The organism is Roseobacter sp. SK209-2-6, from assembly GCF_000169455.1.
In the GTDB taxonomy this organism is placed as follows: Bacteria; Pseudomonadota; Alphaproteobacteria; order Rhodobacterales; family Rhodobacteraceae; genus Pseudophaeobacter.
The window spans coordinates 1-112,712 of the sequence record NZ_AAYC01000004.1; the positions used below are offsets into that span (position 1 = coordinate 1).

Annotated in this window: 106 protein-coding genes and 1 tRNA gene (1 of these 107 running past the window's edge); 44 read left to right on the forward strand and 63 right to left on the reverse strand. The window is 56.9% G+C overall.

What is annotated here, in order from left to right; all coding sequences use genetic code 11:
- Nucleotides 1-125 precede the first annotated feature (125 nt).
- From RSK20926_RS07415 to RSK20926_RS07430, 4 genes are read right to left on the reverse strand one after another with little or no spacing between them, the layout of a single operon-like run.
- On the reverse strand, nucleotides 126-926 hold the full coding sequence (locus RSK20926_RS07415) for a carnitinyl-CoA dehydratase (protein ID WP_008205515.1): 801 nt from the start codon (nucleotides 924-926) through the stop codon (nucleotides 126-128).
- The gene (locus RSK20926_RS07420; RefSeq protein WP_008205516.1) at nucleotides 923-2,959 is read right to left on the reverse strand and encodes an acetate--CoA ligase family protein; all 2,037 of its coding nucleotides are present in this window, start codon (nucleotides 2,957-2,959) and stop codon (nucleotides 923-925) included. The genes RSK20926_RS07415 and RSK20926_RS07420 overlap by 4 nt, the downstream gene beginning before the upstream one ends.
- Nucleotides 2,960-2,965: 6 nt before the next feature.
- Complete coding sequence (locus tag RSK20926_RS07425) at nucleotides 2,966-3,274, reverse strand: SelT/SelW/SelH family protein (RefSeq protein ID WP_008205519.1); 309 nt, start codon at nucleotides 3,272-3,274, stop codon at nucleotides 2,966-2,968.
- A 3-nt stretch (nucleotides 3,275-3,277) separates the two neighbouring features.
- On the reverse strand, nucleotides 3,278-4,441 hold the full coding sequence (locus tag RSK20926_RS07430; RefSeq protein ID WP_008205521.1) for an acyl-CoA dehydrogenase family protein: 1,164 nt from the start codon (nucleotides 4,439-4,441) through the stop codon (nucleotides 3,278-3,280).
- A gap of 78 nt (nucleotides 4,442-4,519) precedes the next feature.
- Here RSK20926_RS07430 and RSK20926_RS07435 point away from each other — a divergent pair, with 78 nt between their 5' ends.
- Nucleotides 4,520-5,476, forward strand: coding sequence for a GlxA family transcriptional regulator (locus RSK20926_RS07435; RefSeq protein ID WP_037254304.1), 957 nt, complete (start codon nucleotides 4,520-4,522; stop codon nucleotides 5,474-5,476).
- Between the two features lie 164 nt (nucleotides 5,477-5,640).
- Here the strand turns inward: RSK20926_RS07435 and RSK20926_RS07440 are convergent, their stop codons facing one another.
- The 3 genes from RSK20926_RS07440 to RSK20926_RS07450 form a co-directional block, all read right to left on the reverse strand.
- Nucleotides 5,641-6,678, reverse strand: a complete 1,038-nt coding sequence (locus RSK20926_RS07440) for a sterol desaturase family protein (protein WP_008205524.1) — start codon at nucleotides 6,676-6,678, stop codon at nucleotides 5,641-5,643.
- Between the two features lie 60 nt (nucleotides 6,679-6,738).
- Nucleotides 6,739-7,587 (reverse strand): 3-methyl-2-oxobutanoate hydroxymethyltransferase, encoded by an 849-nt coding sequence (locus tag RSK20926_RS07445; RefSeq protein ID WP_157133069.1) that lies wholly within the window; start codon nucleotides 7,585-7,587, stop codon nucleotides 6,739-6,741.
- A 123-nt stretch (nucleotides 7,588-7,710) separates the two neighbouring features.
- On the reverse strand, nucleotides 7,711-8,466 hold the full coding sequence (locus RSK20926_RS07450; RefSeq protein WP_037254306.1) for a class II aldolase and adducin N-terminal domain-containing protein: 756 nt from the start codon (nucleotides 8,464-8,466) through the stop codon (nucleotides 7,711-7,713).
- Nucleotides 8,467-8,590: 124 nt separating this feature from the next.
- Here RSK20926_RS07450 and RSK20926_RS07455 point away from each other — a divergent pair, with 124 nt between their 5' ends.
- The gene (locus RSK20926_RS07455) at nucleotides 8,591-9,496 is read left to right on the forward strand and encodes a LysR substrate-binding domain-containing protein (protein WP_008205530.1); all 906 of its coding nucleotides are present in this window, start codon (nucleotides 8,591-8,593) and stop codon (nucleotides 9,494-9,496) included.
- A 115-nt stretch (nucleotides 9,497-9,611) separates the two neighbouring features.
- Here the strand turns inward: RSK20926_RS07455 and RSK20926_RS07460 are convergent, their stop codons facing one another.
- A complete protein-coding gene (locus RSK20926_RS07460) occupies nucleotides 9,612-10,031 on the reverse strand; it encodes a VOC family protein (RefSeq protein ID WP_008205531.1) in 420 nt (139 codons plus the stop codon).
- A 152-nt stretch (nucleotides 10,032-10,183) separates the two neighbouring features.
- Between RSK20926_RS07460 and ade the strand changes: the two genes are divergently transcribed.
- The 6 genes from ade (at nucleotide 10,184) to msrA (RSK20926_RS07490) (ending at nucleotide 16,085) form a co-directional block, all read left to right on the forward strand.
- The gene (gene ade / locus RSK20926_RS07465) at nucleotides 10,184-11,986 is read left to right on the forward strand and encodes an adenine deaminase (protein WP_008205532.1); all 1,803 of its coding nucleotides are present in this window, start codon (nucleotides 10,184-10,186) and stop codon (nucleotides 11,984-11,986) included.
- On the forward strand, nucleotides 11,983-13,467 hold the full coding sequence (locus RSK20926_RS07470) for an AMP nucleosidase (RefSeq protein WP_008205534.1): 1,485 nt from the start codon (nucleotides 11,983-11,985) through the stop codon (nucleotides 13,465-13,467). The genes ade and RSK20926_RS07470 overlap by 4 nt, the downstream gene beginning before the upstream one ends.
- 141 nt (nucleotides 13,468-13,608) lie before the next feature.
- On the forward strand, nucleotides 13,609-13,902 hold the full coding sequence (locus tag RSK20926_RS07475) for an HU family DNA-binding protein (RefSeq protein ID WP_008205536.1): 294 nt from the start codon (nucleotides 13,609-13,611) through the stop codon (nucleotides 13,900-13,902).
- Between the two features lie 203 nt (nucleotides 13,903-14,105).
- Nucleotides 14,106-15,005, forward strand: coding sequence for a DMT family transporter (locus RSK20926_RS07480; protein WP_037254309.1), 900 nt, complete (start codon nucleotides 14,106-14,108; stop codon nucleotides 15,003-15,005).
- 118 nt (nucleotides 15,006-15,123) lie between these two features.
- Nucleotides 15,124-15,573, forward strand: coding sequence for a peptide-methionine (R)-S-oxide reductase MsrB (msrB, locus tag RSK20926_RS07485; RefSeq protein WP_037254408.1), 450 nt, complete (start codon nucleotides 15,124-15,126; stop codon nucleotides 15,571-15,573).
- The gene (gene msrA, locus RSK20926_RS07490) at nucleotides 15,570-16,085 is read left to right on the forward strand and encodes a peptide-methionine (S)-S-oxide reductase MsrA (protein ID WP_008205540.1); all 516 of its coding nucleotides are present in this window, start codon (nucleotides 15,570-15,572) and stop codon (nucleotides 16,083-16,085) included. The genes msrB and msrA (RSK20926_RS07490) overlap by 4 nt, the downstream gene beginning before the upstream one ends.
- A gap of 79 nt (nucleotides 16,086-16,164) precedes the next feature.
- On the opposite strand, the gene RSK20926_RS07495 is transcribed toward msrA (RSK20926_RS07490), so the two are convergent.
- The 7 genes from RSK20926_RS07495 to RSK20926_RS07525 all read right to left on the reverse strand — a co-directional run bounded on the left by RSK20926_RS07495 (nucleotide 16,165) and on the right by RSK20926_RS07525 (nucleotide 27,511).
- Nucleotides 16,165-18,171 (reverse strand): hydantoinase/oxoprolinase N-terminal domain-containing protein, encoded by a 2,007-nt coding sequence (locus RSK20926_RS07495; RefSeq protein ID WP_008205541.1) that lies wholly within the window; start codon nucleotides 18,169-18,171, stop codon nucleotides 16,165-16,167.
- A gap of 68 nt (nucleotides 18,172-18,239) precedes the next feature.
- On the reverse strand, nucleotides 18,240-19,286 hold the full coding sequence (gene queG / locus RSK20926_RS07500) for a tRNA epoxyqueuosine(34) reductase QueG (protein ID WP_008205542.1): 1,047 nt from the start codon (nucleotides 19,284-19,286) through the stop codon (nucleotides 18,240-18,242).
- Nucleotides 19,287-19,328: 42 nt separating this feature from the next.
- A complete protein-coding gene (gene fzlA / locus RSK20926_RS07505) occupies nucleotides 19,329-19,994 on the reverse strand; it encodes an FtsZ-binding protein FzlA (RefSeq protein WP_008205543.1) in 666 nt (221 codons plus the stop codon).
- Between the two features lie 65 nt (nucleotides 19,995-20,059).
- On the reverse strand, nucleotides 20,060-20,797 hold the full coding sequence (mtgA, locus tag RSK20926_RS07510) for a monofunctional biosynthetic peptidoglycan transglycosylase (protein WP_008205544.1): 738 nt from the start codon (nucleotides 20,795-20,797) through the stop codon (nucleotides 20,060-20,062).
- 175 nt (nucleotides 20,798-20,972) lie between these two features.
- A complete protein-coding gene (gene gltB, locus RSK20926_RS07515; protein ID WP_008205546.1) occupies nucleotides 20,973-25,505 on the reverse strand; it encodes a glutamate synthase large subunit in 4,533 nt (1,510 codons plus the stop codon).
- Nucleotides 25,502-25,939, reverse strand: a complete 438-nt coding sequence (locus tag RSK20926_RS07520) for a GFA family protein (protein WP_008205547.1) — start codon at nucleotides 25,937-25,939, stop codon at nucleotides 25,502-25,504. The genes gltB and RSK20926_RS07520 overlap by 4 nt, the downstream gene beginning before the upstream one ends.
- 132 nt (nucleotides 25,940-26,071) lie before the next feature.
- Nucleotides 26,072-27,511: an NAD(P)-dependent oxidoreductase gene (locus RSK20926_RS07525; protein WP_037254312.1), complete on the reverse strand. Its 1,440-nt coding sequence runs from the start codon at nucleotides 27,509-27,511 to the stop codon at nucleotides 26,072-26,074.
- Nucleotides 27,512-27,751: 240 nt separating this feature from the next.
- On the opposite strand from RSK20926_RS07525, the gene RSK20926_RS07530 reads away from it, so the two are divergent.
- Nucleotides 27,752-28,558, forward strand: coding sequence for an undecaprenyl-diphosphate phosphatase (locus tag RSK20926_RS07530; RefSeq protein ID WP_008205551.1), 807 nt, complete (start codon nucleotides 27,752-27,754; stop codon nucleotides 28,556-28,558).
- Nucleotides 28,559-28,649: 91 nt separating this feature from the next.
- On the opposite strand, the gene RSK20926_RS07535 is transcribed toward RSK20926_RS07530, so the two are convergent.
- Nucleotides 28,650-29,639, reverse strand: coding sequence for a complex I NDUFA9 subunit family protein (locus RSK20926_RS07535; protein ID WP_008205554.1), 990 nt, complete (start codon nucleotides 29,637-29,639; stop codon nucleotides 28,650-28,652).
- 312 nt (nucleotides 29,640-29,951) lie between these two features.
- Between RSK20926_RS07535 and RSK20926_RS07540 the strand changes: the two genes are divergently transcribed.
- From RSK20926_RS07540 to RSK20926_RS07580, 9 genes are all read left to right on the forward strand, one after another.
- A complete protein-coding gene (locus tag RSK20926_RS07540; protein WP_008205556.1) occupies nucleotides 29,952-30,311 on the forward strand; it encodes a globin domain-containing protein in 360 nt (119 codons plus the stop codon).
- Between the two features lie 134 nt (nucleotides 30,312-30,445).
- Nucleotides 30,446-30,532, forward strand: a tRNA-Leu gene (locus tag RSK20926_RS07545).
- 326 nt (nucleotides 30,533-30,858) lie between these two features.
- Nucleotides 30,859-31,473, forward strand: a complete 615-nt coding sequence (locus RSK20926_RS07550; RefSeq protein WP_008205560.1) for a ribonuclease D — start codon at nucleotides 30,859-30,861, stop codon at nucleotides 31,471-31,473.
- Nucleotides 31,470-32,438: a KpsF/GutQ family sugar-phosphate isomerase gene (locus RSK20926_RS07555; RefSeq protein WP_008205562.1), complete on the forward strand. Its 969-nt coding sequence runs from the start codon at nucleotides 31,470-31,472 to the stop codon at nucleotides 32,436-32,438. The genes RSK20926_RS07550 and RSK20926_RS07555 overlap by 4 nt, the downstream gene beginning before the upstream one ends.
- A gap of 18 nt (nucleotides 32,439-32,456) precedes the next feature.
- A complete protein-coding gene (gene lptC / locus RSK20926_RS07560; protein WP_037254316.1) occupies nucleotides 32,457-33,053 on the forward strand; it encodes an LPS export ABC transporter periplasmic protein LptC in 597 nt (198 codons plus the stop codon).
- A gap of 42 nt (nucleotides 33,054-33,095) precedes the next feature.
- Nucleotides 33,096-33,560, forward strand: a complete 465-nt coding sequence (gene lptA, locus RSK20926_RS07565) for a lipopolysaccharide transport periplasmic protein LptA (protein WP_008205564.1) — start codon at nucleotides 33,096-33,098, stop codon at nucleotides 33,558-33,560.
- A gap of 14 nt (nucleotides 33,561-33,574) precedes the next feature.
- The gene (gene lptB, locus RSK20926_RS07570; RefSeq protein WP_008205567.1) at nucleotides 33,575-34,336 is read left to right on the forward strand and encodes an LPS export ABC transporter ATP-binding protein; all 762 of its coding nucleotides are present in this window, start codon (nucleotides 33,575-33,577) and stop codon (nucleotides 34,334-34,336) included.
- Between the two features lie 317 nt (nucleotides 34,337-34,653).
- Nucleotides 34,654-35,223: a ribosome hibernation-promoting factor, HPF/YfiA family gene (gene hpf / locus RSK20926_RS07575; RefSeq protein ID WP_008205571.1), complete on the forward strand. Its 570-nt coding sequence runs from the start codon at nucleotides 34,654-34,656 to the stop codon at nucleotides 35,221-35,223.
- Between the two features lie 47 nt (nucleotides 35,224-35,270).
- Nucleotides 35,271-35,735: a PTS sugar transporter subunit IIA gene (locus RSK20926_RS07580; protein ID WP_008205572.1), complete on the forward strand. Its 465-nt coding sequence runs from the start codon at nucleotides 35,271-35,273 to the stop codon at nucleotides 35,733-35,735.
- 59 nt (nucleotides 35,736-35,794) lie between these two features.
- Here RSK20926_RS07580 and RSK20926_RS07585 read toward each other — a convergent pair whose 3' ends face one another.
- The 8 genes from RSK20926_RS07585 to cysQ all read right to left on the reverse strand — a co-directional run bounded on the left by RSK20926_RS07585 (nucleotide 35,795) and on the right by cysQ (nucleotide 44,904).
- Entirely contained in the window at nucleotides 35,795-37,225 is a 1,431-nt protein-coding gene (locus RSK20926_RS07585; RefSeq protein WP_008205573.1) for a sulfotransferase family 2 domain-containing protein, read from the reverse strand.
- 3 nt (nucleotides 37,226-37,228) lie between these two features.
- Nucleotides 37,229-38,932 (reverse strand): DUF5927 domain-containing protein, encoded by a 1,704-nt coding sequence (locus RSK20926_RS07590; RefSeq protein ID WP_008205574.1) that lies wholly within the window; start codon nucleotides 38,930-38,932, stop codon nucleotides 37,229-37,231.
- A complete protein-coding gene (locus RSK20926_RS07595) occupies nucleotides 38,929-39,915 on the reverse strand; it encodes a glycosyltransferase family 2 protein (RefSeq protein ID WP_008205576.1) in 987 nt (328 codons plus the stop codon). Before RSK20926_RS07595 ends, RSK20926_RS07590 begins: the two co-directional genes overlap by 4 nt.
- Nucleotides 39,916-40,105: 190 nt before the next feature.
- Nucleotides 40,106-41,146: a glycosyltransferase family 2 protein gene (locus RSK20926_RS07600; RefSeq protein ID WP_008205578.1), complete on the reverse strand. Its 1,041-nt coding sequence runs from the start codon at nucleotides 41,144-41,146 to the stop codon at nucleotides 40,106-40,108.
- Between the two features lie 2 nt (nucleotides 41,147-41,148).
- Nucleotides 41,149-42,132 (reverse strand): UDP-glucose 4-epimerase GalE, encoded by a 984-nt coding sequence (galE, locus tag RSK20926_RS07605; protein WP_008205580.1) that lies wholly within the window; start codon nucleotides 42,130-42,132, stop codon nucleotides 41,149-41,151.
- Between the two features lie 51 nt (nucleotides 42,133-42,183).
- Nucleotides 42,184-43,077 carry a UTP--glucose-1-phosphate uridylyltransferase GalU gene (galU, locus tag RSK20926_RS07610; protein WP_008205582.1) on the reverse strand — a complete coding sequence of 298 codons (894 nt, stop codon included), beginning with the start codon at nucleotides 43,075-43,077 and terminating at the stop codon, nucleotides 42,184-42,186.
- Between the two features lie 229 nt (nucleotides 43,078-43,306).
- Entirely contained in the window at nucleotides 43,307-44,107 is an 801-nt protein-coding gene (locus RSK20926_RS07615) for a 3-deoxy-manno-octulosonate cytidylyltransferase (RefSeq protein WP_008205584.1), read from the reverse strand.
- The gene (gene cysQ, locus RSK20926_RS07620) at nucleotides 44,107-44,904 is read right to left on the reverse strand and encodes a 3'(2'),5'-bisphosphate nucleotidase CysQ (RefSeq protein WP_008205586.1); all 798 of its coding nucleotides are present in this window, start codon (nucleotides 44,902-44,904) and stop codon (nucleotides 44,107-44,109) included. Before cysQ ends, RSK20926_RS07615 begins: the two co-directional genes overlap by 1 nt.
- A gap of 135 nt (nucleotides 44,905-45,039) precedes the next feature.
- Here cysQ and RSK20926_RS07625 point away from each other — a divergent pair, with 135 nt between their 5' ends.
- Nucleotides 45,040-45,861, forward strand: a complete 822-nt coding sequence (locus RSK20926_RS07625; protein ID WP_008205587.1) for an ABC transporter permease — start codon at nucleotides 45,040-45,042, stop codon at nucleotides 45,859-45,861.
- Here RSK20926_RS07625 and RSK20926_RS07630 read toward each other — a convergent pair.
- Complete coding sequence (locus RSK20926_RS07630) at nucleotides 45,858-46,130, reverse strand: hypothetical protein (protein ID WP_008205588.1); 273 nt, start codon at nucleotides 46,128-46,130, stop codon at nucleotides 45,858-45,860. The two genes, RSK20926_RS07625 and RSK20926_RS07630, sit on opposite strands and share 4 nt — an antisense overlap.
- Nucleotides 46,127-46,729, reverse strand: a complete 603-nt coding sequence (locus RSK20926_RS07635; protein ID WP_037254411.1) for an alpha-ketoglutarate-dependent dioxygenase AlkB family protein — start codon at nucleotides 46,727-46,729, stop codon at nucleotides 46,127-46,129. The genes RSK20926_RS07630 and RSK20926_RS07635 overlap by 4 nt, the downstream gene beginning before the upstream one ends.
- 211 nt (nucleotides 46,730-46,940) lie before the next feature.
- Between RSK20926_RS07635 and dnaK the strand changes: the two genes are divergently transcribed.
- The 3 genes from dnaK (at nucleotide 46,941) to radC (ending at nucleotide 51,032) form a co-directional block, all read left to right on the forward strand.
- Nucleotides 46,941-48,863 (forward strand): molecular chaperone DnaK, encoded by a 1,923-nt coding sequence (dnaK, locus tag RSK20926_RS07640; protein WP_008205591.1) that lies wholly within the window; start codon nucleotides 46,941-46,943, stop codon nucleotides 48,861-48,863.
- A gap of 77 nt (nucleotides 48,864-48,940) precedes the next feature.
- Nucleotides 48,941-50,098, forward strand: coding sequence for a molecular chaperone DnaJ (gene dnaJ, locus RSK20926_RS07645; protein WP_008205593.1), 1,158 nt, complete (start codon nucleotides 48,941-48,943; stop codon nucleotides 50,096-50,098).
- Nucleotides 50,099-50,255: 157 nt separating this feature from the next.
- Complete coding sequence (radC, locus tag RSK20926_RS07650; protein ID WP_008205594.1) at nucleotides 50,256-51,032, forward strand: RadC family protein; 777 nt, start codon at nucleotides 50,256-50,258, stop codon at nucleotides 51,030-51,032.
- 161 nt (nucleotides 51,033-51,193) lie between these two features.
- Here the strand turns inward: radC and RSK20926_RS07655 are convergent, their stop codons facing one another.
- From RSK20926_RS07655 to secA, 3 genes are all read right to left on the reverse strand, one after another.
- A complete protein-coding gene (locus RSK20926_RS07655; RefSeq protein WP_008205595.1) occupies nucleotides 51,194-52,750 on the reverse strand; it encodes a phosphate ABC transporter substrate-binding/OmpA family protein in 1,557 nt (518 codons plus the stop codon).
- Nucleotides 52,751-52,774: 24 nt separating this feature from the next.
- Complete coding sequence (locus RSK20926_RS07660) at nucleotides 52,775-53,728, reverse strand: hypothetical protein (RefSeq protein ID WP_037254322.1); 954 nt, start codon at nucleotides 53,726-53,728, stop codon at nucleotides 52,775-52,777.
- Between the two features lie 223 nt (nucleotides 53,729-53,951).
- A complete protein-coding gene (gene secA / locus RSK20926_RS07665; RefSeq protein ID WP_008205598.1) occupies nucleotides 53,952-56,651 on the reverse strand; it encodes a preprotein translocase subunit SecA in 2,700 nt (899 codons plus the stop codon).
- A 177-nt stretch (nucleotides 56,652-56,828) separates the two neighbouring features.
- Here secA and RSK20926_RS07670 point away from each other — a divergent pair, with 177 nt between their 5' ends.
- The 4 genes from RSK20926_RS07670 to RSK20926_RS23340 all read left to right on the forward strand — a co-directional run bounded on the left by RSK20926_RS07670 (nucleotide 56,829) and on the right by RSK20926_RS23340 (nucleotide 59,621).
- Nucleotides 56,829-57,680 carry a peptidylprolyl isomerase gene (locus RSK20926_RS07670; RefSeq protein WP_008205599.1) on the forward strand — a complete coding sequence of 284 codons (852 nt, stop codon included), beginning with the start codon at nucleotides 56,829-56,831 and terminating at the stop codon, nucleotides 57,678-57,680.
- 2 nt (nucleotides 57,681-57,682) lie between these two features.
- Nucleotides 57,683-58,909, forward strand: coding sequence for a bifunctional glutamate N-acetyltransferase/amino-acid acetyltransferase ArgJ (gene argJ, locus RSK20926_RS07675; protein ID WP_008205600.1), 1,227 nt, complete (start codon nucleotides 57,683-57,685; stop codon nucleotides 58,907-58,909).
- Complete coding sequence (gene mutT, locus RSK20926_RS07680) at nucleotides 58,906-59,304, forward strand: 8-oxo-dGTP diphosphatase MutT (RefSeq protein ID WP_008205601.1); 399 nt, start codon at nucleotides 58,906-58,908, stop codon at nucleotides 59,302-59,304. The genes argJ and mutT overlap by 4 nt, the downstream gene beginning before the upstream one ends.
- A gap of 182 nt (nucleotides 59,305-59,486) precedes the next feature.
- Nucleotides 59,487-59,621 carry a hypothetical protein gene (locus tag RSK20926_RS23340; RefSeq protein WP_008205602.1) on the forward strand — a complete coding sequence of 45 codons (135 nt, stop codon included), beginning with the start codon at nucleotides 59,487-59,489 and terminating at the stop codon, nucleotides 59,619-59,621.
- A gap of 371 nt (nucleotides 59,622-59,992) precedes the next feature.
- On the opposite strand, the gene infB is transcribed toward RSK20926_RS23340, so the two are convergent.
- From infB to RSK20926_RS07715, 6 genes are all read right to left on the reverse strand, one after another.
- Nucleotides 59,993-62,485, reverse strand: coding sequence for a translation initiation factor IF-2 (gene infB / locus RSK20926_RS07690; protein WP_008205603.1), 2,493 nt, complete (start codon nucleotides 62,483-62,485; stop codon nucleotides 59,993-59,995).
- A gap of 8 nt (nucleotides 62,486-62,493) precedes the next feature.
- Nucleotides 62,494-63,114 carry an RNA-binding protein gene (locus RSK20926_RS07695; RefSeq protein ID WP_008205604.1) on the reverse strand — a complete coding sequence of 207 codons (621 nt, stop codon included), beginning with the start codon at nucleotides 63,112-63,114 and terminating at the stop codon, nucleotides 62,494-62,496.
- Between the two features lie 27 nt (nucleotides 63,115-63,141).
- The gene (gene nusA, locus RSK20926_RS07700) at nucleotides 63,142-64,761 is read right to left on the reverse strand and encodes a transcription termination factor NusA (protein ID WP_008205605.1); all 1,620 of its coding nucleotides are present in this window, start codon (nucleotides 64,759-64,761) and stop codon (nucleotides 63,142-63,144) included.
- Nucleotides 64,761-65,354: a ribosome maturation factor RimP gene (gene rimP, locus RSK20926_RS07705; protein WP_008205607.1), complete on the reverse strand. Its 594-nt coding sequence runs from the start codon at nucleotides 65,352-65,354 to the stop codon at nucleotides 64,761-64,763. The genes nusA and rimP overlap by 1 nt, the downstream gene beginning before the upstream one ends.
- Before the next feature lie 161 nt (nucleotides 65,355-65,515).
- Nucleotides 65,516-66,265, reverse strand: a complete 750-nt coding sequence (locus RSK20926_RS07710) for an anti-sigma factor family protein (protein WP_008205608.1) — start codon at nucleotides 66,263-66,265, stop codon at nucleotides 65,516-65,518.
- Nucleotides 66,262-66,789 carry an RNA polymerase sigma factor gene (locus RSK20926_RS07715; protein WP_083805752.1) on the reverse strand — a complete coding sequence of 176 codons (528 nt, stop codon included), beginning with the start codon at nucleotides 66,787-66,789 and terminating at the stop codon, nucleotides 66,262-66,264. Before RSK20926_RS07715 ends, RSK20926_RS07710 begins: the two co-directional genes overlap by 4 nt.
- Nucleotides 66,790-66,866: 77 nt before the next feature.
- Here RSK20926_RS07715 and RSK20926_RS07720 point away from each other — a divergent pair, with 77 nt between their 5' ends.
- Complete coding sequence (locus RSK20926_RS07720) at nucleotides 66,867-67,802, forward strand: c-type cytochrome (RefSeq protein WP_008205612.1); 936 nt, start codon at nucleotides 66,867-66,869, stop codon at nucleotides 67,800-67,802.
- Between the two features lie 21 nt (nucleotides 67,803-67,823).
- On the opposite strand, the gene RSK20926_RS07725 is transcribed toward RSK20926_RS07720, so the two are convergent.
- Both RSK20926_RS07725 and pip read right to left on the reverse strand, forming a co-directional pair.
- Nucleotides 67,824-68,663, reverse strand: coding sequence for an ABC transporter substrate-binding protein (locus RSK20926_RS07725; RefSeq protein WP_008205614.1), 840 nt, complete (start codon nucleotides 68,661-68,663; stop codon nucleotides 67,824-67,826).
- A complete protein-coding gene (pip, locus tag RSK20926_RS07730) occupies nucleotides 68,660-69,640 on the reverse strand; it encodes a prolyl aminopeptidase (RefSeq protein WP_008205616.1) in 981 nt (326 codons plus the stop codon). Before pip ends, RSK20926_RS07725 begins: the two co-directional genes overlap by 4 nt.
- Nucleotides 69,641-69,690: 50 nt before the next feature.
- On the opposite strand from pip, the gene ubiG reads away from it, so the two are divergent.
- Nucleotides 69,691-70,437 (forward strand): bifunctional 2-polyprenyl-6-hydroxyphenol methylase/3-demethylubiquinol 3-O-methyltransferase UbiG, encoded by a 747-nt coding sequence (gene ubiG, locus RSK20926_RS07735; RefSeq protein ID WP_037254330.1) that lies wholly within the window; start codon nucleotides 69,691-69,693, stop codon nucleotides 70,435-70,437.
- 329 nt (nucleotides 70,438-70,766) lie between these two features.
- Here ubiG and RSK20926_RS07740 read toward each other — a convergent pair whose 3' ends face one another.
- The 4 genes from RSK20926_RS07740 to RSK20926_RS07755 form a co-directional block, all read right to left on the reverse strand.
- Entirely contained in the window at nucleotides 70,767-71,159 is a 393-nt protein-coding gene (locus tag RSK20926_RS07740; protein ID WP_050773055.1) for a MarR family winged helix-turn-helix transcriptional regulator, read from the reverse strand.
- Between the two features lie 47 nt (nucleotides 71,160-71,206).
- On the reverse strand, nucleotides 71,207-72,037 hold the full coding sequence (locus RSK20926_RS07745; protein ID WP_008205622.1) for a carbon-nitrogen hydrolase family protein: 831 nt from the start codon (nucleotides 72,035-72,037) through the stop codon (nucleotides 71,207-71,209).
- 25 nt (nucleotides 72,038-72,062) lie between these two features.
- Nucleotides 72,063-72,320: a glutaredoxin 3 gene (gene grxC / locus RSK20926_RS07750; RefSeq protein ID WP_037254333.1), complete on the reverse strand. Its 258-nt coding sequence runs from the start codon at nucleotides 72,318-72,320 to the stop codon at nucleotides 72,063-72,065.
- A 93-nt stretch (nucleotides 72,321-72,413) separates the two neighbouring features.
- Entirely contained in the window at nucleotides 72,414-73,142 is a 729-nt protein-coding gene (locus tag RSK20926_RS07755) for a ComF family protein (RefSeq protein ID WP_008205624.1), read from the reverse strand.
- A gap of 13 nt (nucleotides 73,143-73,155) precedes the next feature.
- On the opposite strand from RSK20926_RS07755, the gene RSK20926_RS07760 reads away from it, so the two are divergent.
- The 3 genes from RSK20926_RS07760 to RSK20926_RS07770 all read left to right on the forward strand — a co-directional run bounded on the left by RSK20926_RS07760 (nucleotide 73,156) and on the right by RSK20926_RS07770 (nucleotide 78,250).
- Nucleotides 73,156-73,989 carry a methyltransferase domain-containing protein gene (locus RSK20926_RS07760; RefSeq protein ID WP_008205625.1) on the forward strand — a complete coding sequence of 278 codons (834 nt, stop codon included), beginning with the start codon at nucleotides 73,156-73,158 and terminating at the stop codon, nucleotides 73,987-73,989.
- Nucleotides 73,990-74,109: 120 nt separating this feature from the next.
- A complete protein-coding gene (gene hemH / locus RSK20926_RS07765) occupies nucleotides 74,110-75,171 on the forward strand; it encodes a ferrochelatase (protein ID WP_008205626.1) in 1,062 nt (353 codons plus the stop codon).
- A gap of 73 nt (nucleotides 75,172-75,244) precedes the next feature.
- On the forward strand, nucleotides 75,245-78,250 hold the full coding sequence (locus RSK20926_RS07770; protein WP_008205627.1) for an aminotransferase class III-fold pyridoxal phosphate-dependent enzyme: 3,006 nt from the start codon (nucleotides 75,245-75,247) through the stop codon (nucleotides 78,248-78,250).
- Nucleotides 78,251-78,335: 85 nt separating this feature from the next.
- Here RSK20926_RS07770 and RSK20926_RS07775 read toward each other — a convergent pair whose 3' ends face one another.
- Both RSK20926_RS07775 and RSK20926_RS07780 read right to left on the reverse strand, forming a co-directional pair.
- Nucleotides 78,336-78,515, reverse strand: coding sequence for a hypothetical protein (locus RSK20926_RS07775; RefSeq protein WP_008205628.1), 180 nt, complete (start codon nucleotides 78,513-78,515; stop codon nucleotides 78,336-78,338).
- A gap of 138 nt (nucleotides 78,516-78,653) precedes the next feature.
- Nucleotides 78,654-79,274, reverse strand: coding sequence for a L,D-transpeptidase (locus RSK20926_RS07780; protein WP_008205629.1), 621 nt, complete (start codon nucleotides 79,272-79,274; stop codon nucleotides 78,654-78,656).
- A 163-nt stretch (nucleotides 79,275-79,437) separates the two neighbouring features.
- On the opposite strand from RSK20926_RS07780, the gene RSK20926_RS07785 reads away from it, so the two are divergent.
- On the forward strand, nucleotides 79,438-79,929 hold the full coding sequence (locus RSK20926_RS07785; protein ID WP_037254418.1) for a CAP domain-containing protein: 492 nt from the start codon (nucleotides 79,438-79,440) through the stop codon (nucleotides 79,927-79,929).
- A gap of 89 nt (nucleotides 79,930-80,018) precedes the next feature.
- Here the strand turns inward: RSK20926_RS07785 and RSK20926_RS07790 are convergent, their stop codons facing one another.
- From RSK20926_RS07790 to hslO, 8 genes are all read right to left on the reverse strand, one after another.
- The gene (locus RSK20926_RS07790; RefSeq protein WP_008205632.1) at nucleotides 80,019-80,543 is read right to left on the reverse strand and encodes a L,D-transpeptidase family protein; all 525 of its coding nucleotides are present in this window, start codon (nucleotides 80,541-80,543) and stop codon (nucleotides 80,019-80,021) included.
- Between the two features lie 65 nt (nucleotides 80,544-80,608).
- Complete coding sequence (locus RSK20926_RS07795) at nucleotides 80,609-81,394, reverse strand: ion transporter (protein WP_037254336.1); 786 nt, start codon at nucleotides 81,392-81,394, stop codon at nucleotides 80,609-80,611.
- Between the two features lie 44 nt (nucleotides 81,395-81,438).
- Nucleotides 81,439-82,686: a class I SAM-dependent RNA methyltransferase gene (locus RSK20926_RS07800; RefSeq protein ID WP_008205636.1), complete on the reverse strand. Its 1,248-nt coding sequence runs from the start codon at nucleotides 82,684-82,686 to the stop codon at nucleotides 81,439-81,441.
- A gap of 89 nt (nucleotides 82,687-82,775) precedes the next feature.
- Complete coding sequence (locus tag RSK20926_RS07805) at nucleotides 82,776-84,623, reverse strand: ABC transporter ATP-binding protein (protein WP_008205639.1); 1,848 nt, start codon at nucleotides 84,621-84,623, stop codon at nucleotides 82,776-82,778.
- Complete coding sequence (locus RSK20926_RS07810; protein ID WP_008205641.1) at nucleotides 84,620-86,458, reverse strand: ABC transporter ATP-binding protein; 1,839 nt, start codon at nucleotides 86,456-86,458, stop codon at nucleotides 84,620-84,622. Before RSK20926_RS07810 ends, RSK20926_RS07805 begins: the two co-directional genes overlap by 4 nt.
- Before the next feature lie 231 nt (nucleotides 86,459-86,689).
- Nucleotides 86,690-87,844, reverse strand: coding sequence for a CCA tRNA nucleotidyltransferase (locus tag RSK20926_RS07815; RefSeq protein ID WP_008205643.1), 1,155 nt, complete (start codon nucleotides 87,842-87,844; stop codon nucleotides 86,690-86,692).
- Nucleotides 87,841-88,437 carry a CoA pyrophosphatase gene (locus tag RSK20926_RS07820; RefSeq protein WP_008205645.1) on the reverse strand — a complete coding sequence of 199 codons (597 nt, stop codon included), beginning with the start codon at nucleotides 88,435-88,437 and terminating at the stop codon, nucleotides 87,841-87,843. Before RSK20926_RS07820 ends, RSK20926_RS07815 begins: the two co-directional genes overlap by 4 nt.
- Complete coding sequence (hslO, locus tag RSK20926_RS07825) at nucleotides 88,430-89,428, reverse strand: Hsp33 family molecular chaperone HslO (protein WP_008205646.1); 999 nt, start codon at nucleotides 89,426-89,428, stop codon at nucleotides 88,430-88,432. Before hslO ends, RSK20926_RS07820 begins: the two co-directional genes overlap by 8 nt.
- Nucleotides 89,429-89,503: 75 nt before the next feature.
- Here hslO and RSK20926_RS07830 point away from each other — a divergent pair, with 75 nt between their 5' ends.
- The gene (locus RSK20926_RS07830) at nucleotides 89,504-89,953 is read left to right on the forward strand and encodes an NUDIX hydrolase (protein ID WP_008205647.1); all 450 of its coding nucleotides are present in this window, start codon (nucleotides 89,504-89,506) and stop codon (nucleotides 89,951-89,953) included.
- Between the two features lie 11 nt (nucleotides 89,954-89,964).
- Here the strand turns inward: RSK20926_RS07830 and RSK20926_RS07835 are convergent, their stop codons facing one another.
- Nucleotides 89,965-90,417 carry a VOC family protein gene (locus RSK20926_RS07835; RefSeq protein ID WP_050773056.1) on the reverse strand — a complete coding sequence of 151 codons (453 nt, stop codon included), beginning with the start codon at nucleotides 90,415-90,417 and terminating at the stop codon, nucleotides 89,965-89,967.
- Nucleotides 90,418-91,689 (reverse strand): PP2C family protein-serine/threonine phosphatase, encoded by a 1,272-nt coding sequence (locus tag RSK20926_RS07840; protein WP_008205650.1) that lies wholly within the window; start codon nucleotides 91,687-91,689, stop codon nucleotides 90,418-90,420.
- 171 nt (nucleotides 91,690-91,860) lie between these two features.
- Here RSK20926_RS07840 and RSK20926_RS07845 point away from each other — a divergent pair, with 171 nt between their 5' ends.
- Nucleotides 91,861-92,184: an Hpt domain-containing protein gene (locus RSK20926_RS07845; protein ID WP_008205652.1), complete on the forward strand. Its 324-nt coding sequence runs from the start codon at nucleotides 91,861-91,863 to the stop codon at nucleotides 92,182-92,184.
- Between the two features lie 44 nt (nucleotides 92,185-92,228).
- On the opposite strand, the gene ilvA is transcribed toward RSK20926_RS07845, so the two are convergent.
- The 3 genes from ilvA to RSK20926_RS07860 form a co-directional block, all read right to left on the reverse strand.
- Entirely contained in the window at nucleotides 92,229-93,455 is a 1,227-nt protein-coding gene (ilvA, locus tag RSK20926_RS07850) for a threonine ammonia-lyase IlvA (RefSeq protein WP_008205653.1), read from the reverse strand.
- 82 nt (nucleotides 93,456-93,537) lie between these two features.
- Nucleotides 93,538-94,263, reverse strand: a complete 726-nt coding sequence (locus RSK20926_RS07855) for a hypothetical protein (protein ID WP_008205655.1) — start codon at nucleotides 94,261-94,263, stop codon at nucleotides 93,538-93,540.
- A 152-nt stretch (nucleotides 94,264-94,415) separates the two neighbouring features.
- A complete protein-coding gene (locus RSK20926_RS07860; RefSeq protein WP_008205657.1) occupies nucleotides 94,416-95,171 on the reverse strand; it encodes a hypothetical protein in 756 nt (251 codons plus the stop codon).
- A 128-nt stretch (nucleotides 95,172-95,299) separates the two neighbouring features.
- Here RSK20926_RS07860 and RSK20926_RS07865 point away from each other — a divergent pair, with 128 nt between their 5' ends.
- The 3 genes from RSK20926_RS07865 to RSK20926_RS07875 all read left to right on the forward strand — a co-directional run bounded on the left by RSK20926_RS07865 (nucleotide 95,300) and on the right by RSK20926_RS07875 (nucleotide 97,564).
- Nucleotides 95,300-96,526, forward strand: a complete 1,227-nt coding sequence (locus tag RSK20926_RS07865; protein ID WP_008205658.1) for an argininosuccinate synthase — start codon at nucleotides 95,300-95,302, stop codon at nucleotides 96,524-96,526.
- Nucleotides 96,527-96,722: 196 nt separating this feature from the next.
- Nucleotides 96,723-97,175 carry a DUF1810 domain-containing protein gene (locus RSK20926_RS07870; protein ID WP_008205660.1) on the forward strand — a complete coding sequence of 151 codons (453 nt, stop codon included), beginning with the start codon at nucleotides 96,723-96,725 and terminating at the stop codon, nucleotides 97,173-97,175.
- A 104-nt stretch (nucleotides 97,176-97,279) separates the two neighbouring features.
- Nucleotides 97,280-97,564 carry an SCP2 sterol-binding domain-containing protein gene (locus tag RSK20926_RS07875; protein WP_008205663.1) on the forward strand — a complete coding sequence of 95 codons (285 nt, stop codon included), beginning with the start codon at nucleotides 97,280-97,282 and terminating at the stop codon, nucleotides 97,562-97,564.
- Nucleotides 97,565-97,627: 63 nt separating this feature from the next.
- Here the strand turns inward: RSK20926_RS07875 and RSK20926_RS07880 are convergent, their stop codons facing one another.
- Together RSK20926_RS07880 and RSK20926_RS07885 are read right to left on the reverse strand one after the other, a co-directional pair.
- Nucleotides 97,628-98,341: a hypothetical protein gene (locus RSK20926_RS07880; protein ID WP_037254340.1), complete on the reverse strand. Its 714-nt coding sequence runs from the start codon at nucleotides 98,339-98,341 to the stop codon at nucleotides 97,628-97,630.
- Nucleotides 98,341-99,249 (reverse strand): D-amino acid aminotransferase, encoded by a 909-nt coding sequence (locus RSK20926_RS07885; RefSeq protein ID WP_008205666.1) that lies wholly within the window; start codon nucleotides 99,247-99,249, stop codon nucleotides 98,341-98,343. The genes RSK20926_RS07880 and RSK20926_RS07885 overlap by 1 nt, the downstream gene beginning before the upstream one ends.
- Nucleotides 99,250-99,448: 199 nt before the next feature.
- Between RSK20926_RS07885 and msrA (RSK20926_RS07890) the strand changes: the two genes are divergently transcribed.
- Nucleotides 99,449-100,069, forward strand: a complete 621-nt coding sequence (msrA, locus tag RSK20926_RS07890; RefSeq protein ID WP_008205669.1) for a peptide-methionine (S)-S-oxide reductase MsrA — start codon at nucleotides 99,449-99,451, stop codon at nucleotides 100,067-100,069.
- Between the two features lie 40 nt (nucleotides 100,070-100,109).
- On the opposite strand, the gene RSK20926_RS07895 is transcribed toward msrA (RSK20926_RS07890), so the two are convergent.
- Both RSK20926_RS07895 and RSK20926_RS07900 read right to left on the reverse strand, forming a co-directional pair.
- A complete protein-coding gene (locus RSK20926_RS07895; protein ID WP_008205671.1) occupies nucleotides 100,110-100,982 on the reverse strand; it encodes a ribokinase in 873 nt (290 codons plus the stop codon).
- Between the two features lie 5 nt (nucleotides 100,983-100,987).
- Nucleotides 100,988-103,243 carry an NADP-dependent malic enzyme gene (locus tag RSK20926_RS07900; protein ID WP_008205672.1) on the reverse strand — a complete coding sequence of 752 codons (2,256 nt, stop codon included), beginning with the start codon at nucleotides 103,241-103,243 and terminating at the stop codon, nucleotides 100,988-100,990.
- A 328-nt stretch (nucleotides 103,244-103,571) separates the two neighbouring features.
- On the opposite strand from RSK20926_RS07900, the gene RSK20926_RS07905 reads away from it, so the two are divergent.
- Nucleotides 103,572-104,411 carry a flagellin N-terminal helical domain-containing protein gene (locus tag RSK20926_RS07905; RefSeq protein WP_008205674.1) on the forward strand — a complete coding sequence of 280 codons (840 nt, stop codon included), beginning with the start codon at nucleotides 103,572-103,574 and terminating at the stop codon, nucleotides 104,409-104,411.
- A 101-nt stretch (nucleotides 104,412-104,512) separates the two neighbouring features.
- On the forward strand, nucleotides 104,513-107,146 hold the full coding sequence (gene mutS, locus RSK20926_RS07910) for a DNA mismatch repair protein MutS (RefSeq protein ID WP_008205675.1): 2,634 nt from the start codon (nucleotides 104,513-104,515) through the stop codon (nucleotides 107,144-107,146).
- Nucleotides 107,147-107,237: 91 nt separating this feature from the next.
- Here the strand turns inward: mutS and RSK20926_RS07915 are convergent, their stop codons facing one another.
- On the reverse strand, nucleotides 107,238-107,801 hold the full coding sequence (locus RSK20926_RS07915; protein ID WP_008205677.1) for a nucleotide exchange factor GrpE: 564 nt from the start codon (nucleotides 107,799-107,801) through the stop codon (nucleotides 107,238-107,240).
- Between the two features lie 9 nt (nucleotides 107,802-107,810).
- A complete protein-coding gene (gene hrcA, locus RSK20926_RS07920) occupies nucleotides 107,811-108,875 on the reverse strand; it encodes a heat-inducible transcriptional repressor HrcA (RefSeq protein WP_008205679.1) in 1,065 nt (354 codons plus the stop codon).
- Between the two features lie 144 nt (nucleotides 108,876-109,019).
- Here hrcA and rph point away from each other — a divergent pair, with 144 nt between their 5' ends.
- Genes rph through RSK20926_RS07940 form a run of 4 tightly spaced genes read left to right on the forward strand, consistent with a single transcriptional unit; the run spans nucleotide 109,020 to nucleotide 111,857 of the window.
- Complete coding sequence (gene rph, locus RSK20926_RS07925; protein WP_008205680.1) at nucleotides 109,020-109,733, forward strand: ribonuclease PH; 714 nt, start codon at nucleotides 109,020-109,022, stop codon at nucleotides 109,731-109,733.
- A complete protein-coding gene (rdgB, locus tag RSK20926_RS07930) occupies nucleotides 109,730-110,344 on the forward strand; it encodes an RdgB/HAM1 family non-canonical purine NTP pyrophosphatase (protein WP_008205681.1) in 615 nt (204 codons plus the stop codon). Before rph ends, rdgB begins: the two co-directional genes overlap by 4 nt.
- Entirely contained in the window at nucleotides 110,337-111,491 is a 1,155-nt protein-coding gene (gene hemW / locus RSK20926_RS07935; RefSeq protein WP_008205682.1) for a radical SAM family heme chaperone HemW, read from the forward strand. Before rdgB ends, hemW begins: the two co-directional genes overlap by 8 nt.
- A 12-nt stretch (nucleotides 111,492-111,503) precedes the next feature.
- A complete protein-coding gene (locus tag RSK20926_RS07940) occupies nucleotides 111,504-111,857 on the forward strand; it encodes a YbaN family protein (RefSeq protein WP_008205683.1) in 354 nt (117 codons plus the stop codon).
- Here RSK20926_RS07940 and RSK20926_RS07945 read toward each other — a convergent pair whose 3' ends face one another.
- Nucleotides 111,858-112,712 carry the 3' portion of a ParB/RepB/Spo0J family partition protein gene (locus RSK20926_RS07945; protein WP_008205684.1) on the reverse strand. 42 nt of this gene lie beyond the right edge of the window, so 855 of the gene's 897 nt are visible here — the last part of the coding sequence; the start codon falls outside the window, past its right edge — the gene reads right to left on this strand; the stop codon is at nucleotides 111,858-111,860.

Here is a 112,712-nt window from a genome sequence, read left to right on the forward strand (position 1 = left end):
ATGCCCAACTGTGTAGGTTCTCCCATGGAGGAGCTAAAACAGGCGGGAGCTCCCGCGCCTTTGAACGGCATCACAGATACCATCCGCAGCCTTGGGCGCGGCAGCGCACCTTGCGGCGCGCTGTTTCAGCGTCCTTTCCAGACCGGATCGCGTTTTTCGGCAAAGGCGCGGGCGCCTTCTAGCTGGTCCTCGCTGGAATAAAGCACATCCACCGTCCGCAGCTGGCGCTGGGTAATGTGGTTCATCGCATCCTGGAACTTACTGTCCTCGGCATCGCGCACCACTTCCTTGATGGCGGCATAGACCAGCGGCGGGCCCGAGGCGAGCAGCCGTGCCAGCTCCCAGGCGCGGTCCATCAGCTGATCTGCGGGAAGGATCTCATTGACCAGGCCCCAGCGATTGGCCTCCTCGGCGCCAAACCAGCGCCCCGTCAGCAACAGTTCCATGGCGATGTGATAAGGGATGCGCTTGGGTAGTTTGATCGAGGCGGCATCCGCCACGGTGCCAGAGCGGATTTCCGGCAGGGCAAAGGTTGCGTGTTCCGCCGCCAGGATCATATCGGCCGAGATCGCCAGCTCCAGCCCGCCACCGCAGGCGATGCCGTTGACCGCCGCGATCACCGGCTTGTTCATGTCGCGCATCTCTTGCAGGCCGCCAAAGCCGCCCACGCCGTAATCACCATCGACCTCATCGCCATCGGCGGCAGCCTTGAGATCCCAGCCCGGGCAAAAGAACTTTTCGCCGCCACCGGTCAGGATCGCCACACGCAGCTCGGGATCGTCGCGAAAATCACGAAACACCTCACCCATGATCCGGCTGGTTGCCAGGTCGATGGCATTGGCCTTGGGCCGGTCCAGCGTGACCTCGAGAATGGCGCCAACGCGCCGGGTCTTTACGGGGCCATGGTCCGTTACAGCTTCACTCATCGCAAAATATCCTTTCTCCGCATCAGCGCATCTGCTGCCACAGCATCCTCTGGCGTGCAAAGCAGCGGGTTGATTTCGATTTCTTCAAGGCCAACCGGATCGGCCTGCACATAGTCCTGCACCGCCTGCACCGCCCGCAGGATCGCAGCTCGATCCGCCGCAGGCTGGCCGCGATAGCCTGCCAGCATTTTGGCCACCTTAAGCCGGTCCAGCGCCGCATTGACAGAGGCTTCACTCGCCGGGATCAACAACGAAGTGCTGTCGCCCAGGATCTCAGTCAGGGTGCCCCCAGCTGCCAAGGTCAGTACAAACCCATGCGCCGGATCCTTGACCACGCCCACCAGCAGTTCAGCCACCGCGCCGGTGACCATTTCCTCGACCAAAAACCGTTCCGCAGGCATCTGGCTGGCCGCCTCGCTGACAGCTCCGCCGGACGTGAGGTTCAGCACCACCGCCCCCGCTTCGGTTTTATGGGCGACACCTTCGCCCTTGAGTACCACCGGATAGCCGATATCTGCTGCGACTGCCCGTGCCGAACCGGGGGACCTGGCACGGATGGATTTTGGCACCCGCAACCCATAGTCAGACAACCGCTGCTTGGCCTCTGCTTCCGAGACAAGACTTGGCTCCACTGTTGGTGTTGGTAGCAAGAGCGGCGCGGCAGCAGGTGATGCAACCTGGCTGGCGGCAGCACAGGCGGTCAAGGCTTCGCGAAGACCGCAGAAGGGTACGACGCCTGCGGCCATCAACCGCTCCGCCACAGCCTCGGGCATCAGTTCCGGCAGGCTGGCCACCATGGCGACATTGGCGTCAGTCGCGGCACGCGCTCCAATGGCAGCCTCGATGGCGCAGTCCCAATCCTGCGCCGAACAACGGTCAGAACGGGGGAAATCGACAATCAGCAGGGTCATCGCCAAAGAAAGATCCATCATCGCCGCCCAGGCCTTGGTCATCGCCTCTGTATCGCGCCAGATATAGGTGTGATAGTCCAGCGGATTGGCCAGGGCCACCATCGGACCTAGGGCCGCGCGCAGATTGACCTGCTGAGTCTCGTTCAGCGGTGGAAAGACCACCGGCATATCATGACCGGTATCCGCCGCCAGGCTCGCCTCACCGCCGGAGCAGCTGATCGAAGCGATGCGATTGGACGGCAAAGGCCCGGTCACATGCAAGAGCTTCAGCACCTCCAGAAAAGACGGCAGGTCATCCAAACGCGGGATGCCCAAGCGTGAGAGCAAGGCTGAGGCACCCGCGTCACCGCCCGCAAGCGAGGCGGTATGAGAGATCGTTGCCGCCTGGGCTTCGGCGGATTTACCGACTTTCAGCGCGATGATCGGCTTGCCCAGAGCGCGGGCCTTCTCCGCCAGCGCCTCAAAGGCGCGCAGATCGCCAAAGCCTTCTATATGCAGACCCAGCGCGGTGACGCGGGTATCCGCCAGCAGTGCCTCGCCGATTTCAGCAATGCCGGACTGTGCCTGATTGCCGGCCGCCACTGTATAGGCAACCGGCAACCCACGCATCTGCATGGTCAGATTGATCGCAATATTGGAGCTTTGGGTGATCAGAGCGACGCCTTTCTCCACCCGCTTGCCGCCGTGCTGATCCGGCCAGAGCAGCGCACCGTCCAGATAGTTGATAAAGCCATAGCAATTGGGCCCCAGGAAGGGCATCTCCCCCGCCGCATCCAAGAGCTGTGCCTGAAGATCCGCGCCCTCTGCATCCTCGGCCTGAGCCTCCAGAAAACCAGAGGCAAAGCAGACCGCACCGCCAGCACCGCGTTCAGCCAGGGCGCGCACCACCTCAATGGTGGCAAAGCGGTTGACCCCAACAAATGTGGCATCCGGCGCCTCCGGCAGGCTGGTGACGTCCTTATAGGCGGGCAAGCCCGCGATCTCTTCTACCTTGGGGTGCACCGGGTAGATCTGCCCGGCGAACCCCATCTTGCTGCATTGTTCAATGACCAGTCGGCACCAGGCCCCGCCGCCGACAACAGCGATGGATTTGGGCCGAAACAGCCTGTTTAGAGACTTCATTTCTACTTATTCACCCGAATTGGCCCGGTCGATGTGACCCAGGTCCTGCTGCGGATTGATCCGGTCGCGCACGCGGGTCTTCAGCTCTTTCACATCCGGAAAGCCGCCGTCCCGCTTGCGCTCCCAGATCACCTCATCATTGAGCGTGATCTCAAAGATGCCTCCGACCTCTCCCGGCACCAATGTCACCGCGCCTAGCTGTTCCTGAAAGGTCGAAAGCAGCTCCTGCGCCATCCAGGCACCGCGCAGCATCCAGTTGCAGCCTATGCAATAGGTAATGGTGATCTTGGGTTTTTCGGGGTTGGTCGCAGCCATCAGTCAGCCTCCTAGCGCGCGTAGCATTTCGCGGCTGATAATATGCCGCTGGATCTCGCTCGTCCCCTCCCAAATGCGCTCAACCCGCGCATCGCGCCAAATTCTTTCCAGGGGCAGCTCATCCATCAGGCCCATGCCGCCGTGGATCTGGATTGCCTCATCCGCGACCATAGCCAGCATCTCGGTGGCCTTCAGCTTGGCCATGGACATATCACTCTCTGTGACGGTACCTTGGTCGAACTTCCAGCCCGCCTCCCAGGTCAGCAGATTTGCCGCTTTCAGTTCCAAAGCCATATCAGCAAGCTTGAAGGAGATACCCTGGAATTTACCGATCTGCTGGCCGAACTGCTTGCGCTCCACCGCATATTCAACCGAATGCTGCAGCGCCCGTTCAGCCCGGCCCAGGCAGGTGGCCGCAACCTGCAGCCGTGTGGCACCCAGCCAGGTGTTGGCAACGTCAAACCCTTTGTCTACCTCGCCCAGAATGGCGGAAGACGGCAGGCGGCAGTCGTCGAATTCCAGCACCGCATTGGTATAGCCGCGGTGGCTGACATTACCGTAGCCGTCGCGCACCTCGAACCCGGGCGTGCCTTTGTCGACAAAAAAGGCAGTGATCTTTTTCTTTGGCCCGCGCGGGGTCTCTTCAACACCGGTGGCCATAAAGCAGATGGCAAAATCAGCAATATCCGCGTGGCTGATGAAATGCTTGGTGCCGTTGAGGATCCAGTCATCCCCGTCCTGGCGGGCGCTGGCCTTCATGCCGCGCAGATCCGAGCCCGCATCCGGCTCGGTCATCGCCAGGCAGTCCCATTTCTCACCCTTCATGCAGGGGAAGAGATATTTCTCTTTTTGCTCATCGGTGCCGGCCAGCAGGATATTGGAGGGGCGCGCAACCCCGGTCCAATGCAGCGCATAATTGGCGCGGCCCAGCTCTTTTTCATACATCAGCCATGTCAGGGTATCGAGGCCGGCACCGCCAACCTCTTCCGGCATATTGGCCGCATAGAGCCCAGCTTGCATCGCCTTGGCCTGAATGTCCTTGATGACCTCCATGTCCAGATGGCCGGTGCGTTCGATCTCCAGCTCATGCGGGTAGAGCTCTTTTTCTACAAAGGCGCGGGTCGTCTCGACGATCATCGCCTGCTCTTCACTCATGCCAAACTGCATCGCGCATATCCTTCCGTTTCGCTTGCCGGGCAGCTTAGCGCCGGGCTAGGGTTATTTCGTGCAGATTTGGAAAATTTCATGCAAAGTTGGGTAAAAGATAACGCCGCAGTGCAGCAGATCGACCTGCTGCTCTTTGATGATTTCTCTGGTCACTGCCTGGCCAATACAGTTGAGCCGATGCGCGCTGCCAATACCCTGGCCAGGCGTCCGCTTTATGCCTGGCGCTTTGTCACGCTGGATGGGGCTTCTGCCACGTCTTCGGCGGGGATGGAGGTGCGCCCCGACGCCCGGCTTGCCGATTGCCGCGGTGAAATGCTGATCGCCCTGCCCAGCTATCGCTATCGCCGTTTTGGCACCCAGGCGGTGCTGCGTGGGTTGCGGGCTGCGGCCGGACGCTATCCCATCATGGCCGGCTTTGATGCCGGGGCCTGGCTCCTGGCTGCGGCCGGTCTTTTGGAGGGGCGGCAGGCTACCATCCATTGGGAGGAACTGCCCGGCTTTGCCGAGGATTTCCCCCAGGTTCAGGCGCAACGGCTGCGCCACATCCAGGACGGCGACCGGGTTACCTGCTCCGGCGCTATGGCGGCCTTTGACCTGATGATGGATCTGATTGGTCAGCACCATGGCCCGGCCCTGCGGCTTGAGGTTGCTGCCCTGTTTATGAGCCCGGAAGTGACCGAGGCACCCATTCAGACTTCTACAAGCCAAACCCCAGCGCGCAGCAGATCGGTAGCGCGCGCCCTCTCCCTGATGCAGGACCATATTGAGGCACCCCTCACGATCCAAGAGATCGCCCGCCGCCTGGGCCGCAACCGCAAGGATCTGGAGCAGCGCATGAAAGCCCAGCTTGGCGCCACGCCCCAGGCGATCTACCGGCGTTTGCGGCTGATACAGGCCAGAAAGCTGGTGTTAGAGACTGATTTGAGCATTTCGGAGGTCGCCCTGCGCAGTGGCTATGACAACCCTAGCGCCATGACACGTGCCTATCGTCAGGAGTTCGGCGCCACCCCGCGGCAGATGCGATCTGGCACCTAGGGCTTCGCCCTACAAAGTGCAACGTTTGCTTGTGAGTGCAGGGGCGGCGCCTGACCCTGGGTGGGTGCGAAAGCACCCTCCCGTTTTGCCGGAGGCGAACCTGCGGTTTGACGGGAGGGTCGGGCGCAGCCCCGCCGATCGGCCGGGCGGATACTTGCCGCAACTTACCCGAACATCCGTTTCTTACGGGCGCGGGTTTCGGCAGTGGCCTCGGCGCTGCCGTCGTGGAAGGTGCCGAACCAGCGGTCCCAGGGCATCTCCTGATTGCCGTAATTGCACTCGTAGTAACGGTGGTGCAACTGGTGATAGAAGGTGCCCAGCGCCAACCAACGCTTGTCCTTGATCAGGAGATCCTCATAGCCCGTGTGGCTCATCGCGGCACCCGGCCCCTGGAACACGATGTGGAAATAAAGGTGCAGCGGATGGCTGGCCACAACCCAATGCAGGCAAAGCGTGGTCAGATAGATGAAGTGCTCCACCGGATGCATCGAGAAGCCAGACCAGGGACCGATATTGACATTGCGGTGATGCAGGGAATGCACGCGTTTATACAAGAAAGGCTGATGCAGCAGCCGGTGCACCCAATAGAAGTGGAATGCCGACCACATCGGGATGATCACAAAGAAGGCCAGGAACCAGATCGGGCTCTCTGCGAAACTGATCACAGGGGTGTAGCCATTGGCCATCAGCCACATGGTCACAACCTGAAAGCCCGTCAGCTGCAGCACGCCAGAGCCCAGGGACCAGAACATATTGTCCTTCACCTGATCGCTGAAATCCCACAGTTTGTTGTTGCGGCCCTGATCCCGGCGCTCAAACTTGAGCTTTTTGCCCTGGCCCTTGCGGATGTAGAAATACCAGTGCAAGCCCCCGGCCACGGCGAAGATCATCACAAAATTGATCACCCAGATCTGCGCAATCCAGCCAAAGGCAAAGCTCTGCGCCGTCTCAAGCGAGGGGTAGAAGAACCACCAGAGCACAAAGGTCGCCCCCAGCATCAGCACCCGCTCGCTCAGCATCAGCCAATTGCGCATGAACCACAAAGCCAGCAAGGCGGGATTGGGCGGCCATCGGAAGATCGATGGGTTCTGTAGCGGCAAATCGGGATGGTAGTTCCACTCGGGGCTCATGTCTTCCATCTGCTGCGGCGGCTCACCTGAGGCGGCACTGCCCTTGTCAAAATCCGGAGTGATATCTGTCATTTTGGCTCTCCCAGCGGCCCGCTCCTCTGGCCGTCCTAAGTGGAATGGTGGGTGGCTCGCTCACTTGTGCAGCGGCTGCCAGCGGTCGAGTGCTTCCAGGAACTTCTCCTTTTCGCCCGCCAGCATGGAAATGTTCGTTGGCGCATAGGGGAAGTTGCCTGCCCGCACTTCACGGTGGAACGCTCCCAGCGCCGCTACGCGCTCTTCGTGGATTTGCTTGTGCAGCCGCCCGACCTGCTCGAATGCATGGGCGTGTTTTGGCGGCTTGTCCTCTTCGCTGGCTTCGCCGCAGATATCCGCTACAAAGGAAAAGACCGCATCCCCGCCGAGGCCAGAACCAAGCGAGAAGGTGACAACCGAAGTCTTTCTGTTCACCGCCTCCAGCACCTCTTCGGCGATGCACTCGGCCTCAACCGCGAAGACGCCTACGTCCTCCATCCGCTTCAGCGTGGTCCAGATCTGCATGGCCTCTTCCGCCTTGCGGCCAAAGGCACGCAATCCGCCGCAATGATGGCTGAAGGTCGGGATCAAACCGATGTGGCTTTGTACCGGGATACCCTCGGAGGCCATACGCTCCATCACGTCAAAGGAACGGAGGGTGTAATACATATCCGCCCCGCGGCGCATCGACTCAAAGGCATGGGCCACGATCTCATCATCGCTGCCGAACTGCGCCCAACTGGAGCCGGCGCCAGTGAAATGGCTGGGGGCCAATTCGCGCACATCCTCCATCTGCTCAGTGCCAACCACCAGAAGGTCGATCTCTGCCTCGACACAGGCCCGGATCTGATCCCGGTCCGCCGGATTGGCCATCGACAGGGTTGTGCCAGAGCCTTTGAGCGCCTTCAGATCGGCGATGGTATAGTTGCGGGTGGCGGGATTGCGGCTGAAATCATAGATCCGCTTCATCTTGCGGTGCCCTTTCTTGTCGAGTGTTTTGGTCCAGGCGGTAGGTAGCTCAACAGGTCCGGCCAAACTTCGGCCGGGGATCAGGATCGCCTGAAAGGCGTATAAATCAGGCTCTAATAAGGCCTATTGAGCGTAAGTGGAGCCTTCGCCGTCCAGGATCAGCTTGATTTCCCGCAGATGCGCTTCAGCCTGGCTTGGATAGTCTTCCAGCTCCTGCGCTGTCTTTTCAGCGATGTCATCCGACAGGATCCGCAGCTCTTTGCCGGTCTGCAGCGCGCGGATATAGGTCTCTGCCGCACGCTCGAAATAATAGAGCCGGTTCAGGGTATCCGCCGGGTCAGAACCAATCACCAAAACCCCATGGTTGCCCATGATCATGACCTTCTTCTTGGGGTCCGTCAGCATCGCCGCACAGCGCGCGCCTTCGCTCTCAAACGCCAGCCCGCCGAACTCTTCGTCGATGACATAGCGGTTGTAGAAGGTCGCGGTGTTCTGATCGATCGGCGGCAGGGTGCTGTCCGCCAAGGAAGCCAGCACGGTGGCATGGATCGAATGCACATGCATCACGCAACGCGCCTGCGGGCAGAGCCGGTGGATTGAGCCATGCAGCCCCCAGGCGGTCGGATCGGGCGCACCGGGTTTATCCATGGTTTCTGGATCATTGGCATCCAGAAATAGGAGGTTCGAAGCAGTGATGCGGGCAAAATGCATCTGATTGGCATTCATCAGGAACTGGGTGCCATCCTCATTCACCGCCAGGCTGAAGTGATTGGCCACCCCTTCGTGCATATTGAGCCGCTCGGTCCAGCGGAAGCAGGCCGCCAGATCCACGCGGTCCTGCCAATGGTCGATATTGGGACGCAGCTCGGTTACAGACATCGGGGCCTCCTGGGGTTCATTCCGCATTTCCTTGGTCCGCTAAAACTTGCGCGGCAAACCCCTCTTTGACCAACGAATAATTTGCGGTCTTGCCATTAGCCAAACTTATGGCAAACTTATACCCATGAAGAACTCTCTCCCGCCTTTGGGCTGGCTGCGCACCTTCGAAGCAGCGGCTCGGCATCTCTCCTTTACCGGGGCAGCCCGCGATCTGAACATGACGCAAAGCGCTGTCAGCCAGCAGATCAAAGGGCTGGAATCGCATCTGGGCAAGACGCTGTTTCACCGCCGCCCCCGGGCGCTGGAGCTGACACCCACCGGCACCACCTATCTGCCTGTGGTGCGGGAGGCCTTTCGCACCCTGATGAATGGCACCCGTGCCATTTCCGGTCCGCAGCAGAACGTGGTTCAGGTGCAAAGCAATATCTCCTTTGCGGTGCAATGGCTCAGCCCCCGGCTGGGCCGGTTCTATGACGCGCATCCGGATGTGCTCTTGAATATTTCGACCGAGATCTGGGAGCCGCGCGGCATGGCCGAGGGGGCGGATGTGGAGATCCGCTTTTCCCTAGGGCTGGCCGATACGGTGCGCGGCGAGCTTTTGCACCGGGAGCACTACTATCCGGTCTGCGCCCCTGGGTATGAGGTCATGCTGGAGGATCTGCATCAACACCGGCTCTTTGACTGTGCCAATCTGATGGCAAATTTCCCCGCCTGGGCCGAAGATCAGGGTCTGCCCTGGCCCAATCCGCCCGTCACCTATACCACCACCTATATGGCCTGCTTGCCAGCGGTTGTGGCAGGTGCTGGCGTTGGCATGGCCCATGACATCATGGCAGGGGATTTGCTGCGCCAGGGGCGATTGATAGCCCCCTTTGCTCACCGTGCCCCGGTGCCAGAGGCCTATTACCTGCTGCTTGCCCCCCAAGCTGAGCGCAGCACCAGTGCCAGCGCTTTTGCTGATTGGCTGCGCGGCGAGATCGCTTTGGAAAGCATCGGCCGAACGGACTGGCCTGAAGGGTTCAGGCAGTAAAAGCAGGATCTGCCAAACCTGCTGTGCAAGCGGCAGGTACGCGCCCGCCCGCCCCCTAATGGGTACGTTCGCCTCCGCTCAGCCGACAGCTTTTCGGTCCGAAGATGCCTCTGCCCTACTTGGGTCGGCTGGGCACCCAGGCATAGCCATTATCGCAGAGAATAAAGGCTTCTCTCAACCCATGAGGTTTGTCTGTTGGCTCCTGCAAAATCGTGAAGCCTGCTTCCCTGGCCTGTTCAACCGCAATATCAGGATCACTCTCATAGAGGCGGATTTCAATTCCCGCGCCTCGTGGTGGGTTTTCGGGCAAAAGCCCCAACAGGGGGTTTTTGGCATAGGTTCCATCGCTGTGGAGCTGAAAAATCTGCCCCTCATATGTCACGATCGCAAAATCCTTGCTTGGCTGATGGGCTTTCATCCCAAAAACAGTCTCTAAAAAGGTGATTTCAGCAAGTACATCCCGAACAACGAGGTTCAAACCTATGCCTCGCAATGACCTGCCAAAGCTATCTGCATCCACGCTACCCAGATCCATCACCAGTCTCCTTGACCTTTTGCACAGAGAATTTCAACCTCTGGATGTTCACTCCAATCCCGGTGTCATTCTCTTGTCAATTAAATAGGTCTTTCTAACAAAGACAAAAAAGCGGGGCTTGAACTCCGCCGCGCAATCATAACAATTGGCACATGACAGACACTGCATTCCCCAGCTGGCCCGACACCGCTCCCCAATTGATCGAAACCGCCGCAGGCCGAATCCCGGCCGATACCGTCATTCGCGGCGGCAAATGGGTCAATGTGCATACCCGCGAAGTGCTGGACAATCACGACATCGCCATCAAATCCGGCCGCATTGCCTATGTGGGGCCGGATGCATCATATTGCACCGGGTCTGAGACAGAGGTGATCGAGGCCAAGGGCCGCTACATGATGCCCGGTCTCTGCGATGCCCATATGCATATCGAGAGCGGCATGCTGACCCCGGCGGAATTTGCCCGCGCGGTGATCCCCCATGGCACCACCACCATGTTCACCGATCCGCATGAGATCGCCAATGTTCTGGGTCTTGAGGGCGTACGGCTGATGCATGACGAGGCGCTGTTGCAGCCGGTCAATATCTTTACCCAGATGCCCTCCTGCGCGCCTTCTGCACCGGGGCTGGAGACAACGGGTTATGAGATCACCGCCGAAGACGTCTCCGAAGCCATGTCCTGGCCCGGTATCATCGGGCTGGGCGAGATGATGAACTTCCCCGGCGTGGCCAATGGCGATCCCAAGATGCTGGCCGAAATCGCCGCCACCCAGCGCGCCGGAAAGACCGTGGGCGGGCATTATGCCTCACCGGATCTGGGACCGGATTTTGCCGCCTATGTGGCGGGCGGGCCGGCCGATGATCACGAGGGCACCTGCGAGGCCGATGCCATTGCCCGGATGCGCCAGGGCATGCGCGCCATGGTGCGGCTGGGTTCTGCCTGGTACGATGTTGAGGCGCAGATCACCGCGATCACCGAAAAGGGCCTGGATCCGCGCAACTTCATCCTCTGCACCGATGATTGCCACTCCGGTACTCTGGTCAATGACGGGCATATGAACCGGGTGGTGCGCCATGCCATCGACTGCGGCTGTGATCCTTTGATTGCCATCCAGATGGCAACCATCAATACGGCGACGCATTTCGGCCTCGAGCGCGAGCTGGGCTCGATCACGCCCGGCCGCCGCGCCGATGTGATCCTGACCTCGGATCTGAAGACCCTGCCGATCGAGCTGGTTATCGCCCGCGGCCGGGTCGTGGCAGAATCAGGCTCTATCAAGGTAGAATGCCCGCATCTCGACTGGCCCGACAGCGCCCGCGGCACCGTGCATCTGGGCCATGAGCTGACCGGCAAAGATTTTGAGATCAATGCGCCGGAGGGCGCCAATGCCGTCACCGCCAATGTCATCGGCATGGTAGAAAACCAGGCGCCGACCAAGGCACTGAAGGCTGAGCTGCCGGTGCGCGACGGGCTGGTTGAGGGCGACGGTGAAACTTGCCAGATCGCCCTGGTCGAGCGTCACCGCGCCACCGGCGGCGTCACCAACGCCTTTGTCACCGGCTTTGGCTATCAAGGCAAAATGGCCATGGCCTCCACCGTGGCCCATGACAGCCACCACATGATCGTAGTGGGCACCGACCGCGAGCAGATGGCCCTGGCCGCCAACCGCCTGGCCGAGGTCGGCGGCGGCGTCACACTCTTCCGCGACGGGGAGGAGCTGGCCCTGGTTGAGCTGCCGATTGCAGGCCTGATGTCCGACAGCCCTGCCACCGAGGTGGCCGCCAAGGCGCAAAATCTGGGTGAGGCCATGGAGGCTTGCGGCTGTGCCCTCAACAACGCCTATATGCAGCATTCCCTGCTGGCCCTGGTGGTGATCCCGGAACTGAGGATCTCTGATCTGGGCTTGGTGGATGTCCGCACCTTTGAAATGATTCCGGTGATCGAGAGTAACGCATGACCCCAACCGCACCCGAAACCGTGACCAAATACCCGGCAGAGATCGCAGCCGAGAACTTCACCGATGCCGCCAAGGCGGTGGACCGGCTGGAGGAGCTCTATAAAGCGGCCACCGATTTCCTCTGCGATGAGTTTATGCAGAGCATGGGGGCGGGCGAGGCGCCAGAGAATCGCATCCGCGCCTTTTACCCGGAGATCCGTTTCACTACCTCCAGCTATGCCCAGGCCGACAGTCGCCTCAGCTATGGCCATGTCTCCACGCCGGGCACCTATGCCACCACGGTGACGCGGCCGGATCTGTTCCGCAACTACCTGATCCAGCAGATCGCGCTCTTGATCAAGAACCACGGACAGCCGGTCACGATCGGCACGTCCGAGACGCCGATCCCGGTGCATTTTGCAGTGGCCTCGCGCCCGGATCTGACCGTGCCACAAGAAGGCGCAGCGGGGTTCACTCTGCGCGACATCTTTGATGTGCCGGATCTCTCGACCACCAACGACGATATCGTCAATGGCACCTATCATGCCGAAGACGGCATCGGCCCGCTGGCGCTGTTTACGGCGCAACGCATCGATTACTCGCTGGCGCGGCTCAGCCATTACACCGCCACAAATGCCGAGCATTTCCAGAACCACGTGCTGTTCACCAACTACCAGTTCTACGTGGCGGAGTTCGAGGCCTATGCCCGCGCTCAGCTGGCGGATCCCAAAAGCGGCTACACCAGTTTTGTCAGCACCGGCAATCACGAGATCACCACCGCGGACGAGGAGATCCCCGAGGTCGCCAAACTGCCGCAGATGCCGACCTATCACCTGAAGCGCAAGGACGGTAAAGGCATCACCCTGGTAAACATCGGCGTCGGGCCTTCGAATGCCAAAACCGCCACCGATCATATTGCGGTGCTGCGCCCCCATGCCTGGCTGATGGTCGGCCATTGCGCCGGCCTCAGGAACACCCAGGCGCTGGGGGATTTTGTCCTGGCCCATGCTTACCTGCGCGAAGACCACGTGCTGGATGACGACCTGCCGGTCTGGACCCCGATCCCGGCGCTGGCGGAAATCCAGATTGCCCTGGAACAGGCGGTGGCCGAGGTCACCGAATATGAGGGCTATGACCTCAAGCGCATCATGCGCACCGGCACCGTCGCCACCATCGACAACCGCAATTGGGAGCTGCGCGACCAGTCCGGCCCGGTGCAGCGGCTCAGCCAGTCCCGTGCGATCGCCCTGGACATGGAGAGCGCCACCATTGCCGCCAATGGCTACCGTTTCCGGGTCCCCTATGGTACCTTGCTTTGCGTTTCGGACAAACCTCTGCATGGCGAACTGAAGCTGCCCGGCATGGCCTCTGAGTTCTATCAGACACAGGTTGCACGCCATCTGCAGATTGGAATAAGAGCTATGGAACAGCTCAGATCCATGCCGTTGGAGCGTCTCCACAGCCGGAAACTGCGCTCCTTTGACGAGACAGCCTTCCTCTGAGGGGAGTTTTCCACTGTTTTCTGTGAAAAAACGCAGTTTTTCGCTTGGTTTCCCTACACTACGCGTTGTGTTCGTACACAACATAACGATAATGTTGCGCGATGAGGCCCCACAGTTCGGGCAGTTTAAGGAGACCTGAGAATGTCCAAACCGATGACCAAAACACAGCTGGTAGCGACTCTGGCTGAGGAAATGGGCGCAGACAAGAAAACCGCAGGCGCGGCATTGGAAGCTGTTTGTGCGCTGATCACCCGCGAAGTATCGGGCGGTGGTGCTGTGACCCTGCCAGGTGTTGGCAAGATCTATTGCCGCGAGCGCCCCGAGCGCGAAGTGCGCAACCCCGCCACCGGCGAGAAGTTCATGAAAGAAGCCGACAAGGTTGTGAAAATGACCATTGCCAAGGCTCTGAAGGACAGCGTCAACGGCGAAGCCTGATTTCGGTCAGGACCACCGGTTACGAGTGAGGGTCGCTTTCAGCGGCCCTTTTTCTTTGCCCATTGTCCAGCCCCGGTCACTTTCCAGGCCAACACCCGCAGCTGGGCTTGACCTTTCGGTATTTTCAGGAAACGGATTGCTTTGTTAAGAGCCTGACCGCCCGCCCTTGGGCACCGGACGGGGAAACGGGAGGAGAGAGCTGGATGGATCTGCGTGCAATTGCCATGGGGCTGGCCTTTGCCCTGATGTGGTCCTCTGCCTTCACCTCAGCCCGGATCATTGTGATGGATGCCTCGCCGCTTTTTTCTCTGGCGGTGCGGTTTCTGATTTCCGGACTGATCGGCGTCGCCATTGCCCGCTGGCTCGGTCAAAGCTGGCGCCTCACCCGCGGCCAGTGGAAGGCCACCATTATCTTCGGCGTCTGCCAGAACGCGCTGTACCTCGGCCTCAACTTTGTTGCCATGCAATGGATCGAGGCTTCTCTGGCCGCCATCATTGCCTCCACCATGCCGCTCTTGGCTGCGCTGGCCACCTGGATGATTTTCGGAGAACGTATCCGCCCCCTCGGCCTCTTGGGTCTGCTGGCAGGGCTCGCAGGTGTTGTACTGATCATGGGAACAAGAATCGGCGCCGGGGTGGATTTGTTCGGCGTCTTCCTATGTGTCATTGCTGTTCTGGCCCTGACCATCGCGACATTGGCGCTGCGCGGGGCCACCTCCGGGGGGAACTTCATGATGGTGGTGGGCCTGCAAATGCTGATTGGCTCTGCCATCCTCTTTGCCGCGGCCCCCTTGAGTGAAGAGATCTTTGTCAATCCGACCCTGCGGCTTGGCCTTGCCTTCGCCTATACCACCATTGTGCCTGGGTTGATGGCGACTTTCATCTGGGTGCTTCTCCTGAATCGGATCGGCGCTATCCGCGCCGCTACATTCCACTTCCTCAACCCCGTATTCGGCGTCGCCGTCGCCAGTATGCTGCTGGGGGAGCGTCTTGGCATGCTGGACCTGATCGGCGTTGCCATCGTCACCCTGGGCATTTTGGCGGTTCAGCTCTCGCGCCAGCCGGCCCGCACCAATTCGGATTCGCTATCGGTCAAGAACTGACAGACCTACACAGGCGCGCGAGGAGATTGAAATCTTCTTTGATATTCCTGTTAGAACACCCATCTTGGGCGCAAGAAACAAAGGCATCACCAAAGAGATGCCAAAGACGGAGGCCAGAATGACAACATACTTCAAAGACCCAAAGGCCATCGCTACCCTGTCCAAGGAAGAGTTCCACGTCACCCAGAACTCAGGTACCGAACGGCCGGGCACCGGCAAGCTACTCTACAACAAGGAGGCAGGGATCTATGTGGATATCGTCTCCGGCGAACCTTTGTTTGCCTCATCGGACAAATATGAATCTGGCTGCGGCTGGCCCAGTTTCACCAAACCGATTGAACCCGCTCATGTGAGTGAGCTGGAAGACCGGGCATTGGGTATGATCCGCACAGAAGTACGCTCCACTCACGGTGACAGTCACCTTGGACATGTCTTTCCGGACGGGCCGCGGGATCGGGGCGGGCTCCGCTATTGCATCAATTCAGCCTCGCTGCGCTTCGTCCCTCTGGCGGAGATGGAGGCAGAAGGCTATGGCGCCTATATCGATCAAGTGGAGGACAGATCATGAGCAACAGGGAACGCGCGGTTCTTGCAGGCGGCTGCTTTTGGGGCATGCAAGATCTGATCCGCAAGCGCAAAGGCGTGCTGGAAACTCGCGTTGGCTATACCGGTGGTGATGTCGCCAATGCGACCTATAAGAACCACGGCAGTCATGCAGAGGGGATCGAGATCATCTATGATCCCACCCAAACTTCTTTTCGCGAACTGCTGGAGTTCTTTTTCCAGATTCACGACCCCACCACACCAAACCGCCAGGGCAATGACATCGGCACCAGCTACCGTTCGGCGATCTATTATGTAGATGCGGATCAGAAGGCTGTAGCCGAAGATACCATCGCTGACGTCAATGCATCCGGTCTCTGGCCCGGGACGGTGGTGTCAGAGCTTGCGCCCGTGGGTGATTTCTGGGAAGCGGAACCAGAGCATCAGGACTATCTGGAGCGCCTGCCCAATGGCTATACCTGCCATTTTGCCCGTCCGGACTGGGTTCTACCAAAACGCGACAAAGCGGCTGAATAGCCTGTATTAGAGCCTGATTTTCGCTCGCGACTTCAACAGATCAGCCCGGCCCCGTTGGCCGGGCTTCTCGTTTGGGAGCCTAGTCTTCAGCCACACGCGGGCGACCACTGGCTTCTACAGTCAGGGTTGCCTCGACAAAGACCTCACGCGCTTCGACTTCGGCGGTGCGAATGTCACGCTCCACGTGAATGTGAATATCCTCAGCACCTGCAGCCTCTGCTTCCCGGCGCGCTTCGGCCTCCAGCGCAGTTTCAAGCATCGACAACGCCTCTTCGGAACTGCTGAAATCCTCTGGCCCGGCCTCCAGATAGACACGGAACTTCCCTTCCGCGGGGGAAGTCACGCTACCACTTTTACGCATGGTGACGCGCCCCACAACAGCACCGATCGCATTGGCGACACCTGCATGTTGCGGCAGCAGCATCCGGCATTTCAAGCGTTCGCCAACTGCGGGATAATAGCTCGAGGCAGAGGCCCCCAGTCCAACCACATCGATACTCATTGCAGTATCGATTGCCAGGATCCCTCGATGCCCATTCAAACCTCGCAGGGTTAGAACATGGCGAGCCAGTTCCGCAGGAGGCAGCCCGAAATCGTCTGCCTCTTCCGCAAAGGCAGATTCCAGAAGCGTCAAAGTCGTTTGCTCTGTCAGCTGATCCACGATCATCTGAGCCAGAACATAAGGATCCTTAGCCAGGGTATCGCCACTGCCAACCCGGCGACGAGCAAAGAGGGTAAGAGCCTTTTCAGCGGCCTCTTTGTCCCAGGCCTCCACACGGCCTAAAACATGGCTTGCATCCGATGGGGTCACACCGGAAACCTGCACCAGCCCGCGATCCACAAGTCGGCTCAACGCTCCATGTTCCATTCGGGTGCGCAGAATGCTTCCTAGCGGGTGTACTTCGGTGCCGATACGCCCCAGAAGCATATGTTCCCGTTCTCCCAGGCCCACCGCTGGCATACCAACCATGGCACGCACGAATTTCCCGTCGTGCTCCCCCACCACCGGGGCATTCAGTGCCTTGTCCAGTGCCGCATGAACCACCTCCGGCGCTTCCGAAGCAATCAAGGAGACCGGCACCACCCGGCGCGGGCCCAGGGAGAGCCCCCCCTGCAATCCACTGCTTTGGATATGCACCTGACTGTCACCGCCCAGGCCGGTGGTGCGCATGGCGACAGCTTCTACCATGGTACGGAATTCACCCACACGGGCGCCTGCGGGATCAATCGCGGGCTTTCCGTCTTTGATCAGGGCAACGTCAGTAGTGGTGCCACCAATATCACTGACCAGCGCGTTCTCCGCCCCAGTCATCCAGCGCGCGCCAACGATTGAGGCTGCAGGACCAGACAGGATGGTTTCAATCGGGCGTTCTCGCGCCTGTTCCGCGGACATCAAGGCGCCATCACCCCGAACAACCATCATCGGAGCGGTAATGCCCAGCTCCACCAGCGTATCCTGCGCCCGCCCAATCAACCGATCGATCATCCCGATGAGGCGCGCATTCAGCACCGCAGTCACCGCCCGTTTGGGGCCATTCAGTTTGGCCGAAAGCTGATGCGAACAAGTGACCGGTGCCTGGGTCATTTCGGTGATGATCCGTGCCGCCTCCTGCTCATGAGCCGGGTTACGAGTGGCAAAGAGTGAAGCCACGGCGAAGCCTGACACACCTGCCGCTTCAGTCTCTAAAAAAGCTCTTAGGGCCTCTGTGTCTAGTGGGGTTGCCTCACCACCAGCGTGATTATGCCCCCCCGCCAATACCAGAGCAGGATCCCCCTTCAGGGCGTCTTTCAGCCCATGACGGTCCAGATCTTCGGGTGCAAACCCGATATAAATCAGGGCGACACGGCCTCCCTGCCCCTCAACCAATGCATTGGTTGCCAAAGTCGTGGAAAGCGCCGCCATGGAGACCTCAGCCGCCGCACAGCCAGATTGATCCAGCACCGCCCGGATTGCCCCACCAACGCCGATGGCAAGGTCTGCGCGTGTGGTCAGCGATTTGGCCGAAGCAATCACCTCTTTCTCATCACGGATCAGCACCGCATCCGTATAGGTTCCACCTGTATCAACGCCCAGCAGCAAGGCCATGGGTTATCCTCCGATCCATTCGCCGGACCGGTCTAACGCCTATTTGAGACACGTCCATCCTGTTTGCGTCATGAAAGCTGTTGAACCGCCCAAAGCGCAGCATCCGCGACCGTTGGATCAGGGTCATCGATTAGGTCCTGCGCGATACTGCGCAGTTCCGGCAGATTGGAATTGCCGATTGCATAAAGAACATTGCGGACAAAGCGATCCCGTCCAATACGTTTTATCGGTGAGCCCGAGAAAAAGGCCCGAAAAGCAGCGTCATCCAGCTGCGCCAGTTCCGCCAGTCTGGGTGCTTGCAATTCGTCCCGCGCGGCATAGCGCATGTCGCTTGCTGCGACCGCGAATTTGTTCCAAGGACAGGCCGCTAGGCAATCATCGCAGCCATAGATCCGGTTCCCCAGTTTGCTGCGCAGCTCTTCATCGATGGGGCCTTTGTGCTCAATCGTCAGATAAGAGATGCAGCGCCGCGCATCCAACTGATAAGGCGCAAGGAAGGCCTCTGTTGGGCAAGCGCTCAGACAGGAGGAACAGGATCCACAGCGATCCGGCTCTGCACTGTCTGCAGGCAGATCCAAAGTTGTGAAAATAGAGCCTAAAAAGGCCCAATTACCCCAATCGCGGCTGACAAGATTGGTGTGCTTACCCTGCCACCCCAGACCCGCCGCCATCCCCAGTGGCTTTTCCGGAACCGGTGCCGTATCGACAAAGACCTTCACCTGGGCCTCTTCGCCCTGCTTTTTGGCTTGATCAATCAGCCAGCGCGCCAGTCGCTTGAGGCGCTTCTTGACCAGATCATGGTAGTCCTTGTTTCGGGCATAGACCGAGACCGCGCCACGGTCCGGGCAGCCTACGACCTCCATAGGATCCGCATCCGGAGTGTAACTCTCCGCCAACATGATCACCGAACGCGCTTCGGGCCAAAGGACACTTGGGTCACCACGCCAGTGACTGCGGTCGGCCATCCAGCCCATCTGCCCGTGCAGCCCGGCGTCAAGGAACTGCTGCAAGCGATCCGGCACCTGAGGCACATCCCAGGGTCGACAGATACGGCAAGAGACAAAGCCCTCTTCCAAGGCCTGTGTAACCAGCCTGTCTTTGAGTTCGCGTGTCATTCTGGTGCCATATCCCGGTGCCTGAACGCCCCAGCGGCGTCGTTAGAAATCCAGATCGGTGTAATGTGGCGGCGGGCGGAAACCCGAGATCTGGTCCGCTAGGATCGAACGAAAAGCGGGACGTGACTTGATCTTGGCGTACCAGTCCTTGACCACAGCCGAGCGGTTCCAGTCCACATCCGAGATATAATCCAGCGAGGACAGATGCGCCGCAGCGGCAAAATCTGCTAGGGTCATGGCGTCCCCGGCCAGCCAGCGTCGGTGCTCCAAAAGCCAGGCCATATAGTCCAGATGGTATTTGATCGCCTTGGCCCCGGCTTTGACATTGCGGCTGTCGGGGTAACCCTCCCCGGTTACCTTTTTATTGACCCGCTCATAGAGCAGCTTGGAGGTGACCTCATGGTGGAACTTGTCGTCAAACCAGCTAACGAGGCGGCGCACCTCATAGCGACCATCCTGATCGCTGGGCATCAGCGGTGGGTTCGGGCGCGTCTCTTCCAGATATTCACAGATCGCAGCACTCTCTGACATCATTTTGCCGTCCAGGCGGACCACTGGCACCTTGCCAGCCGGGTTGCGACGCAGAAAATCGGTATCCTGCTCCCAGTAGCGTTCTTCCACCAGTTCAACTTCAATCTTCTTTTCCGCCAGTGACAGGCGGACCTTCCGGCAAAATGGGGAAAGCGGAACATGATAGAGGCGTGCCATGGCCTGTGCGGTCTCCGGACATTTAGAGGGTCTCAATCCAGAGATGCCCTGCTGAGAGGAAAACTTCAATCCTCGAAACAGGTGGAACGTCCATCTGCGCGGATGGTAGCCGCACCATCCATGATCTGCGCCGCCCGGCGGCTCAGCGATTTACTGGGGCGCGAGGCTGAGCGCGCCTTGGGATTGGGCAGGACCGCGGCGAGCAAGGCCGCTTGACGGGCACTCAACTCATCCGGGCCGATGCCAAAATAGTGGCGCGCGGCTGCCTCTGCGCCAAAGACCCCCTCGTCCAGTTCGGCCACATTGAGATAGACCTCCAGGATACGACGTTTGCTCCAGATCGCCTCAACCAAGGGGGTCAATAGGGTTTCCAGGGCCTTGCGGCCCCAGCTGCGGCCCTGCCAGAGAAAGACATTCTTGACCACCTGCTGGGAAATCGTCGAAGCGCCACGATGGCCACCATCCGCGATCGCAGCCCGAATCGCGCGGACATCTATGCCCCAGTGCAGGCAGAAACGCGCGTCCTCCGCTGCTACAACAGAGCGCGCAAGCACCGGGGACATCTCCTCTAACGGTACCCACATCCGATCCACCTCGCCTAAACGGCGGCTCTCGCTCCAGATCGTATGAGTTGTGGGTGGGTTCACGACCGAAAACAGCAAGACCAGAAACAACATCAAAACCGAAAATCCCAAAAGGGCGCGAAAGGCCCAGCGACGAAGCCAAAGCAATGGTCGGAGCAGCTGCTCTTTGAGCCAGGGCTTCAAGCCCTTCTTTTTTGTTTTCTTTGATGCCTTTGCCATGATCTTTCTATAGGCGCAGGAATTTCATTTCACAAAGGGTCTCGTGCTTATCTGCTGGTAACGGCGTGACAATGCCACAGGCCGGGCAAGCAAAACCGCGCTGGACTATTAAACATAGAAAAACCCCGCAGGCCTGAACCTGCGGGGTTTGGCGTTTGAAGATCTTGCAGAGGATCTACTCAGCCGGGACTGCGGGTTGCTCCAAGCTCAATGGCTGTGGCAGCTTATTCAGCATCTCCTTGGGGCAGACTTGCAGGAAGTTGCCTTTCTCCAGATCCCAGTGCTGAAGGATTTCCGCGGCCTTACGGCTACCGGTTTCCTCCAGGTGGCGGGTGATCAAGCCTTTCAGCTCTTCTTCCCAATGCGCCACTTCCACGGAATTGGTGACCAGGCTCTCCATGTTCATCAGCGTCTCCGCCTTACCTTCCGGATCATAGAGATAGGCCATGCCCCCGGTCATGCCCGCGCCAAAGTTGGCGCCGATGGAGCCGAGGATCACCGCAATGCCGCCGGTCATATATTCGCAGCCGCAGGCACCGCAGCCTTCGATCACCACCTTGGCACCGGAGTTGCGGACCGCAAAGCGCTCACCGGCGCGGCCGGCCGCAAAGAGATAGCCATCGGTGGCGCCGTAGAGAACGGTATTGCCGATGATGGTGTTCTCGGAGGCGGTCAGCGGGCTGATCTGTGCCGGGCGCACCACGATGGTGCCACCGCTGAGGCCTTTGCCGACATAGTCATTGGCATCACCTGAAACTTCCAGCTTCAGGCCCGGTGCGGCGAAGGCACCTAGCGACTGGCCGGCAGAGCCCTGCAGCTTTACCGTCAGGTGGTCTGCCTGGAAAGCATTTCGCATGCCAAAGTTCTGCACGATGTGGCTAGAGGTGCGGGTGCCCACGGTCCGGTGGGTGTTCTGCACCGCGTAAGACAGCTGCATTTTCTCACCATCCTGTAGGAAGCGGGCGGCATCGCGCACGATTTCCGCATCCAGCGTATCCGGCACCGCGTTACGGTCCTTGTCGCGGTTATAGACAATATTGGCAGAGCCATCGACGGTGATCAGCAGCGGATTCAGGTCGAGGTCATCCAGATGCGCAGATCCGCGCGAGACCTGCGCGAGAAGATCCGCTCGGCCAATCACCTCATCCAAACTGCGTGCACCGATGGAGGCGAGGATCTCCCGCACTTCCTGCGCATAGAAAGTAATGAGGTTCACAACCTTGTCCGCATTGCCGGTGAACTTGCCACGCAGGGCTTCGTCCTGAGTACAAACGCCCACCGGGCAGGTGTTGGACTGGCACTGGCGCACCATGATGCAACCCATAGCGATCAGCGCAGCAGTGCCGATGCCGTATTCCTCAGCACCCAGCATCGCCGCCATGACGATATCGCGGCCGGTGCGCAAGCCCCCGTCGGTGCGCAGGGTGACGCGGTCACGCAGGTTGTTCATTGCCAACACCTGATGCGCCTCGGTGAGGCCCATTTCCCAGGGCAGGCCCGCGTATTTGATTGAGGTCGCAGGAGAGGCACCGGTGCCGCCATTGTGACCGGACACCAGGATCACGTCGGCCTTAGCCTTGGCCACACCGGCAGCAATGGTGCCCACCCCGGAAGAGGCTACCAGTTTCACCGTCACCTTGCAGCGCGGGTTGATCTGCTTCAGGTCATAGATCAGCTGCGCCAGATCCTCGATCGAGTAGATATCGTGGTGCGGCGGCGGCGAGATCAGGGTCACGCCCTTGGTGGAGTGGCGCAGACGGGCGATAAGGTCGGTGACCTTCATGCCCGGCAGCTGGCCGCCCTCACCGGGCTTGGCACCCTGCGCCACTTTGATTTCCAGCTCTTCGCACTGGTTCAGGTATTCGGCGGTGACACCAAAGCGGCCCGACGCCACCTGCTTGATCTTGGCGGATGGGTTGTCGCCATTGGGCTCCGGCACGAAATGCGCCGGATCTTCGCCGCCCTCACCCGAGTCGGATTTGGCGCCGATGCGGTTCATCGCCACGTTCAGGGTCTTGTGCGCCTCGGGGCTCAGCGCGCCCAGCGACATGCCAGGGGTGACAAAGCGCTTGCGGATCGAGGTGATGCTCTCGACCTCTTCGATCGGCACCGCTTTGCCCAGGGGTTTGATGTCCAGAAGGTCGCGCAGATGGATCGGCGGGTTCGACTGCATTTTGGCAGAATACTGCTTCCACATCTCATAAGAGGCGCGGTTGCAGGCCATCTGCATCATATGCATCGAGGTGGCTTCCCAGGCGTGGGTCTCGCCGGATTTGCGCGCCTTGTAGAAGCCGCCGATGGGCAGGATGTTTTCTGCCGATTTCCAGCCCTTGGCGTGGATCTCCACCGCCTTGGACTGAATGCCGGTGACACCAATGCCGGAGATGCGGCTGGTCATGCCGGGGAAATACTCGGCACACATGGCACGGCTGAGGCCCACGGCCTCAAAGTTCAAGCCGCCGCGATAGGAAGAGACCACCGAGATGCCCATCTTTGCCATAATCTTCAGCAGACCCTGATCGATCGCTTCACGGTAGCGGGCCACGTTTTCTGTCAGACTGCCGTCCAGCAAGCCGCGCGCGATGCGGTCGGCCAGAGAATCCTCGGCCAGATAGGCGTTCACCACGGTAGCGCCACAACCGATCAGCACCGCAAAGTAATGCGGATCCAAGCATTCGGCAGAGCGCACATTGAGTGAACAGAAAGTCCGCAGCCCCTTGCGGGTCAGATGCGAATGCACCGCACTGGTCGCCAGGATCATCGGCATCGCGACCTTCTCGGCGCTGGAGAATTGATCGGTCAGCACCAGATGGCCGGCACCGGAGCGCACGGCCTCTTCGGCCTCGGCGCGGACCCGGGCCAAGGCCTGGCTCAGCGATTCGGAGGCCGGGTCAAAGCTGCAGTCGATCTCTGCCAGCGGCGCATTGAACTGCTCCACCAGCTTAGCCCATTGGCTGTTGCCCACAAAGGGGCTTTCCAGCACCACGATCTCGGTCTGGCTACTGTCCTCATCCAGCACGTTCTTGAGGTTGCCAAACCGGGTCTTCAGCGACATCACCCGGAATTCGCGAAGCGAGTCAATCGGCGGGTTGGTCACCTGGCTGAAGTTCTGCCGGAAGAAGTGGCTTAGCGGGCGATACATCTTGGACAGAACCGCCGAGGGGGTGTCATCCCCCATCGAGGCCAGGCTTTCCTTGCCGTCCTCTGCCATCGGAGACAGGATCTGCTCCAGATCCTCGATGGTATAACCCGCAGCCACCTGGCGGCGGCGCAGCTCCTCGCCGGTGAAGAGCGGCTCTTCATTTGCTGTGGCCAGGGTCTCATCCAGATCGGTGATCTTACCGACCCAGTCGCCAAAGGGCAGGGCTGCGGCCAGTTTGTCCTTGATCTGGGTGTCGTTGTAGAGCTTGCCCTTCTTCATATCGACCGCCAGCATCTGGCCGGGTCCAAGCGCGCCCTTTTTGACCACAGAGGCCTCGTCGATCGGCACCATGCCCGCCTCGGAGCCCGCAATCACCAGACCGTCGCCGGTGACAACGTAACGCATCGGGCGCAGACCATTACGGTCGAGGCCGGCGCAGACCCAGCGGCCGTCGGTCATCGCCAGGGCGGCAGGACCGTCCCAGGGCTCCATCACCGAGTTGCAGTAGGAATACATGTCGCGCCAGGCCTGCGGCAGCTCAACCGCCTGTTTGGACCAGCTTTCCGGCACCAGCATGGTCTTGGCCATCGGCGCAGAGCGGCCCGCGCGCACCAGAACCTCAAAGACGCCATCCAATGCGGCAGAGTCGGAAGCCCCGCCCGGCACGATGGGTTTGATGTCTTCAGCGTAGTCGCCAAAGGTGCCCGATGCCATGCGGATCTCATGGCTCTTCATCCAGTTGAGGTTGCCCTTCAGGGTGTTGATCTCACCATTGTGGGCCAACATTCGGAAGGGCTGTGCCAGCCACCACTGCGGGAAAGTGTTGGTGGAATAGCGCTGGTGATAAATCGCAAAGGCACTCTCAAAGCGCGCGTCCATCAGATCAGGGTAGAAAACCGCAACCTGTTCGGCCAGCATCATGCCCTTGTAGATGATCGAGCGGCAGGAGAGCGAGGCCAGATAGAGATCGGAGATGCCGGCGGCACCCGCGGCTTTCTCGATCCGGCGGCGGATCACATAGAGCTCGCGCTCAAAGGTTTCCTCATCAACGCCCTTGGCATTCGAGATCAGGATCTGCTCGATCTCGGGGCGGGTGGCATTGGCCTTTTCGCCCAGGCAGGTCACATCCACTGGCACATGGCGCCAACCGTAGATGTAATAGCCCATCTTCAGAACTTCGGTTTCGACAATGGTTCGGCAGGCTTCCTGAGCACCAAAATCGGTACGCGGCAGGAAGACCTGACCTACGGCCATCAACTGGTCTTCGCGGGGCTCATGCCCGGTACGGCGGATCTGGTCATAGAAGAAAGGCACCGGGATCTGCACATGGATACCTGCGCCGTCACCGGTCTTGCCGTCAGCATCCACAGCGCCACGGTGCCAGATTGCTTTCAGCGCGTCGATGCCGGCCTCAACCACCTTGCGGCTTTTCTTGCCGTCAACCGAAACCACCAGGCCTACCCCGCAGGAGGAATGCTCCTCTGCTTCGGAATAGAGACCGTTCTCGGCCATCCACTTGCGCTTGGCTTCTTCGGCGCGCACCCAATCGGCATCATATTTGGTCATTGGTTGTCTCCTTCTTCCGAGGGGGCAAAGGCCTCAAAAACTTCCGCTTCGGTCATCTGACGCTGCGAACTGGCAAAGGCGTAGCCCTCTGGCTTTTTATCGATAAAGAGTTCCAGGCTGAGCGTGCCGCCGCCTGCGTTGTCAAAGAGGCCAGCTGCCATCTGCAGCTCGCCATGCATTTTTCCGGGCGCGGTCACCTTGTACCAAAGTGCCGATCCGCATTCGCCGCAAAAGGCGCGTTCCGCCCAATCCGAAGAGGCAAAGGTCTTGACCGGACCAAGAGCCGCATGGCCGGGGGCCGCCGGGATGGTCATCAGCGCAGAGCTGGTCCAGCGGCGGCACATGTCGCAGTGACAGGCGCCCAGGCTGGATTTCGCCGGGGTCATGGCGACCGTCACGGCACCGCACATGCATTGTCCCTTCAGCTCGCTCATCTGCCATGTCCTTCTGCTGGCTGCGTCAGCACTGCTGACTTTTGCTGCATCTTCCGCTGGTCCCGCCGCCGCTCCAGGGGTGCACGGGGGGGCACAGCCTGTGTACGGAGGGTGCCGCCCTGATCTGAGGTGTTACTCCGCGGCCAGGGCGGCCTTGCTGTTGAAGTTCTCCAGGATCGCATCGGCGCAATCGCGGCCGTCCTTGATGGCCCAGACCACCAGCGAAGCGCCGCGCACGATGTCACCCACCGCATAAACGCCATCCATTTCAGTCGCGCCGGTGCGGAACTCTGCCTTAACGGTGCCCCAGCGGGTTACCGGCAGCTCTGGTTGACCCCAGAGCGTGGGCAGATCTTCTGGCTCAAAGCCCAGCGCCTTGATCACCAGATCGGCCTCTTCCACGTAATCCGCACCTTCGATGACTTCCGGTGCCTGACGGCCGGAAGCATCGGGCTGGCCCAGGCGCATTTTTTGCACCATGACGCCCGCGACCTTGCCGTCCTTTTCGGTGAAGCCTTTGGGGGCGGAGAGCCATTCAAAGATCACGCCTTCTTCCTCGGCGTTCTGGGTTTCGCGCTGCGAGCCCGGCATATTGGCGCGGTCGCGGCGGTAGAGGCATTTCACAGAGGTGGCGCCCTGACGGATCGAGGTGCGCACGCAGTCCATCGCAGTATCACCGCCGCCGATCACAACAACGCGCTTACCATTGGCATTCATCTGGCCAGAGGTGAACTCTGCCACATCATCGCCAAAGCTCTTTTTGTTGGAGACGGTCAGGAAATCGATGGCCTTTTCGATGCCTGCGGCTCCGCTGCCGGGCATCTCCAGATCACGGGATTTATAAACACCGGTGGCGATGATCACCGCATCGTGCTTCTCGCGGAGAGCTTCGAAGGTAATATCTTCGCCCACAGCGCAGTTCAGCTCGAAGGTGACGCCGCCATCGGCCAGGAGCTTGTTGCGGCGTTCGACCACGTCTTTTTCCAGCTTGAAGCCCGGGATGCCGTACATCAGCAACCCGCCGGCCCGGTCGGAGCGGTCATAGACGGTGACCTGCAGGCCAGCTTTGCGCAGCCGGTCGGCCGCTGCCAGACCGCCGGGGCCCGCGCCGATGATGCCAACGCTTTCGCTGCGCTCCTGCAATGGAGCGTTCGGCTTGACCCAGCCCTTCTCCCAGGCGGTGTCGGTGATGTATTTCTCAACCGCGCCGATGGTCACGGTGCCATGGCCGGACTGTTCGATCACGCAGTTGCCCTCACAGAGGCGGTCCTGCGGGCAGATGCGGCCGCAGATCTCCGGGAAGGTATTGGTGGCCTGGCTTGTGGCATAGGCCTCTTCCAATCGACCTGTGGCGGTCAGGTGCAGCCAATCGGGGATATTGTTGTGCAGCGGGCAATGGGACTGGCAATAGGGCACACCACACTGGCTGCAGCGGCTGGCTTGCTCTTCAGCCTTTGCAGCGGCGAACTCGGCATAAATCTCATCAAAGTCTTCCCGGCGGCTTTCAGCCTGCCGCTTTTCCGGCATATCGCGGTCGATTTTCACGAATTTGAGCATCGGTTGCTTGGCCACGGGCGGACTCCCTGTTTTGGCTGGCTGCGAAGGGCTGGATCGAAGCACGGTGAGTATTTAGGTCAACAAGCCTTACCATTAATGAAAGGCGCTTCTCCGTGATACTGTTTTAACCAGGAATGTACAGAGATTTTAGGTCCGGATCGGACTCAAATAGGATCTTTCCTAATTTGTCTCATAACTTATACAAAGGCACGACCATTTGACGCGCCCCAGCGACCCCTTTTTGGACCAGCCATCATGCCACTGCTGCAATTGATTCTTGTCGCCCTTATTCAGGGGATCACAGAATTTCTGCCCATTTCCTCTTCAGGCCATCTGATTCTCCTCCCCTCACTCACCAACTTTGAGGACCAGGGGCAGATGATAGATGTGGCCGTTCATGTCGGCACTCTTGCTGCTGTGGTGATCTACTTCTGGAGAGACGTGAAAACCGGTCTACTCGGTCTACCCTGCCTTGCCTGCGGTCGCACCGACACCGAAGGGGCCAAACTGGCGCTTGGGCTGATCATCGCAACAATTCCCACGGTTCTTTTTGGCGCATTCCTTCATTTCACCGGCCTGAGTGACGCCATGCGCTCCATGGCGGTTATTGGCTGGACAATGCTGGGCTTTGGGATCGTTCTCTATATAGCGGACCGGTTTGGAGCCGAGACCAAATCCGCGGGTGACTGGGGCGTAAAGGACGCCCTGATCATGGGGTTTTGGCAGATGCTGGCACTGATCCCGGGCACTTCGCGTTCTGGCATCACCATCACCGGCGCTCGTCAACTTGGGTACAAACGCGAAGATGGCGCCCGCATCGCCATGTTGATGTCCATTCCCACTATCATTGCGTCTGGCGTGCTACTTGGCACCGAGGCAGCCATGGAAGCCGATATAGCAATACTCCGCGATGCAGGTATTGCAGCCGTACTGGCCATGCTCTCTGCCCTTGCCGCGCTTAGCCTGATGATGCGCTTGCTGCGCTCGGTCAGCTTCACGCCTTATGTGATCTACCGGGTCATTCTTGGGGTCATTTTGCTGAGCGTCGCCTACAGCAACTGACCACTGCCATTAAAAAAGAAGTCAAAAAAGAAAGGCGCGGATCCGATCCGCGCCCATCCTATTCTTCGATTATCAGCCGAATAGAAATCTCTTAGGCGCCGCCTTTTAAGTTCTGCGCCGAAGCCGTCATCTCATCATATTGACCAGAGGGACGATACTTCCACAGGTAGCTGGGCAAGATCGGTCCCAACATCTCGGGTTCGATGCCCAGATCCGCAAAACCCTTTGCCCCGTCAGCGACCACGTTGTCACGTCCCAGACTTTTCAGCTGGTCACGGGTCAGGATCTTGTTCTCAACCAGCTGGAAGCTGGCGAATTGCACAATATCAAAGCCGAGCGCGACCAGGCGCGCAACAAAACCAGGCATCGACAATACCAGGCGACGGCGGTGAATAACCGGCAACATGTCTTTGAGCAGATCCGAGAAGCTCTTCACTTCAGGCCCGCCCAACTCATAAATTCCGGAAGCAGCCTCTCCCTGGATCGCTTTGACAGCAGCCTTGGCAACATCATCGACATAAACCGGTTGGAACTTCGTTCCGCCCTTGGCAATCGGCAGAACCGGCGACAGGCTCGCCATGCCAGCAAAGCGGTTGAAGAAACCATCTTCGCTGCCAAAAATCACAGATGGGCGCAGAATGACCGCGGAAGGGAAATAACCTAGGACAGCTTCCTCCCCCAGCGCTTTGGAACGCGCATATTCGCTGGCACCCTCTGCATCCGCGCCAAGCGCAGAAATATGGACCAGATTGTCGACGCCCTGCTTGTGAGCAATCCGCGCGACACGCGCAGCGCCATCCACCTGAACAGAAGTGAAGGTATTCTTGCCCAGTTCATTCAAGATACCAACGCAGTTCACCACTGCATCCGCGCCCTGCATTGCTGCGGCGACTGATGCATCATTGCGGATATTACACAGCACCGGCTCTACCTGGCCCGGCACCCCATAGGGTTTTACATGCATGGCCTCATTGGGGCGACGCACCGCAACGCGAACGCGCCAACCCTCTTTTGCCATACGGCGCGCAATGTAGCGGCCGACAAAACCAGACCCGCCATAGATCGTGACCAGTTTGGACATCTTTTGGCTCCTGAAAATAGCTATGTCAGTGATCTACCGTCCTCGCGCCGCTCAAACAAGGCGCAAATCCAGCATTCCCCGCGACTATGGGTGCAAAATCTCTACCTGTTGCTAATTGCGTCACGATTGGTTTGCATTTTGCTTATTCCACCCTTTAACCTCATCTTTTAGATACAACAGCGTGGAGGCGTTGCAGCTGTTTTATCCAGTAAAGGCCGCCCCGTGTTACAGGCCGCGTTCCAGTAAGAGAGAGTATTATTGTTCAGCAGCCACCATAGAAACCTGGTCAAACAAGGGTTTGAGAGCGAGCGGATGGATATCAGCAGTTTCGTTCCAACCTTTTATCAGACGTTTTTCTCCATCTGCCCCAGCGCCAGGGCACTCTTCCCGGATGACATGCTTGCCCTTGAAGAAAAGATGCTGGCCTCCTTCACCCATTTGGCAGAATCGGTTGAAGGCTCCGCCCGCCTGGATAAGCTGCTTTCAGCCTTGGGTGAAAAACACCAGAATATGGAGGTCTCCGATCTTCATTTCGAAGGCTTCGTAACCAGCTTCATAGAAACACTGGCGACCGCACTTGGCCCAGAATGGAACAACGAATGTGAGCAGGCCTGGCAAAGCTTCCTCACTCATGTCGCGGACAAGATGAATTTCTCGATTTCGCCCCATTAGCAAGGCAGTGATTTCTCCCAACTCCCCTCCTTCATTTGCTCCCTTTAGCTCTTGACCACGGGAAATTGCGAAAACCGATAATTTTCCGTTTGACGCCTCCGCAACACCGGCTTATACGCCCCCTCACGACACCTGCCCAGGTGGCGGAATTGGTAGACGCGCTAGCTTCAGGTGCTAGTGTCCGTATGGACGTGGAGGTTCGAGTCCTCTCCTGGGCACCATTCTCTCCGACAACAAATTCACGAAAAATATCGACACGCGGACATTTCCTGCGTTTCGAAAGAGCTTTCCCATTGCCTGGCGCCCAAACCGGGAACTCCTCCTCCCCTGCGCCACCCTGCGTTAAACAAAGCTAACCTATCGAAATCGCTTCCAGGCAGTTTTTTTGCGCCGCTTTCCGCCATCTTTGCCACCTCAGCACCGTCGCCCACGCAGAAGAGTTGAGTTCGCGGGGCTTTGCGCCTATTCGAAAACCCACAGCATCACTGCGCTGCTCAGCGACACGTCCCGCCCGGTCAGGGCCCCGAACAAACAAAGGAAAGCCGTTTTGGCCAATCATCTCTACCAGAATGACCTGCCCGATGACCTGAAGCTTGGCCCTGTTGTGGCCATCGATTGCGAGACAATGGGCCTGAACCCGCATCGCGACAGGCTTTGCGTTATCCAAATGTCTGACGGCGATGGGAATGCCCATATCATTCAGGTGGCGAAGGGCCAGAGCGAGGCGCCCAACCTGTGTCGCCTGCTGGAAGACCCAGAAACACTCAAACTGTTCCACTTTGGCCGTTTCGACATTGCAGCGATGTACAACGCCTTTGGCGCTCTCAGTGCTCCGGTCTATTGCACCAAAATCGCCAGCCGTCTGGTGCGCACCTATACGGATCGCCATGGGCTCAAAAACCTGACGCAGGAACTTTTGGGAATCGACATCTCCAAGCAGCAACAGATGAGCGATTGGGGCGCCGAAATCCTGACCGATGCCCAGCTGGACTATGCTGCCTCGGACGTCCTGCACCTGCATAAGCTACGCAAGGCACTGAACAAGCGCCTTGAGCGGGAAGGCCGGACCGAGATGGCCCAAGCCTGCTTTGACTTCCTACCGATGCGTGCCAAACTGGATCTGGCAGGCTGGCCCGAAACAGATATCTTTGCGCACTCATGACCGAAAACGAACAATTCCTCGCTACCGCCCGACAGGTCGCCTCCGATGAAGCCCACGCTCTGGAAGCGCTGGCCGAGAGCTTTGACGAGCGCTTTGCAGAGGCTGCGCGCCTGATCCTTTCGGCCACCGGACGTGTAATCGTCAGTGGCATCGGTAAATCCGGCCATATCGGCCATAAGATCGCAGCCACTCTGGCCAGCACCGGCACGCCAGCACATTTTGTGCACCCCGCGGAGGCCAGTCACGGTGATCTGGGCATGCTCTCCAAAGGGGATGTGGTTCTGGCCATCTCCAACTCGGGCGAAGCGCCGGAGCTGGCCAACCTGCTGGCCTTTACCCGCCGATTTGGCATCCCTCTCATCGGGCTTTCCAGCAAGCCGCAGAGCACCCTAATGACCCAGGCGGATGTGCATCTGCAGATCCCCGCCATGGGTGAAGCCTGCGGCTATGGTATCGTGCCTTCCATCTCCACCACATTGACTCTGGCCATGGGGGATGCACTTGCCATCGCAATCATGAAGCACCGGGACTTCCGCCCCGAGAATTTCAGAGATTTCCATCCTGGCGGCAAGCTAGGTGCCCAGCTGAGCAAGGTCAGTGACCTCATGCACAGCGGGGAGGCTTTACCTCTGGTCACAAGCGCAACCGCGATGTCCGAGACCCTGATTGAAATCAGCCAAAAAGGCTTTGGCGTTGCAGGTGTCATCGACGAGAACAAGCTCCTTTTGGGGATCATAACCGATGGGGACCTTCGCCGTCACATGGAAGGCCTGCTCCAGAATGACGCCTCAGCAGTGATGACCGCCGCGCCAACCACGATTGCCCCTACCGCGCTGGCCGAAGAGGCCCTGGCTATCATGAACCAACGCAAGATCACTTGCCTCTTTGTGACTGACCCTGAAGACAACGATAAGGTCAAAGGCTTACTTCATATCCACGACTGCCTGCGGGCAGGTCTGGGTTAGGGCCGGACAGGGCATTCGATGGATAGTTACTCGCGCATGGTCAATTTGCTCAAGGTGCTGCTGCCACTGGCAGCCCTTGCGCTTTTGTCGACTGTCTTCCTGATTTCACGCGGCGCCGAGACCGATGCGGTCATCCCATTTGCGGCCCAGGAAATCGAAGAACGCATGCGGGGACAGCAGGTTACGGGTCCCTTCTTTTCAGGGACCACTGCCCATGGGGATGAGATCTCGGTTACAGCGACAGTGGCGCGTGCAGATGCTGAGGTGCCCCTGCTGGCAACGGACCTGCGGGCAGAGATCAGGATGGCGGCAGGTGGCAGGCTTGCCCTAATTTCTGATCGGGGAACGGTACATCCCGACCAGAATCTCGCGCGTTTCATTGGCAATGTCGAAATCACCACGGCGGACGGCCTTCTGGTACGGACCGAAGCCCTGAAAACCAACCTCAGTACACTACAGGGTGAAAGCCCCGGCACGATCAACGCAACGGGCCCCTTGGGCGAATTGACGGCTGGTCGCATGGAGATTTCGGCCGAAACCGAAGGCGGACCGTTAACTCTTCTCTTCACCAACCACGTTAAGCTGGTATACGATCCCCAAAACCCGAAAGATTGAGCCTTGACCTATCTGCGCATCCTGACGTCCTGCTTGCTCGCCATGTTTTGGCTGACCGCCTCTGCCTGGGCCCAGAATGCTTCGGTTGCATTTGGTTCAGTCAAAGCTGACCCCTCCCAACCTGTTGAAGTGACCTCTGACGCTTTGGCCGTCAATCAGGCCAATGGATCTGCTGAATTCAACGGAAATGTTGTCATCGTTCAAGGAGTCATGCGCCTATCTGCAGACAAGGTCTTGGTCATCTACAAAACCGATGAGAGCGGCAAGCGTGGCATTGAGCGACTGGAAGCAACTGGCAATGTTCTGCTGGTCAGCGGGCCAGATGCGGCCGAAGCGCAGAAAGCCGACTACTCCATCGATAGCGGCACAATTGTACTGACTGGGAATGTCCTCTTGAATCAAGGCGCTGGCACGCTTACCTCGCAACGGCTGGAAGTCAATTTGACAACTGGTACCGCGAAAATGGCCGGGCGCGTCAAAACCATCCTCGCCCCCAGTTCGAACTAAGGCTTGCAGGATTCATGGCGCCAAAACCCGATCTAAAGCTGACCCAGGGCTCCTCTGGTCTTCGCATTGAAAAACTGCGCAAAAGCTATCGCAAGAAAGTTGTGATCCGAGAGGTCTCTATGACGCTGGATCGCGGTGAGGCAGTCGCCCTGCTGGGGCCGAATGGGTCCGGAAAAACCACAAGCTTCTATGCCATCGCAGGATTGATTTTCCCTGAGGCGGGTAAAGTCAGCATAGATGGACAAGACGTCACCACGCTTCCGATGTATCGCCGTGCCCGTCTTGGGATTGGGTATCTACCACAGGAAATGTCGATTTTCCGTGGGCTTTCGGTCGAGGATAACATTCTTGCTGTTCTTGATATTGCCGAGAAGCACGATCACAAGCGCCGAGAGCGCCTTGAAGAGCTGCTTTCGGACTTTTCCATTGAACATCTTCGACGTGCCCCGGCGCTCGCGCTTTCCGGCGGTGAACGTCGCCGGGTAGAGATTGCCCGCTGCCTGGCTGCCGACCCCAAGTATCTGCTTCTGGATGAACCCTTTGCCGGGGTCGATCCGATCTCTGTTGGTGACATACGCCATCTTGTGGCTGACCTCAAAACCCGCGGCATCGGTGTTTTGATCACCGATCACAATGTACGCGAAACCCTGGAAATCGTTGATCGCGCCTATATTCTGCACGATGGTCAAGTTCTCATGTCTGGCAGCCCCGAAGAGGTTGTCGAGAATGAGAATGTGAGGCGCGTCTATCTGGGTGATAACTTTAAGATTTCTTAAGTTACCCTCGCCCACCATACAACCCAGGGATGATGAAACATGTCTGCGAAAAGCAACTTTTCTAGAGCTGTTTTTCGCCAATTCACCCAGTTTCCTCTTTCAAATTTTCCCGATCACCATTGACTCTCCCTGGAAGTTGTCATGGAATTGGGACATGGCAAACATGCAGTTCGACGCAGGCAGCAAAATGGTCTTGACCCCAAGACTCTCTCTGCTGCAGCCAATTGCTATGCCCTATCCCCGAACCCAGAACTGACGACAACCTCCAGGCCCATATCCTGGGGGTGTTTTGGGTGGAAATTTGTGAAGGAGATCACATGCGTTATAAAATCAGCGGTAAACAGATCGACATTGGTGAAGCATTGCAAACCCATGTTCAAACCGAGCTGGGGAGCGTCGTCGCAAAATATGCAGAGCGCCCAACCGATGCAAATGTCGTCTTTTCCCGGTCCGCGCATGAATATGTCTGTGAAACCACAGTGCATCTGTCCACTGGGCTGACCGCTCAGGCGAAGGCCCATGACACTGAAATCTATGCCGCTTTTGAAGGCTGCTGCGAGAAAATGGAAAAGCAGCTGCGCCGTTACAAGCGCCGATTGAAAGATCATCACAGAGAGCGTAGCGAACCGGTTGAAATCCTCGGTGCAAATTCTTATATCCTCGCCTCGGACGATGCGGATAACGCGGCCGAGCCCGAAAGCCTGCAGCCCATCATCGTTGCTGAAATGGAGACGCGAATTCCTTCGCTCTCTGTTGGTGAAGCAGTGATGCAGATGGAACTGGCAGGCGCTCCGGTTTTGGTCTTCCGCAATGAAGGCAAAGATGGATTGAACGTGGTTTACCGGCGTGAAGATGGCAACATCGGCTGGATTGATCCTGCGGTTTAGGTCCTGTTAAACAGGGTGCACCTCGGCATCCGAACGGAGCAGAAACGATGCAGATCTCTAGCATTCTCAAACCGCAAGCGGTTCGGGTAATCGGCGCTGTTTCGAGCAAAAAGCGGCTATTTCAGGAAATTGCCGAGGTCGCACAAACGTCTTACGGTCTGCCCAGCCAGACCACGGTTGAGGCTCTTCTTGATCGGGAGAGCCTTGGCCCTACGGGGGTCGGTCATGGTGTGGCCCTGCCCCATGCGCGGCTCGATTCTCTCGAAGAAGTCTGCGGCGTTTTCCTGATCCTGGAAAAGCCACTTGATTTCGAATCTGTAGACCGACAGCCCGTCGATATAGCGTTTTCGCTATTTGCACCCGAAGATGCCGGTGTAGAGCATCTCAAAGCGTTGGCTCTGATCTCTCGTACCCTGCGCGAGCAGAGTTTCTGCACAAAGCTGCGCGCCAACCATGACCCGGCGACGCTGTTTACGATTCTGACCGAAGATCAGCCCATCAAAGCCGCCTAACCCATAACCAATCCAACATCAGGTCGCCATCTGGGCCTGCTTTCGCTACTTGGCCTTGGCTAGCCATTCCAAGGCTTGAAGCCAAAACCGATATAGTCCCGCTGGTAAAGAGAAGCGACGCTTTTCTCCAGATCTTCGTTCCAGATCTCGGACAGAGCAAAGGGTGAGCGCATCAGAGCGGGTAGCGGGGCTACCGCATTCTGGCATCCCATTTTTTGGGCCAGCGCAGGCAAATCCAGCGCGATTTCGTCTTCTCGCAGGATGAGGTCAGGGCTGCTCACCTCGGCAAAGCCGCTGAGTATCTGAGACTGGCTTGCCCATTCCGCATCAATCCGAACAGAGGTTTGCTCCGCCAGATTGCTTTGCAGGAAATCCAGAAAAGCGGTAAATGCTGCCCGGTGCTGGTCCAGCCCATAGCTTTCATCTGGTCCATTTGGGGGCAAAGGCAATTTGAAACGTCGCATCAGGGTGCTCCGGATCGCGCCATAGCTTTGCCGTCCATTGCTTAGAATACGGTTGCAGAAGACCTCATGCACGCGCAGGGCTGGATGACGCAGGACCGTGAAACTGCGAAAGCCCGGATTGCCACGCTTCCATTGGCGCAGCTGCTTTTGCTTCATATTGCCAATCAGGTCTTCCACCGAAACGCTATCGAGGGCAGCCATCCAGGTTTTGATTTCCTCGACAGGGCCACCCCTGACCGGCAGGTACAGTAGCGGCGTCTTTGCGCCCGCGACATAGCCCGGAACCGCCGCCCCCCTGCGAGGTTCAAAATTGGGCGTCCTGCTGAGATTGAACTGATCACGCCCGGAGAGAGCCCGCTCGAGAATCTCGGGGTTTTCAACCTTGGCCTCTATCGGTGCCGGGTTTTGCCGCTTTAGACGGTCATCCAGGGCCTCTAGCGGCTCTGTAACGCCAAGCCACTTGGCCAGGCCATTCATGACCTGCAAATCCTTCAGGTCCTCGTAGGCGAGATAGAACGCCGTCTGTCCGGATTTCTGCAATCCGGCAAGCAAGGTCATCTGAAAGGCCTGTAGGGCCTCGACATGCTGGGCAAATTCTTTTTCATCAAAATGCGCCAAGGCTTCTTTGCGCTTTTTGATATTGGTCAGTTTCCACTGTCCCGTCGCCTGCGCGATTTTCCAGGAAATATAACTCTCCAGCGGATTCCGCGTGAGGATGATCTTGGCGCAACGTTCGTTTTGAAGGATCTCATCCAGAACGCGCGGGTCATGGTCATGGAAATAGCGAAAGCCCCCCAGAACGCCGGCTGCCTCCTGCACTTTCCGGATCACCGCAAAGGGATCAGCCTCTCTCTGCTCCTGGGTCACTCCCAATAAGTCATCCTTGTTGGGGAACCCAATAAAATAAGGGTTAAACGCCTCTCCGTAGCATGCCAATCCTGCAAAGGCATTCAGGTTGCTTTCCAAAAAATTGGATCCTGTGCGCATTTCAGCAAAGACCACAAAATAATCGAACTGTTCTGACATAGGCTACTTTCGAACCAGATAGGGTTTTCTAGGTGGTTTTGGCACATGCGTTGGACCAGGTTCCACCGGGAAATCCCCCATCAAATAGGGGTGCATGCCCTGATTTTTGAGGTTTTGCAAAAACTGGCCAAACCCTTCAAGTTCACTCATTTTTGGGGCTTCACCCAAATGCCGCGGCGCCATTGGGCCCAACTCTTCGAGAATGGATTGCAAAGCTTCCATCGGCGCTTCGATGAACTCTGCCATTGTCCAAATTCTAACCCGCGCTTTGGTTTCTTGTGCACGTAGCTTGGTGAGAAAAGCCGCCTCGATCTGCTGCAATCTGGCCGCTTCTCTTCGCAGGTCGGAAAAGTTTTGATTTGAACGAAACAGAGGAACTGCCCAGGCTCCGCTGATTACTGATATCTGTGCATTCGGGTCGCGTATCAGAAACTTCTGAATTGCCTGATTGTCCCCCGGACCAAACTGAAAACACTGGCGTTCGCTGCGACAACTCCAAAGCAGGTTATTCAGAAAGCTCTCTGCGTTGTAATCTCTTAGAGCGGCGCTATCCGTCAGGGCACCATTTATCAGTGTTTCACCGTCAGCGAATTCAACGCGTTCCGGATCAAAAAGATGGCCATGCACCCTTGTGCCGCTGGTTCTTGCAAGCCAAGGCTCGAAGTCCTCAAACAGCTCAGCAAAGCCCTGAAAAACCGAATAGGGTTTGGCGGAAATCGCATTCACCGCCCAGCGCCCCGGAAAGCGGCTCTGCATATAGAGCCCGGGTCGGCCAATTGTCCGCCGCTCTACGGCTTTGGTGAAAACCCGGTCAATTTTTCCTGGATTGGGTTCCGTTCGTTTCATGGCACTGGCCGGGTCAGTCAGGAAGGCCTGATACAAACGATTTGCCTGCGGCCAAATCTTGCGGGCAACAAAGCAGTCAGACCGCCGCAACAGCTGTAGGTGGTCGTCATAAAAGACATGCGGTTTACCCTGGAAATCGAATTTGGACAGCGTCAGAGAGCGGCTTTCAATACTGGTGGAGTATTGCCGGACCAAGGTCTGGTAATAACTCTCATCAGGAATCCAGACCTTTTGAAAATAGCGATCATAGGTTGGGCGTTCCGGATCTTCCAATATCGCCGACAGTGTCTGCCGCGTAAGACACCACCATTGGCTGCCCATATGGGGAACCAGGCCCTGTGGGATCCTTCGCTTGATCCGCAACCTGCGCTGCAAATCCACATAGCGATCAAACAGAAACCGGCGCTTTTTCCAGGAAAAGGGAAAATACAGGGTAAAGCGCTCTACATCCAATCCGCCAACAATCCACGGCACATCTGCAGTGGTAGCGCTTTCGATGAAATCCGTCCGAGGGCGCTGATTCAGATAGTCGACCAACTCATGGATGGGCCTTAGCGGCAAGCAGGACCCGGATGACAGATAGACGTGGCGGACTTCTGGAAATTGGGCGAGCATTAGCGTGGAAGCAGATTGCGAAGCCGCAACAATACCCCAGGTCCCCCATTCGCAACGGTGACGTTTACAGAAACGGATCAGGGGATCATCTTCCAGCGCCTTGCGAAAAGTCCGGAAGGTTGCAGTATCAACATTCTGATCAACATGAAGAACCACAGGACAGCCACTTGCGGTCCAATGTCTTGCAACCTGCTCCGCCCTTTCCAGCGCGGTATGAACCAACATTATGATGCCAACTGGGTTCATGCCCAGTTCCCCTTTGACATCAGACCCAAAATCTCCAATTGGCGCCAGTTGATGTATTTCTCGCTCCACTTGCACCAAAGTTGCGGGTGTTCTTTCATTGCCTTGTCATAGGCCAGATACTCCCGCGAGGCTGCGTAGTGCTCCCCTCTGGTGACCTCCTCCTGGGCCTTGGCAGTCAGGGTATCCAGGAACTTCGTATGCAGCAGGGCGCCACTTGCCTTCTCACCGCCTTTTGTTTCGTAGACCTGATTCAGACCACGAGGAAGCAGTGAGTGGGTGGAACTGATAAAGGTATAGTGCCGGTTCCACTTTACCAAAGGTATCTTGTTGAGAGCAGGCGCTTTCTTAGGTGTCTCCGCAAAGAACACCCGGCTCCGAGGTCCGCCCTGTATCCAGAGATTGCCATAGGCTGGGTTCTTACTGATGGAGTAGTTTCCGCTGTCAAACCAATTGGCAATCTCAAGAGGGTCCTGCCCCGCTTGATATGCCACTTCGTCGATCCGTCCTTTGGGGTAAACATCAATCAGCATGGCTGCAAAACTACGGATCGCTGAACTGTCCAGCCAATCTGTCAATGCCTGGATTGGACGCGTATCGCAAAAGGGATAGATAAAGAACTCATCCGGGTCGACAACCAATACCCAGTGACCATGGGCATAGCGTCGCTTCAGATAGTTCATCCAGTCCACGCCAAAATGCGCACTCTTGTAGCTGGAATTTGTATGCCACAGCGACACATCTGACATTCCCGCTAGGTAATCAGCTGTCCCATCTTTGGACCCATTGTCGACAAAAAGGAAGTGATCCACCCCAAGATTGCGATAGTACTCCAGAAAGTAAGGCAATCGGATCTGTTCATTCCGCATCGTGGAGACTAGCAGTACATGACCGGGGCGTATGTTGCAGGTATTATCCTGCACAGACTGCAGCTCAGAAGATTTGCGCACAGCCCGGATCAGCCGCCGCTTTCGGCGGAGCCGCATACGATAAGAATCCCAAAGACTCACTCGAACCCCATCACACTTGAGAGCAGAATGCTGTGCAATCAGCCCCGGTCAGAGCACCGGGATCATCCAACGCAATATGTCATGTTAAATTCATATAAACAACGGATTTAGAAACGGTTGCGCCCCGCTCAGGTCAGGTTGCAACACCTGCCTTTGCGGCTTGGCGCTACTGCCAGCCGCCCCGGGACATCAGCCCCAGCCGCTCCAATTGCCGCCAGCCCTCATAGCGGACGGAACCCGCGCACCACAGATCCGGGTTGGCAATCAGGGCGTCGTAGTATGTGTCATAGCGTTCGCTATGAGTGAAATGCTGCCTGCGCTGCTTTTCCTCAGCTGACTTGCTGACGACCCCATCCAGGAACTTGCTGTGCAGCAGAACTCCGGTGGGCCGGTTCAGCCGGGCATCAAATACCGCATTCAGCTTTCGCGGCAGAACCGTGTGAGTCGAGCTGACATAGGCGTAGCGCCGGTTCCAGCGCACCAGCGGCACCTTGTGCAGATGCGGCGCATAATCAGGGTTTTCCTGGAAAAATACCCTTTTGCGCGGCCCGCCGCGGATCGAGACCTGCTCGAACTTACCTAGATACTCCCAAGTGTACCCTTCGGCATCAAACCAGCTGAGGGTCTCAAACGGGTTTGCGCCCGGAACCGCGACCTGCGTGCCAAGCGGCCCTTTCGGGTACATATCCAGCATCATCGCTCCAAAGGAGGCCGCTCCTTGCTGATCCAGCCAGCGCGTCAGATCCCGCAAGCTACGGCTGTCCGAATGTGGATAGGTCAGGATTTCATCGGCATCCGCTGTCAGGGACCAGACGCCATGGCCATAGCGGATCTGCAACCAGGTCAGCCAATCAACACCAAATCGGGACTCTCGGTAGCTGGCCTCCGTATGCCACAAAGAGACATCCGGCTGCGTCGCAAGATAGGCGGCGGTGCCATCAGTGCTGGCATTGTCCACAAAAAAGAAATGCGACACCCCCGCCCGGCGGTAGTGCTCTAGGTAAAACGGCAAGCGCCCCATCTCGTTGCGCACGGTGGCAAAGCACAGAATTGGGTCATTCGGGATCTGCGCCGTCCGGTCCGCCATATTGCGAAGCTGACTTCTGGCTCGCAGGGCGCGCCACAGCAGCTGCCGACGCTTCCACCGCAGCTTGTAGGCCCCGGTCAGGCCTTGCAGCGGCGGATCAGGCGCGGCGAAATGGACCATGCTCAGGCCTCGTACTGGCCCAGTTTGTGCCATTTCCAGGCATCTGCAATCATGGTCTGCAGGTCAGAGCGCTGAGGCGCCCAGCCCAACTCATTCAGAGCTCTGACCGAACCGGACACCAATTTGGTACAATCTCCCGCTCGACGCGGGCCTTCGTTGCAGGGCACCGGGGTACCCGTCACCTCTTCGGCTCTTTGCATAACTTCACGGACAGAAAAACCGCTGCCGGTTCCCAGATTGAACACGCGACTGCCCTTGCCATCCTGGAGCCACTTCAGGCCAAGCACATGTGCATCAACCAGATCGCAGACATGCACATAGTCGCGAATGCAGGTCCCATCAGGCGTATCATAATCCGTACCAAAGATGGTCAAAGCATCACGCTTTCCATCAATCGCATCCAAGACCAGAGGGACAAGATGGGTTTCAGGTCGGTGAAACTCGCCCACCTCGGCCTCGGGATCTGCCCCCGCAACATTGAAGTAGCGAAAGATCACCGAGCGCAACCCATGCGCGGCACCAAAATCTCTCAGCATATCCTCAACCGCGCGTTTAGAGGCGCCATAGGCATTGAGCGGTAGCTGAGGCGCATCTTCATCCAAGACGATATTGTCATGCTCGCCATAGGTGGCGCAGGTGGAGGAAAAGACAAAATCCAAGCACCCCACAGCAGCTGCTGCTTCTAGCAAACACAGCGAACCGCCTGCGTTGTTGCCCCAGTAAAGGCCCGGCTCATTCATCGCCTCACCAACCTGGCTAAGCGCAGCAAAATGCATCACAGCTATTGGCTGATACTGGGCAAATACTTCATCCAGCCTGGCCCGATCTCGCAGATCCCCCTGCTCAAAGGGGCCGAATTTAACCGCATCACGCCAGCCGGTCACCAAGCTGTCATAGGTCACGGGCGTAAAGCCCGAAGTCTTCAAGGCTTTGCAAGCATGGGACCCGATATAGCCAGCACCGCCGGTTACAAGCACATTTGACACGTTTCAATTCACCTGCTGAAGGCCATGCGGCCGGTTTCAGGTCAAAAAGAACTATTGCGCAGCTTTGTCAACCGATGTGACCTCATGCAAGAAAGACAGGAGATCATCTCGCAGGTCGCTGCGGGAGAGGGCAAAGGCGACGGTGGCTTGCAGGAAACCCGCCTTGGAGCCACAGTCAAAGCGCTGCCCCTGGAAGCGGAAACCTGAGACAGGCACCCCTTGGGTGATGTCCTCGGCAATGGCATCCGTCAGCTGGATTTCCCCACCGGTGCCCTGTTTCATCTTCTGAAGATTGCGCAGCACCGAGGGCTCCAGGATATAGCGGCCGATCACCGCCAGATTGGAGGGTGCTTCCTCCATCTTGGGTTTTTCCACCATACCATTGGCCAGAACCACCTGGCCGCGGTCTTCCTTGACATCCAGCACCCCATAAGAGGAGGTCTGCGCTGGCGCCACTTCCATGGCCGCAACCATATTGCCGCCGGTCTCCCCGTAGGCCTCAACCATCTGCTTGAGACAGGGCGTCTCCGCCGCGATCACATCATCGGGCAGAATAACCGCAAAGGGTTCATCGGCGATCAGACGCCGCGCGCACCAGACCGCATGGCCAAGACCCAGGGCCTTGTGCTGACGCACATAGGCAATGGCGCCGGAATCCATGGTTGTCTTTTTCAAAACCTCAAGCAGCTCATCCTTGCCCTTTTTGCGCAGCTCCTGTTCCAGAACCGGGGCATGGTCAAAATAGTCCTCAAGCGCGCCCTTGCCGCGCGAGGTCACAAAGATGAATTCCTTGATACCCGCCTCGCGGGCCTCATCGATAGCATATTGTACCAGCGGGCGATCCACCAAGGTCATGATTTCCTTGGGAACCGATTTCGTCGCCGGGAGGAAACGGGTCCCCAAACCCGCAACTGGAAAAATCGCCTTGGTTACTTTTCTGCGCATCCGCTTCTCGTTTCTTTAGCTCAAAGGACCAACAGATCCACACTCACAAATACCATCGCTGCAAATCAATCAGAGCAGCTTCTCACCTAAGAATTAGCAATGTACCGAAGAAAACGCCGATTCTAAGGCATCCCGCTTCATTACCAATGATAGGTTTGTTTCCACTTATCTTCAAAGTGGCAAAAAGAAGAGGTACTGCTGCACAAAGGATTATTTTCATGCAGAAATGTCAGGCCTCTCCCATTTTTGACATCATCGCTTCTATTTTCCCCACATCTTCTGGATTGTTCAGTTCCCAGAACTCGCGCCCCTGTGCGGCGACCTCGACGCAGAGTACATTGCGCCCATTTTCCAGGAATCGTAGCTGCTCCAACCCTTCCAATTGCTCCAAAGGCCCCACTTCCCAATCTGAATAGGCCGCGAGTGCATCTGGTCGGTAAGCATAGACCCCCACGTGGTGAAAAACGGGAGTCGACGCATCATCCGCGAAGCGTTCCGAGCAGAAAGGGATGACCTCTTTGGAAAAGTAAAGCGCCCGCCCGCCAGTACCAAAGACCGCTGTTGTACCACCAACGCGCCCCTCTTTGCGATCGGTCAACAAGCTGTTGAGCGCGGCACCATCACATTGCAACACAGGGGTTGCCAGCCCCATCTCGGGCGCTTCACGCAAAGCACTCACCAGGTCTTCAATGAACCAATGTGGCGTCAGTGGCGCGTCACCCTGCAGATTGACCACGATGTCATAGCCACCGCCAAGCACCTGATGCGCCTCAGCGCAACGCTCGGTTCCGTTTCCGCAACTCTCCGATGTCATCACAACTTCAGCGCCAAAGGCTTCGGCAGCTTCTTTGATCCGATCATCATCTGTCGCCACGACAACGCGATCAATACCCTGAACCTTGCAAGCCGCCCGCCAGGATCTTTCAATCAGCGTGCGCTTTTCACCGGTGGCTCCGGTCAGTTCGGCAAGCGGCTTGCCGGGATACCGGCTGGAGGCATAGCGCGCAGGAATAACAAGCAGAACAGACATCAAGCTTCTTTCAGGTCAACGCCAGGAGCACAGGCAATGAAAAATGGGTTGGCGTATCCTTCTTTGCCATAAAGCAGCGCAGAATGGTCATCAAAGCGCACCACTTTTCCGCCAGCTCCCGTCAAAACTGCGTGACCGGCAGCCGTATCCCACTCCATTGTGCGTCCGACACGCGGGTAGATATCTGCCTCACCGGTGGCCACAAGGCAGAACTTCAAGGAAGATCCAGCGCTTTTGCTGTCCTTGACCTTGTACTTTCCAATGTAGTCATCGGTCGCCTGATCCCGGTGGGATTTGGACGCAACAACCATCAAGGCCTCGTTGTCACTCTGCGCGACTTGGATCGGCTTCAGCTCACCAAGCGTATCGGGGTCAAAACTTCCGGTCTCTTCAACAGAGGATCCATCCGCCTGGGTAAAGAACATGCGCTGGCGTGCAGGCGCGTAGACAACGCCGCGGGTGGGCTCACCTTTTTCCACCAAAGCGATGTTGACGGTGAAATCACCACGTCGGTGAATGAACTCTTTGGTGCCGTCCAGCGGGTCCACGATCAAGAAGGTGTCCCCCTTGATTTCATGCGAAGCCGCCTGTTCTTCTGTGACCAGCAATACATCCGGAAAAACCGCACGCAGCCCGGCTGAAATCAGCGCGTCCGCTGCCTCATCTGCTTCCGTTACCGGGCTATCATCTGACTTAACCTTCACGGCAAAATCATCTGAATTGTAGATCTCCATGATCTTTGCACCAGCTTCGATCGCCAGGCGCCGGATCACTGGAACCAGTTCTTCATAGGTCAAGACTGCTCTCCTGCCCAAAGGGTTAATTGAAAATTTGCTTCCCCCCTCTTATGGTGACTGCCAAGAGCTTCGACAAGAAGCCTATTCGACTAATCACCTAACCTTTTGGGTAAAAAAGAGCACTTCGCAGGCCCCATGTTTCAAAGACGCACCGAACAGTCCTGGGTATTTGGCGCAATCTCTCTGCTGGAGGTTGTTTTCCATTCTGTTGTGCGCAGCGTTCGCTCGAAACATAGCAATGCCTTACTGGCGCTTTTGATCAATATCATGCAGGCGATGGTTTTTGTCGCCTTGTTTTATGCGATGTTCCTGATCCTGGGCATGCGCGGCGCGGCCATTCGAGGTGACTTTTTGCTCTACGTGATGTCAGGCATCTTCTTGTTCCTGACCCATACCAAAACCGTAGGCGCTGTTGCCGGTGCCGAGGGCCCTGCCAGCCCAATGATGCAACACGCGCCGATGAATACGATGGTTGCGATCCTCTCGGCCGCGCTTGGGTCCCTTTACATTCAAACCCTCTCGCTCATCATCATCCTGTTTATCTATCACGTGGCCTATACGCCGCTCCTGATCGAAGAACCAATCGCTGCCTATGGGATGGTCCTGCTAGCATGGTTGACCGGTGCAGCTGTTGGCCTTGTTTTTCTGGTGATGAAACCCTGGGCGCCAGGCTTTGTTGGTATTCTGACCACAGTTTACCAACGCGCCAATATGATTGCTTCGGGCAAGATGTTCCTTGCCAACACCCTGCCGCCTTTCATGCTCAAAATGTTTGACTGGAACCCGCTGTTCCATTGCATCGACCAAGCGCGCGGCTTTGCCTTTATCAATTACAACCCACATCACAGCAATTGGGGCTATGCGCTTTGGGTGGCGATTGCCTTGATCATGCTCGGCCTGATGGGTGAGTTTTACACCCGGCGCCATGCCTCCATCAGCTGGAGCGCCCGACGCTAGTCCAAAGCAAGCTTTTCGAAGCAGGGTAGCAAGCCGCGGTAGACTTCCTCCAATCCACCTGCGCCCTGATGGTTGGCAGTTCTATAAGCAATGAAGAGCTCCGTTCTCAACTCCAACACTGTTTCCCGTCGGCTGGCCTCTGCGGCGTCAAAAGCTGCGCTTAACGAACCGTGATACCGGTAGGCATTGAACTGTTTTGCAAAAGCCAAAACAGCCTGTCGATCATCCGGAGAAGGCAAATCCTTCCTTCGATATTCCACTTCCGTCATGTCACCACCCTCAACGTCAGATTGATCCGCCCGCCCTTGGGCAAAAGGCGAGACGATTTGTAGCGGATCCGGTCCACCCCGTGATAGGTCAGCCGCGCCTCGCCCCCCATGACAACCACATCACCGGAGTTGAGCCAGATCGATTCCGTCTTGCCACCGCGCTGTGCGCCGCCAATCCGGAACAACCCATCATCTCCCAGAGATATTGAAACCACCGGATAGGAAAAGTCTGCCTCATCCTTGTCCTGGTGCAACCCCATCTTGGCGCCTTCACCATAGTAATTCAGCAGGCAGCAATCTGGTCTGCGCTCAAGTCCGGTAAGATCGCGCCAAAGGGTCAGGATTTCACCCGGAATCTCGGGCCAGGCACTGCCGCGCGGATGCTCCGGCGCGTAACGATACCCAGAGGCATCGGAGAACCAGCCAAATTGGCCCGCAGAAGTCATCCTGACCGACATTTTGCCCCCGCCCGGCACCTCGGGTGAGAACAGCGGCGCAGCCTTCAGAATCGGGCGCAGGGCATCAATCAGCTGCCGCTGTTGCGATGGCTCTAGATAGCCCTTGTGAATTTCAAAACCGCGCAATCTCAGCAGGCTCATGCGGATTAGCTCCATCTTAACCATCTTACCTGCAAAAAAGCGCACCGAAACGCATTTTAGGGGGCGTTCAGACGCTTGCAGGGGCAATGTCTGCTCCCTATATACGCCGGGAAGCAAGAGGTGCAGTCCTCTTTGCAAAGCCATCGGGGCCAGGATGCCAAAACGGGTTCAGGCCGCGAGTAATCGCCTTGAAGAGTAAAAGGGATCGAAAATGAGCAAAGTTATCGGTATCGACCTCGGTACAACCAACTCCTGTGTCGCCATCATGGACGGCTCGCAGCCCCGCGTTATTGAAAACGCCGAGGGCGCACGCACCACCCCTTCCATCGTCGCCTTCACCGATGAAGAGCGCCTTGTGGGTCAGCCTGCCAAACGTCAGGCCGTTACCAACCCAGACAACACAGTCTTCGGCGTCAAGCGCCTGATCGGCCGCCGCAATGACGATCCTGCGGTTGCCAAAGACAAGAAGATGGTGCCCTTTGCCATCGTCAATGGCGGCAATGGCGACGCATGGGTCGAAGCCAAGGGTGAGAAATACTCCCCATCGCAGATCTCTGCTTTCACGCTGGGCAAGATGAAAGAGACCGCTGAGAGCTACCTCGGCGAGGAAGTCACCCAGGCGGTCATCACCGTTCCAGCCTATTTCAACGACGCCCAGCGTCAGGCCACCAAAGACGCCGGCAAGATCGCTGGCCTCGAAGTGCTGCGCATCATCAACGAGCCCACCGCGGCTGCGCTGGCCTATGGCCTCGACAAAGAAGACACCCAGACCATCGCGGTTTATGACCTTGGTGGTGGTACCTTCGACGTGACCATCCTGGAAATCGACGACGGCCTCTTCGAAGTGAAATCCACCAATGGCGACACCTTCCTTGGTGGTGAAGACTTTGACATGCGCATCGTCAACTACCTCGCGGATGAGTTCAAAAAGGAAAACGGCGTCGATCTGTCCAAAGACAAGATGGCACTGCAGCGTCTGAAAGAAGCCGCTGAAAAAGCCAAGATCGAGCTTTCCTCCACCTCGCAGACCGAGATCAACCAGCCGTTCATCTCGATGGACCCCTCCTCGGGCCAGCCGCTGCACATGGTGATGAAGCTGACCCGCGCCAAGCTGGAAAGCCTGGTCAACGACCTGATCAAAGCCTCGATGAAGCCCTGTGCCGCTGCTCTGAAAGATGCTGGTCTCTCCGCTTCCGACATCGATGAAGTGGTTCTGGTTGGCGGTATGACCCGGATGCCAAAGGTCATCGAAGAGGTCACCAAATTCTTCGGCAAAGAACCCCACAAGGGTGTGAACCCGGATGAGGTTGTTGCCATGGGTGCGGCCATCCAGGCCGGCGTTCTGCAGGGCGACGTGAAAGACGTTGTTCTTCTCGACGTGACCCCGCTGTCCCTGGGTATCGAAACCCTGGGTGGCGTCTTCACCCGCCTGATCGACCGCAACACCACCATTCCAACCAAGAAGTCTCAGGTCTTCTCAACCGCGGAAGACAACCAGAACGCCGTGACCATCCGCGTGTTCCAGGGTGAGCGTGAAATGGCGGCTGACAACAAGATGCTGGGCCAGTTCAACCTCGAAGACATCCCACCTGCACCACGTGGCATGCCGCAGATCGAAGTGACCTTTGACATCGACGCCAACGGTATCGTGTCGGTCGGCGCCAAAGACAAGGCGACCGGCAAGGAGCAGCAGATCACCATCCAGGCCTCTGGCGGTCTTTCCGATGATGACATCGAAAAAATGGTCAAGGACGCGGAAGACAACGCCGAAGCGGATAAGGAACGCCGCGAGCTGATCGAAGCGCGGAACCAGGCCGAAAGCCTGATCCACTCGACCGAGAAGCACATCGAAGAGCACGGCGACAAGGTGGACCCATCCACTGTCGAAGCCATCGAGCTGGCTCTGGCGGCACTGCGCGACGATCTGGAAGACGAAAAGGCCACAGCCGAGAAACTCAAGTCCGGCATTCAGAACGTGACCGAGGCCTCCATGCGTCTGGGCGAAGCCATCTACAAGGCCAGCCAGGAAGAAGCAGGCGAAGAAGAGCCTGCTGCAGCGGATGCGGGTGCAGACTCTGCGGATGACGACATCGTTGACGCTGAGTTCGAAGACCTCGACGGCGACAAACGCTAAGGTCTGACTATTGGCCGCGGCGAGCCGGTCCGGACCTCGGACCGGCTCGTTTTCGTTGAGGCAGAAGGGGTAAACCGATGTCAAAACGCGACTATTATGATGTTCTTGGCGTGGCCAAAGGGGCCAGCGCTGATGAGATCAAAAAGGGCTTTCGCAAGAAGGCCAAGGAACTGCACCCGGACCGGAACTCCGATAATCCGGACGCCGAGGCACAGTTCAAAGAGGCCAATGAGGCCTATGACGTTCTAAAAGACGCTGAGAAAAAGGCGGCCTATGACCGCTTTGGTCATGCCGCCTTTGAAAACGGCATGGGCGGCGGCGGACGTGGCCCCGGTGGTATGGGTGCCGGCGGAGGAGATTTCTCTTCGGCCTTCTCAGACGTCTTCGACGATCTTTTCGGGGACTTCATGGGCGGCCGTGGTGGGGCTGGCGGGCGTCAACGGGCGACCCGTGGTGCCGATCTGCGCTATAACCTGCGTGTCTCTTTGGAAGAGGCCTTTGCGGGCATGCACAAGACCATCAAGGTACCAACCTCGGTCTCCTGCTCCTCCTGTGACGGCTCCGGTGCGGAAGGCGGCGTCGAGCCAACAACCTGCCCGACCTGTTCCGGTATGGGCAAGGTACGGGCACAGCAAGGCTTCTTTACCGTTGAACGCACCTGCCCCACATGTTCGGGCCTGGGCCAGATCATCAAGAACCCATGCAAAAGCTGCCATGGCCATGGCCGTGTGGAAAAAGATCGCTCTCTCTCGGTGAACATCCCGGCAGGGGTAGAAACCGGAACCCGTATTCGCCTGGCTGGCGAGGGGGAGGCGGGTCTGCGTGGCGGCCCTCCGGGTGACCTCTATATCTTTGTAGAAGTCGAGGCCCATGATCTCTTTGAGCGCGAAGGCAATAACCTCTATTGCCGTGTGCCGGTCTCCATGGCCAAGGCTGCTCTTGGGGGCGCTATTGAGGTGCCGACAATTGATGGCGGACGTGGCCGCGTTCAGATCCCTGAAGGCAGCCAGTCTGGCCGCCAGATGCGTCTGCGCAGCAAAGGGATGCCCGCATTGCGCGGGGGTGGCGTAGGTGACATGTTCATCGAACTGGCGGTGGAAACACCTGTCAATCTGACCTCACGCCAGAAAGAGTTGCTACGCGAGTTTGAGGATCTTTCGGAAGAGGCCAACAACCCGGAAAGCCGCAGCTTTTTTTCCTCGGTCAAGAGCTTCTGGGATGGGATGAAAAGTTAACCTTTCCTTAATTTTCAACCCCTTACCAAAATCACACCGTTAAAAGCGCCCCCTATGGGGCGTTTTTCTTTTGCCCTGTTGCGCTCTAGCACTACCCTTAACCTACCCAAGGCTTGCCGTATTTCCCTCTGCGGCGGCTTACAGCAAGGGGCTTCGCATGACACGGCATGACAAGTTCGAGGAGGCCTCCCTCCCGCTCTTCCCTGAGGACATTCTGGATCCTGACGAAGCCCCTTCCACCCCTCTTTCCGGACCGCGACTGCCCTCTTACATCAAAGATCACCGGACCCGATTGCGTCAGCGTTTTCGCGATGGTGGGGCCGATGCGATGCCTGATTATGAGCTTCTGGAACTGGTGCTTTTTCGCTCTATCCCTCGGCAAGATGTAAAACCTCTGGCGCGCAGGTTATTGGATTGCTTTGGTGACATTGGCCGCGTGGTCGCGGCGCAGCCAGAACGACTGGCGCAGGTGCGTGGTGTAGGCGAAGCCGTCATTACGGATCTCAAGATCCTCGAAGCAGCCGCCCACCGCATGGCCCGCGCAAAGGTCATGCAGCGCCATGTGATATCCAGCTGGGAAGCCCTGTTAGATTATTGCCATACCTCCATGGCACATCGTCAGACAGAGCAATTCCGCATCCTCTTTCTGGATCGCAAGAACCGTCTGATCGCGGATGAAGAACAGGCAGAGGGCACGGTTGACCATGTGCCGGTCTACCCCCGCGAGGTGGTCAAACGCGCCCTTGAACACAATGCCTGCGCCCTGATTCTGGTGCACAATCACCCCTCCGGGGATCCGAGCCCATCGCAGTCAGATATCGAAATGACCGATCGGATTCATCGCGCCCTCCACCCGCTAGGCATTGCGCTGCATGATCATTTGATCATTGGCAGCTCTGCTGAACTGAGTTTTCGCAGCGAAGGGTTGCTCTGAACTCACCTCCTCAAGGTACGGCAGACCGCGCCGCGTCAGCGGCGCCGGGCCCAAGGCTTTGGAATTCATCTTTGATGATCCACCAAAGGCGCGGGAGCCCCCCGCTACCATGCAATAGTTCCAATACAAGAGCCCTGACATGCCTCCTGACCAGCTGCAGGCTAGTTGACCCAGACCTCGACGCGACGGTTCACCTGGCGCCCCCAGGCGCTGTTATCGCAGGCCATAGGCAGGGCTTCCCCAAAAGCCTCTACCTCAATCACCACCCGCGCCGCACTCTCCGGCTCTGCTGCCGCCAGGACCGCATCACGCACCGCTGTTGCCCGCTTCAGGGCAATCTTCCGATTGGCAGCAGCGGCCCCATCCCCATCTGAAAATCCTGCAAAAACCAGCTTGCGCCCATCATATAGACCCGTCTCCAGAGCCCGCGCCAACTGTTCTATATTGCTGCGAGACTGCGCATCGGGCCGCGCAGAGCCAGTCTCGAAACGAAATGAGGTGGTCAAACGCTGCAGATTGGCCAGCTGCCGCACCATGCGCTGCAATTCATCAACCCCAAGGTCCTTTCCAGAGGCCAGGATAGCATTGCTCAGCCGATCCCCCTGGGCATTCATACTGATGCGTTCAGGCGCCTGATCCACAAAACCCGCGCGTCGGATCACAATCTGTGCGCCAGGCCCACGGACATAGGCCAAAAAATCCCGCGCAACCTTGGGCAGGCGACGTTCGGGAAGGTAGAGGAACATAGGCGCTGTCAGCGGATAGTCCTCTGTTTTGATGGAGCGCCTATTTGCGCGCAGCGAAAACCCGCAGGTTCCGGTCAGCGTCAAGGGGCGCGCAGTGCCTGTTTTCGCATAGCTGGCAATTCCAATGGCAAAGGGATCTGTAGCCACATGCCGAACCAAAACGTCAACACGCTCATGCTGACGTATCTCCTGGGAAAGCACCTCTCGGTTCGAGCCAAGCACCCTGTCCTCAAAGGCTTGGGTAAGACCAGAGCCCGGAACCGGCAAATGCAGGGCTATCGGCGCATTTTCTCCCCCCAAAGCCTGCCAGTTTTGGATCTTTCCCGAAAAGACATCCGCAAGTTCCGGCAAAGAAATAGCGGTCACAGGATTGTCTGGTGAAACAACAGGGACCAGAGCATCTAGCGCCACAACCCGGCTACGCGAGGCTGCCGTCATATCACCCATGTTTGCCAACTGCGCCAATTTGCGCTCTGCCGGGCGGATCTCTCGCTGCGCCATGACAATATCAGCCTCTTGCGCAAGGAGGTCGGCAAAACCCTCATCCGTGTTGCTGACCAGAAAGGAGATACGTGCGGCAGGGCGATTACCTTCCCGCAAGAGCTGGTATTCAAAGCTCCCCTCGGTCAGCAGTTCCCGTCGTGTCTGGTAGCCATTGCGCAGAGCAAAGCCTTCGATCAGGGCAGGCAGGAGCACTTCTGCCATCATGGAAGAGCCGGACAGCGTCACCTCGGCGACAAAGTCTGAGAGACTGGGACATCCCGGCCCGTCACAGCTGACACCAGAGCCATCAACCGTCAGTTCGCCGAACTTGGTTTCAACGCGATAGAACTCACCGTCAAATCCCAGGATATTGCCTGAAATCTCGACGGCGCCATCCGGTGAGGAAAGCGTGACATCCTGAGCGCTAAGCGTCGTTGCCCCTGCAAAAAGAAGAAGTGCGGCGCTAACCGCCGCACGAAAACCAATCATGTTTCGCCCTGAATTCGCTGTAAATCACTTGGCGGCGATTTTCAGGTTTTCCACCAGATTATTCAACACCAGAAAGTCACCTGTCGCCGAGCAATCAGGCATTTCCAGCACAAGGTCCCGTGAAATGATACGACCAGCGGTCAAGCGAAGGCTTTGGGCAGAGATTTCGCGGCCACAGTTGATCTCGGTCACCTGCGCTTCGACACTGATTTCGATCTCACCGGCCGGAGTTTCTCCATTGCGCAGGAAACTATAGGTTTCCACCAAACGTGGTGACAGTTGGTCGGGATCGCCCAGCATCAAGACCTGCCCCAGTCCATGATCGGGAGCCTCTCGCCACAGATGCCCCTCTTCGTTGTAGTTTGCACCAAATTCCCGCGCATGAACTTCAAAACCACTGTTTCCGCGCCATTGCAGGACCACCCGATCGACCTGATCCAGATCAGGCACGTCCACAACAGCAAGAGCGCCACCCGAGACAGCTCCACTGCCTTCAGCCTCTGCGCTATCCCGGCTGCGCGCGTCCACGATGAATACCGCAGTGCGTGCCAAAGCCGGCACCTGAAGATCAAGCGCCCCCAGACCATCCAGGGTTTCCGTGAACATCATGCCCTGGTGATGGATGGTGACCCTCTCATCGCGCAAACAGGGAGCTGTGATCTGCAAAGAGACCATGGCCCCGGGCAAGGCAACAGCTTCGGCCGCCATTTCACAACCCAGCTGCACCTCAGCGCGGGAGGCAATCGAGGGGGACACAGGTTTGCTAGGGCCTTCAAGTTGCGGCAAAGCAGAGGTCAAACTGATATTGGTCAGTGACAAATCCAGCTCCCCAGGTGTTTCTGGTGTCAACTCTGCCAGATGTTCTTCCTCGTATGCGCCTCCGCCCGAGGGTGCACTGTCGGGCTGCATCACAAACCCCAAGCTCAGAGCACAGATTGCGGTGGCTGCACTTAGCATCAACATACGTTTGTTTAACATGACGCTCTCCAGAAACTGCCCAAAAGGGATTCGGGACCTCTGAATTTGAGTGGGCAAACCAGGCCTATTTATGACCCGAGGCAGGAGAGATTCAGACAATTCCCTCTATTTTGGCACGGTTTTGCCTCAAATGCAGGGCGTGCAGGGCCGTTTGGAAACAGCAGTAGCCAAAAAAAACGCCCCAGAAGTAAACTCCTGGGGCGGTGCAAAAGCTCTGATGAGCTTAGGCCAGACGACCGTGGCAATGTTTGAACTTTTTGCCCGAACCGCAGGGACATTTGTCATTGCGGGATGGGTTTCCCCAGGTCGAAGGATCATCTTCGACAAAGCCGTCAGCGGCTTCTTCCGGGTTGCCGACGGGCTCCATCGATTGCTGCGCAGCCTGCTGCATGGCGGCCTGACGTGCGGCCATTTCCATCAGCATCTGTTGTTGCTCTTCGTCAGTCATCGGGCGAACCCGGCTTAGCTGCTGTGTCACCGCTTCACGCAGGGACTCAAGCAGGCCTTCGAACAGCTGGAAGCTCTCGTTTTTGTACTCGTTGAGCGGATCGCGCTGCGCATAGCCACGGAAGCCAACGACGGAACGCAGATGCTCCAGTGTCAGCAGATGCTCGCGCCATTTTTCGTCAATGGTCTGCAGCAAAACCTGTTTTTCGATGTTGCGCATGTTTTCCACACCAAAGGCTTCGGTCTTCTCGGCCATCATCTGGTCAGAAGCAGCAACCAAGCGCTCGCTGATCTGCTCATCATCAACGCCTTCTTCTGCCGCCCATTCGGCAACTGGTGCTTCAATGCTCAACTTCTCCAGAACAGCAGCCTGCAGGCCTTCAGTGTCCCATTGGTCAGCATAGGTTTTTGGCGGCATATATGTGTCGATCAGCTCGTCGATGACCTCATGACGCATATCCGCCACGATCTCTTCGATCTCAACTGCTGCCATAATTTCGCGACGCTGCCCAAAGATCACCTTACGCTGATCATTCATCACATCGTCGAACTTCAACACCTGCTTACGCATGTCAAAGTTACGGCCCTCAACCTTGGCCTGGGCACGTTCCAAGGATTTATTGACCCAAGGGTGAATGATCGCCTCACCCTCTTTCATTCCCAGAGACGACAGGATCTTATCCAGGCGCTCGGACCCAAAGATGCGCATCAGATCATCTTCGAGGCTGAGGTAGAAGCTGGTGCGGCCGGGATCGCCCTGACGCCCCGAACGTCCGCGAAGCTGGTTATCGATACGACGGCTTTCGTGGCGCTCCGAGGCCATGACGTAGAGACCGCCAGCCTTTTTGACCGCCTCTTCGTCCTTTGCGTGTTCGGCTTCAATCCGTGCGCGCAACTCACCATGGTCGGCTTCGGGGTCAGCAGCAATTGCTTCCATCACCTTGAACTCGACGTTGCCACCCAGTTTGATATCGGTTCCACGGCCCGCCATGTTGGTCGCGATGGTAACGGCACCCAGACGGCCGGCATCCGCAACGATCTGAGCTTCTTGCTCGTGGTGACGGGCGTTCAACACATTATGTTTGATGCCAGCCTGTTGCAGCAATTGGCTAAGCAGCTCGGATTTCTCGATCGAGGTGGTACCCAGCAAAACCGGCTGCCCTTTATCATGGGCAATCTGGGTGGCTTTGACCATGGCCTGGTATTTTTCCGCAGCGGTTCGGTAAACCTTGTCGTCCTCATCCACACGGGCGATTGGCCGGTTGGTTGGAACTTCGACAACACCCAGCCCATAGATCTCTGCAAATTCTTCTGCTTCGGTCAGAGCCGTGCCAGTCATGCCTGAAAGTGTGTTGTACAGGCGGAAATAGTTCTGGAACGTCACCGAGGCCAGGGTGGTGTTTTCCGGCTGAATGTTCACCTCTTCCTTGGCTTCAATCGCCTGGTGCAAGCCGTCAGAGAGGCGTCGGCCTGCCATCATGCGACCGGTGAACTCATCGATCAGCATGACCTCGCCATCGCGGACAATATAGTCCTTGTCGCGCTGGAACAGTTTATGGGCCCGCAAGGCCTGGTTCACGTGGTGAACAACTGTGGTGCTTTCCGGATCATAGAGCGAGGCGCCTTCCTGCAGAAGGCCCTGCTCCAGCAGCTTTTGCTCAAGGAAGTCGTTGCCGTCTTCAGTGAAGGTCACGCTACGGGTCTTTTCGTCGATCTCGTAATGCTCTTCCGCCAGGAACGGGATCATCTTGTCGATGGCGACATAAAGCTCGGATCGGTCTTCCGCCGGACCAGAGATGATCAGCGGAGTTCGCGCTTCATCGATGAGGATCGAGTCGACCTCATCCACAATGGCAAAGTTGTGCTGCTTCTGGAACACCTGGTCCAGGCTGGGCTTCATGTTATCGCGAAGATAGTCAAAGCCTAGTTCATTGTTGGTGGCATAAGTGATGTCGCTTTGGTAAGCGGCCATTTTTTCATCGTCGGGCTGACCAGCCCAGATCACCCCGGTCGTCATACCAAGAGCGGCAAAGACCTTACCCATCCATTCCGCATCGCGTTTGGCCAGGTATTCATTCACGGTCACCACGTGAACGCCCTTGCCTGACAGCGCATTCAGATAGGCCGGGAAGGTCGCAACAAGGGTTTTACCCTCACCGGTTTTCATCTCTGAAATATTGCCTTGATGCAGAAAGATGCCGCCCATGAGCTGTGTATCAAAGGCACGCAGGCCCAAGGCGCGCCGCGCGCCTTCGCGCACATTGGCAAAGGCTTCGGGCAGCAGGATATCCAGACTCTCGCCGCCCAGGGCTCTTTGGCGCAGCTCTTCTGTCTTCTCTATCAGACCTTCATCGCTGAGCTTGCCGAATGTCTCTTCCAGCGCGTTGATTTTTGCAACCAACGGCCGTGTCGCCTTGATTTTGCGGTCATTCGGCGTTCCGAAAACCTTTTTGGCGAGTGTTCCGATACCCAGCATGTGCTCTCCAACAATCCTCTTATTGGCCCAGTGATCGGGCAGGCTTGCCCGCCCAGCTCGCAACCCATAAACAATGGGGGAACGGCGATCCTGCCCCAGGCCTCTTGGGGATGTAAGGGTCAGGAAAATAAGTGTCAACGCCGCCTCCCCTATGCGGCTCGGGAAAGGAAGAATTCAATGCGCAAAGGTCTCACTTTTTTGCAAGGAGCCCTTTTGGCTGCTGGCCTGGCCCTGCCCTTGCCACTCGTGGCGTCGCCACATGCCAATACCGTAATTGCAACCGTAAATGGCGAAGCGATCACATTGGGTCACATGATTATGTCCCGCGAAAACCTGCCCGAACAGTATAAACAGCTGCCGGACGATGTTCTGTTCAACGCCATCCTTGACCAGTTGGTACAGCAAACGGCGCTGAAACAGGAGTTGAACGGCGAAGTGCCGCATGATGTGCAGCTGGCGCTGGACAACGAAAGCAGAGCACAACTGGCCGCCAACGTGATTGGGCGGGTCATGCGCAGTGCCACCACCGACGAAGCCCTGCGTGCTGCCTATGAGAAAAAATACTCCAGCGGGGACGGCGGGGACGAATTTCATGCCTCTCATATCCTTGTCGAAAGCGAGGAAACCGCGCTGGACATCAAACAGGAATTAGACGCCGGAGCCGATTTCGCTGTCCTTGCCAAAGAGTATTCAACTGGCCCTTCCGGACCAAACGGCGGCGACCTTGGCTGGTTCACCCAGGGTCGTATGGTCCCCGAATTCGAAGAAGCGGTGCTGGAAATGCGCTCAGGCGAAGTTTCAGAACCGGTTCAAACTCAATTTGGCTGGCATGTTATTATGCTGAAAGAGCGCCGCAAAACCGCTGCGCCTTCTTTTGAAGAAGCACGCGGTCAGCTGGTTCAGGAGCTGCAGAACGAAGCCATCGAAGCGCGTATTAGTGCTTTGACCTCCGCTGCAGAAATCGACCGCCCTGAAATAGAGGACTTTGATCCGGCGATTCTGCGCGATCTGAGCCTGGTTAGGAACTAAAGATGTCTGGCGCTCTTCCTCGCTCCCCGCTTGCCCCTGCCTCCTTCCCCGATCTCCCAGAGATCAAGGGCCTGCGACTCTCTGCCGGTGCTGCCGGGGTTAAATATCAGGGTCGTACGGATGTGATGCTCGCGGTCATGGACCCAGGCACAACCGTTGCCGGGGTTTTCACCCGCTCCAAAACCCGTTCCGCGCCAGTGCGCGACTGCCAGGCAAAACTGGGTGGGGATCCCGTCAGTGGCACAGCTATTCTGGTTAATTCCGGAAACTCCAACGCCTTTACCGGGCATTTTGGGCAGTCATCAGTTGCAGAAATCACTGCAAAAGTCGCAACGATCACCGGGTTGCCAGAAAATAGGGTTTTTACCGCCTCGACCGGTGTCATCGGTGAGCCGCTTCCTCATGACAGGATCACAGCACAGATCGATCAGCTAAACGCCGAGCTGAGTCCAGATGCGCTTGAAGCTGCGGCACAGGCGATCATGACAACCGATACCTTTGCCAAAGGCGCCTCTGCACAGGTCACAATTGACGGAAAGACCGTTTCCATTGCAGGAATCGCCAAAGGCTCTGGCATGATCGCACCAGATATGGCCACCATGCTTGTCTATATCTTCACCGACGCAAAAGTAGAACAGAAGACATTGCAGGCCATGCTTGGCCAAATCTGCGACAAAACCTTCAACTGCATTACCGTTGACAGTGATACATCCACCTCCGACAGTCTTATGCTCTGCGCCACCGGCAGCTCCGGAGTTGAAGCCGATAGCAACCTGGAATTCGCCCTCGCCCTGGAGGGCGTGATGCTGGACCTTGCACATCAGGTCGTCAGAGACGGGGAAGGTGCCAGCAAGTTTGTAGAGATCCAGGTTACCGGAGCCCAAAGTAACGCGGATGCAAAGGTTCACGGGCTGGCCATCGCCAACTCACCCTTGGTAAAAACCGCGCTTGCGGGGGAAGATCCCAATTGGGGGCGGGTTGTTATGGCGATCGGAAAATCCGGGGCAGCAGCAGACCGCGATCTTCTGTCAATTTCCTTTGGTGACGTATTGGTCGCCGAAAACGGATGGGTCTCCCCAGACTACAAGGAAGAAGACGGGGCAGCGCAGATGAAGCAAGAAGAGATCCTGATCCGCGTCGACCTTGGTCTGGGCGATGGGAGCTGCACTGTTTGGACTTGCGATCTGACGCATCAGTATATCTCCATCAATGCGGACTACAGATCATGAAAACCGTTCTGGTTTCTGCCGTCGCGCTGATTGACGTCGAAGGACGAGTTCTTTTGGCGCAGCGACCAGAGGGAAAATCCATGGCTGGTCTCTGGGAATTCCCTGGAGGTAAGATTGAATCCGGTGAAACACCTGAAGCAGCGCTTGTTCGTGAATTGGAAGAGGAACTGGGCATCAATACTTGGGCCTCCTGCCTCGCTCCGTTAACCTTTGCCAGCCATTCCTACGACGATTTTCACCTTTTGATGCCTCTGTTTGCCTGTCGCAAATGGGAAGGCATTCCACATGCCCGTGAAAACCAGGTGCTAAAGTGGGTAAAGGCACAGGATTTGCGCGATTACCCTATGCCACCAGCAGATATCCCTTTGATTCCAATACTTCGCGACTGGTTGTAGAAACACTCAAAACAGGTCCTGAAGGCATGGAATCGATGCCTTCAGACCCCCATCAGGCAACACACAGGCAACAAAAACGAATCGGTCTGACGTCTTGGAAAGGTTTTGTTAACCATTTTGGTTAAATCTGGGTTAACTATCAGCAGCGACCTCACCCTGGTTTCAATCGAAAGGATCTGATCATGCTTCGCACTATCATAGTCAGCAAGTACATCACGGTCCAAGGCACTTTTGTACAGGCTCTCCCCAATGGGCGGATCGCAGTGCGGATTGGCAAAAAGATCTTCAAAGGACAGCCCATCAGCGCCTTCGGCTAAACACCTCTCACGTTACAAATATCAAAACCGGGGTCGGCTTGATGAACCGCCCCGGTTTTTAGTCGTGTAGTGCCCCTACACTTTGGGTTGCTTCCACACTCTTTTGCACCGGCAAAACACCTTTCGACGGGCTTACATCGCAGCCAGAAATCAGAGACCTTATCTGGGCAACGGAGAAAGCAGCGCCCCACTCAAATTGTGGCTCATCGCTTTTTCAGCCCCCCTCAAACGCCCTCGTTGAATGGTGTTTCGGAGCGTTTGGCGCCTCTTGATCTGTTGCACGACCCTCCTTCCCAATGTCAGCTCTCCTGACAGAAAAACCCCGGCCTTAAAGGCCGGGGTTTTCTCACTTTCGCATCTGACCAATGGGATTAGTCGAGTTTACGTTCAACTTCTTGACGCTCAAAGATCTCGATGACGTCACCTGCGCGGATATCATCGTAGTTCTCAAAGGCCATGCCGCATTCCTGACCGGACTGCACTTCGGCAACTTCGTCCTTGAAGCGCTTCAGTGTCTTCAGCGTGCCTTCGTGGATCACCACGTTGTCGCGCAGGAGGCGCACACCAGCAGAGCGGCGTGCAACACCTTCGGTAACCAGACAGCCGGCAACCTTGCCGACGTTGGAGACCTTGAAGACATCCTTGATCTCGGCGTAACCGATGAAGTTCTCTTTGATCTCGGCGCTCAACAGACCCGAGGCAGCCGCTTTCACGTCATCCACCAGGTCATAGATCACCGAGTAGTAGCGGATCTCCACACCCTTCTGGTTGGCGGTGTTGCGTGCCGAGGTATTGGCCCGGACGTTGAAGCCCATGACCGGCGCGCCGGAGGCTTCGGCAAGGCCGATATCGGTTTCGGTGATGGCGCCGACACCGGAGTGCAGCACCCGCACGCGGACCTCATCGTTGCCGATCTTTTCCATCGCCTGAACGATGGCTTCGGCGGAACCCTGCACGTCGGCTTTGACCAGGATCGGCAGCTCAGAGACGTTTTCGTCTTCTTTTGCCTTGGCCATCAGCTGTTCCAGAGTGGTCGCAGCACCGGCGGCGGCGCGCTTATCCTTGGCGGCCTGCTCGCGATATTCCGCGATCTCACGCGCCTGCGCTTCGGTCTCGGTGACGTTCAGAACGTCGCCCGCTTCCGGTGTGCCATTCAGGCCCAGGACCTCGACCGGCACCGAAGGACCGGCTTCCTGTACCCGCTCGCCCTTGTCGTTGATCAGCGCACGGACCTTACCGTATTGCTCACCGACAACAAAGATGTCGCCCTGGCGCAGGGTCCCGTTCTGAACCAGAACGGTGGCAACGGGGCCGCGGCCCACATCCAGCTGCGCTTCGATCACGGCACCCTGTGCTGCGCGATTCGGGTTGGCCTTCAGCTCCAGAATTTCCGATTGCAAGGCAATGGCTTCCAGCAGTTCATTCAGGCCCTGGCCGGTATGCGCAGAGACTTCAACGTCCTGGACTTCACCGGACATGGCTTCCACGATCACTTCGTGCTGCAGAAGGTCGGTACGCACCTTCATCGGGTCTGCCGCTGGCTTGTCGCATTTGTTGATCGCAACAATCATCGGAACCTCAGCCGCCTTGGCGTGGTTGATGGCTTCGATGGTCTGCGGCATGACCGCGTCATCTGCAGCAACAACCAAAACAACGATGTCCGTCACCTGCGCACCGCGTGAGCGCATCGAGGTAAAGGCCGCGTGGCCCGGCGTATCGAGGAAGCTCAGCACTGTGCCGCTTTCGGTTTTCACCTGATAGGCGCCGATATGCTGGGTAATGCCGCCAGCTTCACCTGCAACTACACGGGCGTTGCGGATCGCATCCAAGATCGAGGTCTTACCATGGTCAACGTGGCCCATGATGGTGATCACCGGTGGGCGACCAGTCAGATCCTCTTCCTTGTCTTCAGCTTCCTTGATCACATCCTCAACGTCAGAGTCGGAAACACGGACAACCTTGTGACCGAACTCTTCGATGATCAGCTCAGCAGTATCGGCATCGATGGTTTGGTTCTGTGTAACCATCATACCCATCTGCATCAGAGATTTCACAACCTCTGCAACACGTTCTGCCATACGGTTTGCCAGCTCAGAAACCAAAATGGCCTCTGGCAGCTGCACTTCGCGGATTACCTTCTCACGCTCAACCGAGCCACCCATCGCCTTTTGGCGGGCGCGCTCTTGCTTGCGCTTCATCGACGCCATCGAACGCTGACGGTTGCCGTCACCACCGGTGGCCTGACCCAGAGTCAGCTTACCAGAGCGACGTCCACCGCTATTGTCACCACGGCCTTTGCCGCGACCACGCTCTTCGCGTTCACGGTCACTCTTGCGCGGGGTTTGCTGTGGAGCAGGACGCGAGGCGCTGTTGCGGGGAGCAGACGAAGTTGCAGGCTCAGCCTTCTTCTTTTCTGCCTCAGCAGCCGCACGCTTGGCCGCTTCTTCAGCTTCGCGCTTTTTGCGTTCTTCGTCTTCAGCCTTCTGGCGCGCACGTTCTTCAGCTTCACGCTGTTCACGTTCTTTCGCCTCAGCTTCAGCACGACGGCGCGCGCGCTCTTCTTCACGCGCCTTCTCTTCTGCCTCACGCTTAGCGGCTTCTTCCGCTTCGCGGGCTTTCGCAGCCTGAAGGGCCTTTAGGCGGCGTGCCATTTCCGCATCAGTGATGCCAGCGGGCCGACGTGAACCATCAGTGGCAGGGGTGCCGCCACCTTTGTTGCCGCCCGGCTTGGGAACCACAACGCGCTTACGCTTGGTTTCCACCACGACATTCTTGGTCCGCCCATGGCTGAAACTCTGTTTCACGTTCCCTGGCCGGGAACCGCCGCGCAGACCCAAGGTCTTTTTGCCGTCACTATCGCTCATAAAGCTCTTTATCCTTCCGTGCGGCCCTTGCCGCCCACCATTTCTCGCAAACCCTGCAACCGTTGCGCCTCATCTACAACACGTTTGCTGAGTCCGCCAGAGGCGAGCGCCGCATGTATCACAGTTTGACGTCCAAAAGCCATCCCCAGCTCATCCGCTGTGAGGCAATCAATGTATTTTCCCCGGTGCGGGGTACTCAATTTCGACTTTCCGCGCCCAGAGCCATCCAGGGCCTGAATCAGGACCTGGGCTTCTTCTTTCAGCAGCCAGTCTTTGACTTTCTCATAGCCACCAATCGCATCGCCGGACTTTCTGGCAAGGCTCAGCAGGTCAACGACTCGGCGCAGGACTTGGCGCTCGACCTCTGCGACCAAATCCTCTGACACCTTGACCTGTGCCTTGAAACCACGGGCAAAGAGCTTTTTCTTTACCGCCAGCTCCAAAGCTGCGCGCGTCGCGGCGACATAAACACCCCGTCCCGGCAGCTTGCCCAGCACATCTGGCACAACCTGACCTTCAGGACCCATCACAAAACGGACCAGTCCCGATTTGGGCTGAGTTTCACCAGTCGCAATGCACTTGCGCTCTGGTCCGTCTTCGCGATTTTTGGTGGCGCCTCCGCGTCCCATGCTGTTTCTCCTACTGGAAGCCTAGTTTCAGGCTTCCCCTTCTTCCTGAGCGTCTTCGCCTTCGGCTTCTTCGCTGTCACCGATCAGCTCTTCAGGATCAACCCAGCCCAACATGATGCGCGCAGTCATGACCAGATCCTGAGCCTCTTCGAGCGACATGCCAAAGGGTTCCAGAATGCCGTCATCCTTGATCCGCTCACCGCCGTCATTAGTCCAGCCACCGGCCAATTCCCAATCCGCGCAGGTTGCAAAATCTTCCAGCGTTTTCACATCGTCCTTCGCCAATGCTTCAACCATTTGCGGCGTCAGACCGTCAAATTGGATCAGGCTGTCTTCGGCGCCCAGCGCACGGGCCGCATCGATTGCTGCCTTGGCCTGTGCCTCAAGATAGTCGCGCGCACGGGCCTGCAGTTCTTCGGCGGTACCCTCATCAACCCCATCGATAACCAGAAGCTCTTCGATTTCGACGTAGGCGACTTCTTCCAGGTTGGTGAAACCTTCGGAAACCAGAAGCTGGGCAAAGAACTCATCCAGATCCAGAGTTTCCATGAAGAGACCGGTACGCGCTTCGAATTCTTTCTGACGGCGAGCGGATTCTTCTTCCTCGGTCATGATGTCGATGTCGAGCGCAGTCAGCTGCGAGGCCAGACGCACGTTCTGGCCACGACGACCAATGGCGAGGCTCAGCTGCTCTTCAGGAACCACAACCTCGATCTTGCCCGCTTCTTCGTCCAGAACAACCTTCGAAACTTCAGCAGGCTGCAGTGCGTTCACCAGGAAGGTTGGCTGATCTTCGTTCCATGGGATGATGTCGATCTTTTCGCCCTGCAGTTCGTTCACAACGGCCTGCACGCGGGAGCCACGCATACCCACACAAGCGCCAACCGGATCGATCGAGCCATCATGGGAAATAACGGCGATCTTTGCGCGCGAACCGGGGTCACGGGCCACGGCCTTGATCTCGATGATGCCATCATAGATTTCGGGCACTTCCATCTTGAACAGCTCAGCCATGAATTCTGGCGCTGTACGGCTCAGGAAAATCTGAGGGCCACGGGGTTCACGGCGTACATCTTTGATGTAGCAACGGATCCGGTCATTGGGGCGATAGCTCTCGCGGCCAATTTTCTCGTTGCGACGCAGGATGCCTTCGCCCGCACCAACATCAACGATGACATTGCCGTATTCTTCACGCTTGACCACACCATTGATGATGGTGCCGTTGCGATCTTTGAACTCTTCGTACTGACGGTCGCGCTCTGCTTCGCGTACCTTTTGCAGAATCACCTGCTTGGCGGATTGTGCTGCGATCCGGCCCATTTCAACCGGCGGCACCTCTTCAGAGAAGACATCGCCAACTTCTGGGTTTTCCATATACTGACGCGCCTGTTCGACGGTCATTTCTGCCTGGTAGTTTTCCAGCTCATCATCCGCAACAACGGTGCGCACGCGAGTAAAGGTCGCCTTGCCGGTCTTGCGGTCGATGGTGACACGGATGTCCATCTCGCTGCCGTAGCGACTCTTGGCCGCCCGAGCGAGGCTTTCTTCCATCGCATCAACCACCAGACCGGGGTCGATCATCTTTTCACGCGCCACAGCTTCGGCGGTTTGCAGCAGCTCCAGCTGGTTTGCAGAGGTGATGGCCATTACTTCGTCTCCTCTTCGGACCCTTCATCGGTCTCGATTTCGTCGAATGCGTCTTCGTTCAATGTACCCGCCGCTTTGCGCTGGCGCAGCATTTCTTTGATCAGTTCATCGGTCAGGACCAGCTTGGCATCTGTCAGCCAGTCGAATTTCAGACCAATGGTCACGGTCTCACCCTGATCCTCGATATTGATCAGGACCTCGTCCTCTTCAGTGCCGGCCAATTCGCCCTTAAAGCGACGGCGACCGCCAACCAGTTCCTCGGTCTCCAGCTTCGCCTCATAGCCTTCGAACATGTCGAAGTCCTTCATGCGGGTCAGGGGCCGGTCGATGCCGGGGCTGGAAACCTCCAGCGAATAGGCATCCAGAATCGGATCTTCGACGTCCAGCGTCGCGCTGACGGCGTTGGAGATTTCGGCGCAGTCATCCACTTCGATGCCGCCCTCTGGCTTATCCGCCATAATCTGCAGCGTGGTGGTCTTGCCGGACATCAGCCGGATCCGCACCAGTTCAAAGCCCAGATCTTCGATCACAGGGATCAAGATCTCGGCCAGACGGCGGTCAATCGCAGCTTTGGCTATCAGGTCGTTGGTCATTCAGGTTCCCAGTATCATGCGGGCACAAAAAAACGGGCGCGCGGCCCGTTGAAACTTCCCGGTGGTGTCTTGAACCAGAGCTCAACACGCCGCTGTTGCAAGGGCATATAGGCCAGTTCCGAGAAATCCGCAAGGGGTCTTCACCGCTCGGTTGGTTATCGCTAGCCCAGCCTACCGCGAATATCCGCCGCCACAGCATCAACAAAGCCCTGATCCTGACCACCAATCACCAGATAGCCCACACCATTCTCAACCCAAGAGGCGGCTGCCATGCCTGCAAGAGACTCGCTTTGCATCGCACTATTGTCACCATTTGAGCGGGTGACACAGAAGGCAATGGGCGCGCCATCCGGGCCAATATATGCCATTTGCAACAGCGGCTTTCCCTTAAAGCCTAAGAGTTGGGCCCGCTTGAACTCCAATCCCTCCACGCTCTGCGCGGGCACAAGATCAACACTATGTGTGCTACCAAACTCCGCCAAAACCTTTGTAGTAACCTCAAGCGGCTGCGCCGCTCCGGCAACGGTTTCTGCCGTGTATAGAGATTGATAGGAGGCCACGACAGCTTTCCAACCAGGTGCTTTGACCGGCTCCGCGCCTGGCTGCAACATAAAGACTGAAAGCGCACCAAGACCAAAGGCCAAGGCAAACCCGGCCACCATTTGCATTGGCGCTTGAGTCTTTTGTGGCTCAGGAAGCAACCCTGTCGGAAGCGCGGGCGCCTGCAGTGACTGCGTGGAAAAACCTTCCTGCAGAGCCGCCAGGGGTATGTCCAAAGCCTGAAAGCGTTGCTGCAATAGAGGATCGGTCCGAAGCGCGGCTTCGATCTGCGACGCAAGTGCTGCATCAGCTTCCCCATCCAGGAAAGCCGTCAGTTCTTCATCATTGAACGCCGCTTGTGCTTCGCTCATGTGCCAGTCTCCGTTTCCCGCATGACGCCAGAGATCCGCTTGCGAGCCGCCGCAAGTCTGCTCATCACCGTGCCAATTGGAACATTCAAAATTTCGGCGGCTTCCTTGTAAGAAAAGCCCTCCACATAGACGAGCAAAACCGTGACCCGCTGGCTCTCGGGAAGCTCCCCTATTCTAGAAAACACCTGACGAGCAAAAATATTCGTTTCTGTATCCGCGCGCTGATCTGGGATTTCTGTCTCTTCCAGCGCCACCAGCCCACCGCCAGTGCGCACAGCGGTTGCGCGCAGCTCATTCAACCAAAGCCGGTGTGCGATACGAAACAACCAACGATCCAAATGGGTGCCTGGTTGATAGGAGTGATGTTTTTCCAGCGCGCGCAGACAAGCCATCTGCGCAAGATCATCGGCACGGTCACGCCTGCCAGTCTGCATCAGGCAAAACCGCCAAAGCCGCGGATAGAGCGGGCTTATCCCCTCCCGGATCTCCGCCTCTGCCGTTTTTTTGCCAAACCAGCGAATAATCCGCGCTCCTGCCGTGTTTTCCTCTCAACCGCGGCACATTGCCCGGCTTTGCACCTTGATACCCGGAAGGATACAGAATGCTCAACTCACTGTTTCGTGGCGCCACATTGGCAGCTTTGTTGTTGGCTGGTCAAACCGCCCTTGCCGCCGATTGGCAGTTGGACAATGACAGCTCTAAACTGGCTTTTGGCTCGATCAAGAAAGACAGCGTCGGAGAAGTTCACCATTTTCAGCAGCTTTCCGGCCAGGTGAGCAGTAGTGGCGTGGTTGAGATCGATATTTCCCTACCCTCGATCGAGACCTTTATCGACATACGCAACGAACGCATGATTGAGCATGTCTTCAAAGGTGCCACGGCGGCAAAACTAACTGCTCAGATAGACCTTGCCGCGCTGGAAGCCCTGCCCGCCGGCGGCACCACAGTGACAGAGATCGACGGCAAGCTGAACCTTTTGGGGCGGGACATCCCGATTGAAGCAGAGATTTTTGTCGCCCGCTTGTCGGAAACCAAAGCTCTTATAACCACCGACAACATCGTTTTTCTTGGAATTGAGGATGCAGGTTTGACCGCGGGCGTGGATACCTTGCAAAGCCTCGCCAAACTTTCCGGCATCACCCGCACAGCGCCTGTCACTGCCCGTTTTATCTTTACAGCAACAGAAGATGCCGCCCAAGCAAGCCAAGCCCAACCCACTGAGCTTGCGGTCGCCGGGGATGCAACGCTGGGCAAGAAAGTCTTTCGCAAATGCAAAGCCTGCCACAGCCTAAAGGAAGGTAAAAATGGTGCCGGTCCCAGCCTTCACGGCATCTTAGGCACAGCTTCGGCCCAGGTCCCTGGTTTCAAGTATTCAAAGGCCTTTCAGCAGGCAGATCTCACCTGGAGCGTTGAGCAACTGCAGGCCTTTATGCTGGATCCCAAAGGCATCGTGCCGGGAAACCGCATGGCATTCAAAGGTTTGAAGAAACTAGAAGAGGCTGAAAACCTCATCGCTTATCTGCAAGAACAAGGCTGAAATATCAGCACTGGATGGCCCCTAGGTCATCCACCAGCGTTCCACGATTCGACCATCATCCATAGGAGATTGCCGCCCGACGGTTGACGGAATGCCAACCTCTTTTCTGGCCACCAGCGCCATTTCTTCTTTTGAAGGATGGAACTGGAAGGCATTGCTATTGCGCAGCACCTCAGAGTGTGGGAGCGCGGCTACATCGACAAACCCTTCGATCAGCGCATCTGCACGGACCGCGGCATCAGGGATCACGATAATTTCCAAAGTGTCGGCCCAGCCCGCCTGTCCCTCTTTATAGTGGTTCACGACTTTGCTGGCCTTGAAATGACGGTCACGTTGGGAGCGCTCCTGTCGGTAACACCCCGTGCCACAAAGATAATCCTGCCCCTGATCCTTTGCGCCATTTATCAGGAATTCACTTCCGGCCAAGAGATAGGGTAAATGCGGATTGGCCTGAGTTAGGGTGATTTGCAGCTTTTGTGGATCCAGAGCCTCCACCTGCAACGGGCCTCCTTGCGCTAGGCTTAGCCCCTGCATGCGAGCAGCTGCAACCTCCGCATCAAACGGCTGCCCATCATGGAATGTAACCCCCTCACGGAGTTCAAAATCCCAGATCTTGCCACCATTGCGACTCTGCCAAGCCAAGGCCAGCTCTCCGCGCAGCAAGCCATCTGGCCCGATTTCCGTCAGCCCGTCCAGAACCGCGCGACGCACGACAAGGCCAAAGAAACCACCGTCTCGCGGCAAGGCCAGGCGCAATGCACCACCCGACTTGGGCTTTGCAGCAAGCGATGTCCCCGTTGCAGCCAAAAGCGCGGCTGCAGCACCAGAGGTAAAAAGGGCACGGCGGTCAATTCGGGTCAAGGCAGCATATCCTCAGCAATGCGATCCATCGCCTGCACCAGTTCGGCACTGATTCCAGGCTCTGACAGAGCATGCCCTGCATTGCGCACCATGATCAATTCCGCATTTGGCCACAGCTCGTTCAACTTCCAGGCAGAGCTGGGCGGGCAAATCATGTCATAGCGTCCCTGAACAATCACGCCGGGGATATGAGAGATCCGACCCATATTGGCTAGGATCTGCCCATCAAAATCCAGAAAACCGCCATTGATAAAGTAATGATTCTCCAACCGTGCAAAGGCGCGAGCATAGTCACCGGGGCTTTCAACAGAAGTGCCATTGGAGTGGATTGAAGCGAGGGCGTTCTCCCAGGCCGACCAGGCCTTACCATGTCGGACCTCCTCAGCCTTATCGCCTGAGAACAAACGCTTGTTATAGGCAGAAATCAGATCCCCACGTTCTCGATCCGGGATGAGTGAGGTGAATTTCGCCCAGGTTTCGGGCCAGAACCGCCCAGCGCCACCGCCATAGAACCAATCCAGCTCTGATTTGGTCATGAGGAAGACCCCACGCAGGATCAAATGCTTCACCCTCTCTGGGTGGGTTTGCGCATAAATCAGCGAAAGCGTGGCGCCCCAGCTGCCACCAAAAACCAGCCAGCTTTCGATCTCAAGCTGCTGACGGATCTTTTCCATATCCGCAACCAGATGCCAGGTGGTATTTTCCTTGCAGGAGGCATGTGGCACCGAACGCCCGCAGCCACGCTGATCAAAGAGAATCACCCGATAAACCTTGGGATCAAAATAGCGACGCATCGCCGGGCTGCTGCCGCCGCCGGGGCCACCGTGGCAAACCACCACAGGGATCCCACGTGGATTCCCCGATTGTTCTACATATATCTTATGGCCCTGGCCAACCTCGAGCATCCGCTGGTCAAAAGTATCAACCGGTGGATAGAGATAGTGCACTGCGCGCTTTTGATCTGAGTATTTGTCCATTACTGACCTAAATGAAGCCTTACACCACAGAAGACCATACGGAGACAGGAATGCAAGCGCCTCAATCTACCGTTGACCCGTCGGAGATCGCAAAATTCGAAGCCATGGCGGCCGAATGGTGGGATCCAAAGGGTAAGTTCAAACCACTGCATATGCTGAACCCCTGCCGTTTGGACTATATCACCCGCCAAATCGCAGCGGAGTTTCATCGCGACCTGACCCAACCGGAACCCTTCAAAGGGCTGCGGCTTCTGGATATCGGCTGTGGCGGTGGTCTCTTGTGTGAGCCTATGGCGCGGCTTGGGGCTGATGTCACTGGCGCGGATGCGGCGGCGGGCAACCTGCCTGTTGCGCAGCTCCATGCTGAGCAGAGCGGATTGAAGATCGACTACCGCCACACCACTGCCGAAGATATGGCCGCAGCTGGTGAACAGTTCGATGTGGTCCTGAACATGGAAGTTGTAGAGCACGTCGCTGATCCACTCAGCTATCTGACAGCTACCTATGATTTGCTGAAACCCGGTGGCCTGGAGATCTGTTCCACCATCAACCGCAATCCCAAGAGCTACGCCATGGCAATTTTTGGCGCAGAAGTTATCATGCGCTGGCTACCGCGCGGCACCCATGAATGGCATAAATTCATCACCCCGGATGAGCTGGTAGAGCTTTTAAGCAAAGCCGGGCTGACACCGGTGGATCGCAAGGGGTTTGTCTTTAATCCCATCAGCTGGAACTGGTCGATTTCTGATCGGGATCTCTCTGTCAACTATGTCACTTCCAGCATCAAAAAGTCATGAGTTTCAAGGTTAACCCACTAAATTAATTCAATAAAATGCAACCCTCCTATCCATATGGATAGGAGGGTGTTCTTTTACCACCCTAGGTTTAATGACAAATTCAATGTAGGTTTGAATCAGGGAAAAACAGAACATTTGGGTTAGAAACACCCGACATGGATATCCCCATTTGGCTTCCGCAGCCAGAGCATAAGCTTTGGTTCTGTCACCACTCACATCTGCCAGATGGAACAAAGTGGGGAGAAGGGGAGCGTAACAGGTTTACGCTCCCCCTTTGGTTTGGTCTGCTGCCAACCAAAAAACCAAGAAAATTGCTCTGTGGACAGTCTCTATCCGCTCGCTTCGAGTTTAAGGCGCAGCTCACGCAGAATTGGTAAGGTCGCTTTGACGCGATCGCTCCCCAACTCGCTGACCACCTCAGAGATGATTGGAACGATACCCGCCAGTGCCGCATCGCGCGCCTGTTTTCCCGCAGGGCTGATGGCCACCATCTTGCGTCGCGCATCATCCCAATCCGGGCGGATGTGAATATAGCCCGCAACCTCAAGCTTGCTCAGGGTATTTGTCATCGCCCCACGGGTTACATGAAAGGCCTTGGCCAGCTGCGCAGGGCTGCGTTCAACGCCGGTTCGGGTCAGGTGGTTGAGCACCGAAAAATGCGACAATTCCATCCCCTTTGGCAGGGCTTTTCCCAGTCGGGACCGCGCCAATTGGTCTGCCATCAATATTTCACTGAACAGCGAAACAGCCAGGGAATGAGTTTCTTCCTTCAAGGTCCTTCGAACTCTCTGTCATGGGTCAAGGAGGGCACACGCTTGCGTGCTTGTGCCACTTTTTCCATGTCGAGATCAACGAAAGTAATTCCAGGTTCCGTGCCGGCATCCGCCAGAATTTCACCCCAGGGCGCCACCACCAGGCTGTGTCCGTAGGTCTTTCTGACCGCTCCCCGGCTGGTCTTATGGGTGCCGGTTTGTGCTGCCGCCAAGACATAACAACCGGTTTCGATTGCGCGTGCCTGCAACAAGGCGTGCCAATGGGCCGCACCCGTGACAGGCGAAAAAGCCGCGGGGGCGACAAGGATCTGCGCCCCAACCTGGGCCAAAGCCCGATGCAGTTTGGGAAAGCGCAGATCATAGCAAATTGTCAGACCTAGGATGCCAAAGGGGGTTTCAGCCACCACCGCCCGGTTACCAGGGCGGTAACCATCGGATTCGCGAAAGGTCTCTTCTGGTGTGACCTCCACATCAAACATGTGGATCTTGTCATAACGTGCTGCAATTTCACCCTCGGGCGAAATCAGGAACTGCCGGTTGGCAAATCGGCCATCTGCATCATGGGTCTTTACACCAAAAGAGCCGAGGGACAGCCATATCCCGTGCTCACCTGCGACTTCGCGCAAAACCTTCAAACTTGAGTCGTCTTCCTCATGGCAGAGCACGTCATTCTGATGGCTCCTACTCAGGGAAACGCAGTTACTGACCTCCGGCGTCAGGACAAACCCCGCGCCTCCCTTTGCAGCTTCGGCAATCATCACGCGAAGCGTCTCCAGGTTTTCAGCAGGTGAATCGCTGGAAGTGATCTGCAAAAGGGCGGCACGCATTGTATGGGTTCCTAGGTTCTGAGGATCAGGCTGCCAGAAGCGAATCCAGCTTTCCTGCCTGTTCAAGCGCATAAAGATCATCGCAGCCACCAACATGGGTATCGCCGATAAAGATCTGTGGCACCGTACGGCCACCATTCGCGCGCTTTATCATCTCACCTTTGCGACCGGGGTCGGCCAGCACGTTCACCTCTGAAAAGGTAACACCCTTTTGTTTCAACAGGCGCTTGGCGGCATGGCAATAGCCACAGAGAGGAGAGGTATAGATCTCGACCGGTTTCATACAGGTCTCCATTGGTCAGGTTGCATGGGTTTTGCGCCATATGGGGCTGCTTTGCAATCTTTGCCAGTGCTTCGCGGAAACTCCGGGCTCAGTTCACGCGCGTGTGACCCGCGCCAGCACAGCAACCCGCACTTCGGCAGCCCCTGCCGCAAGGCAAACATCGGCACAGGCTGTCAAAGTCGCACCAGAGGTCATCACATCATCAACCAGCACCACCACACGGCCCTGCATCAGAGCCTGGTGCCGTGGATGCGCCACGATAGCCCGGCTCAGAGCAGCAAAGCGCTGTGCTCTGGATTTACCCTCCAGCGAGGGGGTTGGCTTCACGCGCTTCAAAAGGTCAGGCCAATAGTCCAGCCCTCCCTGTTTTGCCAGGTTCTGGGCTAGCAAAGCTGATTGGTTATACCGCCGCTTGAGCAACCGTGACCAATGCAGAGGCACCGGACAGATCAGCGGATTATCCCGCAAGAGAGGGCCTGCCGCCCGCTCAATCCAATGGGCAGCAGGTGCCGCCAGATCTGTGCGATCCCCATGTTTGAGCGCCATCACCAGACTACGCGCTTTGTCCTTATAGAGCATCGCCGCGCGACCTTGGCTCCAGGGGCGAGGGGTAGACATGCATTCATCACATTCCAGATGATAACCGTCCCCTTCGCCTGGCAAAGGGATGCCGCAACCCTCGCAAACCGTGCCACTAATAAAATGCGTTTGTCCCCAGCAGGTCCCGCAAAGGCCAAAATCCTGCTCAACCAATTCGTCGCAGCCAAGGCAACGCGGCGGATAGATCAGCGAAACAGCGGTTTGAAACTGCGCGCGCAACATCTAAATAGCCCTCATGACACAAGCACCCAAATCACAGCCAGACCTTTTTGATCGCCGGGCCCTGACACTCCATCGTGCCCGTCGCCAGCCGGAAGCCCTATTCCTTCACGAGCTGGCGCGGGACGAGGTTGAGGATCGCTTAAGCTTGGTTAACAGGAGCTTTACAAAACCGGCGATTGTGACCCCTTTTGCCGAAATTTGGCAAAATTCTTTCCAAGACCCTAAAATCACCGCCGATGCGGAGGTTTTGGATCTGGAGCCAGGCGCCCATGATCTGGTGGTGCATGCCATGGCCCTGCATTGGGCCAACGATCCGGTTGGACAGTTGATCCAATGTCGGCGCGCGCTGAGCGAGGACGGCCTCATGCTGGTGATCGCCCTTGGCGGCCGCACCCTGCATGAATTGCGCAGCTCCTTGGCCGAAGCCGAAACCCGGGTCTCCGGCGGGATTTCCCCACGCATAGCCCCCATGGGCGAGGTCCGGGATCTAGGTGGACTGCTTCAACGCGCTGGCTTTGCCCTGCCGGTGGCCGATGTGGTGCCGCTGACCGCGGAATACCGGGACATCCTGCACCTGATGCATGAGCTGCGCGCCATGGGCGAAAGCAATGCCCTGGCCCAGCGCCTGAAGACCGCCAGCCCGCGCGCACTTTTCGCCGCTGCGCAAGAGATCTACCAGGCGCATTTCGCCCTGCCCTCCGGCAAGCTGCCCGCAACCTTTGAGCTGATCTGCCTAACCGGTTGGTCTCCTTCCGAAAGCCAGCAAAAACCTCTGCGACCGGGATCAGCCCAGATGCGCCTGGCGGATGCACTGAAAGTGCCAGAAACCAACATTCCTGAAAGCTGAGCGCACTCCCCTGCCATAACGCCTGACTATCGACTACAAAACCGGAACCAATTGGTCTTTTGCTGCAAGCATGCCTATGTTGCCGCCAGACATGAGACCGTTTTTTACTAGGACCCTTTGATGCTGGATTCTTCTGCCACAGACGCGCTCCCCGAAAACGCCCCCAACGATCATCCTAAGGTGCGGCGTGGAAAAACTGGCGTCCTCCTGGCCAACCTCGGCACGCCGGATGACTATAGCTATTGGCCGATGCGGCGCTACCTGAGCGAATTTCTCTCGGACAAGCGGGTGATCGATTATCCGGCCTGGAAATGGCAGCCGCTTTTGCAGCTGATCATTCTGACAAAACGGCCCTTTGCATCCGGTGCGGCCTATAAATCGATCTGGAACCATGACAAGGGCGAAAGCCCGTTGATGACCATCACACGCGACCAGACAGCCAAGATGGCCGGGGTCATGGCCCAGCGTTACGGCGACCAGGTCATGGTCGATTTCTGCATGCGCTACGGCAATCCCTCGACCAAATCCAAGGTCCGCGCCATGGTCGCGGCGGGTTGCGAGCGGATCCTCTTTGTGCCGCTTTACCCGCACTATGCCGGCGCCACCTCTGCCACCGCCAATGATCAGTTCTTCCGCGCCCTGATGGAAGAGACCTGGCAGCCGGCCGCCCGCACCATCGAACCCTATTTCGACGACCCGGCCTATATCGAGGCCCTGGCGCGTTCAGTCGAGGAGGCCTATGGCCAGGCCGCTAAGCGCCCGGATATTCTGGTGGTCTCTTACCACGGCATGCCCAAGCGGTATCTGATGCAGGGCGATCCCTATCATTGCCAGTGCCAGAAGACGACACGCCTGTTGCGCGAACGCCTGGGCTGGGAGGAGACCGAGATCACCACCACCTTCCAGTCGGTCTTTGGACCCGAAGAATGGCTGAAACCCTATACCGTTGATCACGTCGCGACCCTGGCCCAGGAGGGCAAGAAGAGCATCGCGGTAATCGCGCCGGCTTTCTCTGCCGATTGCATCGAGACGCTGGAAGAGATCAACGAGGAAATCAAAGAGAGCTTTGAAGAAGCCGGCGGCGAGAATTTCCTCTATATCCCCTGCCTCAATGATGATGATGATCACATTGCCGCACTTGCCGGGGTGATCGAAAACAATCTCAAAGGCTGGCTGGACTAAGCCGCCTCCCCCGGTCCAAATAGGATCCAATATTGGATCTCTGCACATTGCAGACACGGGGGAGAAATTTGGAATGAGCCTGAAGCACTGGAGCGATGCCCTGGAACACCACTGGGGCATCAAGGCCACGCTGCGCCCGCTAGACGGGGAATATGATCTGAACTTCATGGCCGAGGTCGATGACGGCAGCGGCTATGTGCTGAAGGCGATGCGTCCGGGCTGTGAGGAATGGCTGGTCGACATGCAGGTCCGTGCCTTTCAGCACATCGCTGAGAGCCAGCCGGATCTGCCCTGCCCGCGCGTGATCCCAGCGCTGGACGGTACCGCGATGCTGACCCTTGCGGATGAGAGTGGTGTCCAGCGCCTGGTCTGGCTGCTCGAGCGGCTGCCTGGTCTCTGTTACGCCAAATCAGAGCCAAAAACACCGGAACTGATCCGCGAGATAGGCTCTGTTCTGGGCGGCACCGCCAAGGCCCTTACGGGTTTTCAACACCCCGGACTAGAGCGCGATTTCAAATGGGATCTGATGCGCGCCGGCTGGATAGGCGCTGAATTCGACTCTATCAAAAATCTGCAAAAACAGGCTCTAATCAAAGAAATTGAGACTGAATTCACCAAGCTAGAGCCTGCCTTGCAGTCTCTGCCAAAACAAGCCATTCACAATGACGCCAATGACTACAACATCATGGTGGAGGGTACTCTAACCACCCCGCGCCGTGTCTCTGGCCTCATTGATCTCGGCGACATGTGTGCTGCCCCCCGCATCTGCGATCTGGCGATTGCTGCGGCATATATCGTGCTCGACCACCCCGACCCGGAGGCGGCGCTGGCTGCCTTGGTGACGGGCTATCACGCGGCCTATCCACTGACCCCGCAGGAAGTGGATCTGATCTACCCCTTGCTGCGGATGCGGTTGGCGGTCAGCGTCGTGAACTCCACACTGATGGCAGTCGAAAATCCGGATGACCCCTATGTGACCATTTCCCAGGCCCCGGCCTGGCGGTTCCTGGAAGGCCATGATCTGCACCCCGGTCTGCTCGCCGCCCGGCTGCGCGCCGCCTGCGGCATATCCGTGGTGGAGGGCGCAGACAGGGTCATGACCTGGCTGAATGAGGAACGCGGGAATTTTGCCCCGCTGATGGGGGAGGATCTGAGCAGTGCCCCGATGGGATCACTGTCGGTGGAGAACTCCACCTGGCCGCAGAACCCCTTTCACATGCCGCTGGAGGAAGCCGCCCGCGTTGGTGAAGAATTCGAGGACGAGGGCCGGATCTGGCTTGGCTACTACCACGAGCCGCGACTGATCTATGCAGAGCCCGCCTTCCGAAAAGGGCCGTATAAGGCCAGCAACCGGCGCACAGTGCATCTGGCAATTGATGCCTTCGCCCCGGCCAAAACGCCGATGTTCGCACCGCTTGCTGGCGAGGTCTTTGCGGCCGAGAACCGCACCGGGCATCTCGATTACGGCGGGGTGATCATCCTGCGCCATGAGACCCCGGAAGGGGATCCGTTCTACACGCTTTATGGCCACCTCAACCCAGAGTTCATGGATCGGCTGAAACCTGGGGACAAAATTGCCAAGGGAGAAGAATTCTGCCGCCTCGGCGATGCCTCGCAAAACGGCGGCTGGGCGCCGCATGTGCATTTCCAGCTGGCTCTCACCACCGAGGGCATCGAGGCCGATTGGCCCGGCGTCGGCGACCCGGAGGAGATGTATATGTGGCGCGCCATCTGTCCGAACCCGGCAGCGCTGCTGAACCTGCCGGATGAGAAATGCCGCTACTCCCCCGCCAGCAAGGAAGAAGTCCGGCAGGGGCGCCAGGATCATTTCGGCGGCAACCTCAGCCTGACCTATTCAGATCCGGTGATGCTGCTGCGGGGCTGGAAGCATCACCTCTTTGACGAATGGGGCCGCCCATACTTAGATGCCTATAACAATGTGCCGCATGTGGGCCACGCCCATCCGCGCATCCAGGCAGTGGCAGCGGATCAGTTGAAACGGATGAATTCCAACACACGCTACCTGCACCCGGCCCAGACCGCTTTTGCCGACAAAATCCTGTCGAAAATGCCGGATCACCTGCAGGTCTGTTTCTTTGTGAATTCCGGCACCGAGGCCAATGAGCTGGCGCTGCGCCTGGCCCGCGCCCATACCGGCGCCAAGGGCATGGTCACGCCGGACCACGGCTATCACGGCAATACCACCGGCGCGATCGGCATCTCCGCCTATAAGTTCAACAAACCGGGCGGCGTGGGCAAAGCCGACTGGGTGGAATTGCTTGAGGTTGCCGATGATTATCGAGGCAGCTTCAAGCGAGAGGACCCGGAGCGGGCGCAGAAATTTGCAGATCTGGTCGATCCGGCGATCGCAGCCTTGCAGCTGCGCGGCCAGGATCTCGCCGGATTTATTGCCGAGACCTTCCCCTCGGTCGGTGGCCAGATCATCCCACCAAAGGGCTATTTGTCGGCGGTCTACGAGAAAATCCGTGCCGCCGGGGGCGTCTGCATCGCGGATGAGGTTCAGACTGGATTGGGTCGCCTGGGCGACTATTACTTTGGCTTTGAACACCAGGGCGCCAGCCCCGATATCGTTGTCCTCGGCAAACCCATCGGCAATGGACACCCGCTGGGCGTCTTGGTCACAACCAGGGAAATCGCCGAGAGCTTTGACAACGGGATCGAGTTTTTCTCGACTTTCGGCGGCTCTACACTGTCTTGTCGTATCGGCAAGGAAGTGCTGGATATTGTCGATGACGAAGGCCTGCAGGAAAATGCCCGCGTGATGGGCGCGCACCTTATGGCTGGGCTGAAACAGCTGGAACAGGAGTTCACCTGCGTCGGCGATACCCGCGGCATGGGGCTGTTTCTGGGGTTGGAGCTGATCAATCCGGACGGTTCAGAGGCCACGGAGATTTGCTCTTACGTTAAGAATCGGATGCGCGATCACCGGATCCTGATCGGCAGCGAAGGGCCAAAGGACAATATCCTGAAAATTCGTCCTCCTTTGACAATCGACGCCGAGGGCGTGGACATGATCCTCGTTTCTCTGAAATCCGTTTTACAGGAGGTGGAGGCTTAATAGCCTGCATCTCTATTCCCCAAAGGAGATTGCAACAAAAAAAGGCGGTGGAAACCCACCGCCTTTCTTTAAGCTGTGTCAGCTATTAGCTGCTTGCAACAGCCGCGCCAACCAGAACCAGCAGCAGCAATGGCAGCAGGATGCCGCTGGAAGAGCTGGTTGCTTCTTCGATAACAACAGGCTCAACGATTGGCTCTGCCAGGTTGCCAGCAGTTGCAGTGGAAGCGGCGGCGGTCAGTGCAGCAGCGAGTACAAGTTTCTTCATGTTAACCTCCAGAATACGCGCAGGGTCCAATTTTGACCTGCGCACCCAAGACTTACCTCGTGGTTTTTTCTAACCAGTATTGTTGCGGGATTGCAATTGCTTGTTGCCCAGAACACGTTTCGCTCAAAGGCTTTGTCGTCAAATTAGCAACACCTGAGTGCCCACTTTTGCAAAGCCAAAAAGCTGCGCAATATGCTCATTATAAAGGCCAATACAGCCATTGGACGATTTGCGACCAATCTTGCGCGTATCATGGGTCCCATGGATGCGATAGAACTTCCAGCTGAGGTATAAAGCGTGTGTTCCCAAAGGGTTATCAGGACCTGGCGGAATGTACGCCGGCCATTCCGGGTTTCGTTTTCGCATATTCGGCGTCGGGGCCCAGCCCGGTCCTTCGACTTTGCGAATGATTTTTGTTCTTCCACGACGGGTCAAATCGTCCGAAAGGGGCACAGAAGAGGGGAAAAGCCTGTAATCTTTCCCATCTTCCGACCAGTAGTGCAGTGCCCGGCTATCAATATCCACCAGAATCGCGCCACGGCGCAGATTGTCGAAGTAAGGCTCCCAGCGTTTTGAACGGAAGGCAGAGATATTACGTTTGACCGGTGGTTCTGGCTCGGGTGGCGGTCGCAGCGGATCAAAGGCCGGTTCTTCGGTTTCTGGTTGAAGATTCTGCGCCAAAGCTGGCGCTGAAAGCAGCGCTGCCGTTCCGGCCAGGAAGCTGCGGCGGTTCAGTTGTCTAAAGAGATCGCGCGTCATGAACAATTCCTGCGGAAAACAATTGGGTCAATCACCATATTATGGCCAGAAAGCCGCAGTCGCAAATCAACAAGCTTTTGTGGTGGCAGATTCCTGCAGGGCCATTTGCACCAATGCCACAGGACAGGTAAGTGCAAGTACAAGCGACAAAGCGAGAGACATGATGAAGCGCGTTTTTCTGATCCTGACAGCAATGGCTCTGACCTTCACTGCAGCCTGCACCACGACTTCGGATTCGTCCCAAAACGGCTCCGCTTATCGAATTCGCAACGAAGGCAAGGTGCAACTGCGGATGCTTGATTCTGTGAACGCACTACGCCAGGCTTCAGGTGCTGTTCAAGTGCAGCTCAACGCGCAGCTGAATGCGGCGGCGGCGACCCACTCCCGCGATATGTCAGTGCAAAACCGCCCATGGCACTTTGGCTCTGACGGTTCTTCGCCTTTGGACCGGGTTGCGCGGACAGGATATGTCGGCACAGTTCAGGGCGAGAATATCTCTGAAACCTATGAGAATGAGCTTCAGACGCTAACCGCTTGGATGGAGGAGCCCAGCACCCGGGCCGTTATCCTGGATCCAAAAGCAAACAATATGGGATTTTCTTGGCATCAAGAGCCGAACGGCAAGATCTGGTGGACAATGATCATGGCGAATTAGCCTAAGCCATTGATTCTATAATATAGGAATCGAAAAGGGGCCAAGCGGCCCCTTTTTTTTTGCCCTGCCAGAATTTCAGGGCTCTTGCCTCAGGCGCGAAGTGCGATAGGTGTCCCGTCTCTTACCATCGCATAAATCTCCTCGATCTCGCTGTTTTTGACGGCGATGCAACCGGCAGTCCAATCACTCACGCGGGACGCTCGTTTACGGGCTTTGCGCTCGTTTGGCTCACCATGAATGAAAATCTCACCCCCTGGCCGCTTACCTATCGAACGTGCATAGGCAACATCAGAGGCATTTGGATAAGAAATACCAATAGAGAGATGGTAGGAGCTGTTCGGGTTGCGCCGGTCAATTCGATAGAGACCTTCAGGCGTTTTGCCGTCGCCTTCGATTTGTTTATGGCCAAGCGGCGCAAAACCAAGGTCCATCTTGTACTCACGCAGGATGCTCTCCCCGTTGAGAAGATAGATCTTACGAGCACCTTTGTTGACCACAACAGAGGTCACCTCTGGCCCATTGTAGGTTTTGAACCTGCTCGCGTAATTCGTGCTGCCACAGCCTGCGAGTGTCAGGCTAGCTGCGACACTTAAACCAAATACCCGTCTGTCCATGTCCCATTTCCTGTTCAAATCTGCTCTTTTTGGGCGAAATAGCCCGAATCAAATGGAATTCAAAATCACAACTTGCTGTGTTGCTGTTCTTCTCTGTCCAAACGCGCTTCGATGGCCTTTAGGCGAGAGAGAACCTCATCACGATAGGCATCGGTGCGCTGTCCCTCTTCTTCGGAATGCGCATCCTGCATCGAGTTCACGATCAAACCCACCAATAGGTTCACCACTGCAAAGGTTGTGACCATGATGAAGGGCACAAAGAAAGCCCAAGCATAGGGGAATACCTCCATCACCGGGCGGACAATACCCATGGACCAGCTTTCCAGCGTCATGATCTGAAACAGCGAGTACCCCGATCGTCCCAGGGTACCGAACCATTCCGGGAAACTGGCGCCAAACAATTTGGTCGCCATAACAGCGCCGATATAGAAAATGATCGCCATCAGCAAAAAGACGGACCCCATCCCTGGTAGTGCGGTCACAAAGCCTTCGACCACACGGCGCAGGCGCGGCGCTACCGAGACAACCCGCAAAACCCGCAGGATCCGCAGAGCCCGCAGCACAGAGAAGCCCTGAGCACCGGGCACAAGGGCGATGCCGACAATCACAAAATCAAAAACACTCCATCCATTCAGGAAAAACCGCAGACGCCGAGCGATGAGCTTCATCAGAATTTCGACAATGAAGATGCCCAGGCAAAGCTCATCTATCAGATGGATCAAGCCACCAACCCGTGCCATCACCTGCTCAGATGTTTCCAGACCCAGGGTCACCGCATTCACCATGATCACAATCATGATGAAACGGGTAAAACGGTTGTCTTGCAGAATTTGTTCGAGACGCGTTGCCACGGACCTTTTCTCCTTGCGAGTTCCTTGTGCCCCCTTTTTGGGGGTCAGTCGGCCAGGGTAAAACTGGCCACCAGTTCCGTATGGGCTGACCAACGGAACTGGTCAACAACCTGCACCCAATTCAGGCTGTATCCTGCCCCCACCAGGACCTTTGCATCACGGGCAAAGCTGATGGGATTGCAGGAAACATAGGCAACAACGGGCAACCGTGCCTTGGCTAGCTGCGCGACCTGAGCTTCGGCACCCGCACGCGGCGGATCAATCACCACGGCCTCGTAATGGGCGCCAAAAGGTTTCATATCCTCGGGCAATAGCGGATTGCGGAACAGGTCCCGTGTCTCGGCTTTCACCTGTCGCAACTCCTTGCCGCGGCGCCAGCCAGCTTCCAGCGCTGCAATCATCTCCGCTTCACCTTCAAGGGCATAGACTTCCGCTCGTTCGGCAAGCGGCAATGTAAAGGTTCCGCAGCCAGCAAAGAGATCCAGGATCCGTTTTGCGCCTGTAGTAATCTCACGCACTGCACCAAGCAGCGCTGCCTCACCATCTGTAGTGGCTTGCAGGAAAGACCCTGGCGGAGGGCAGACCGGAGCATTGCCAAAACGCTGGATCGGTGGCTGCTCCATCGCGACCTGCTCATCCTCCCAGGTGAGGCGGGTCACACCGTGTTGGCCTGCAAGCTGTGCCAGTTCCAGCCGGAGGGGGCCATCCAATGGTTTGCCCTGACGTACCAAGACATCCAGCCCGCATTCTGACGTGGTCACGGTTACGGACAGAGGAGTTTTTCGGCTGGCACCAGCAATCGCCAGAGCCTCTGCCAAAGCTATGGCCGAGATGAGAGTGGGGTCCAGAAGCTGACAGTCTGGAATTGGAGTAATGACATCAGAGGCCCGTCCATGAAAACCAGCCATTGCACCCTTCTTGGTCCGGCGCACCGCAAATGTCGCACGCCGCCGCGACTGCGCCGGGGAGGTGTGGATCGGCCGAAACTCTGTCTCCAGCCCCTGCGCAGCCAAAGCGGTTTTCACCACATTCACTTTCCAATCGGCTACAAAGCTCTCGCTGGCATGTTGCAACTGGCATCCACCACAGGATTTGTAGTGACGACAACTGGGCTGAACCCGGTGCTCAGAGGGGGTTTCAATCCGGATTTCGCGAAGTTGACTCCCCTCGCGGATACCGCTGATTTCTTCACCCGGCAGGGTACGGGGCGCAAACAATGGCCCTTCGGCGACTCCATCGCCCTGATGTCCAAGGCGGGTAATCGTAGCTGTGGTTCTGGCTGCGTCTGTCATTCGGGCTAGATAGCGCTTGCATTGCCCGCACAAAAGCACAAACCCGCCACTCGGCGCATTCTGATCAAGATTGTGGTTCGAAGAAGCGCTTACTCTGCCGCCGCCGCGCCAGTTTCATCAGTACAGATAAAGCCACCGGACTGGCGGGCCCAGAATTGGGCATAAAGACCACCAAGCGCCAAAAGCTCGTCATGGCTGCCGCTTTCCGCAATCCGGCCTTTTTCCATGACAATGATCCGATCCATCTCGCTCAGCGTTGAAAGCCTGTGGGCAATGGCAAGCACCGTCTTACCCACCATCACCCGCTCGAGGGCGGTTTGGATCAAGGCTTCAACCTCGGAATCCAGCGCAGATGTAGCCTCATCCATGATCAGGATAGGCGCATCCTTAAGAATAGCGCGGGCCAGGGCGATACGCTGTCGCTGCCCGCCAGAGAGTTTCACCCCGCGTTCACCCAGGAAGGCATCGTAACCTTTGCGACCTTGGCTATCTTCGAGATCCTTAATAAATTCATGGGCCTCGGCCTGTTGCGCTGCCCATATAAGATCCTCTTCACTGGCATCCGGACGACCATAGAGGATATTTTCCCGTGCGGAGCGGTTAAACATCGCTGTCTCTTGCGTGACCATGCCGATCTGGCTGCGCAAGGAATCCTGCGTCACCCCGGCAATATCCTGCCCATCGATCAGAATGCGCCCGACTTCACCGTCATAGAGCCGCAGCAAGAGGGACACCAATGTGGATTTGCCAGCCCCCGAGGCACCAACAATTCCTAGCTTTTCTCCGGGGCGGATGGTCAGCGAAAGCTCCTGAACTCCACCCACATCGCGGCCATAGGCAAAACCGATGGCATCAAACTCGATTTCTCCGGCAGAAACCTCCAGTGTTTTCGCGGTAGCACTGTCTTCGACACGATCTGGGCGGGTCAGGGTCTTCATGCCGTTTTCGATCTCGCCCAGGTTGGAATAGATCGACATCAGGGTGAAACTGACCCAGCCAGTCATCTGCGAAATCCGGATTGAAACGGCGCCAGCCGCAACGATATCCCCTTCACTGGCCCCACCAGAGCGCCACAACAAGAGAGTTGCGCCAATCAACAAGACCGGCAGAAGCCCGGCCATGCACATCAGACAAAACCGGAAAGTTGCCGCCAGGCGACCAAAATGCAGTGCTGTATCTCTGAAAGAGACCATCGCTTCCTGGGCGCTTTGCTCTTCATGGCTGGAATGCGCAAAAAGCTTTACGGTTTTGATATTGGTAATGGTATCCACCACCTGCCCCGACACCAGGGCGCGAGCCCCAGCCCGTTTGCCAGATCTTTGGCGCACCCGCGGCAGGAACCAGCGGATCAGGGTAAAATACCCCACAAGCCAGAACCCAAAGAGCAAGGTAATCCACAGATTGATCGATCCCAGTAGCGCCATCGACCCAACTAGCGACGCCAGGGCAAAGGCCACGACATTGATCATCTCAGTGGTAACCGAAGTTACAGCACTGGCCGTCTGCATTTGTTTTTGGGCAATGCGGCCTGCAAAATCGTCGTCGAAAAATCGTACGGACTGACCCAATGTCCAGCGATTGAGCCTCGAGAGAACCAGCGGGTTCACATTCGGCTGAACCACAATGGCATTCATCGCCGCGGCTGAGCCAAAAAACACCGGCCTGAGCAACAGAAAGAACCCAAGCGCGCCGAAGATCACCAAGAGGTTCTGACTGGTGAAAAAACCATCTGGCCCGCTGGAAATGGCGGTATCAATCACCTCACCCAGAATATAAGCGGTTCCCGCCTCCATCGCGCCTGCAAAGCCAGAGATCAGCGCTGCTGCCAGCAAGACCGGCCAAGCGCCAGCCAAGCTCCAACGCAAGAAGGGCCACAGCTGTTGCGGTGGCACTCCTTTTGCAGGTTGGAAGGCGTTGATCAGATTGCCTATCTTCATTCGGCTACCTCAGCATTCAAGAACCCACCGGACTGCCGCGCCCAAAACTGCGCATAGAGCCCTTCAGCGCGCAACAGATCTTCGTGTCGACCTTCTTCCACGATCCGTCCCTGGTCCAGTACCAGGATGCGGTCCATCTGTGCGATGGTGGACAGCCGATGTGCAATCGCAATCACCGTCTTGCCCTCCATCATGCCATATAGGGTCTCTTGGATGGCGGCCTCAACCTCCGAATCCAGCGCCGATGTGGCTTCATCCAACAGCAGGATCGGCGCATCTTTCAGGATAACCCGCGCGAGCGTGATGCGTTGTCGTTGTCCACCCGAGAGTTTTACCCCGCGTTCGCCCACATGGGCGTCATAGCCGCGCCGCCCCTGCGGGTCTTCCAGGTCTAGGACAAAATCATGCGCCTCGGCCTGTTTGGCCGCTGCGACAATCTCTGACTCGCTTGCATCAGGTCGCCCATAAAGCAGGTTCTCCCGCACCGAACGGTGCAAGAGCGCGCTGTCCTGCTGCACCATGCCGATCTGACGACGCAAGGAATCCTGCGTCACCGCGCAGATATCCTGACCGTCGATCAGAATTTGCCCAGAATCCGGATCGTAAAAGCGCAACAGCAATTTCACCAAGGTTGACTTACCCGCGCCTGAACGACCGATCAGGCCGACTTTCTCACCAGGTTGGATCGTCAGCGTCATCCGGTCCAGCCCGCCGCTTTCACGGCCATAATGGTGGCTGAGGTCACAGAGAGAGATCTCCCCCTGGCGCAGCTCCAGTGGCGCCGCATCCGCTGCATCTGCCAGATCAATGGGTTGAGCGATGGTCTCCATACCCTCGGCCACAACCCCCAGCTGGCGAAAGAAAGACGTCAGCGCCCACATGATCCAGCCGGTCATTGCATTCAGCCGCAGGGTGAGGGCCGTCGCAGCCGCGACGACGCCGGCAGATGCGGCCCCCTGCATCCACAGATACATAGCCCAGCCAACAACGCCGACGATCAGCAGACCATTCAGCACCACCAGTACCCCATCCATGACGGTAAAGATCCGCATTTCGACCTGAAAGGTCTCACGCGTCTTTTCGATGGCTTCCTTCGCATAGCTCAGCTCGCGGCTATCATGGGCGAACATCTTGACCGAGTGGATGTTGGAATAGCTATCAACCACCCGCCCCGTCACGGTGGAGCGCGCATCCGAAGCGGCCTGACTGGCTGGCCCCACCCGCTCAACCGTCCAGCGAACCAGGAAGCCATAGAGCACGAACCAGGCCAAAAGAGGCAGGAGTAGCCGAGGATCCGAAGCCATCAAGAGGATGGCCGCACCTACGAGATAGGCCAGGGAAAAAGTGATGGCATCGAACACCTGAAACACAACTTCTCCCGCTGCGGGTGGCGTCTGCATGATCCGGTTGGCGATCCGGCCGGCAAAATCATTCTCAAACCACGAGACCGACTGGCGCAGCACGTGTTTATGTGACCGCCAGCGGATCAAGGTGCCGAAATTTGGCAGAATGGCATTGTTCAAAAGCAGCACATCCAAGAGTTGCAGAACAGGCCTGAGCAAAAGCACAAAGCCCGCAACCAAAAGGAATTCTGTTCCATGATCCTGCCAGACCTGAGTCGGCTCACCAGACAGGAGATCAACCACCCGGCCCATATAGTAGATGAGGCCGATTTCCACAGCCGCCACGATCACGGACATCAGAGCAGTCAGGACAAAAATCTTCTCAAAGGGCTTTGAATAGGCTCTCAAAAAGGGCCAAAGCCGCGACGGAGGGTGGTTGCTCTCCGGGTAGTCGCAATAGGGGTCTACGAGATTTTCAAAGAAGCGAAACATGCTTGGTGTGCTCCGATGGTTTGAGCAAATAGGGAATGCAATAATGCTGACAAAGGGCAAAGCCACAGCCCCCCGTCACTACGGGTGATATGGCTTCAGATGAACCAGATCCCGTAATACATTCGCATTCCTCCCGGCATGATTGATCAGTTGAGCCGAGACTAGCCACATTATTTGCGGCTTGTCACCCCCTTGCGGACAGAAAAGTATCAGGGTGAAACTAACGCGGCGCTATTTCAACGAGTTGAGCAACTCATCCCGGCCCAGCGCAAAACCAGAGGCGATCCAACCCGTTTCCAGCTGCTTCAATGCCTTGCCCAGCGCGGCACCGGACAGACCTGGCATCAGGTCCTGGGCGGTAACCGGCAATTTCGCCGCAGCGCCCTGCTGCAGTTTGCGTTCCAGATCTGGCTCAACCGGCTGCTCCAACAGGGTGGCGCGCAGCAGCATTGCGCCATGGGCAAAGTTCCGTCCCATGCGGTAGGAGAGCTCTGCCGCACCAGCAGTGCCAATGGCAGCTTGGCGCAAATGTTCATGCAGACGGGTTTGGCTTTTGCTGAGCCGCAGATGCGCCTGCAGCTCCACCCCTCCCAGAGCCGCGAGTCGCCGGATGGGATCCGGGGCGATGCTGCCCTCCAGATGCACCAGCGGCGCCAGTGCCCGATCATCAGCGCCCGGCAGGATCTGCCCCAGCAACCCGGTCTGGCGCATGATGGCTAGCGCAGGCGCTGGGTCCTCTGCTGCCAAGAGCTTCAGCAGCTCGCTGGTGATGCGTTCTTTCGAGAGTTTTGCCAGCCCCTCCAGATTTTCCGCGATCGCGGCCAGGGCCTCCGGGTCAAACCCGGCATCGTGATTGCCGTACCAGGCATGAAAGCGGAAATAGCGCAGGGTGCGCAGGTGATCTTCGCGGATCCGCGCACCCGCATCCCCGATAAAGCGCACTCGGCGATGCTCTAGGTCGGGCAGGCCCTTCAACGGGTCCACCAGTGCCCCGTCAGGCCGGGCATAAAGCGCATTCATAGTGAAATCGCGGCGGGCGGCGTCCTCGGCAATATCCTTGGAGAAGGCCACTACGGCACGGCGGCCGTCGGTTGCCACATCACGACGGAAGGTTGTCACCTCATGGGGGATATGTCCCTCGACCAGAGTGACGGTGCCATGGTCGATACCGGTGGGGATGGCTTTGATCCCGGCGGCGCGGGCCAGTTCCAGCACCTCTTCCGGGGTGGCATCGGTGGCGATGTCGATGTCCGAAACAGGGACCCCCATCAAGGCATTGCGCACGCAGCCGCCAACAAAATAGGCTGCAGCGCCCTTTGCTGTCAGCGCCGCACAGACCCTCTGCGTGGCCGGGTGCTGTAGCCAGGGCTGGCCCGCCAGCCTCATTCGGACATTGCAGCGACCAGTCCGCGCAGCATGCGCGCCGTTGCCCCCCAGATGTAATAGGGCCCATAAGGAACCGTGTAATAGTGCCGCCGCGCGCCCTGCCAGCGGCGGGATTCCACGATGAAGTTACCTGGATCCAGCAGATGCTGCAGCGGCACCGAAAAGACCTCTGCCACCTCGCCCGCTTCCGGCACCGGCTCAAAACGCTCATGCAGCAGCGCCACCACTGGTGTCACCTGAAAGCTGGTCACGGTTTCATGGCAGGGTAGATGACCGATAACTTCGGGCAGGTGCATCGGCAGGCCGATTTCCTCTTGCGCCTCGCGCAGGGCGGCCTCGGTCACATCCCGATCGCTTTCTTCCTGCTTGCCGCCGGGAAAGGCGATCTGACCCGGGTGATGCTTTAGCCGGGAAGAGCGTTTGGTCAGGATCAGCCGGGGCTCATCCTCTGTCAGAGAGATAGCCGCCAGCACGCCGGCGGGCCGCAGTCGGCGGCCTTCAGGCAGGACGGTGCCGGGGTTGAGGTCAAAATCAGATGACCCCTCCCCGGCACGGGCCAGCGCCCGCTGCAATCTCTGCCGCAGATCACTCACCGGTTTTGTCTTCAGCGCCTTCGGCCTCAAAGCCAACGCTTTTCGGGTCGAGATCGTAATGCGCACTGCAGAACTGACAATCGGCGGTGACCCGGCCCTCTGGTGTGGTCATCTTTTCGATGTCCTTGGCGGAATAGATCGACAGGCTCTGGCGCACCCGGTCTTCGGAGCAGGTGCAGCCGAATTTGACCGATTGAGGATCATAAACGCGGGGCTCTTCTTCGTGGAACAGGCGCAGCAGCAGTTCCGTCGGCGAAACCGAAGGCCCGATCAGCTCCAGTTCTTCCACGGTGCTCAGAAGGGTATTCACCCGGTTCCAATTTTCTTCAGCTTCGCCCTTGAGCAGATCTTCGGGTTTCAGGGTCTCGCCATTGCCCTGATCGGCACTGGCCACAAAGGGCGAGGCCTTGGGCATATGCTGCAGCATCACGCCGCCGGCCCGCCAGTGTTCTGCGACACCCGGCTCGGAGGATTTACCAAAGCTGAGCCCGAAGGTGGTCGGCAGCTGTTCGGACTGGGCAAAATAGGCCCCGGCGCAGGCCGCGAGGCTCTCTCCGTCCAGGGGTGCAATGCCCTGATAGGGTTTGGTACCTTCGCCCTGATCGATCAGCACCGCAAAATAGCCGTCCCCCACCTGTTCAAAGGGGGTGGCATCGGTCAGGCGCTCCGCATCATAGCTGGCATAGGCCCGGATCCGCGCCTCATCACCCTCATTCTGGGGCGCATAATAGTCGGTCGCGATCATACGCACCGCGCCTTTGGACTGCACCTGTAGCGAAAGTTTCCAGCGCAACTTGATGGTCTGACCGATCAAAGCGGTCAGCAGCGCCATTTCCGCCACCAGGGCTTCGACCTGCGGTGGGTAATTGTGCTGCTTTAGGATGCCATCAAGCGTGCCGTCCAACCGAGCAATACGGCCGCGCATATCCGATGCATCAAGCTGAAAGGGCAGGACGGTATCGTCCCATGCGATTTTAGAACCAAGGGTCATGGGGTTTCCTTAAACGCCGGAGATTGGCATATCGGCCCTATATAGGGTTTTCCACATCAGAGGAAAGAGGCAGGGATGATCAGACGGTTTGGACCACCGCCCGAGGCAGGCAGGATCTACAAACGGCGGCCCGGGGTCTATGCCCTTCTGCCGCGCGGCGGGCAGCTATTGGTGACCTGTCAGCTTATGAGCCAATACATGGACGAGCCGGAAATCCAGCTGCCCGGTGGAGGCATCGATCCGGGTGAATCGCCAATCCCGGCCCTACACCGCGAAGTCTACGAGGAAACTGGCTGGTCCATCGGCGCGCCCCGCCGCCTCGGCGCCTTCCGCCGCTTTACCTTTATGCCCGAGTATGACCTTTGGGCAGAAAAACTCTGCCATATCTATGTGGCCCGGCCCCAGCGCCGGCTTGGGCCGCCGTTGGAAGCCGATCATGCAGCGGTCTGGATGCAGCCGGAGGCGGTTATTGATAGCCTCTACAACGACGGTGACCGGCATTTTGCCCTACAGTACTTCGCTTAGAGACCTTAAATTTAGGTCTGTTCCAGCTCGATGAGGTTTCCCTCAGGGTCACGCATATAGACACAAAGACAGGGTGATTTCTCGCTTCCCAGGTTTACAGGCTCACCCTGTTTGCTCCCGCCTGCTGCCAGTATCGCAGTAAGGGTCTGATCCAAATCTTCTACGGAAAACGCAACATGTCCCAGGCCAGTTTGGTTCACCCGCGGCGCCTCCGTCCTCTTGGATCTGTCAAATTGCAAGATTTCCAGACTGACATCCTGGCTTTCGTTAAAACCTAGCCAAACAGAGTGGAAGCCGACGTCAGGCAAACCGTTTCCCTGCGAAACCGCAGATCCGCCAACATAGCGTTTTGCGCGCTTGACCCGATAGCCTAGCGCGTTTTGATAAAACTCTGACAAAAGGTCAAGGTTATGGGCAGTCAGGCTGATATGGCTGAAAGCTGGTCTTAAGCACAACTGCCGCAATCAAGGGCCTTCATACTCAAACAGGGTCGCTGAAACATCATCCTCAAGGCCATGTTCCTGCGACATCACCTGGGTGAGGTTCCAATAGAGATCATCCAGGAACTCTTTGCCGCTCTGCTGGGTATCGCATTTGCTGATCAGATCCAGCAGCCCCTCGGTCTCGAGCATCTCGCCGTTTTCCAGACGGGCTTCTGTGAAACCATCGGAGTAAAGCAGAAGGCGGTCGCCTTTTTCCAGGACCGTCTCTTCCTGGGTATAGCCAATGTCCGGCACCAACCCGATAGGCACGCCACCTTTGCCCAGGAACTCAACCGAACCGTCCCGACGCAGCAGCAAGGGGTGCGGATGGCCGGCCTGCACCATCTTCAACACACCACTGCGCAGATCCACCGTGCAATAGGCCATGGTGAAGTATTCTTCGATTCCGGTGTCAGCAATCAAACGTGCATTCAGAAGCTTGGCGACCTCTTCGGGCTGACGCAGAGCATAGAAACGGTTGAACCGCTTTTCCATACCCACGTTCTGGTCAAAATAGGTCGAAGAGAGATAGCCGCCGAGACGCGCGGTCATCATCGCAGAAGTGATGCCGTGGCCAGAAACATCGATTGAATAGAAACCAACCCGGTTTACACCTGGGCAGAACATTCCAACCAGATCACCGCCGATATGGCCACAGGGCTTCAGCAGTAGGCTGACCGTGGAAGATCCGAAATCTCGCGACAGTTCAGGTACAAGCGATTCTTGGATCTTACGCGCCTGAATCAGATCCTTGTCGATTGCGTCGTAGACACGCTGCAACTCTCCAAGCGTGTCCGACACGATCCGGTTCTTTTCAGAGAGCTCACGCTGCATGCGCAGGATTCGCTCTCCTGCTGAAATACGGGCACGCAGCTCATCCGAGCTGACTGGCTTGGTCAGAAAATCATCAGCGCCGGCATCCAAGCCTTCAGCAACTTCATTCTTTTCGCTCTTTGATGTCAGCAGAATGAAATAAGCATAGTTGTCCTTGGAGCGCTGGCGGAAGGCCTGGCAGAATTCAATCCCGCTCATCCCCGGCATCATCCAGTCACTGAGAATCAGGTCTGGAGATTCCTGGAGGCAGATTTCCATAGCGGCCTCACCGCTATCGGCCTCGATAACTTCGAATCCCCATTTCTTCAACGAGGCTACAAGGATACGTCGCTGCAAACGGCTATCGTCGACAACCAATACACGGTTGATCGACCCGCTCACCGGGTGTTCCTCTGTTTCGAGTGAACTGTCTGGCAGCACCGAAGACTCCTCGTCAAATACTCTTTAGGCCAATTTCCCTGTGACACTAGCGATGCAGACCTTAATACCGGGTGAACTGTAAAATTTGCTTCATTGCCCGTTTTTCACCATAAATTTACCACACACAACCTAAGAGTCTTCGGAAAGAAAAAAGAACTTAGGATCGAACCGATGATCGACTGGCCACGCGTCAAGGAACTCCGAGAGGAAGTTGGAACCGAAGATTTTGACGAGGTTGTTGAACTTTTCCTCGAAGAAGTCGAGGAAGTTATTTCCAAACTCCGCACCGGAGACCGCAGTCAGCTGGAGCAGGATCTGCATTTTCTAAAGGGCAGCGCTCTCAATCTCGGCTTTGACAGCTTTTCGCAACTCTGCCTTGAGGGCGAGCGAAAATCCGCACAAGGAGAGGCTGCTTCTGTAGATCTTCCAGGAGTTATCCAGGGTTTCGAAAGCTCCAAAACCGTTTTTTTGGCCGAGTTACCAAATCTCACCTAAGTTTACGCCTTCGCCCCCATTCTCCCAAAAAGGCAATCTGCCGATCAGATCAGGAACTGAGCAAGCGTCTCATCATTGGTGATATCGGTGTAAGCTAGCCCAGCATCATCCAACCGCCCAAAAAGATCTGCGAAATTTTCCGGCCGCTTCGTCTCTATCCCGATCAGGACAGAGCCAAAGTTGCGCGCAGATTTCTTCAGATATTCAAAGCGCGCAATGTCATCCTCTGGCCCCAGGATACTCAGAAATTCCTTTAGGGCGCCGGGGCGCTGCGGCAGGCGCAACAGCAGATACTTCTTTACCCCTGAGTAGCGCTGCGCCCGTTCTTTCACTTCTGGCAGGCGTTCAAAGTCGAAATTGCCGCCAGAGGTCAGACAGACAACGCTTTTGCCGCGAATCCAGGAGCGCACATCGCCCAGAGCTTCAATCGCAAGCGCGCCAGCGGGTTCCAGCACGATGCCCTCGACATTGAGCATTTCGATTATGGTTGCACAAACGCGGTCCTCTGAAATCGACAGGACATCGGGCAGTGGCACATCTTTTAGAATCTCATAGGGCTTGGCTCCAATTCGACCAACAGCCGCGCCATCAACAAAGGTGTCGACATGATCCAGTGCCACAGGTTTGCCCGCCTTCAGCGCCGCCCGCAGGCAAGCACCTCCATCAGGTTCTGCATAAAGACAATGTAGCCGATCCCCAAACCAGCGGGTCACCCCTGCCGACATTCCACCACCACCAACGGGCAGGATTACATGATCTGGAACGCGACCCAATTGCTCTTCGATCTCTACCGCGATTGAGCTTTGCCCTTCGATCACATCATCATCATCAAAGGGCGACAAGAAATGTCCCCCCTCGCGCCCACACCAATCCTGCGCTGCGGCCAGCGTGTCATCAAAATAGTCGCCTATCAGATGGATCTCTACGTTTTCGCCGCCAAACATCCTGGTTTTCTGGATTTTCTGCTGTGGGGTTGTGACCGGCATGAAGATCACCCCGCGCTTGCCCATATGCTTGCACATAAAGGCAACACCCTGCGCGTGGTTCCCCGCCGAAGCACAAACAAAGAGCTCCTGATCCGCTTGCTTACGCATGGCGTTATAGGCGCCACGAATCTTGTAGGAGCGCACCGGGCTCAGATCCTCACGTTTGAGGTAGATATCGGCCTCAAACCGTTCGGAGAGATGAACATTACGCTGGAGCGGCGTGGGCGGAAACACATCGCGCATCGCCGCCTCGGCCGCGCGGGCCTGGGTTGGGAAATCGGTCATTCCCCTTGAGTGGCGCAAGCCTGCCCCCAAGGCAAGAGGGCAGGGTCAAAGCATACCTAAGAATACCGTTTAGACCCGGCCATCAGATATCGCGGCCTTCGATGGCGATGCCGTAGATGGTGGTCAGAATACTGATGCCCACCATGGTATAGGCCCATTGCAGCACAGCGATCATGATCACCCCAATCAGAATGCTGACCTGGAACATAACCAAGAGTGCGGCTGCGCCGCTGAGAATACTGAAAAAGATCAGCAAGAGTGCGGCTGCCAGAACTGCCCCCGAAATCTCTGAGGTCGCCTCCCAGGCTCGTTTTACCCTCATGTATTTCCCCAAAGCAGCGGCAGGAAGCAGAGGTGACAAACGGTAGAAGATCCACATCGCTGAAACAACAATCGCTAGAACCACAATCGAAAACAACGGTGTAGAACTTCCAAAGAGCATAGCTCCAACTGCGCCTGCTACTGCGCCTGCGAGAGCAAGAACCACTGTCATTAGCAAAATGACAAAGAAATAGGACAGCATGCGGGCGCCGTGAAAATTGGGTAAGCTGCCACCATGTTCTTCCAGCAGTACAAACCGGTGCCAGGCCACGGCAACCCACAGGCCTGCAATAGCGCTCAGAAGTGTCAGCAGCAGATTGGGCCCCGTGTCTTGCGGCGTCCCGGCTTCCAGATTGTCAATCGCCATCGCGCCACCCAGAAACAGGTTCAACAGCATGGTGGCAATCAGCGGCGAAGAAATCCGCAGCGCATCGCGCAGGTTGTGGTTCAGCAAGAACACCGAGTGAGAGAAAATCTTCCAGCCCATACCAGCTCATAACTCCCTAAAGACAAGCTCAAAATTCCCGTCCACGTTAGGAGGGTGCGCAGAAAAGGAAAACCCCGGTTGTCGTTGGCCAACGACCAAACATTTAAGCCCGAATGGACCTTGTTGGCAGAAACAACAAAAAACTCTGGCTTCTAAACTTCGCGACCTTCTACGACGACACCGTAGATAGACGTGAGAATGCTGATGCCCACCATCGCCCAGATGCATTGCGCAGACGCCGCGACCAAGCCAGCAAGTAAAGAACTGACGGGGGGAACCACAGTCACAATGCCATAGCCCAGCCCAAAGCTCAGCAGGTAGAACAGAGGCAGGATCAGAACAATCGAGCCTTTGACTTTAGAAGTGACTCTCCAGGCCTCTCTTAATGTTGTTTTCTGTCCCAGCGCCACAGCCGGGAAAACAGGGGATAGTCTGGAGGTAGTCCACAGCATAGCCAAAAAAGTAGGGAGGGCTATGAGCGATTCCGGAAGGAAAGAATACATCGCCGACCCGATCAAGATTGAAGAAAACGTAGTAGCCATGAAGACAAGGAAACCCAGCAGGCTGGAGGCAAGGCCGACCAAAAGGAAGGCTCCGAAGTATTCAAGAAAGGATCGGCCATAGAAATTGGGCAATAGGTTACCCTCTTCTTCCAACAGAATGTAGCGATGCCAGGCAATGGCCACCCAGATGGAAACAAAAACCTCAATCAACCAGAAGGCCAATCCAAACCATATCCCTCTTGTTGATCCATCGACGAGATCTTCTACCAATCTTTCATAGCTCAGATAGTTGACCAGCAAGGTTGTTACGATCATGGGCCAAAAGATTCTGACTGCGGCATTACGGTTCCAGAACAGCAAAAGCACTGAATGGTAAAAAACCTTCCATCCGATCACAGCCAACATCCTCAAATGAGTGCAAAGAATTGCCAGTCTTCCTATACGTGCACTTGGCGAAGGAAAACCCCAGTAAACCTTGCCCTTGCGGCTGAAACCCGTTATCGCCCAGTCGATCTGACCTGAGAGGAAATTCCATGTCCGCGCCCAAGAAAGTTGTGCTGGCCTATTCCGGTGGCCTTGATACCTCTATCATCCTGAAATGGCTGCAGACCGAATATGGCTGCGAAGTTGTTACCTTCACCGCCGATCTCGGCCAAGGTGAAGAGCTGGAGCCCGCCCGCCAAAAAGCGGAAATGCTGGGTATCAAGCCTGAAAACATCTTTATTGAAGATGTCCGCGAAGAATTTGTCCGCGACTTCGTCTTCCCGATGTTCCGCGCCAATGCGGTCTACGAAGGCCTCTACCTGCTGGGTACTTCCATCGCCCGCCCGCTGATCTCCAAACGTCTTGTTGAGATCGCTGAGGCCACCGGCGCCGATGCTGTCGCCCATGGCGCCACCGGCAAGGGCAACGATCAGGTCCGTTTTGAGCTGGCGGCCTATGCGCTGAACCCCGACATCAAAGTGATCGCGCCCTGGCGCGAATGGGATCTGACCTCGCGCACCCGCTTGTTGGAGTTTGCCGAGCAGAACCAGATCCCAGTTGCCAAGGACAAGCGCGGCGAAGCCCCCTTCTCCGTTGATGCAAACCTCTTGCACACCTCGTCCGAGGGTAAGGTTCTGGAAGATCCGGCTGTTGCGGCACCTGATTACGTTTATCAGCGCACCGTTCACCCCGAGGATGCCCCAGATCAGCCTGAGTTCATCGAGATCACCTTTGAAAAAGGTGATGCGGTTGCCATCAATGGCGAAGCCATGTCGCCTGCGACCATCCTGACTAAGTTGAATGAATATGGCGGAAAGCACGGCTGTGGCCGCCTTGACCTGGTTGAGGGTCGCTTTGTCGGCATGAAATCGCGCGGCATCTACGAGACCCCCGGCGGCACCCTGTTGCTTGAGGCGCACCGCGGCATCGAGTCCATCACCATGGACCGCGGCGCGATGCACCTCAAGGATGAGCTGATGCCGCGCTATGCCGAGCTGATCTACAACGGTTTCTGGTACTCCCCAGAGCGCGAAATGCTGCAGGCCGCCATCGACGCCAGCCAGACCCATGTTTCCGGCACTGTGCGTCTGAAGCTCTACAAGGGCTCCGCCACCTGCGTTGGCCGCTGGTCGGATCACACGCTCTACTCCGAGGCCCATGTGACTTTTGAAGAAGACGCCGGCGCCTATGATCAGACCGATGCAGCGGGCTTTATCCAGCTGAACGCACTGCGTCTGAAGCTTCTGGCAGCCCGTGAGCGCCGCCTGAAAAAGTAAGCATCAGCTTCTGTACAAAATAGTAAAGGGCTGCGGTTTGTCTCGTAGCCCTTTTTCTATTCCGCAATTCTTCCTTTTTGCTCTCATCTGAAACCAAATCCACTACCTATTGTGGCCGAACCGGTGCAAAGAGCATCTGGTACAGGCCAAGAGCTTGGGCTAGGGTCAGCAAAAATCAGCCTGGACGGAGCGTGAAATGACCGATCAAGAGGATGACCTCTTTGAAGATGATTTCGCAGAAGAGCTTGAAATGTTTGTGGAAGCTCAGGACACCGTTTGGCCAGAGGTACTCTCCGAACTCAAGGCCGGGAAAAAGACCGGCCATTGGATGTGGTTTGTTTTTCCTCAACTTGCCGAACTCGGGCAATCTCACATGGCGCAGCTCTATGGGATTGAGGATCTCTCTGAAGCCAAGGCCTACTTGGAGCATGAAGTTCTGCGGGCGCGCCTGATCGAGGTAAGCGAATTGGTCCTGTCCCATCAGGATAAAACAGCCATGGAAATACTTGGTCAAACTGATGCTAAGAAACTCTGCTCTTCGATGACTCTCTTTGCGGCTGTTCCAGGTGCGCCGGATGTATTTGCTACTATTCTGGCCACATTTTATGCCGCCGAACCCTGCGATGTAACGCTGCAGTCCGTCTCCTGAGATCGAGTGTTCATGCGGGATCGCTACGCTCTTTCCCTGCCGTCATGCTTGCCTGCCACAGGGAGCGCACCTACCCAATAGGTCAAAGCGGCAGGAGAGAGAAAATGGCACTGGAAGAAATCGCTGAAGGTATTCGTAAAGGCCTGACCGGCAAGAGCTTTGAGGGCACTCTCAAATTCGATTGCGGGGCTGATGGGGTTGTTGTTCTGGCAGAAGGAACTGCAGATACACAAGATCGCGAAACAGATTGCACAATCGCCATCAGTCAGGAAAACCTGACAAAGCTGCTCACCGGTAAGCTAAACCCGATGACCGGCATAATGATGGGCAAGCTAAAGGTTTCCGGTGATGTTTCCACAGCTATGAAACTGGGAAAGCTGATCAGCTAAAGCGTTTTCAGTTTCCCTATTTCTCTTGATTTAATATGAGGCGCATAACGTGGATGCGCCTCTTCAGATCTTTCGGGATTTCATTTCTTCGTAGTAGGACATCGCTGCCTTGAGGACAGGCTGCTGTTCCTCTTCCACGTCGGGCAGGTTCCCCTCTGGTCCTGCAAAACCCTCTGAATTCCAAACCGCACCATACCAGACGGGCGCCCAAACCCCATCATTGGCATGGCCGCCCTTTGGCCAGCTCAGCATCTTTGGGGAAGAAGGGATCGAAAGAGCATCACAAAGCTGCTCAAGCTTAGCCGCCGGAGCCTCGCGGATATCATGGCTATCAATCACAATGGGGTTCTGCCCCAGATCCTGGCAAAGTTTGAACAGCTCTGCCTGCTGCCGAAAACCAATGTCATCCAATGTCGGGTTTTCCCGTTTTGCCGCATAAGACGCGATAACGCGCGCAGGATGCCGGATCAGAAAGACATTGGTCACATCCCGCATCCAGTCCCGTGGCATCCCAGGCACCATATGCTGGGTCATGTGTTTTTGATAAAAATGAGGTTTCGCCGCCGGAACCGGCCCAAGGAGTTTTTGCGCAACCTCTACAGGATCCTGAGGCTGGCTTTCCAGGATCTCCTCTCTCATGGGATGGTCCAGGCCAGTCTGCGCAAGATATGCCGCATAGAAAGGCTCATCCACCACTGCGCAGTCACCCCTGTTGCCAAAGGCATACATCATCGCCGTAGAGAGGTTCCGTGGCCCTGACCACATCGCAATCCGCATCAGGCACACTCCCGGGTGATCAGATCTTTGTAAAGCGCTCTAATCCGCTCGGTCATTGGGCCCATCTGACCAGTGCCTATCTGGCGGCCATCGATCTGCCCCACCGGGGTTTGCGCCCCAAAAGTGCCGGTGAGGAAGGCTTCATCCGCCCCATAGGTATCAACCAGGGAGTAATTGCGCTCGTAAACCGGGATGCCATTGGCTCGGCAGAGGTCGATCACCTTCTGTCGGGTAATGCCGTTCATGCAGTAATCTCCGGTTGAGGTCCAAACCTCCCCTTTGCGCACGATGAAAAAGTTGCAGGCATTGGTGGTATTCACAAAACCATTCACATCCAGCATCAGTCCTTCATCTGCGCCGGCTTTCTCAGCGGCGATACAAGCAAGGATGCAATTCAGCTTGGAATGAGAATTTAGTTTGGGATCCTGTGTCATCGGCAGGCCCCGCAAATGCGGCACCGTTGCCAGATGGATAGGACGTGGCAGATTGGGCCGTGAGTGCTCCATGATGATCACCATGGTTGGCCCCTGTTGAGACAGTGAAGGATGCTGAAAGGGGCGTGTTTTTGGCCCCCGTGTAACCATCAGTCTGGCATGGGCATCTGTGGTCATACCATTGGCCGTTTGTGTCTCTAACACAGCCCTTTTCAAGCCTTCTTGATCCAAACCGATATCTAGATCAATGGCCTTGGCAGCTTCGAACAGCCGATCAAGATGCTCGTCAATAAAGGCCCATGTCCCATTGTACAGACGCAGCCCTTCCCAAACCCCATCACCCAACATAAAGCCGCTGTCATAAACACTGACGGTGGCCTCAGCCTTTGGGACAATATTGCCATTCAGATAGATCAAGATCTCTTCGTTTCTTTGATCTTCCGCCGCCTGATGGGTGCTCATTTTTTCTGCCATGGGATCCTCCTCGCGCGGCACGCTAGAAGGATTGGATCCGATTTCCAAGCGGTAACTTGCCCTCACCTATGCGTGACATCGCATGTCATGGACTTGTGTGTACCGCCCCCTCCCGGCAGGCTGCTGGAAAACGGAGGCTCTCATGGCATTTTCACAGAAACTGAGACAGAATATTCGACCCGTTGCCCTTGCTGCTTTGATGGCAATTGCCGCTGTGCTTGATGGACAAAAAGCTCAGGCTCAAGAGGTTGAAACACTGGTCGTCGCCGGCGGTTGTTTCTGGTGTGTCGAAAGCGATTTTGAGAGCGTTCCAGGCGTGATTGAAGCGGTCTCTGGATATACTGGCGGTAGAACCAAGAACCCGACTTATAAACAGATCGGCAAAGGCGGGACCGGGCATTATGAAGCCGTGGAAATCAGCTTTGACCCCTCAAAAGTCAGCCGTGCTCATCTTCTGGACCTCTTCTTCCGGTCCGTAGATCCCACCGATGCGGGTGGTCAGTTTTGTGATCGTGGAGAGAGCTACCGAACGGCCATTTTCGTCTCTAACCCTAGAGAAATGAGCCTTGCAGAGCAGGCTTTGGCCAAAGCGCAGTCAGAGCTGGGGCAGAAAATCGTAACTCCAGTGCTGCAGGCCAAGACCTTTTACAAAGCCGAAGACTACCATCAGGATTACTATAAGGGTGAGAAGCTGGTTTTCACACGGTTTGGGCCCAAACGGCAGTCCACCGCATATAAACGCTATCGCCAGGCCTGTGGCCGCGATGCGCGTGTTGCGCAGCTTTGGGGGGACGCTGCCCCCTTTTCAAAGGGGCATTAAAACGCCAACAAGAGGACGTCAGGATGGGAAAGGGCGCAGTTTAGAACTGCGCCTCTTGCACTTCTTTCTGATCAGGAATGACATCCGCCGTTCCATGTCGCATCACCATCAATGCGCCGGCCCGTGCAGCCTGTGCCATCGCTTGTGGCATCGGTAACCCAAGGTCCAACCCAGAGAGGACATAACCAGTGAATGTATCCCCTGCCCCGGTGGTATCAACCGGAGTAACTGGCAGGGCTGGCACCTCTAGAACCTCCCCAGTCCGGCCATCAAAATGGCGCGCGCCCTTGGCCCCAAGCGTAACAATCACATCCGCAACAACCAGATCTTGCGGTGCTTTGCCAGTGGCCTGGCTCAATTGTTCTGCCTCAACCTCATTGAGGAAAAGGATATCCAGATATGGCAGGACCGCCTGAACCGCCTCAGCTTCAAAGGGCGCGGCCGCATAGGCAACCCGCAGTCCCAGATCCTTGGCCTGTTTTGCAGCTTCGGCTTGCTGGTTGGTCTCATTCTGGAAAACCAGAATATCGTCGGCGCTGGCCCCTGACAGAGCACTGTTAATCTGGTCGCCAGTGATGGCGCGGTTTGCACCTGGAAACAGGATGATCTGGTTCTCACCCGCCTGTTCCACGGCAATGATCGCATGACCTGTTGGCACCTCAACCCGCGCAATACGGCGCGTATCCACGCCATATTCAGTCAACCGCTCGACCGCCCAGGCCCCTTCGGGGCCTACTGCACCGATATGGTACACGGTGCTGCCTGCGCGCACGGCCGCAACAGACATATTGGCCCCTTTTCCACCCAAAAACTGCTCCAACCCGGAGGCAGAAAGGGTTTCACCCGCGGTGGGAAGATGCGGCATGGCATAAACCATATCCGCATTGATTGATCCCAGGTTCCAGATTGCCATCGCGCCTACCCGATGTTGCAGGCCGCAAGCACGGCCATGTTCAGAATGTCGTTTGCTGTCGAAGTGGTCGAGCAAATCTGGATCGGCTTTGGTACGCCGGACAGGATCGGGCCCACAACTGTGGCACCGCCCATTTCCTGCATCAGCTTCACCGAGATTGAGGCCGAGTGACGCGCTGGGACGATCAGAATGTTGGCGGGTCCAGTCAGGCGCTGGAAGGGGTAGGCTTCCTGTGCAGTGGCATTCAAGGCCACATCTACTGCCATCTCACCTTCGTATTCAAAATCCACACCGCGCGCGTCCAGAACAGTTGGCGCGATATGCATTTTCTCCGCCCGTTCGGAAACCGGATAACCAAAAGTTGAGAAGCTGACAAAGGCCACTCTTGGCTCCAGCCCCATATGGCGGGCCACGCCGGCTGCGCGCTCGGCAATATTGGCGAGGTCATTCTCATCCGGCCATTCATGCACCACCGTATCGCCGATCAGGACGATCCGCCCCTTGTGCAAGAGCGCGGTAACGCCGGCAACGCCATGTTCCGCATCCGCATCAAAGACGCTGTTGATCCGGTCCATCACATGGGCAGATTTCCGGGTTGCCCCGGTCACCAGGCCGTCGCCATGCCCATGGGCCAACATGAGTGCAGAGAAAACATGCCTGTCGCGGGCTGCCATCCGGTGGATGTCATGCCTGTCAAAGCCTTTGCGCTGCAAACGCTTGTAAAGGAACTGTTTATAGGTCTTCAGATGTGTGGTGTTGGCGGCATTCACCACCTCCAGCTCACGTGCAGCATCCCCTAGGCCTGCGGCCTCCAGTTTGGCTTTGACGTCCTCCTGACGACCCACAACCAGCGCTTTACCAAAGCCGGACCGCTGATAGGTGACGGCTGCGCGCAGGACGCGGGGGTCGTCTCCCTCGGCAAAGATCATCCGGCTTTGGGCCGAACGTGCACGGGCATTGAGGCCGCGCAGGATCGAAGCGGTTGGATCCATCCGACCCTTGAGCGAAATCTCATAGGCTTCCATGTCGATGATCGGACGACGCGCGGCGCCGGTGTCCATGCCGGCCTTGGCTACCGCCGGAGGGATACGATAGATCAGCCGGGGATCAAAAGGCGTTGGGATAATATAGTCGCGACCAAAGGTCAGCGATTTCCCATAGGCCAGCGCCACCTCATCCGGCACATCTTCGCGCGCGAGCGCTGCCAGAGCATGGGCACAGGCAATCTTCATCTCGTCGTTGATGGCGCGGGCGTGGATATCCAGCGCCCCGCGGAAGAGATAGGGAAAGCCCAGCACGTTATTGACCTGGTTCGGATAGTCCGAACGCCCGGTGGCGACGATGGCATCCACCCGCACCTCATGCGCCTCTTCCGGGGTGATTTCCGGATCCGGGTTTGCCATGGCAAAGATCACCGGATTATCCGCCATGGAGGCAACCATTTCCTGGGTCACGGCACCTTTGACCGACACGCCCAGGAAAACATCAGCACCATCCATGGCTTCTTCCAAAGTGCGCAGCTCAGTGGTGATGGCATGGGCCGATTTCCACTGGTTCATACCCTCGGTACGACCCTGATAGATCACCCCCTTGGTGTCGCAGACGATGCAATTCTCGTGCCGTGCGCCCATGCGCTTGAGCAGCTCGATACAGGCAATGCCCGCAGCCCCTGCCCCATTAAGCACGATCTTCACATCTTCGATCTTCTTTCCCGAGATATGCAGCGCGTTGATCAGGCCAGCTGCACAGATCACCGCCGTCCCGTGCTGATCATCGTGGAAGACCGGGATGTCCATTTCCTCTTTGAGCTTCTGCTCAATGATGAAACACTCCGGCGCCTTGATATCCTCCAGATTGATGCCACCAAAGGTCGGCCCCATCAGCTTCACCGCCTCGATGAACTTATCCGGATCCTCAGTGTCCAGCTCAATATCGATCGAATTCACGTCAGCGAACCGCTTGAAAAGGACAGATTTCCCTTCCATCACCGGCTTGGAGCCCAAAGCACCAAGGTTGCCCAATCCCAAAACTGCGGTCCCGTTGGAGATGACTGCAACAAGATTGCCCTTGTTGGTGTAATCATACGCAGTTTCCGGATTTTCGGCGATCGCTTCGCAAGGCACCGCTACACCGGGGGAATAGGCCAGCGACAGGTCACGTTGTGTGGTCATGGGGACGGTTGCGTTTATCTCCCATTTTCCGGGGCTTGGCTCCAGGTGAAAGGCAAGGGCCTCTTCGTTGGTAATCTTAGCTTTTGGCATGGGGTCTCGCAGTCCTCTCCTGATCGAGGACCGTCATATCGCAGCATTTCACGCCCCTCAATGCGCGGAATTGAAATTTTCAAAAGAGATGCTTCAAGAAAAAGCAATTAAAATACCGACGTTTTTGACATGGTTCCGCCACATTTCCACCACCTGAAGGCTCCATTCCTTGCGCAAGCTTTAACCCGGAGCCTCAGAAGTCGACGAAACGGCCAGGTCTGAGTTTCCCTCCTTTGTGCCAAGTGTGCCCGCCAGAACGGCGTTGGGTTTTGCGAAATGCGACCCCGTTTTCCTTGGCGTAGTGCTGTGACCAAAAGGAAATCGAATAATGCATATACCTACAAATGGTGGTGCTATGGCCGCTTTACAGATGCTTGGCGGTATCATTCCGGCGAAGGAAAACACGCTCAACCAAGTAAGTACCGGAAAAAGCATAAGCTCTGCCAACCACAATGCTGCGATTTGGGCCATATCCCAAATCATGGAGGCAGATGTTTCCGGCTTTTCGGCCCTGTCAGATTCTCTATCTCTGGGGGAGGCCACCCTCTCAGTTGCTTCAGCAGGTGCCGAGTTTGCCACAGACATTCTGGGCGAAATGCGTCAGCTGGCAATCCTGGGAACCGGTCAGAACGTAGACCATTCCAAAATTGAAACGCAGATGCAGCATCTGACCTCTCAGTTGAATTCGGTCATTGATTCTTCCCAGTTCAATGGCGTCAATCTGCTGAAGACAGACATCGATGGCACCGGTGCAAGTTCCCTAACGATCGCTGCTTCCCTTGATCGTCAAGGCTCAGCAACGCCAACACTCACGAACATCACGGTGGATTCTCTTGATCTGGAGGGCAGTCCAAGTTTCGATATCAACAATCGAACCGCTATCACCGACGGCGCATCCGCCCTTACCGCATTGCAGGAGATTGAGGGCTTTATGCAATATGCCATTGATGGCGCGGCAGCACTGGGTGCAAGTACCCGGCAGGTCTCGGATCAGAACCAATTTGTCGGGCAATTGGCTGATGCCACAAGGCTGGGCATCAGCAACTTAACCGATACGAACATGGAAGAGTCGATTACCCGTCTCATGGCGATGGAAACTCAGCATCAGCTGGGCCTGATATCGCTTTCAATCGCCAATTCCATGCCGAACGCTCTACTGAAACTGTAGAGCTTTGCACGCTCCCTGCCCCTGCCATCCAGCACAATCGGGTTTTCCTTTAGCGGGCCCCATTGTAGACATCACCCTGGGACTACCGGCAGGGGGCGCGCATGACCGTTACGCCAATGATGGCACAATATCTCGAGATTAAGGCGCAGTATCCTGACGCCCTCCTCTTTTATCGGATGGGCGATTTCTACGAGATGTTCTTTGAAGACGCCGTCAATGCTGCCGAGGCTCTGGACATCGCTCTGACCAAACGCGGCAAGCACAACGGTGATGATATTCCTATGTGTGGCGTCCCTGTCCATGCAGCTGAGGGATATCTGCTGTCACTAATCCGGAAGGGCTTTCGTGTCGCCGTAGGTGAGCAGCTAGAAAGCCCAGCCGAAGCCAAGAAAAGAGGCTCTAAATCGGTGGTAAAGCGCGATGTGGTGCGCTTGGTCACCCCGGGAACCCTAACCGAAGATTCCCTGTTGGAGGCACGCCGCCACAATTTTCTGGTCTCCTATTCAGAGCTTCGCGAAGAATCCGCCCTCGCTTGGGCAGATATTTCCACCGGGGCCTTTCACGTGATGCCCCTGAACCCGGTACGCCTGTCACCGGAACTGGCGCGACTTGCGCCTTCAGAGCTGATCCTGGCCGAGGGCGCTACCTATGAAAAAACCGTGCCACTGGCGGACGAATTTCGCATACCAATAACGCCACTTGGCAAAGCAAGCTTTGACAGCACAGCCGCCGAAAAGCGCATCTGTGCGCTGTTTGGCGTTGGCGCTCTGGATGGATTTGGCAGTTTTTCCCGGGCTGAAATCTCAGCCATGGGCGCATTGATCGACTATCTGGAAATCACCCAAAAGGGTAAGCTACCGCTCCTGCAGCCCCCTGTTCAGGAAGCCGAAGATCGCGTGATGCAGATTGATGCCTCAACACGCGCCAGCCTGGAACTCACCCGTTCGCTTTCAGGGTCACGGGCCGGATCCCTGCTTGCGGTAGTCGACCGCACTGTGACCCCAGGTGGGGCCAGATTGCTGGAGCAACGCCTCTCCAGCCCCTCTCGAAATCTGGACGTCATTAACGCACGCCTTGCGGCCCTGGATTTTGCGGTCGAGAAGGACCATCTGGCAGCGGATTTACGGGATGCTCTGCGCAAGACACCGGATCTGGACCGGGCTTTATCGCGCCTCGCCCTGGACCGGGGTGGGCCACGAGACCTGGCCGCCATTCGCAATGGCCTGGCTCAGGCAGAAGCAATCGCACACCGCAATGCATCCGAAGACCTTCCTCCGTTGCTGGTCGGGGCGACTTCGGATCTAACCGGCTTTGATAGCCTTTTGGACCTTCTTGATCGGGCTCTTGTTGCAGAACCCCCGCTTCTGGCACGAGATGGCGGCTTCATCGCCGCTGGATATGACGAGGAACTGGATGAGGCACGAACCTTAAGGGATGAAGGCCGATCGGTTATTGCCGGGTTTCAACAAAAATACGCCGAACACACTGGGATTACCTCGCTCAAGATTAAACACAACAATGTGTTGGGCTACTTTATCGAGACAACCGCAACCCATGCGGACAAAATGCTGTCGCCTCCTTTGTCCGAAAGCTTCATTCATCGCCAGACCACCGCCAATCAGGTGCGCTTTACCACGGTAGAGCTGAGCGAGATCGAAACCCGTATCCTGAACTCAGGCAACCGTGCCTTAGAAATCGAAAAGCGTCTCTACTCAGATCTTTCTCGGGCCATTCTGGATCAAGCACCGCGCCTAAATGCCGCCTCTCGTGGCCTGGCAGAACTGGATCTGGTGACCGGGCTCGCGAACCTGGCACGCGGAGAAAACTGGACACGTCCAAAGGTCGACACCAGTCGTGCCTTAGAGATCTCCGGCGGGCGTCACCCCGTCGTGGAACGTGCCCTGCGACAACAGAGCGGTGATAGCTTTATTGCCAATGATTGTGATCTATCTGCTGAACAGGGTGCTGCAATCTGGTTGCTAACAGGTCCAAACATGGCCGGTAAGTCAACCTTCTTGCGCCAAAACGCTTTGATCGCACTGCTCGCTCAAATGGGGAGCTATGTCCCGGCAGAAGCTGCCCATATTGGTTTGGTCAGCCAACTCTTCAGTCGCGTTGGCGCCTCTGACGATCTTGCTCGCGGACGCTCAACCTTTATGGTGGAAATGGTTGAAACAGCGGCCATCCTCAATCAGGCAGATGACCAAGCATTGGTAATCCTTGATGAGATTGGGCGGGGCACCGCCACCTATGACGGGCTTTCCATTGCTTGGGCCACGTTAGAGCACCTGCATGAGGTAAATAGATCACGCGCCCTCTTTGCCACCCATTACCATGAGCTGACACAGCTCTCGAACAAACTGGCAGGCGTTGAGAACGCCACTGTCTCGGTAAAGGAATGGGAAGGCGAAGTTATCTTCCTGCATGAGGTCAAAAAAGGGGCTGCCGATCGCTCTTATGGTGTTCAGGTGGCCCAGCTTGCTGGTCTTCCTGCCAGCGTAGTGGCTCGTGCCCGCGACGTTCTGGATTTGCTTGAACAAGGCAGCCGAGAAGGCGCAGGCGCTAAAATCCAGATTGACGATCTGCCGCTTTTTGCCGCCGCTCCGCCACCCCAGCCCAAGCCTGCCGCTGGACCCTCCCCAGCAGAACAGCTCCTGGCAGAGATCCGCCCAGACGATCTGTCACCGCGTGAAGCACTCGACATGCTCTACCAGCTGAAAGACGCTGCTGGCTGAAACAGAAAAACGGCCTCCCAAAAGAGACCGCTGTTTCATTTTGCCCAAAATACCTGCGCCGCAGGCAGCGGGCCCCCCAGGGCCCGTCCATTTATCCTGCAGGTGTCGAAGAGACGCCAACCTGCGCCGCGCGCAAAAGGCGATCATGCAACATGAAACCCTCCGCAGAAACCTGGATAATGTCCCCCGCCTTTGTACCAGGCACTGGAGCTTCAAACATAGCTTCATGCATTTGCGGATCAAAACGATCGCCAACTTCAGGCGAAACAATCCGAATACCATGTTTTTCAAACACACCCAGAAGCGAACGCATGGTCAGCTCAACACCTTCGATCAGGGCCGCTGCGACTTCACGCTGCTCGTCGCTCGCTGATTCTACCGCCCGCTTGAGGTTGTCATAGACCGGCAACATATCCCGGGCCAGTTTGGAACCGCCATAGTTTTCTGCTTCACGGCGCGCCTTGTCTCCGCGCTTGCGGGCATTCTCGGCATCGGCCAGTGCGCGCATAAAGCGATCTTTGTATTGATCGCGTTCTGCCCGCAGCTCATCCAGTTCAATCGCGGCGTCATCCATTTCGGCCAGTTCCTCCGCCAGTTCCTCGGCTTCGGCATTTGCGATGTCGTCCAAAAAATCTTCGTTTCTGGGCTCTGCCATTTTTCACCTCTATGTCCGATCGGAAAGCAGCTTTCCAACCAGTTGCGCCGTGTAATCCACAATCGGCACAATCCGTCCGTAATTCAGGCGAGTCGGGCCAATCACCCCAACCGCGCCAATGATCTTTCGATCCGAGTTCATATATGGAGAGACCACCAAAGAGGAACCCGAAAGTGAAAAAAGTTTGTTCTCTGAACCGATAAAAATGCGCACACCGTCACCTTCTTCAGTGAGTTCCAGGAATTCCGCGATATCTTGCTTGCGTTCCAGGTCATCAAAAAGGTTGCGGATAAGATCCAATTCTTCGGGAACGCCACTTTCTGCCAGAAGATTGGAACGCCCCCGAACAATCAACCTGGCCTGATCATTGCCATTGTCTTCCCAGGCGGCCAACCCGCTTTCGATCATATCCTGCGCCAGGACATCGATCTCCTGGCGCCGGTCTTCAATTTCCTTCAGAATATCTTTGCGCAACCCACCTAGGGTACGTCCTTCGATAAAGGCATTCAGGAAATTGGCAGCCTCTCGCATCGAACTCGGCGTCTGTCCCGGAGGGGGGGTAAAGAGCCTGTTTTCAACTCTTCCATCTGAAAAAACCAAGACCACCAATGCGCGATCAGCTGCGAGGGAAACAAACTCTATATGGCGAATCTCGCTTTCCTGCTTGGGTGTCAAGACTAGGGATGCCCCCTGGGTTACCCCGGACAATGCCGCACCAATTCGGTCTAGCATGCCGCCCACATCGCCAGCGTTCTGTCCCAGTGTTGCATCGATCTTCTGCTGATCCTGCCGATTCAGGTCTTCGACTTCCAACAGCCCATCCACAAACATCCGCAACCCCCTTTGGGTAGGCACCCGGCCTGCACTGACATGGGGGCTGTTCAAGAGGCCCAAAAACTCCAGGTCCTGCATCACATTGCGCACAGTTGCGGCGCTGACCTTTTCGCTCAACGAACGGGTAAGGGTCCGGCTCCCCACCGGTTCCCCGCTTTCCAAATAGCTCTCTACAACGGTGCGAAACACCTCGCGGGAGCGGTCATTCAGGTCACTCAGGATTTCTTTGGCATCAGTCATCTGAAAATCGGCGATAGCTTGTTGAAGTAAGGGGAGCTCTTTTTCTAGTCTGCCATTAAAGAGCGAAGGGATAAAAGGTCAATCGTACTTGCATCTGCGCCGCCCCGACGGCTATCGGAGGGGCAAGCAAAAAAAGGATATTCCATGCGACCCTCAGGACGTGAATTGAACGAAATGCGCCCGGTTTCCATTGAGACTGGTTTTACCAAACACGCCGAAGGCTCTTGCCTGATCAAGATGGGTGAAACCCATGTGCTCTGCACTGCCACACTGGAAGAGCGCGTCCCGCCCTTTATCAAAGGTTCGGGCCTGGGCTGGGTCACCGCCGAATACGGCATGCTACCCCGTGCCACCAATACCCGGATGCGTCGCGAGGCTGCCAGCGGCAAACAGGGTGGCCGGACTGTTGAAATTCAACGTCTCATTGGCCGCGCCCTGCGCGCCGGCGTTGACCGGGTTGCCCTGGGCGAGCGTCAGATCACCATCGACTGTGATGTTCTGCAAGCCGATGGCGGCACCCGCTGCGCCGCAATCACCGGCGGCTGGGTTGCGCTGCGCCTCGCTGTAAACAAGCTGATGAAGGCCGGCGATGTCACCATCGACCCTCTTATGGATCCGGTCTCTGCCATTTCCTGCGGTATTTACGCCGGCCAACCGGTGCTGGATCTGGATTATCCCGAGGATTCGGAAGCCGGCGTGGATGGCAACTTTATCATGACCGGTTCTGGCAAGCTGATCGAAGTGCAGATGTCTGCCGAAGGCTCCATCTTCTCCCGTGATCAGATGAATCAGCTGATGGATCTGGCCGAGAAAGGCACTAGCGAATTGGCCGCCTTGCAAAAGGCTGCTTGCGAATGACCCGCAAATTCGAGGGCGACCAGATCCTGGTCGCCACCCACAACAAAGGTAAGCTGCAGGAAATCACCGAGATCCTGGCCCCCTATGGTGTCAAGGTGATCGGCGCTGCTGCTATGGATCTGCCTGAACCGGAAGAGACCGAAGACACATTTGTCGGCAATGCCCGGATCAAGGCCCATGCGGCAGCCAAGGCCACGGGCCTTCCTGCCCTATCTGATGATTCCGGTATTACCATCGACGCACTAGATGGCGCACCCGGTGTCTATACCGCTGACTGGGCAGAAACCGGGAATGGGCGTGATTTCATGATGGCAATGACCCGAGCCAATGATGAAATCACTGCTAAGGGCGCTGATGCACCCCGGAGTGCGCAATTCCGCTGCACTCTGGTTCTGGCCTGGCCCGATGGCCATGACGAGGTCTTTGAAGGTGTCATGCCGGGAACTCTGGTCTGGCCGATCCGTGGTGAAGGCGGCTTTGGCTATGATCCTATGTTCATGCCAGACGGTTATGATGTAACCTGTGCAGAGATGCCCAAGGAAGAAAAGAACCAGATCAGCCACCGCGGTCGCGCGGTCTCTGCCTTTGTTCAGGGCTGCTTCGGTGGATGATTGGCACAACGGGGGGTTTGGCCTCTATGTCCACTGGCCATTCTGTCAGGCCAAATGCCCCTATTGCGATTTCAACAGCCATGTCTCTGCCAAGATTGATCAAGAGATCTGGGCAAAGGCCTATCTCGCAGAATTGGAACGCAATGCCCCTGCCCTTGATGGGCGTGTCCTAAATTCGATCTTTTTTGGCGGCGGGACCCCCTCCTTGATGCATCCGGATACCGTTACAACAGTCATAGAGGCTGCCGCCAAGATCTGGCCATTTGCAAATGACATCGAAATCTCACTGGAGGCCAATCCCGGTTCTGTCGAAGCCGGCCGGTTTGCCGGGTACCGCGACGCGGGCGTCAATCGGATCTCTATGGGGATCCAGGCCCTGAACGATGAGGACCTGCGCCGCCTGGGCCGCATTCATTCAGTAGCCGAGGCCCGCGCGGCTTTTGACATTGCACGCAACTGTTTTGACCGAGTGAGCTTTGATCTCATCTATGCCCGCCAGGGTCAGGACCTGCGACACTGGCAAGCAGAACTAACAGAGGCCCTCTCCATGGCGATAGATCATCTGTCTCTCTATCAGCTGACTATCGAAGAAGGCACCGCCTTTGGCGATCGCTATGCCCGTGGTAAACTTAGAGATCTACCGACAGACGATACTGCGGCGGATATGTATCAGGCAACTCAGGACATCTGCGATGCCCACGGTATGCCAGCCTATGAGGTTTCGAACCATGCACGCGAAGGGGCGGAATCCCGGCATAATCTGATCTACTGGCGCTATGGGGACTACTTGGGAATTGGACCCGGTGCGCATGGGCGAGTGACATTGGCCGGTCGGAAGTATGCTACGGAAACCCATAAAGCGCCCGGAAAGTGGTTAGATCAGATACGTAAAGGATCCGGTGAAAGCCTGCGTGAAGAACTCACCTTTGTAGATCAATCTATCGAATACATGATGATGTCCATGCGACTCTCTGAAGGTATGGATATTCCCCGCTATCAACAGCTTTCTGGATCGGAACTGCCTGCGGAACGGGTTCAGGACCTTGTCAATCTGGGCATGGTGACTATCTCGGATCAGAGAATTCGGGCAACAGCGCAGGGTCGCTCCGTTTTGAACGCAGTTCTCAGAGAGCTATTAGTCGACTAACAGGTTGAAATAATGCGGTTTATCTACGCTGGTTTGGGATTTATTTGTGTCGCCTTAGCCCTGATCGGTGTCGTGCTACCGCTTTTGCCAACCGTTCCTTTCCTACTTCTCGCGACGTTCTTTTTTGCAAACTCATCTGAGCGCTTGCATGGCTGGATTATCAGTCATCCCCGCTTCGGACCGATGATCGTGGATTGGCAGGAACGCGGTGCCATACGACCTGGTGCAAAAAAGGCGGCAAGTCTTTCGATCGCCGCCGTTTTTCTATTTTCGCTTTTTGCTGGAGTACCTCTAAAAGTACTTCTAGTCCAAGTGCTGGTTTTGTCAGTAGTACTGACCTTTATTTGGACCCGGCCCTCCAGTTAACTATTTGCTAAGAATATTACAAAGCTCATCGAGTTGATCCAGAGAATCATAGTTGATTGTGATGGATCCCTTTTCGCCGCCAGCGACGTGATCAATGGAGACTTTCATTCGCAGGATCGCGGACAAATCCCCTTCTAGGGCGCGTGTATCTGCATCCTTCTCCACTGGTTTGCGCGCACTTCGCGGCTTGGACGGAGTACTATCCCCCGCCGCATCCTTTTTCACCAGTGCTTCGGTTGCGCGAACAGATAGGCCCCCTTTTACGATCTTCTTTGCCAACTCAGAGGCATTGTCGGAGGTAATCAATGCTCGCGCATGACCTGCCGACAACTTCCTATCGTGAACCAGATTCCGAACGTCTTCAGGCAGGTGCAAGAGGCGTACAAGATTGGCAATATGGCTCCGGCTTTTGCCCAATGCTTCAGCCATCTTTTCCTGCGTATGGCCAAAGCGCTCCATCAACTGCTTATAGCTCTGTGCTTCCTCCATTGCATTGAGGTCAGAGCGCTGAATGTTCTCAATGATCGCAACTTCCAGCATCTCCAGATCGGAATAGTCGCGAATAAGAACAGGAACTTCATGCAGCTGCGCAGCCTGGGCTGCACGCCAACGCCGCTCGCCTGCGACAATCTCATAAATTCCCGTAGGACGTGGGCGCACGATCAGGGGTTGAAGGACACCCTTCTCTTTGATTGATGCGGTTAGATCGTCCAGGTCTTCTTGTAGAAATTGCCTACGAGGTTGATCTGGGTTGGCTTGAACTTTTTCAATCGGCACCAGAACCTCAGAGTTTCTTGGTGACTGGTTTTCGGTGCTTACCGGATCAGGATTTACATCTGCCATCAAAGCAGAAAG

Excerpts from the sequence above, each read along its gene's own strand:
- RSK20926_RS07415 (WP_008205515.1), bottom strand. The coding sequence starts at position 926 with ATGAGTGAAGCTGTAACGGACCATGGCCCCGTAAAGACCCGGCGCGTT.
- RSK20926_RS07420 (WP_008205516.1), bottom strand. The coding sequence starts at position 2,959 with ATGAAGTCTCTAAACAGGCTGTTTCGGCCCAAATCCATCGCTGTTGTC.
- RSK20926_RS07425 (WP_008205519.1), bottom strand. The coding sequence starts at position 3,274 with ATGGCTGCGACCAACCCCGAAAAACCCAAGATCACCATTACCTATTGC.
- RSK20926_RS07430 (WP_008205521.1), bottom strand. The coding sequence starts at position 4,441 with ATGCAGTTTGGCATGAGTGAAGAGCAGGCGATGATCGTCGAGACGACC.
- RSK20926_RS07435 (WP_037254304.1), top strand. The coding sequence starts at position 4,520 with ATGCAAAGTTGGGTAAAAGATAACGCCGCAGTGCAGCAGATCGACCTG.
- RSK20926_RS07440 (WP_008205524.1), bottom strand. The coding sequence starts at position 6,678 with ATGACAGATATCACTCCGGATTTTGACAAGGGCAGTGCCGCCTCAGGT.
- RSK20926_RS07445 (WP_157133069.1), bottom strand. The coding sequence starts at position 7,587 with ATGAAGCGGATCTATGATTTCAGCCGCAATCCCGCCACCCGCAACTAT.
- RSK20926_RS07450 (WP_037254306.1), bottom strand. The coding sequence starts at position 8,466 with ATGTCTGTAACCGAGCTGCGTCCCAATATCGACCATTGGCAGGACCGC.
- RSK20926_RS07455 (WP_008205530.1), top strand. The coding sequence starts at position 8,591 with ATGAAGAACTCTCTCCCGCCTTTGGGCTGGCTGCGCACCTTCGAAGCA.
- RSK20926_RS07460 (WP_008205531.1), bottom strand. The coding sequence starts at position 10,031 with ATGGATCTGGGTAGCGTGGATGCAGATAGCTTTGGCAGGTCATTGCGA.
- ade (WP_008205532.1), top strand. The coding sequence starts at position 10,184 with ATGACAGACACTGCATTCCCCAGCTGGCCCGACACCGCTCCCCAATTG.
- RSK20926_RS07470 (WP_008205534.1), top strand. The coding sequence starts at position 11,983 with ATGACCCCAACCGCACCCGAAACCGTGACCAAATACCCGGCAGAGATC.
- RSK20926_RS07475 (WP_008205536.1), top strand. The coding sequence starts at position 13,609 with ATGTCCAAACCGATGACCAAAACACAGCTGGTAGCGACTCTGGCTGAG.
- RSK20926_RS07480 (WP_037254309.1), top strand. The coding sequence starts at position 14,106 with ATGGATCTGCGTGCAATTGCCATGGGGCTGGCCTTTGCCCTGATGTGG.
- msrB (WP_037254408.1), top strand. The coding sequence starts at position 15,124 with ATGACAACATACTTCAAAGACCCAAAGGCCATCGCTACCCTGTCCAAG.
- msrA (WP_008205540.1), top strand. The coding sequence starts at position 15,570 with ATGAGCAACAGGGAACGCGCGGTTCTTGCAGGCGGCTGCTTTTGGGGC.
- RSK20926_RS07495 (WP_008205541.1), bottom strand. The coding sequence starts at position 18,171 with ATGGCCTTGCTGCTGGGCGTTGATACAGGTGGAACCTATACGGATGCG.
- queG (WP_008205542.1), bottom strand. The coding sequence starts at position 19,286 with ATGACACGCGAACTCAAAGACAGGCTGGTTACACAGGCCTTGGAAGAG.
- fzlA (WP_008205543.1), bottom strand. The coding sequence starts at position 19,994 with ATGGCACGCCTCTATCATGTTCCGCTTTCCCCATTTTGCCGGAAGGTC.
- mtgA (WP_008205544.1), bottom strand. The coding sequence starts at position 20,797 with ATGGCAAAGGCATCAAAGAAAACAAAAAAGAAGGGCTTGAAGCCCTGG.
- gltB (WP_008205546.1), bottom strand. The coding sequence starts at position 25,505 with ATGACCAAATATGATGCCGATTGGGTGCGCGCCGAAGAAGCCAAGCGC.
- RSK20926_RS07520 (WP_008205547.1), bottom strand. The coding sequence starts at position 25,939 with ATGAGCGAGCTGAAGGGACAATGCATGTGCGGTGCCGTGACGGTCGCC.
- RSK20926_RS07530 (WP_008205551.1), top strand. The coding sequence starts at position 27,752 with ATGCCACTGCTGCAATTGATTCTTGTCGCCCTTATTCAGGGGATCACA.
- RSK20926_RS07535 (WP_008205554.1), bottom strand. The coding sequence starts at position 29,639 with ATGTCCAAACTGGTCACGATCTATGGCGGGTCTGGTTTTGTCGGCCGC.
- RSK20926_RS07540 (WP_008205556.1), top strand. The coding sequence starts at position 29,952 with ATGGATATCAGCAGTTTCGTTCCAACCTTTTATCAGACGTTTTTCTCC.
- RSK20926_RS07555 (WP_008205562.1), top strand. The coding sequence starts at position 31,470 with ATGACCGAAAACGAACAATTCCTCGCTACCGCCCGACAGGTCGCCTCC.
- lptC (WP_037254316.1), top strand. The coding sequence starts at position 32,457 with ATGGATAGTTACTCGCGCATGGTCAATTTGCTCAAGGTGCTGCTGCCA.
- lptA (WP_008205564.1), top strand. The coding sequence starts at position 33,096 with ATGTTTTGGCTGACCGCCTCTGCCTGGGCCCAGAATGCTTCGGTTGCA.
- lptB (WP_008205567.1), top strand. The coding sequence starts at position 33,575 with ATGGCGCCAAAACCCGATCTAAAGCTGACCCAGGGCTCCTCTGGTCTT.
- hpf (WP_008205571.1), top strand. The coding sequence starts at position 34,654 with ATGCGTTATAAAATCAGCGGTAAACAGATCGACATTGGTGAAGCATTG.
- RSK20926_RS07580 (WP_008205572.1), top strand. The coding sequence starts at position 35,271 with ATGCAGATCTCTAGCATTCTCAAACCGCAAGCGGTTCGGGTAATCGGC.
- RSK20926_RS07585 (WP_008205573.1), bottom strand. The coding sequence starts at position 37,225 with ATGTCAGAACAGTTCGATTATTTTGTGGTCTTTGCTGAAATGCGCACA.
- RSK20926_RS07590 (WP_008205574.1), bottom strand. The coding sequence starts at position 38,932 with ATGAACCCAGTTGGCATCATAATGTTGGTTCATACCGCGCTGGAAAGG.
- RSK20926_RS07595 (WP_008205576.1), bottom strand. The coding sequence starts at position 39,915 with ATGCGGCTCCGCCGAAAGCGGCGGCTGATCCGGGCTGTGCGCAAATCT.
- RSK20926_RS07600 (WP_008205578.1), bottom strand. The coding sequence starts at position 41,146 with ATGGTCCATTTCGCCGCGCCTGATCCGCCGCTGCAAGGCCTGACCGGG.
- galU (WP_008205582.1), bottom strand. The coding sequence starts at position 43,077 with ATGCGCAGAAAAGTAACCAAGGCGATTTTTCCAGTTGCGGGTTTGGGG.
- RSK20926_RS07615 (WP_008205584.1), bottom strand. The coding sequence starts at position 44,107 with ATGTCTGTTCTGCTTGTTATTCCTGCGCGCTATGCCTCCAGCCGGTAT.
- RSK20926_RS07625 (WP_008205587.1), top strand. The coding sequence starts at position 45,040 with ATGTTTCAAAGACGCACCGAACAGTCCTGGGTATTTGGCGCAATCTCT.
- RSK20926_RS07630 (WP_008205588.1), bottom strand. The coding sequence starts at position 46,130 with ATGACGGAAGTGGAATATCGAAGGAAGGATTTGCCTTCTCCGGATGAT.
- RSK20926_RS07635 (WP_037254411.1), bottom strand. The coding sequence starts at position 46,729 with ATGAGCCTGCTGAGATTGCGCGGTTTTGAAATTCACAAGGGCTATCTA.
- dnaK (WP_008205591.1), top strand. The coding sequence starts at position 46,941 with ATGAGCAAAGTTATCGGTATCGACCTCGGTACAACCAACTCCTGTGTC.
- dnaJ (WP_008205593.1), top strand. The coding sequence starts at position 48,941 with ATGTCAAAACGCGACTATTATGATGTTCTTGGCGTGGCCAAAGGGGCC.
- radC (WP_008205594.1), top strand. The coding sequence starts at position 50,256 with ATGACACGGCATGACAAGTTCGAGGAGGCCTCCCTCCCGCTCTTCCCT.
- RSK20926_RS07655 (WP_008205595.1), bottom strand. The coding sequence starts at position 52,750 with ATGATTGGTTTTCGTGCGGCGGTTAGCGCCGCACTTCTTCTTTTTGCA.
- RSK20926_RS07660 (WP_037254322.1), bottom strand. The coding sequence starts at position 53,728 with ATGTTAAACAAACGTATGTTGATGCTAAGTGCAGCCACCGCAATCTGT.
- secA (WP_008205598.1), bottom strand. The coding sequence starts at position 56,651 with ATGCTGGGTATCGGAACACTCGCCAAAAAGGTTTTCGGAACGCCGAAT.
- RSK20926_RS07670 (WP_008205599.1), top strand. The coding sequence starts at position 56,829 with ATGCGCAAAGGTCTCACTTTTTTGCAAGGAGCCCTTTTGGCTGCTGGC.
- argJ (WP_008205600.1), top strand. The coding sequence starts at position 57,683 with ATGTCTGGCGCTCTTCCTCGCTCCCCGCTTGCCCCTGCCTCCTTCCCC.
- mutT (WP_008205601.1), top strand. The coding sequence starts at position 58,906 with ATGAAAACCGTTCTGGTTTCTGCCGTCGCGCTGATTGACGTCGAAGGA.
- RSK20926_RS23340 (WP_008205602.1), top strand. The coding sequence starts at position 59,487 with ATGCTTCGCACTATCATAGTCAGCAAGTACATCACGGTCCAAGGCACT.
- infB (WP_008205603.1), bottom strand. The coding sequence starts at position 62,485 with ATGAGCGATAGTGACGGCAAAAAGACCTTGGGTCTGCGCGGCGGTTCC.
- RSK20926_RS07695 (WP_008205604.1), bottom strand. The coding sequence starts at position 63,114 with ATGGGACGCGGAGGCGCCACCAAAAATCGCGAAGACGGACCAGAGCGC.
- nusA (WP_008205605.1), bottom strand. The coding sequence starts at position 64,761 with ATGGCCATCACCTCTGCAAACCAGCTGGAGCTGCTGCAAACCGCCGAA.
- rimP (WP_008205607.1), bottom strand. The coding sequence starts at position 65,354 with ATGACCAACGACCTGATAGCCAAAGCTGCGATTGACCGCCGTCTGGCC.
- RSK20926_RS07710 (WP_008205608.1), bottom strand. The coding sequence starts at position 66,265 with ATGAGCGAAGCACAAGCGGCGTTCAATGATGAAGAACTGACGGCTTTC.
- RSK20926_RS07720 (WP_008205612.1), top strand. The coding sequence starts at position 66,867 with ATGCTCAACTCACTGTTTCGTGGCGCCACATTGGCAGCTTTGTTGTTG.
- pip (WP_008205616.1), bottom strand. The coding sequence starts at position 69,640 with ATGGACAAATACTCAGATCAAAAGCGCGCAGTGCACTATCTCTATCCA.
- ubiG (WP_037254330.1), top strand. The coding sequence starts at position 69,691 with ATGCAAGCGCCTCAATCTACCGTTGACCCGTCGGAGATCGCAAAATTC.
- RSK20926_RS07740 (WP_050773055.1), bottom strand. The coding sequence starts at position 71,159 with ATGGCAGACCAATTGGCGCGGTCCCGACTGGGAAAAGCCCTGCCAAAG.
- RSK20926_RS07745 (WP_008205622.1), bottom strand. The coding sequence starts at position 72,037 with ATGCGTGCCGCCCTTTTGCAGATCACTTCCAGCGATTCACCTGCTGAA.
- grxC (WP_037254333.1), bottom strand. The coding sequence starts at position 72,320 with ATGAAACCGGTCGAGATCTATACCTCTCCTCTCTGTGGCTATTGCCAT.
- RSK20926_RS07755 (WP_008205624.1), bottom strand. The coding sequence starts at position 73,142 with ATGTTGCGCGCGCAGTTTCAAACCGCTGTTTCGCTGATCTATCCGCCG.
- RSK20926_RS07760 (WP_008205625.1), top strand. The coding sequence starts at position 73,156 with ATGACACAAGCACCCAAATCACAGCCAGACCTTTTTGATCGCCGGGCC.
- hemH (WP_008205626.1), top strand. The coding sequence starts at position 74,110 with ATGCTGGATTCTTCTGCCACAGACGCGCTCCCCGAAAACGCCCCCAAC.
- RSK20926_RS07770 (WP_008205627.1), top strand. The coding sequence starts at position 75,245 with ATGAGCCTGAAGCACTGGAGCGATGCCCTGGAACACCACTGGGGCATC.
- RSK20926_RS07775 (WP_008205628.1), bottom strand. The coding sequence starts at position 78,515 with ATGAAGAAACTTGTACTCGCTGCTGCACTGACCGCCGCCGCTTCCACT.
- RSK20926_RS07780 (WP_008205629.1), bottom strand. The coding sequence starts at position 79,274 with ATGACGCGCGATCTCTTTAGACAACTGAACCGCCGCAGCTTCCTGGCC.
- RSK20926_RS07785 (WP_037254418.1), top strand. The coding sequence starts at position 79,438 with ATGAAGCGCGTTTTTCTGATCCTGACAGCAATGGCTCTGACCTTCACT.
- RSK20926_RS07790 (WP_008205632.1), bottom strand. The coding sequence starts at position 80,543 with ATGGACAGACGGGTATTTGGTTTAAGTGTCGCAGCTAGCCTGACACTC.
- RSK20926_RS07800 (WP_008205636.1), bottom strand. The coding sequence starts at position 82,686 with ATGACAGACGCAGCCAGAACCACAGCTACGATTACCCGCCTTGGACAT.
- RSK20926_RS07805 (WP_008205639.1), bottom strand. The coding sequence starts at position 84,623 with ATGAAGATAGGCAATCTGATCAACGCCTTCCAACCTGCAAAAGGAGTG.
- RSK20926_RS07810 (WP_008205641.1), bottom strand. The coding sequence starts at position 86,458 with ATGTTTCGCTTCTTTGAAAATCTCGTAGACCCCTATTGCGACTACCCG.
- RSK20926_RS07815 (WP_008205643.1), bottom strand. The coding sequence starts at position 87,844 with ATGAGGCTGGCGGGCCAGCCCTGGCTACAGCACCCGGCCACGCAGAGG.
- hslO (WP_008205646.1), bottom strand. The coding sequence starts at position 89,428 with ATGACCCTTGGTTCTAAAATCGCATGGGACGATACCGTCCTGCCCTTT.
- RSK20926_RS07830 (WP_008205647.1), top strand. The coding sequence starts at position 89,504 with ATGATCAGACGGTTTGGACCACCGCCCGAGGCAGGCAGGATCTACAAA.
- RSK20926_RS07845 (WP_008205652.1), top strand. The coding sequence starts at position 91,861 with ATGATCGACTGGCCACGCGTCAAGGAACTCCGAGAGGAAGTTGGAACC.
- ilvA (WP_008205653.1), bottom strand. The coding sequence starts at position 93,455 with ATGACCGATTTCCCAACCCAGGCCCGCGCGGCCGAGGCGGCGATGCGC.
- RSK20926_RS07855 (WP_008205655.1), bottom strand. The coding sequence starts at position 94,263 with ATGGGCTGGAAGATTTTCTCTCACTCGGTGTTCTTGCTGAACCACAAC.
- RSK20926_RS07860 (WP_008205657.1), bottom strand. The coding sequence starts at position 95,171 with ATGTTGGCTGTGATCGGATGGAAGGTTTTTTACCATTCAGTGCTTTTG.
- RSK20926_RS07865 (WP_008205658.1), top strand. The coding sequence starts at position 95,300 with ATGTCCGCGCCCAAGAAAGTTGTGCTGGCCTATTCCGGTGGCCTTGAT.
- RSK20926_RS07870 (WP_008205660.1), top strand. The coding sequence starts at position 96,723 with ATGACCGATCAAGAGGATGACCTCTTTGAAGATGATTTCGCAGAAGAG.
- RSK20926_RS07875 (WP_008205663.1), top strand. The coding sequence starts at position 97,280 with ATGGCACTGGAAGAAATCGCTGAAGGTATTCGTAAAGGCCTGACCGGC.
- RSK20926_RS07880 (WP_037254340.1), bottom strand. The coding sequence starts at position 98,341 with ATGCGGATTGCGATGTGGTCAGGGCCACGGAACCTCTCTACGGCGATG.
- RSK20926_RS07885 (WP_008205666.1), bottom strand. The coding sequence starts at position 99,249 with ATGGCAGAAAAAATGAGCACCCATCAGGCGGCGGAAGATCAAAGAAAC.
- msrA (WP_008205669.1), top strand. The coding sequence starts at position 99,449 with ATGGCAATTGCCGCTGTGCTTGATGGACAAAAAGCTCAGGCTCAAGAG.
- RSK20926_RS07895 (WP_008205671.1), bottom strand. The coding sequence starts at position 100,982 with ATGGCAATCTGGAACCTGGGATCAATCAATGCGGATATGGTTTATGCC.
- RSK20926_RS07900 (WP_008205672.1), bottom strand. The coding sequence starts at position 103,243 with ATGCCAAAAGCTAAGATTACCAACGAAGAGGCCCTTGCCTTTCACCTG.
- RSK20926_RS07905 (WP_008205674.1), top strand. The coding sequence starts at position 103,572 with ATGCATATACCTACAAATGGTGGTGCTATGGCCGCTTTACAGATGCTT.
- mutS (WP_008205675.1), top strand. The coding sequence starts at position 104,513 with ATGACCGTTACGCCAATGATGGCACAATATCTCGAGATTAAGGCGCAG.
- RSK20926_RS07915 (WP_008205677.1), bottom strand. The coding sequence starts at position 107,801 with ATGGCAGAGCCCAGAAACGAAGATTTTTTGGACGACATCGCAAATGCC.
- hrcA (WP_008205679.1), bottom strand. The coding sequence starts at position 108,875 with ATGACTGATGCCAAAGAAATCCTGAGTGACCTGAATGACCGCTCCCGC.
- rph (WP_008205680.1), top strand. The coding sequence starts at position 109,020 with ATGCGACCCTCAGGACGTGAATTGAACGAAATGCGCCCGGTTTCCATT.
- rdgB (WP_008205681.1), top strand. The coding sequence starts at position 109,730 with ATGACCCGCAAATTCGAGGGCGACCAGATCCTGGTCGCCACCCACAAC.
- RSK20926_RS07940 (WP_008205683.1), top strand. The coding sequence starts at position 111,504 with ATGCGGTTTATCTACGCTGGTTTGGGATTTATTTGTGTCGCCTTAGCC.